At 46.7% G+C, this 115,343-nt stretch carries 109 protein-coding genes, 2 tRNA genes and 1 riboswitch (1 of these 112 running past the window's edge); of the genes, 52 read left to right on the top strand and 59 right to left on the bottom strand.

Translation table 11 applies throughout. The features are described 5' to 3' along the window. Positions 1 to 607 carry the 5' portion of a cysteine desulfurase family protein gene (locus LHF31_RS06760; RefSeq protein ID WP_298007444.1) on the bottom strand. It extends 548 nt beyond the left edge of the window, so only the first 607 of its 1,155 coding nucleotides appear in the window; its start codon is at positions 605 to 607; the stop codon falls past the left edge of the window. 121 nt (positions 608 to 728) lie between these two features. Between LHF31_RS06760 and LHF31_RS06755 the strand changes: the two genes are divergently transcribed. The 4 genes from LHF31_RS06755 to LHF31_RS06740 are packed head-to-tail and all read left to right on the top strand — an operon-like array spanning position 729 to position 4,756. Next, on the top strand, positions 729 to 2,150 hold the full coding sequence (locus tag LHF31_RS06755; protein ID WP_298007446.1) for a phosphoglucomutase/phosphomannomutase family protein: 1,422 nt from the start codon (positions 729 to 731) through the stop codon (positions 2,148 to 2,150). Further along, complete coding sequence (locus LHF31_RS06750; RefSeq protein WP_298007448.1) at positions 2,151 to 2,948, top strand: TatD family hydrolase; 798 nt, start codon at positions 2,151 to 2,153, stop codon at positions 2,946 to 2,948. A gap of 2 nt (positions 2,949 to 2,950) precedes the next feature. After that, the gene (locus tag LHF31_RS06745; RefSeq protein WP_298007450.1) at positions 2,951 to 3,922 is read left to right on the top strand and encodes a polyprenyl synthetase family protein; all 972 of its coding nucleotides are present in this window, start codon (positions 2,951 to 2,953) and stop codon (positions 3,920 to 3,922) included. Further along, complete coding sequence (locus tag LHF31_RS06740; RefSeq protein ID WP_298007452.1) at positions 3,923 to 4,756, top strand: hypothetical protein; 834 nt, start codon at positions 3,923 to 3,925, stop codon at positions 4,754 to 4,756. It begins immediately after the preceding gene. Here LHF31_RS06740 and LHF31_RS06735 read toward each other — a convergent pair whose 3' ends face one another. The 4 genes from LHF31_RS06735 to LHF31_RS06720 are packed head-to-tail and all read right to left on the bottom strand — an operon-like array spanning position 4,757 to position 9,221. Continuing rightward, positions 4,757 to 5,773: an alcohol dehydrogenase catalytic domain-containing protein gene (locus tag LHF31_RS06735; RefSeq protein ID WP_363324773.1), complete on the bottom strand. Its 1,017-nt coding sequence runs from the start codon at positions 5,771 to 5,773 to the stop codon at positions 4,757 to 4,759. 1 nt (position 5,774) lies between these two features. Further along, a complete protein-coding gene (locus tag LHF31_RS06730) occupies positions 5,775 to 7,622 on the bottom strand; it encodes an aldehyde ferredoxin oxidoreductase family protein (protein ID WP_298007456.1) in 1,848 nt (615 codons plus the stop codon). Positions 7,623 to 7,633: 11 nt separating this feature from the next. Further along, positions 7,634 to 8,800: an iron-containing alcohol dehydrogenase gene (locus LHF31_RS06725; RefSeq protein WP_298007458.1), complete on the bottom strand. Its 1,167-nt coding sequence runs from the start codon at positions 8,798 to 8,800 to the stop codon at positions 7,634 to 7,636. 10 nt (positions 8,801 to 8,810) lie between these two features. Beyond that, positions 8,811 to 9,221, bottom strand: a complete 411-nt coding sequence (locus LHF31_RS06720) for an SCP2 sterol-binding domain-containing protein (RefSeq protein ID WP_303773933.1) — start codon at positions 9,219 to 9,221, stop codon at positions 8,811 to 8,813. A 112-nt stretch (positions 9,222 to 9,333) separates the two neighbouring features. Between LHF31_RS06720 and LHF31_RS06715 the strand changes: the two genes are divergently transcribed. The 6 genes from LHF31_RS06715 to pckA all read left to right on the top strand — a co-directional run bounded on the left by LHF31_RS06715 (position 9,334) and on the right by pckA (position 16,382). Beyond that, on the top strand, positions 9,334 to 10,014 hold the full coding sequence (locus LHF31_RS06715; RefSeq protein WP_298009528.1) for an LON peptidase substrate-binding domain-containing protein: 681 nt from the start codon (positions 9,334 to 9,336) through the stop codon (positions 10,012 to 10,014). A gap of 67 nt (positions 10,015 to 10,081) precedes the next feature. Then, the gene (larA, locus tag LHF31_RS06710; RefSeq protein WP_363324793.1) at positions 10,082 to 11,341 is read left to right on the top strand and encodes a nickel-dependent lactate racemase; all 1,260 of its coding nucleotides are present in this window, start codon (positions 10,082 to 10,084) and stop codon (positions 11,339 to 11,341) included. Between the two features lie 73 nt (positions 11,342 to 11,414). Then, positions 11,415 to 11,765 carry an Asp23/Gls24 family envelope stress response protein gene (locus LHF31_RS06705; RefSeq protein ID WP_298009521.1) on the top strand — a complete coding sequence of 117 codons (351 nt, stop codon included), beginning with the start codon at positions 11,415 to 11,417 and terminating at the stop codon, positions 11,763 to 11,765. 3 nt (positions 11,766 to 11,768) lie between these two features. Then, entirely contained in the window at positions 11,769 to 12,236 is a 468-nt protein-coding gene (nusB, locus tag LHF31_RS06700; RefSeq protein WP_298009518.1) for a transcription antitermination factor NusB, read from the top strand. Positions 12,237 to 12,254: 18 nt separating this feature from the next. Next, on the top strand, positions 12,255 to 14,738 hold the full coding sequence (locus LHF31_RS06695; RefSeq protein WP_298009515.1) for a hypothetical protein: 2,484 nt from the start codon (positions 12,255 to 12,257) through the stop codon (positions 14,736 to 14,738). Positions 14,739 to 14,753: 15 nt separating this feature from the next. Next, positions 14,754 to 16,382 (top strand): phosphoenolpyruvate carboxykinase (ATP), encoded by a 1,629-nt coding sequence (gene pckA, locus LHF31_RS06690; protein WP_298009513.1) that lies wholly within the window; start codon positions 14,754 to 14,756, stop codon positions 16,380 to 16,382. Here the strand turns inward: pckA and LHF31_RS06685 are convergent. Further along, positions 16,379 to 17,119, bottom strand: a complete 741-nt coding sequence (locus tag LHF31_RS06685; protein ID WP_303773932.1) for an A24 family peptidase — start codon at positions 17,117 to 17,119, stop codon at positions 16,379 to 16,381. The genes pckA and LHF31_RS06685 overlap by 4 nt on opposite strands. Positions 17,120 to 17,176: 57 nt before the next feature. On the opposite strand from LHF31_RS06685, the gene LHF31_RS06680 reads away from it, so the two are divergent. Genes LHF31_RS06680 through LHF31_RS06670 form a run of 3 tightly spaced genes read left to right on the top strand, consistent with a single transcriptional unit; the run spans position 17,177 to position 21,211 of the window. Beyond that, positions 17,177 to 19,705, top strand: coding sequence for a DEAD/DEAH box helicase (locus LHF31_RS06680; RefSeq protein WP_298009508.1), 2,529 nt, complete (start codon positions 17,177 to 17,179; stop codon positions 19,703 to 19,705). A gap of 2 nt (positions 19,706 to 19,707) precedes the next feature. Next, positions 19,708 to 20,949, top strand: coding sequence for a ribonuclease H-like domain-containing protein (locus LHF31_RS06675; protein WP_298009505.1), 1,242 nt, complete (start codon positions 19,708 to 19,710; stop codon positions 20,947 to 20,949). Further along, the gene (locus LHF31_RS06670; protein WP_298009502.1) at positions 20,930 to 21,211 is read left to right on the top strand and encodes a DUF2007 domain-containing protein; all 282 of its coding nucleotides are present in this window, start codon (positions 20,930 to 20,932) and stop codon (positions 21,209 to 21,211) included. The genes LHF31_RS06675 and LHF31_RS06670 overlap by 20 nt, the downstream gene beginning before the upstream one ends. Here the strand turns inward: LHF31_RS06670 and LHF31_RS06665 are convergent. The 15 genes from LHF31_RS06665 to ssnA all read right to left on the bottom strand — a co-directional run bounded on the left by LHF31_RS06665 (position 21,208) and on the right by ssnA (position 38,108). Next, the gene (locus LHF31_RS06665; RefSeq protein ID WP_298009500.1) at positions 21,208 to 22,038 is read right to left on the bottom strand and encodes an aminotransferase class IV; all 831 of its coding nucleotides are present in this window, start codon (positions 22,036 to 22,038) and stop codon (positions 21,208 to 21,210) included. The two genes, LHF31_RS06670 and LHF31_RS06665, sit on opposite strands and share 4 nt — an antisense overlap. A 4-nt stretch (positions 22,039 to 22,042) precedes the next feature. After that, a complete protein-coding gene (locus LHF31_RS06660) occupies positions 22,043 to 22,651 on the bottom strand; it encodes a nucleotidyltransferase family protein (RefSeq protein ID WP_298009497.1) in 609 nt (202 codons plus the stop codon). Between the two features lie 5 nt (positions 22,652 to 22,656). After that, positions 22,657 to 23,472 carry a selenium-dependent molybdenum cofactor biosynthesis protein YqeB gene (yqeB, locus tag LHF31_RS06655; RefSeq protein WP_298009494.1) on the bottom strand — a complete coding sequence of 272 codons (816 nt, stop codon included), beginning with the start codon at positions 23,470 to 23,472 and terminating at the stop codon, positions 22,657 to 22,659. Positions 23,473 to 23,476: 4 nt separating this feature from the next. Further along, complete coding sequence (locus LHF31_RS06650; protein WP_298009491.1) at positions 23,477 to 25,711, bottom strand: xanthine dehydrogenase family protein molybdopterin-binding subunit; 2,235 nt, start codon at positions 25,709 to 25,711, stop codon at positions 23,477 to 23,479. Between the two features lie 435 nt (positions 25,712 to 26,146). Then, entirely contained in the window at positions 26,147 to 27,565 is a 1,419-nt protein-coding gene (locus tag LHF31_RS06645; RefSeq protein ID WP_298009489.1) for an FAD binding domain-containing protein, read from the bottom strand. 2 nt (positions 27,566 to 27,567) lie between these two features. After that, positions 27,568 to 28,452 (bottom strand): XdhC family protein, encoded by an 885-nt coding sequence (locus tag LHF31_RS06640; protein WP_298009486.1) that lies wholly within the window; start codon positions 28,450 to 28,452, stop codon positions 27,568 to 27,570. After that, positions 28,376 to 31,372, bottom strand: a complete 2,997-nt coding sequence (locus LHF31_RS06635; protein WP_303773927.1) for a molybdopterin cofactor-binding domain-containing protein — start codon at positions 31,370 to 31,372, stop codon at positions 28,376 to 28,378. The genes LHF31_RS06640 and LHF31_RS06635 overlap by 77 nt, the downstream gene beginning before the upstream one ends. 3 nt (positions 31,373 to 31,375) lie before the next feature. Beyond that, positions 31,376 to 32,140, bottom strand: coding sequence for a xanthine dehydrogenase family protein subunit M (locus tag LHF31_RS06630; RefSeq protein WP_303773925.1), 765 nt, complete (start codon positions 32,138 to 32,140; stop codon positions 31,376 to 31,378). Between the two features lie 12 nt (positions 32,141 to 32,152). Then, a complete protein-coding gene (locus tag LHF31_RS06625; RefSeq protein ID WP_303773923.1) occupies positions 32,153 to 33,151 on the bottom strand; it encodes an LLM class flavin-dependent oxidoreductase in 999 nt (332 codons plus the stop codon). Then, a complete protein-coding gene (gene cofC / locus LHF31_RS06620) occupies positions 33,148 to 33,792 on the bottom strand; it encodes a 2-phospho-L-lactate guanylyltransferase (protein WP_298004459.1) in 645 nt (214 codons plus the stop codon). The genes LHF31_RS06625 and cofC overlap by 4 nt, the downstream gene beginning before the upstream one ends. Then, complete coding sequence (cofD, locus tag LHF31_RS06615) at positions 33,789 to 34,745, bottom strand: 2-phospho-L-lactate transferase (RefSeq protein WP_298004462.1); 957 nt, start codon at positions 34,743 to 34,745, stop codon at positions 33,789 to 33,791. Before cofD ends, cofC begins: the two co-directional genes overlap by 4 nt. Further along, entirely contained in the window at positions 34,742 to 35,290 is a 549-nt protein-coding gene (locus LHF31_RS06610) for a 2'-5' RNA ligase family protein (protein WP_298004465.1), read from the bottom strand. Before LHF31_RS06610 ends, cofD begins: the two co-directional genes overlap by 4 nt. Continuing rightward, positions 35,291 to 36,058: a coenzyme F420-0:L-glutamate ligase gene (gene cofE, locus LHF31_RS06605; RefSeq protein WP_303773920.1), complete on the bottom strand. Its 768-nt coding sequence runs from the start codon at positions 36,056 to 36,058 to the stop codon at positions 35,291 to 35,293. It lies immediately after the preceding gene. A gap of 8 nt (positions 36,059 to 36,066) precedes the next feature. Continuing rightward, positions 36,067 to 36,744 carry an NADPH-dependent F420 reductase gene (gene npdG / locus LHF31_RS06600; RefSeq protein ID WP_298004667.1) on the bottom strand — a complete coding sequence of 226 codons (678 nt, stop codon included), beginning with the start codon at positions 36,742 to 36,744 and terminating at the stop codon, positions 36,067 to 36,069. Between the two features lie 5 nt (positions 36,745 to 36,749). Then, positions 36,750 to 38,108 (bottom strand): putative aminohydrolase SsnA, encoded by a 1,359-nt coding sequence (ssnA, locus tag LHF31_RS06595; protein ID WP_298004669.1) that lies wholly within the window; start codon positions 38,106 to 38,108, stop codon positions 36,750 to 36,752. Positions 38,109 to 38,462: 354 nt separating this feature from the next. On the opposite strand from ssnA, the gene LHF31_RS06590 reads away from it, so the two are divergent. The 8 genes from LHF31_RS06590 to LHF31_RS06555 are packed head-to-tail and all read left to right on the top strand — an operon-like array spanning position 38,463 to position 45,629. After that, complete coding sequence (locus tag LHF31_RS06590; protein ID WP_298004672.1) at positions 38,463 to 39,857, top strand: dipeptidase; 1,395 nt, start codon at positions 38,463 to 38,465, stop codon at positions 39,855 to 39,857. A gap of 53 nt (positions 39,858 to 39,910) precedes the next feature. Continuing rightward, on the top strand, positions 39,911 to 40,750 hold the full coding sequence (locus LHF31_RS06585; protein WP_303773919.1) for a DUF1385 domain-containing protein: 840 nt from the start codon (positions 39,911 to 39,913) through the stop codon (positions 40,748 to 40,750). Positions 40,751 to 40,775: 25 nt separating this feature from the next. Then, complete coding sequence (locus LHF31_RS06580; protein WP_298004678.1) at positions 40,776 to 41,330, top strand: helix-hairpin-helix domain-containing protein; 555 nt, start codon at positions 40,776 to 40,778, stop codon at positions 41,328 to 41,330. A gap of 25 nt (positions 41,331 to 41,355) precedes the next feature. Continuing rightward, a complete protein-coding gene (locus LHF31_RS06575) occupies positions 41,356 to 41,802 on the top strand; it encodes a GatB/YqeY domain-containing protein (protein ID WP_298004681.1) in 447 nt (148 codons plus the stop codon). A gap of 1 nt (position 41,803) precedes the next feature. After that, positions 41,804 to 43,939, top strand: coding sequence for an HD family phosphohydrolase (locus LHF31_RS06570; RefSeq protein ID WP_303773918.1), 2,136 nt, complete (start codon positions 41,804 to 41,806; stop codon positions 43,937 to 43,939). Then, the gene (gene ybeY, locus LHF31_RS06565; protein WP_298004687.1) at positions 43,936 to 44,388 is read left to right on the top strand and encodes an rRNA maturation RNase YbeY; all 453 of its coding nucleotides are present in this window, start codon (positions 43,936 to 43,938) and stop codon (positions 44,386 to 44,388) included. The genes LHF31_RS06570 and ybeY overlap by 4 nt, the downstream gene beginning before the upstream one ends. Continuing rightward, positions 44,388 to 44,777 carry a diacylglycerol kinase family protein gene (locus tag LHF31_RS06560; RefSeq protein WP_298004690.1) on the top strand — a complete coding sequence of 130 codons (390 nt, stop codon included), beginning with the start codon at positions 44,388 to 44,390 and terminating at the stop codon, positions 44,775 to 44,777. The genes ybeY and LHF31_RS06560 overlap by 1 nt, the downstream gene beginning before the upstream one ends. A 3-nt stretch (positions 44,778 to 44,780) precedes the next feature. After that, positions 44,781 to 45,629: a TIM barrel protein gene (locus LHF31_RS06555; protein WP_298004694.1), complete on the top strand. Its 849-nt coding sequence runs from the start codon at positions 44,781 to 44,783 to the stop codon at positions 45,627 to 45,629. Between the two features lie 2 nt (positions 45,630 to 45,631). Here LHF31_RS06555 and LHF31_RS06550 read toward each other — a convergent pair whose 3' ends face one another. After that, on the bottom strand, positions 45,632 to 46,285 hold the full coding sequence (locus LHF31_RS06550) for a response regulator transcription factor (protein WP_298004697.1): 654 nt from the start codon (positions 46,283 to 46,285) through the stop codon (positions 45,632 to 45,634). A gap of 156 nt (positions 46,286 to 46,441) precedes the next feature. Here LHF31_RS06550 and LHF31_RS06545 point away from each other — a divergent pair, with 156 nt between their 5' ends. Further along, entirely contained in the window at positions 46,442 to 48,856 is a 2,415-nt protein-coding gene (locus LHF31_RS06545) for a transglycosylase SLT domain-containing protein (protein WP_298004699.1), read from the top strand. A 52-nt stretch (positions 48,857 to 48,908) separates the two neighbouring features. On the opposite strand, the gene LHF31_RS06540 is transcribed toward LHF31_RS06545, so the two are convergent. From LHF31_RS06540 to ppdK, 6 genes are all read right to left on the bottom strand, one after another. Next, complete coding sequence (locus tag LHF31_RS06540) at positions 48,909 to 50,180, bottom strand: dihydrolipoamide acetyltransferase family protein (RefSeq protein ID WP_298004701.1); 1,272 nt, start codon at positions 50,178 to 50,180, stop codon at positions 48,909 to 48,911. Beyond that, a complete protein-coding gene (locus LHF31_RS06535) occupies positions 50,173 to 51,150 on the bottom strand; it encodes an alpha-ketoacid dehydrogenase subunit beta (RefSeq protein ID WP_298004703.1) in 978 nt (325 codons plus the stop codon). Before LHF31_RS06535 ends, LHF31_RS06540 begins: the two co-directional genes overlap by 8 nt. A gap of 9 nt (positions 51,151 to 51,159) precedes the next feature. Beyond that, positions 51,160 to 52,119 carry a pyruvate dehydrogenase (acetyl-transferring) E1 component subunit alpha gene (pdhA, locus tag LHF31_RS06530; RefSeq protein WP_298004705.1) on the bottom strand — a complete coding sequence of 320 codons (960 nt, stop codon included), beginning with the start codon at positions 52,117 to 52,119 and terminating at the stop codon, positions 51,160 to 51,162. Positions 52,120 to 52,249: 130 nt separating this feature from the next. Continuing rightward, complete coding sequence (locus tag LHF31_RS06525; RefSeq protein ID WP_303773917.1) at positions 52,250 to 53,056, bottom strand: hypothetical protein; 807 nt, start codon at positions 53,054 to 53,056, stop codon at positions 52,250 to 52,252. A gap of 85 nt (positions 53,057 to 53,141) precedes the next feature. Next, a complete protein-coding gene (locus LHF31_RS06520) occupies positions 53,142 to 54,713 on the bottom strand; it encodes an APC family permease (protein WP_298004712.1) in 1,572 nt (523 codons plus the stop codon). 114 nt (positions 54,714 to 54,827) lie between these two features. Then, positions 54,828 to 57,527: a pyruvate, phosphate dikinase gene (gene ppdK / locus LHF31_RS06515; protein ID WP_303773916.1), complete on the bottom strand. Its 2,700-nt coding sequence runs from the start codon at positions 57,525 to 57,527 to the stop codon at positions 54,828 to 54,830. Positions 57,528 to 57,743: 216 nt separating this feature from the next. On the opposite strand from ppdK, the gene LHF31_RS06510 reads away from it, so the two are divergent. Both LHF31_RS06510 and LHF31_RS06505 read left to right on the top strand, forming a co-directional pair. Further along, complete coding sequence (locus LHF31_RS06510) at positions 57,744 to 58,142, top strand: response regulator transcription factor (RefSeq protein WP_298008279.1); 399 nt, start codon at positions 57,744 to 57,746, stop codon at positions 58,140 to 58,142. Positions 58,143 to 58,189: 47 nt separating this feature from the next. Then, positions 58,190 to 58,486, top strand: a complete 297-nt coding sequence (locus LHF31_RS06505; RefSeq protein WP_298008277.1) for a hypothetical protein — start codon at positions 58,190 to 58,192, stop codon at positions 58,484 to 58,486. A gap of 16 nt (positions 58,487 to 58,502) precedes the next feature. On the opposite strand, the gene LHF31_RS06500 is transcribed toward LHF31_RS06505, so the two are convergent. The 8 genes from LHF31_RS06500 to LHF31_RS06465 are packed head-to-tail and all read right to left on the bottom strand — an operon-like array spanning position 58,503 to position 65,254. Continuing rightward, on the bottom strand, positions 58,503 to 58,865 hold the full coding sequence (locus LHF31_RS06500; RefSeq protein ID WP_298008275.1) for a hypothetical protein: 363 nt from the start codon (positions 58,863 to 58,865) through the stop codon (positions 58,503 to 58,505). Positions 58,866 to 58,874: 9 nt separating this feature from the next. Further along, positions 58,875 to 59,639, bottom strand: coding sequence for an alpha/beta fold hydrolase (locus LHF31_RS06495; RefSeq protein ID WP_298008273.1), 765 nt, complete (start codon positions 59,637 to 59,639; stop codon positions 58,875 to 58,877). A 3-nt stretch (positions 59,640 to 59,642) separates the two neighbouring features. After that, on the bottom strand, positions 59,643 to 61,175 hold the full coding sequence (locus LHF31_RS06490) for a CCA tRNA nucleotidyltransferase (protein WP_298008271.1): 1,533 nt from the start codon (positions 61,173 to 61,175) through the stop codon (positions 59,643 to 59,645). Next, positions 61,172 to 61,747: a hypoxanthine phosphoribosyltransferase gene (gene hpt / locus LHF31_RS06485; RefSeq protein ID WP_298008269.1), complete on the bottom strand. Its 576-nt coding sequence runs from the start codon at positions 61,745 to 61,747 to the stop codon at positions 61,172 to 61,174. Before hpt ends, LHF31_RS06490 begins: the two co-directional genes overlap by 4 nt. A gap of 8 nt (positions 61,748 to 61,755) precedes the next feature. Continuing rightward, the gene (locus LHF31_RS06480) at positions 61,756 to 62,328 is read right to left on the bottom strand and encodes a thymidine kinase (protein WP_298008267.1); all 573 of its coding nucleotides are present in this window, start codon (positions 62,326 to 62,328) and stop codon (positions 61,756 to 61,758) included. A gap of 12 nt (positions 62,329 to 62,340) precedes the next feature. After that, positions 62,341 to 63,396 carry a bifunctional phosphoglucose/phosphomannose isomerase gene (locus LHF31_RS06475; protein WP_298008265.1) on the bottom strand — a complete coding sequence of 352 codons (1,056 nt, stop codon included), beginning with the start codon at positions 63,394 to 63,396 and terminating at the stop codon, positions 62,341 to 62,343. A gap of 22 nt (positions 63,397 to 63,418) precedes the next feature. Further along, positions 63,419 to 64,261 carry a 16S rRNA (cytidine(1402)-2'-O)-methyltransferase gene (rsmI, locus tag LHF31_RS06470; RefSeq protein ID WP_298008263.1) on the bottom strand — a complete coding sequence of 281 codons (843 nt, stop codon included), beginning with the start codon at positions 64,259 to 64,261 and terminating at the stop codon, positions 63,419 to 63,421. Positions 64,262 to 64,276: 15 nt separating this feature from the next. Further along, the gene (locus LHF31_RS06465) at positions 64,277 to 65,254 is read right to left on the bottom strand and encodes an NBR1-Ig-like domain-containing protein (RefSeq protein WP_298008261.1); all 978 of its coding nucleotides are present in this window, start codon (positions 65,252 to 65,254) and stop codon (positions 64,277 to 64,279) included. A 68-nt stretch (positions 65,255 to 65,322) separates the two neighbouring features. Here LHF31_RS06465 and LHF31_RS06460 point away from each other — a divergent pair, with 68 nt between their 5' ends. Next, positions 65,323 to 66,591: an MFS transporter gene (locus LHF31_RS06460; RefSeq protein ID WP_298008258.1), complete on the top strand. Its 1,269-nt coding sequence runs from the start codon at positions 65,323 to 65,325 to the stop codon at positions 66,589 to 66,591. 11 nt (positions 66,592 to 66,602) lie between these two features. Here the strand turns inward: LHF31_RS06460 and LHF31_RS06455 are convergent, their stop codons facing one another. From LHF31_RS06455 to LHF31_RS06445, 3 genes are read right to left on the bottom strand one after another with little or no spacing between them, the layout of a single operon-like run. Continuing rightward, a complete protein-coding gene (locus tag LHF31_RS06455; RefSeq protein ID WP_298008256.1) occupies positions 66,603 to 66,788 on the bottom strand; it encodes a hypothetical protein in 186 nt (61 codons plus the stop codon). Continuing rightward, a complete protein-coding gene (locus tag LHF31_RS06450) occupies positions 66,760 to 68,058 on the bottom strand; it encodes an AI-2E family transporter (RefSeq protein ID WP_298008254.1) in 1,299 nt (432 codons plus the stop codon). The genes LHF31_RS06455 and LHF31_RS06450 overlap by 29 nt, the downstream gene beginning before the upstream one ends. 30 nt (positions 68,059 to 68,088) lie before the next feature. Further along, the gene (locus tag LHF31_RS06445; RefSeq protein ID WP_298008252.1) at positions 68,089 to 68,751 is read right to left on the bottom strand and encodes an FHA domain-containing protein; all 663 of its coding nucleotides are present in this window, start codon (positions 68,749 to 68,751) and stop codon (positions 68,089 to 68,091) included. Positions 68,752 to 68,953: 202 nt separating this feature from the next. Between LHF31_RS06445 and clpB the strand changes: the two genes are divergently transcribed. Next, the gene (gene clpB, locus LHF31_RS06440) at positions 68,954 to 71,539 is read left to right on the top strand and encodes an ATP-dependent chaperone ClpB (RefSeq protein WP_303773913.1); all 2,586 of its coding nucleotides are present in this window, start codon (positions 68,954 to 68,956) and stop codon (positions 71,537 to 71,539) included. A gap of 50 nt (positions 71,540 to 71,589) precedes the next feature. On the opposite strand, the gene LHF31_RS06435 is transcribed toward clpB, so the two are convergent. From LHF31_RS06435 to radC, 7 genes are all read right to left on the bottom strand, one after another. After that, the gene (locus LHF31_RS06435; RefSeq protein ID WP_298010140.1) at positions 71,590 to 72,447 is read right to left on the bottom strand and encodes a PIG-L deacetylase family protein; all 858 of its coding nucleotides are present in this window, start codon (positions 72,445 to 72,447) and stop codon (positions 71,590 to 71,592) included. A gap of 2 nt (positions 72,448 to 72,449) precedes the next feature. Further along, a complete protein-coding gene (moeB, locus tag LHF31_RS06430; protein WP_298010138.1) occupies positions 72,450 to 73,592 on the bottom strand; it encodes a molybdopterin-synthase adenylyltransferase MoeB in 1,143 nt (380 codons plus the stop codon). 11 nt (positions 73,593 to 73,603) lie between these two features. Continuing rightward, positions 73,604 to 74,134, bottom strand: a complete 531-nt coding sequence (locus LHF31_RS06425; protein ID WP_298006060.1) for an LOG family protein — start codon at positions 74,132 to 74,134, stop codon at positions 73,604 to 73,606. Next, entirely contained in the window at positions 74,131 to 74,358 is a 228-nt protein-coding gene (locus tag LHF31_RS06420; RefSeq protein WP_298006063.1) for a hypothetical protein, read from the bottom strand. The genes LHF31_RS06425 and LHF31_RS06420 overlap by 4 nt, the downstream gene beginning before the upstream one ends. Before the next feature lie 101 nt (positions 74,359 to 74,459). Continuing rightward, complete coding sequence (gene fusA / locus LHF31_RS06415; RefSeq protein ID WP_303773911.1) at positions 74,460 to 76,523, bottom strand: elongation factor G; 2,064 nt, start codon at positions 76,521 to 76,523, stop codon at positions 74,460 to 74,462. 89 nt (positions 76,524 to 76,612) lie between these two features. After that, positions 76,613 to 78,685, bottom strand: a complete 2,073-nt coding sequence (locus tag LHF31_RS06410) for a nuclease-related domain-containing DEAD/DEAH box helicase (RefSeq protein WP_303773909.1) — start codon at positions 78,683 to 78,685, stop codon at positions 76,613 to 76,615. A 22-nt stretch (positions 78,686 to 78,707) separates the two neighbouring features. Next, the gene (radC, locus tag LHF31_RS06405) at positions 78,708 to 79,415 is read right to left on the bottom strand and encodes a DNA repair protein RadC (RefSeq protein ID WP_298008830.1); all 708 of its coding nucleotides are present in this window, start codon (positions 79,413 to 79,415) and stop codon (positions 78,708 to 78,710) included. Between the two features lie 69 nt (positions 79,416 to 79,484). Between radC and LHF31_RS06400 the strand changes: the two genes are divergently transcribed. From LHF31_RS06400 to LHF31_RS06325, 16 genes are all read left to right on the top strand, one after another. Continuing rightward, the gene (locus tag LHF31_RS06400) at positions 79,485 to 80,036 is read left to right on the top strand and encodes a zinc ribbon domain-containing protein (RefSeq protein ID WP_298008827.1); all 552 of its coding nucleotides are present in this window, start codon (positions 79,485 to 79,487) and stop codon (positions 80,034 to 80,036) included. 7 nt (positions 80,037 to 80,043) lie between these two features. Then, positions 80,044 to 80,892 (top strand): PfkB family carbohydrate kinase, encoded by an 849-nt coding sequence (locus tag LHF31_RS06395; RefSeq protein ID WP_298008824.1) that lies wholly within the window; start codon positions 80,044 to 80,046, stop codon positions 80,890 to 80,892. Between the two features lie 11 nt (positions 80,893 to 80,903). Then, complete coding sequence (locus LHF31_RS06390; RefSeq protein ID WP_298008820.1) at positions 80,904 to 81,692, top strand: ParA family protein; 789 nt, start codon at positions 80,904 to 80,906, stop codon at positions 81,690 to 81,692. Between the two features lie 86 nt (positions 81,693 to 81,778). Then, complete coding sequence (locus tag LHF31_RS06385) at positions 81,779 to 82,558, top strand: ParB/RepB/Spo0J family partition protein (RefSeq protein WP_298008817.1); 780 nt, start codon at positions 81,779 to 81,781, stop codon at positions 82,556 to 82,558. Next, positions 82,555 to 84,138 carry an amidohydrolase gene (locus LHF31_RS06380; protein ID WP_298008815.1) on the top strand — a complete coding sequence of 528 codons (1,584 nt, stop codon included), beginning with the start codon at positions 82,555 to 82,557 and terminating at the stop codon, positions 84,136 to 84,138. The genes LHF31_RS06385 and LHF31_RS06380 overlap by 4 nt, the downstream gene beginning before the upstream one ends. Before the next feature lie 3 nt (positions 84,139 to 84,141). Further along, on the top strand, positions 84,142 to 85,161 hold the full coding sequence (locus LHF31_RS06375) for a cell wall metabolism sensor histidine kinase WalK (protein WP_298008812.1): 1,020 nt from the start codon (positions 84,142 to 84,144) through the stop codon (positions 85,159 to 85,161). Positions 85,162 to 85,198: 37 nt separating this feature from the next. Further along, complete coding sequence (locus tag LHF31_RS06370; RefSeq protein ID WP_298008809.1) at positions 85,199 to 86,443, top strand: ATP-binding protein; 1,245 nt, start codon at positions 85,199 to 85,201, stop codon at positions 86,441 to 86,443. A gap of 2 nt (positions 86,444 to 86,445) precedes the next feature. Beyond that, entirely contained in the window at positions 86,446 to 87,165 is a 720-nt protein-coding gene (locus LHF31_RS06365) for a response regulator transcription factor (RefSeq protein WP_298008806.1), read from the top strand. 2 nt (positions 87,166 to 87,167) lie between these two features. Continuing rightward, complete coding sequence (locus LHF31_RS06360; RefSeq protein ID WP_298008803.1) at positions 87,168 to 87,455, top strand: hypothetical protein; 288 nt, start codon at positions 87,168 to 87,170, stop codon at positions 87,453 to 87,455. A gap of 11 nt (positions 87,456 to 87,466) precedes the next feature. Then, positions 87,467 to 88,783 carry a CpaF family protein gene (locus LHF31_RS06355; protein ID WP_298008800.1) on the top strand — a complete coding sequence of 439 codons (1,317 nt, stop codon included), beginning with the start codon at positions 87,467 to 87,469 and terminating at the stop codon, positions 88,781 to 88,783. Between the two features lie 21 nt (positions 88,784 to 88,804). Beyond that, positions 88,805 to 89,479, top strand: coding sequence for a helix-turn-helix domain-containing protein (locus tag LHF31_RS06350; protein WP_298008798.1), 675 nt, complete (start codon positions 88,805 to 88,807; stop codon positions 89,477 to 89,479). Then, positions 89,479 to 90,024: a tetratricopeptide repeat protein gene (locus LHF31_RS06345; protein WP_298008796.1), complete on the top strand. Its 546-nt coding sequence runs from the start codon at positions 89,479 to 89,481 to the stop codon at positions 90,022 to 90,024. Before LHF31_RS06350 ends, LHF31_RS06345 begins: the two co-directional genes overlap by 1 nt. 2 nt (positions 90,025 to 90,026) lie before the next feature. Next, entirely contained in the window at positions 90,027 to 90,887 is an 861-nt protein-coding gene (locus LHF31_RS06340) for a GNAT family N-acetyltransferase (protein ID WP_303773903.1), read from the top strand. An 86-nt stretch (positions 90,888 to 90,973) separates the two neighbouring features. After that, positions 90,974 to 91,045 (top strand) — tRNA-Arg (locus LHF31_RS06335). A gap of 132 nt (positions 91,046 to 91,177) precedes the next feature. Continuing rightward, complete coding sequence (locus LHF31_RS06330; protein WP_298008789.1) at positions 91,178 to 91,876, top strand: zinc metallopeptidase; 699 nt, start codon at positions 91,178 to 91,180, stop codon at positions 91,874 to 91,876. A 134-nt stretch (positions 91,877 to 92,010) separates the two neighbouring features. Next, complete coding sequence (locus LHF31_RS06325) at positions 92,011 to 92,631, top strand: redox-sensing transcriptional repressor Rex (protein WP_298008786.1); 621 nt, start codon at positions 92,011 to 92,013, stop codon at positions 92,629 to 92,631. A 56-nt stretch (positions 92,632 to 92,687) separates the two neighbouring features. Here the strand turns inward: LHF31_RS06325 and LHF31_RS06320 are convergent, their stop codons facing one another. The 9 genes from LHF31_RS06320 to LHF31_RS06280 form a co-directional block, all read right to left on the bottom strand. Continuing rightward, the gene (locus LHF31_RS06320; protein WP_298008783.1) at positions 92,688 to 93,692 is read right to left on the bottom strand and encodes a rod shape-determining protein; all 1,005 of its coding nucleotides are present in this window, start codon (positions 93,690 to 93,692) and stop codon (positions 92,688 to 92,690) included. Between the two features lie 21 nt (positions 93,693 to 93,713). Continuing rightward, positions 93,714 to 94,130, bottom strand: a complete 417-nt coding sequence (locus LHF31_RS06315; protein ID WP_298008781.1) for a F0F1 ATP synthase subunit epsilon — start codon at positions 94,128 to 94,130, stop codon at positions 93,714 to 93,716. Between the two features lie 9 nt (positions 94,131 to 94,139). Next, positions 94,140 to 95,540 (bottom strand): F0F1 ATP synthase subunit beta, encoded by a 1,401-nt coding sequence (gene atpD, locus LHF31_RS06310; RefSeq protein WP_303773898.1) that lies wholly within the window; start codon positions 95,538 to 95,540, stop codon positions 94,140 to 94,142. Between the two features lie 15 nt (positions 95,541 to 95,555). Further along, a complete protein-coding gene (gene atpG / locus LHF31_RS06305) occupies positions 95,556 to 96,458 on the bottom strand; it encodes an ATP synthase F1 subunit gamma (RefSeq protein ID WP_298007870.1) in 903 nt (300 codons plus the stop codon). Between the two features lie 13 nt (positions 96,459 to 96,471). Further along, entirely contained in the window at positions 96,472 to 98,139 is a 1,668-nt protein-coding gene (gene atpA / locus LHF31_RS06300) for a F0F1 ATP synthase subunit alpha (protein WP_303773896.1), read from the bottom strand. A 98-nt stretch (positions 98,140 to 98,237) separates the two neighbouring features. Next, the gene (gene ruvA, locus LHF31_RS06295; RefSeq protein WP_303773894.1) at positions 98,238 to 98,813 is read right to left on the bottom strand and encodes a Holliday junction branch migration protein RuvA; all 576 of its coding nucleotides are present in this window, start codon (positions 98,811 to 98,813) and stop codon (positions 98,238 to 98,240) included. Then, the gene (locus LHF31_RS06290; RefSeq protein ID WP_298010640.1) at positions 98,810 to 99,625 is read right to left on the bottom strand and encodes an RNA methyltransferase; all 816 of its coding nucleotides are present in this window, start codon (positions 99,623 to 99,625) and stop codon (positions 98,810 to 98,812) included. Before LHF31_RS06290 ends, ruvA begins: the two co-directional genes overlap by 4 nt. Then, a complete protein-coding gene (ruvC, locus tag LHF31_RS06285; protein WP_298010643.1) occupies positions 99,622 to 100,125 on the bottom strand; it encodes a crossover junction endodeoxyribonuclease RuvC in 504 nt (167 codons plus the stop codon). The genes LHF31_RS06290 and ruvC overlap by 4 nt, the downstream gene beginning before the upstream one ends. Positions 100,126 to 100,131: 6 nt before the next feature. After that, complete coding sequence (locus LHF31_RS06280; RefSeq protein ID WP_298010646.1) at positions 100,132 to 100,890, bottom strand: YebC/PmpR family DNA-binding transcriptional regulator; 759 nt, start codon at positions 100,888 to 100,890, stop codon at positions 100,132 to 100,134. 292 nt (positions 100,891 to 101,182) lie between these two features. On the opposite strand from LHF31_RS06280, the gene LHF31_RS06275 reads away from it, so the two are divergent. Further along, entirely contained in the window at positions 101,183 to 101,791 is a 609-nt protein-coding gene (locus LHF31_RS06275) for a hypothetical protein (RefSeq protein WP_298010649.1), read from the top strand. A gap of 8 nt (positions 101,792 to 101,799) precedes the next feature. On the opposite strand, the gene LHF31_RS06270 is transcribed toward LHF31_RS06275, so the two are convergent. After that, on the bottom strand, positions 101,800 to 102,567 hold the full coding sequence (locus LHF31_RS06270; protein WP_298010652.1) for a fumarylacetoacetate hydrolase family protein: 768 nt from the start codon (positions 102,565 to 102,567) through the stop codon (positions 101,800 to 101,802). Between the two features lie 65 nt (positions 102,568 to 102,632). Between LHF31_RS06270 and LHF31_RS06265 the strand changes: the two genes are divergently transcribed. The 7 genes from LHF31_RS06265 to LHF31_RS06235 all read left to right on the top strand — a co-directional run bounded on the left by LHF31_RS06265 (position 102,633) and on the right by LHF31_RS06235 (position 109,489). Beyond that, positions 102,633 to 102,706, top strand: a tRNA-Val gene (locus LHF31_RS06265). A 221-nt stretch (positions 102,707 to 102,927) separates the two neighbouring features. Beyond that, positions 102,928 to 103,968, top strand: a complete 1,041-nt coding sequence (locus LHF31_RS06260; protein ID WP_303773890.1) for a LacI family DNA-binding transcriptional regulator — start codon at positions 102,928 to 102,930, stop codon at positions 103,966 to 103,968. A 22-nt stretch (positions 103,969 to 103,990) separates the two neighbouring features. Next, positions 103,991 to 105,421 carry an L-fucose/L-arabinose isomerase family protein gene (locus LHF31_RS06255; RefSeq protein WP_303773889.1) on the top strand — a complete coding sequence of 477 codons (1,431 nt, stop codon included), beginning with the start codon at positions 103,991 to 103,993 and terminating at the stop codon, positions 105,419 to 105,421. A 14-nt stretch (positions 105,422 to 105,435) separates the two neighbouring features. Next, positions 105,436 to 106,524: a Xaa-Pro peptidase family protein gene (locus LHF31_RS06250; protein ID WP_298003001.1), complete on the top strand. Its 1,089-nt coding sequence runs from the start codon at positions 105,436 to 105,438 to the stop codon at positions 106,522 to 106,524. A 12-nt stretch (positions 106,525 to 106,536) separates the two neighbouring features. After that, positions 106,537 to 108,213, top strand: coding sequence for a ribulokinase (gene araB / locus LHF31_RS06245; protein ID WP_298002998.1), 1,677 nt, complete (start codon positions 106,537 to 106,539; stop codon positions 108,211 to 108,213). Positions 108,214 to 108,243: 30 nt separating this feature from the next. Next, positions 108,244 to 108,888: an L-ribulose-5-phosphate 4-epimerase gene (locus tag LHF31_RS06240; protein WP_363324746.1), complete on the top strand. Its 645-nt coding sequence runs from the start codon at positions 108,244 to 108,246 to the stop codon at positions 108,886 to 108,888. 1 nt (position 108,889) lies between these two features. Continuing rightward, positions 108,890 to 109,489, top strand: a complete 600-nt coding sequence (locus tag LHF31_RS06235; RefSeq protein ID WP_303773887.1) for a hypothetical protein — start codon at positions 108,890 to 108,892, stop codon at positions 109,487 to 109,489. 80 nt (positions 109,490 to 109,569) lie between these two features. Here the strand turns inward: LHF31_RS06235 and LHF31_RS06230 are convergent, their stop codons facing one another. The 3 genes from LHF31_RS06230 to LHF31_RS06220 form a co-directional block, all read right to left on the bottom strand. Further along, positions 109,570 to 111,225, bottom strand: a complete 1,656-nt coding sequence (locus LHF31_RS06230) for an APC family permease (protein WP_298002989.1) — start codon at positions 111,223 to 111,225, stop codon at positions 109,570 to 109,572. Positions 111,226 to 111,313: 88 nt separating this feature from the next. Further along, complete coding sequence (locus LHF31_RS06225; RefSeq protein WP_298002986.1) at positions 111,314 to 112,120, bottom strand: response regulator; 807 nt, start codon at positions 112,118 to 112,120, stop codon at positions 111,314 to 111,316. 144 nt (positions 112,121 to 112,264) lie between these two features. Continuing rightward, positions 112,265 to 112,975 carry a cysteine hydrolase family protein gene (locus tag LHF31_RS06220; RefSeq protein ID WP_298002983.1) on the bottom strand — a complete coding sequence of 237 codons (711 nt, stop codon included), beginning with the start codon at positions 112,973 to 112,975 and terminating at the stop codon, positions 112,265 to 112,267. A gap of 376 nt (positions 112,976 to 113,351) precedes the next feature. Between LHF31_RS06220 and LHF31_RS06215 the strand changes: the two genes are divergently transcribed. Together LHF31_RS06215 and LHF31_RS06210 are read left to right on the top strand one after the other, a co-directional pair. Then, complete coding sequence (locus LHF31_RS06215; RefSeq protein ID WP_298002980.1) at positions 113,352 to 114,113, top strand: response regulator transcription factor; 762 nt, start codon at positions 113,352 to 113,354, stop codon at positions 114,111 to 114,113. A gap of 98 nt (positions 114,114 to 114,211) precedes the next feature. Beyond that, a riboswitch (cyclic di-GMP riboswitch) is annotated at positions 114,212 to 114,313 on the top strand. Positions 114,314 to 114,345: 32 nt separating this feature from the next. Then, on the top strand, positions 114,346 to 115,343 hold a 998-nt coding region (locus tag LHF31_RS06210; RefSeq protein WP_303773883.1), incomplete at its 3' end, for a hypothetical protein.

Here is a 115,343-nt window from a genome sequence, read left to right as displayed (position 1 = left end):
TGGAAAGCAAATCCACGTTATCCCGTTGAACATCCATTTTCAAATGCGCGGCGGCTTGCACGGCATCTGTGTGGAAAGGTACACCCTTTTCCTGGCAAATTCTACCAATTTCAGCAATGGGATTTATGGTGCCAATTTCATTATTGGCATAAATAACCGACACCAGTGCGGTATCTTTGCGGATGCGTCGTGCCACCTCATCCGGGTCGACCATGCCAAACGAATCCACAGGCAACAGTTCGACCTCAAACCCTTCCCTCTCTGCCAGATCAAAAGCCGTGTGGGAAACCGCATGATGTTCAACCGGAGTGGTCAAGAGGTGAGTTTTCCCATTGAGATTTCGTTGAGCACGGGCAACGCCGCGAAGCGCCAGATTGTCGCTTTCTGTTCCACAACCGGTAAATACAATCTCTGCCGGCTCGGCGTTTAAGCAGGAAGCAACTTCTTCCCGAGCCAATTCGACGGCATTTTCTGCCTGCTGTCCCCAGAAATGAACCGAGGAAGGGTTTCCAAACTGATCGGTGAAAAATGGAAACATTTTTTCCAACACCTTTGAATCGAGTGGTGTTGTGGCCGCATAATCAAGATAATAACGTCCCTGAGACATATCCTTATCCAGACTTTATATCAATTCTACCCTTTGCAAGGGTTTTCACAAGGTCTTTTTTCTTCTTTAAACCCTGTTATAATAACATAAATTGTTCTATTTCTCACTTTTCGGAGATAATATGTCCCATACTATCCGATTTGGAACTGATGGCTGGCGCGGTGTGATTGCTGAAGACTACACCTTTGCAAATGTTCGACGTGCGACACAGGGCTACGCTTCTTACATGATTCGGCATGGAAAAGCCGGGGCAACATTTGTCATTGGTCATGACAAACGTTTTCACTCAGAGAATTTTGCCCTCGCCGCTGCTGAAGTCATGGCTGGAAACGGTCTGAAAGTCCTGCTAACAGATGGAGCAACGCCAACTCCGGTGATTGCTTATTCGGTTGTCCATCACAAAGCCGCTGGCGCGATCAATATCACCGCTTCCCACAATCCTCCAACGGATAATGGCTTCAAAGTACGCAACGAATTCGGGGGCGCAATTGATCCGGATGGCTTGAAAGAAATTGAAGCGCTGATCCCCGAAGACGAATCCGATGTAAAGCGCATGCCCGCCTCAGACGCAGAGGCTCAAGGGCTCATTCAACGATTTGATCCCGCTCCGGCTTACATCGAACATTTGAAAGCGTTAATTGATGTTGAACCCATCAAACAGGCTGGATTGAAAGTAGTGGTGGACTGCATGTGGGGAAATGGCGCCGGGTGGTTCCCCCGCATTCTTGCCGGCGGGAAGACTGAGATCGTAGAAATCCACAACGAGCGCAACCCCATTTTCCCCGAAATGAAACGGCCTGAACCGATTCCACCCAATATCAATGTGGGATTGAAGAAAACCGTTGACCTTGGAGCCGATGTCCTTCTGATTACCGATGGAGACGCAGATCGGGTCGGCGTCGGGGATGAAAAAGGCAACTTTATCAACCAGTTGCAGGTGTATGCATTGCTGGCGTTATATCTGCTGGAAGTACGCGGCGAGCGGGGAGCCATTGTAAAAACTCTCTCAACTACCAGTATGCTGGAAAAACTGGGCAAGATGTACAACATCCCCGTTTACGAGACTGGGGTAGGGTTTAAGTATGTGGCTCCAAAAATGCTGGAAACCAACGCTATGATTGGTGGTGAAGAATCCGGCGGGTATGCCTTCCGCGGAAACGTTCCCGAGCGAGATGGAATTCTGGCTGGTTTGTACATTCTTGACATGATGGTGAAATTACAGCGCAAACCCAGCGAATTAATTGATTTACTCTTCAGCAAGGTGGGTCCTCATTTCTATGATCGGGTGGACCGTACCTTCAAGGGTGAAAGAAGCGCCCGGGAACAAGCCATCCTAGCCGCCAATCCCGCCACCATCGGTGGTCTCAAAGTCACTGGTTTGAATACCACGGATGGTTTTAAATTCTCCTTAGAGGATGGCGGCTGGTTGCTGATCCGTTTCTCTGGGACAGAGCCCATCATGCGGGTGTATTGTGAAACCACCCACAAAGACCGGGTGCCTTTCATTCTCAAGGACGGATTGAGAATTGCCGGGCTGGAGTAAATGAACAAAGTCTACTTAACAGATACTCACTGTCATCTGAACCTTAACACGTTTGATGCTGATTTGGAGGAGGTTCTCGAACGCGCAGTTCGGGCAGGGGTAGAGCGAATTCTCGTTCCCGGAATTGACGTTGAGACCAGCGTTCGTGCTGTTGAACTGGCTCAGCGATATCCACAGGTATTTGCGGCTGTGGGTATTCATCCAAACAGTGCAGGAGATTGCTGGTCTCAAACCGCTTATTCGGAACTAGCAGATCTGGTTAAAGTTCCAAAAGTGGTTGCAATTGGGGAAATCGGACTGGATTACTACCGAGAACATACCCCTGCGGACATTCAAAAAAACGCACTCGAAGCCCAGCTCGATCTTGCAGCAAACAGAGGTCTCCCTGTTGTGCTTCACAACCGCAACTCGGAAACAGACCTCCTCCAAATCTTGCAAACATGGGTTGATACGAGCAAAGCGCCAAACCGATTAGGAGTCTGGCACTCCTTTGAAGGTCCTCTAAGTCTTGCTTGTCAGGTTATTGGTATGGGGTTTTATCTGGGAATATCAGGACCAATCACCTATAAAAACGCAGTAGAAAAAAAACGCATCATCAAAGAATTGCCCAAAAATCGAATTCTCATTGAGACCGACGCGCCCTTCTTAACGCCCCATCCACATCGTGGAAAAAGAAATGAACCCATGTTTGTGACGCTGATTGCCGAAGAACTGGCAAGACAGTTTGACCTGTCTGTACCAGAAGTCTGGCAAATTACAACCCAAAATGCAACATCGCTCTTTTTATGGGAGAGTTAAAATTGACCTCGGCTGTTACTTTTATGGTTTCCATTCAAGATGACCTGCGTGAAGTTGAAGCCTTAATGCGCTCACAGGCAGATGAGCGCTATCCTGATCTAAAGGCTGCGATAGATTTACTTTTAAATGCCGGTGGAAAACGCATTCGTCCTACTTTGACGATTCTGGCAGGGAAAATGCTCAAAGCCCAGCGAGAGCCATTGCTTAATCTTGCCGCTGCCATTGAAATGCTTCATACCGCCACACTGGTTCATGATGATTTGATTGATGGGTCTTTGCTACGCCGGGGAATGCCTACACTGAATTCACGCTGGTCACCTGGCGCCACCGTTTTGACCGGAGATTATCTGTTTGCTCGCGCTGCAAACCTTGCATCACAAACCGACTCGGTGCCGGTGATGAAACTCTTTTCCCATACTCTCTCAATTATTGTGGGTGGGGAATTGACTCAATTATTCAGTACGCGTTGTAAGGTAGATCGAAACAACTATTACCAGCGTATCTTTGCCAAAACGGCTTCTCTCTTCGAGATGTCTGCGAAATCAGCGGCATTGTTATGTCTTGCTCCCGATGCGGTGGCTGAAGCCTTAAGGGCTTACGGATATGCGGTGGGAATGGCTTTTCAAATCGTTGACGACATTCTGGATTACACCGGTGAACAAGCCACCCTTGGTAAACCCATTGGGAGCGATTTACGGCAGGGCATTGTCACTTTACCCGCCATTTATTTTGCCGAAATGCATCCTGAGCATGACCTGACCCATTATCTGGTCGATGGGCTTTGTATTGACGATCAAGACGAGATAGAACGGCTCATTGACTCAATCCGTTCCAGTGAGGCCATTGAACGCAGTCATCAGGAAGCCATTCAGTTTGTCGAAACAGCCATCCGGAACCTCAATCAATTCGAACCCTGTCCTGAGCGTCTCGCCCTGGAGGAATTAGCGCATCATGTAGTGGATCGGAGGTTCTAAATGGACACTTTTCCCCGAACAGAAGTTGGGGGAGTGAGTTTACCCCGTCTCATTGTTGGAACCAACTGGTTCCTGGGATACTCTCACACCAGCATGGCAAAGGACCGCTTTATCAAGGATCTGCAAACCCGTGACAGGATCGTGAAAGTTTTGCTTGCCTTTTTACAATACAATATTGATGCCGTCATGGGACCTTTGCATCCGCTACTGGAAGAATCCATTCAGGAAGCCGAACAGCGTTCAGGAAAATCCATTTACCGGATTTACACGCCATGGTTCAATATTTTGCCGGGTGGTCCCAAAGAGAACGAGCCAGAAGTGGTTTTCGATCAATGTGCTGAGTGGCATGCCACTTTTTGTTTGCCACATCAAGCCGTCACGGACGCTTTGCTGGATCGTATGTACCGCACCATTCGCAATCTGGATCGCTATACGAGGATGATTCGAGAGCGCGGAATGATCCCGGGGCTTTCCACGCACATGCCGGAAACGCCGGTCATTTGCGATGAAATGGGTGCGGATGTGGAAACCTATATCCAGATTTATAATGCTGCGGGTTTCCTGATGCAGGTTGAAGCAGACTGGGTAATGAATATCATTCGTAATGCCAGAAAACCGGTCATGACCATTAAACCCCTTGCGGCAGGGCGACTTCTTCCGGTTGTTGGACTTTCTTTTGTTTGGAGCACCATTCGTCCCGTAGATATGGTAGTCATAGGAACAACAACTCCCGAAGAAGCCCGGGAGGTTGTTGAAATTTCGCTTGATCTTCTCAGCCAGCGAATTCCGGAATACGAACTCCAAAAAACCCGCAGTAAGAAATCGCTGTCCTGATTACAATTCAATCATCACTTTCATGTATTTTCCTTGCGATTCCTCAATGGCAAGGTAAGCCTTGAGATAATCCTGAAACGGAAAGCGGTGAGTAATCAGGGGTTGTAACTTCAGCAACCCGGCATGGATGAGGTTTATGGCTGTTTCATAATCCGGACGTTGGTACATTAATGTGCCCACCAATGACAGTTCACGATCCTGAACAAGCCCCAAATCCACAACCGGTTTCTCGGCAAATACGCCAACAACAACAATTGTTGTGCCTTTTCGGGCAATGTTGACTGCTTGAGCAATGGTGGGTTGAACTCCCACGCATTCAAGAATCAAATCGGCTTTCTCCTGCCCCATTTGTTGGATGACCGCTGTGGATAAATCCTCTTTTGCTGTGTTAACTCCTTCAATCCCACACTCTTTCGCCTTTTCCAATTTATAATCACTGAGATCGGTAATCAAAACTTTTTGAGCCCCTTGAGCCCTGGCAACCTGTGCAACCAGATTTCCTATAGTCCCAGCACCTAACACCAGCACTTTCATTCCAGGAACAAATCCACCCCGTCTCAAAGCATGAACCGCCACTGAAACCGGTTCTACCATTGCGCCTTCATCCAGGCTAACACCTTCTGGAAGTTTCAACACTTTACTGGCTTCCACAGCAAAATATTCCTGGGCTGCGCCACCAGTTTGGAATCCCATCACCTTGAGATTTTCACAGATATGCTCCATACCATGTTTACATGGATAACATTCCCCGCAAGTCACCTGAGGCATAAACACAACGGATTCTCCCGGAGAAAATCCCTGCACGTTTGTTCCCACCTCAGCAATCACACCTGAAACTTCATGCCCCTGAACAACCGGATAAGACGTATAGGGATGTTTTCCATGATAGACATGAATATCCGAACCACATACCCCAATTCTTTGAATGGCTATCAGGACCTGATTTTCTGCTGGTAGGGGCTTCTCAACCTCATGAAACTTTATCTTTCCCGGTTCAACCATCACTGCCTGCAGCATCTTATTCCTCCTTCAAAGGCAACTTTTCCATTGCAAACTCCAGATGAAGTTCTCGAAGTACGTGCTCTTCTGGCATTCCGCTGGTTAAGTTCCAGCCGCATGCTTCATAATACTCCCGTCTGAGGGTCTGGACATCGGGAATAAAACCGGCTTGTCCCCCCTCGGGTAACGCCTTTAACAACAAAGCAGGGAGTTTCTCACCTTCCGGAGAATATCCCAAAGCGAGATTGTATAACCGTTTTAAATTCCAGATCCTTTCTCCTGCTTTCATGAGGGATTCCAGCGTCCATTCCTGTCCGGTAGCAGAATTCAGCAAATCCACCACATCATGTGGGGAGACAGAAGCAAAAAAGCACATAACCAGACTGTTGCAAACCGAACGCCAGTGTTGATGACGGGCAACAAATCTGGCTTTCCCGGCGTCGGTAAAACGGTCGGTCATTGGAATGCCGATTTCTTCCATTGTGCCGCCTAACTCTACCGTGAAGAAATCACTCTGGTTATGGCAGGCACCGCGAGGGGAAGTCAGGTAAGAGAGTGTCTGTCCGCTGAAAGCCCGTGGATCATGCATGGCGACATCCAAACCGTTCACCTGAACCGCTAATTGTTCAGCCCCAAATCGAGCAGCAAATGTGCGGCTCCCCTGAGCCATCCATGCGCCAATCCCCTCCCGATGAGCAATTTTTTCAAGAAGGATAAACGCTGGCTGAGGGTCTCCCCACTGCAGAGATAAACCATCCGTATCTTTCTGGCTTATGATCCCCTGATCAAACATCAGGTAAGCCAATCCAATCACACTCCCTGCTGAGATTGAATCCATTCCCAGTCGGTCACACTTTTCTCCAAGTGCGGTAATTGCAGCGAGGTCGTCAACCAGCAACTGAGAACCAAATGAACAAATGGTTTCGTACTCCGGGCCTTTTGTTCTTGTCTCCGTCTGATATGGGCCTTCAGGAATTGATACCACTCTTCCGCAGGAAATAACACATCCCTGACAGGCAGCCGTGCCAACCAGAATGGTTTCCGCCATTTGCGCGCCGCTGATTTTATCGGCGCTCTCGAATTTCGCTTCTGTCCAGTATTTCTGAGGCATATCACCAAGCATTTGAAGATACTCCGCGGCGCCTGAAGTGCCCGTAGCACGGAACACTGCCGTCATATTGTGATTTGCCAACTCTTTATTAATCTTGATGCGTTGCGCGGCAAATTGCTCCGGAAAAGCGATAGGCAACTTCTGAGTTCCCCGAACTGCCAGTGCTTTAAGATTTTTTGATGCCATCAACAGACCCAACCCCGTCCGCGCTGCTGCTCGCCCGTGGTCCGAGAAAATTCCCGAGAAAACCACCCCATTTTCTGCAGCAAGTCCAATGCAGGCTATTCTGGCTCGTGGTTCCTCCAGTTCAAGGCGGATCTGGTTCTGGGTTTCATAGATATCCGTTTTTCCCCAAAGATGTGAGGCATCCCGAACTTGCACATTACCCTGATTCACCCAGAGATAAACCGGAGAAGGCGCTTTTCCTGTAATCAGAATTGCATCGAAACCTGCATGCCGTAATTCAGGTCCGACGAATCCACCGATATTTGCTTCGCCCCACCAGCCGGTCTGGGGAGAACGCCCACACACCGTAAATCTCCCGGTTGCCGGGCCAGAAGCCCCGGTGAGGGGTCCAGTAATGAATAACAGAGGGCTTTCCGGATCCAAAGGGGCAATCGAAGGATTAAGCCAGTCCCACAGCATTCTGACCCCCAGGCCACTTCCGCCAACATATTCTCTCAGATAGGACTCCGGAATGGTTGAATGTTCAATTGAACCTGTGGTTAAATCCACCAGGAGAAGACGGTTATTCATATAAAACTCCCTTAGAAAGAAACATCCTTCCCGTGATAGGTAACCCGAAACAACCGTGTTAATTCATCAGTATCGGGAATCCTGATTCCCATCAAAGTCTGAGAGTCGTTCAGGGCAAAAGAGACAAGGTTATCCAGATCATCTTCAAATGTCTTTTCTTCAATTCCCAATTCCGAGATTGAAAGAGGTTGCCCCACTTCAGTTTCCAGGTCACGGATTTTGTCAATCAGCCACCGAACCGCTTCCTGATCGGTGGTAAAAGTGCCACCCAAAATTTGAGCAATTTCACGATAACGAGATTCGACTCCCCCATTTGCATAATATGCCATTGTATAGGGTAAAAATAAAGCCACAGCCCTCCCATGTGGGATATTAAAACGTGCTCCAAGCGCATGTCCCATTCCATGGGCTAACGCCGCCATTGCATTCCCAAAACCCAAACCAGCGATGGTTGCGGCATTTTGCATATGTTCACGCGCTTCCAAATCTTTACCATTGTGATAGGCACGAGGCAGGTAGGAAAAAATCAAACGAATAGCCTGCAAACATAGGCCATCAGAAAAATCATTATGCCAGGCACTGGTATATCCCTCAATTGCGTGGGTTAAGGCATCCAGTCCTGTATCTGCGGTGATCCGAGGTGGCAAATTGACAATCAACTCTGGATCCAGTATAGCCAAATCTGGAATGCACTCCCGATTTCCCAACCCCAGTTTCTGATGAGTATCCCTGTCGCTCAGAACAATTGCCCATGTGGCTTCAGAGCCTGTTCCAGCAGTGGTTGGAATGGCAATCATTCGAGCCTTTTTTCGTAAGTAGAGAGGTTCAACCGGGCTGATTGCTACCGGGTCAATATCTGGGCGTTCGTATAACACCCACATGGCTTTCGTGGCATCCATTACCGAGCCACCGCCCAGAGCAATGATCCAATCCGGCTCAAATTGAATCATTTTCTGCGCGCCCTGTTCAACGATAACAACCGATGGATCCGATTCAACGTCGAGATATGTCTCTACCTGGAAATGGTTTTCCTGTAAAAGAGACCGGATTTTTTCTACAAGCCCCAAACGTTCCAGAGTATGATCCGAAACCAGAAACGCTTTTTGCCCGGAAATTTGTGACAAATGGGAGAGGGCACTTTCGCCATATACGATTTGAGGACTTTGAAAGTACCACATATTTCCCCCCTCACAACGGAAATTCGGTAGGAATACGGGTACAACTCTCTACCAGTTCTTTCGCGGCACGTACATTTCTCATGACCATAGCCATATTTCCCGTTAGTTTCAACTGGCCGGTCATCATTGCCTGCATGGGATCCAATTGCTTGGTCATTACTTTCTTCCACACTGAAACGGGGCCAGAGAGACGGAATGCTGATTTAACCGTTTCTCCCTCAGGGATCTCATAAGCATTGCGACATTTTCCATGCCATAAGTCCATATACAGCAAGACAGTTTTTTCCAGTTTTCCTCCTGGTTCGATCACAAAGACAAAATCACCTTCCCAATTTTTGGCAGCCTCTTCATATGAAGCGCTTTGATTGAGATCTTCCATCATGGCTTTAATCCATTGATCACTGGGAAATGGAATAGACATAAGGCTCCTCCTTAGTAAATGAACTGAATATATTTTAGACCCAATCCTGAAAAGGACTGAACCTTATATGCATACTCGTACATGACTGAAGCCTCAAGTAAAATTAAAGTACATGTATACTTTGCCTGTTTTCCCTCTCCAAACGGTACTCTTTCCCAAAACCCCCATCCATCTGCACATTTTTGAAGACCGTTACAAAAAGATGATCCGTCATGTGCTCGAAAGCGATTTATTGTTTGGCGTCTGTCTGATTCGTACCGGTGTTGAAGCCTATGGTCCTCTTCCCAAACCTTATCCTGTCGGTTGTACGGCTCGAATTATCGAAGTTCAGCCTCTTGCTGAGGGAAAAATGAATTTGACTGCTATTGGAGAAGAGCGTTTCCACATTCGTTCTTTCGTTCAACAAACCCCCTATTTGATAGCCGAAGTAGAAAATCATCCATTCCACCAAATCCATACCCTGGAAACCCTGAAACTGAAAAATGTCCTCTTTGAGTACTTGTTTGAGTACGTCAGATTGCAGGGTGTCTTTGAATTTTCCACGCACGATTCTGAAACTCTTAACCTTTTTCTGGAAGAGTTGAAGGAGAGCGAAGATCTTTCAAGCACGCTTTTCCTGACTGCTTCTTTATTGCAGATTCCTTCCTATGAAAAGCAACAACTTCTGGAAAAAGAATCAATCCCTCATTTCATGAAACAACTTATCCAGATTTTGCGCCGCGAAATTGTCTTGCAAAAAAGAATTTTCTGGCATTCTGAACCTATTGTTAATCGAATCGCGCGATTAAATTAAATTTTTTCTTTACAAACCCTAATCTGTAGTATAAAAGTATCAGGCTAGTAAACTTGTACCTTTCAGGATGTATAAATTTATGTCTGATATTCGCGTTCCTTTTGGCTCAGGTATGCAATCCTGTTCCATACCTGCGGAATTTCCGGTTGAATGGATCCTGCCACCCGAGATTGCCGGAAGCGATGATCCTCTCCATGTGATCGAAGAAGCGCTTAATCATCCTTTGGATTTTAAATTTCCTGATCAGGTTCAACAGGTGACTATCAGCGTAAATGATAAAACCCGCCCGGTGCCTCATCATCTGATCCTGCCTCCTCTGCTGAACTGGCTAAATCGGCATGGTATCTCTGATGACAAAGTTTCCATATTGATTGCTACAGGGACGCATGTTCCATTAAGTCCAACAGAAATCCAATCCTTACTGCCGGATGAAATCCTCAAACGCGTTCGATGTATTTCGCATGATTGCGATGAATCCGAAAATCTTGTTTTTATCGGAGTGACTTCTAGAGGTACTCCTGTCTGGGTCAATCGGGTATTCTATCAGGCTGATCTGAAAATTTGCACCGGTGATATTGAACCACACCATTTTGCCGGATTTTCTGGTGGCGTAAAAACTGCCGCAATTGGACTGGCAGGAAGAAAAACGATTAACCGCAATCATGCCTGGATAACAGATTCAAAAGCGTGGATAGGTATTTATGAAAATAATCCGCTCCGAGAGGACATTGAAGAAATTGGCTCGATGATGGGGGTTCATTTTGTGCTGAACACCATTTTGAACGAAAAAAAGGAAGTTTTATATGCACTTGCAGGAAATCCTCAAAAGGTCATGAAATCTGGAATTCCTCTGGTATTAAAGGTGTGTACGACACAGAAGAAAGGATTGTTTGACCTGGTTATTGCTTCAGCAGGCGGCTATCCCAAGGACATTAATTTCTATCAAGCCCAGAAGGCCTTAACTCATGCTACAACCATCACTCGAAAAGGGGGAACAATCATTCTGGTCGCTGAGTGCAGAGAAGGAAGTGGTAATCAAGCCTTTGAAGAATTTATGAGAGGGGTGAAATCCCCGCAGGAAGTCTTTGAAAGGTTCGCTCAGCAACCGTTCCGAGTCGGTCCTCACAAGGGATATCAGGTGGCTCGGATTGTCCAGGATTACCGGGTTTACCTGGTTTCCCACATTCCTAAGGATATTGCCAGATCCTGGCTGGTAAGTCCTCATGAGAGTTTGGAAAACGCTGTGCAGGAAGCACTGTCGGAGAAAAAAGCGCCCATTCGAATCGGCATTATGCCCTTTGCAACTACCACGCTGCCCACTCCTTAAATATTTTCATCGAATCCATAACGAGTTCAGGATTTATGGGTTAGAATAAAGGCATAATATAAGAGGATGGAATATGGAACAAACACCTTCTACAACCGGAAAAACAACCATTGCACCTGAAGTGCTCTTAACCATCGCCCGATTAAATACCCTGAGTGTACCGGGAGTTGCCCGGCTCAGCGCAGCACCGGCTGATGTGAACCAGTTATTCTCCAGGAATCCACAGGAAGGGGTAAAAATTTCTGTAGATCACGGAGTAGTCTATGCTGATATTTATGTAGTTTTAACGAAAGATGTCAATGTGAGAGAAGTGGGAAGAGCCATTCAACAGAAGGTTTCTCGAGCCATTTCAGAAATGCTTGGCATGGAAGTCGGGAAAATCAATGTTCACGTAGAGGATATTGATTACACGGTTGAAGCGTAACCTATGAAGTTAAGAACTCGCGCTCGGGCTGTGGCTCTTGAAGCCCTGTATGAAATTGACCTGACCAATCATTTACCCGGTGAGGTCTTAGATGAACGGATAAAAGACGCCAAACTTCAAAACGAACTGGCTGATTTTGCCAGAGAAATTGTCATGGGGGTATTGCCAATCACACAGCAGTTAGATGAGCAAATCGCCAAACATGCCCCTGAATGGCCTCTTGATCAGGTAGCCGTGATTGATCGTAATATTTTGAGAATTGCCCTGTGGGAATTTGCAGTTGGGCAATGTACGCCGGTTAAGGTTGCCATCAACGAAGCAGTTGAATTAGCCAAAAAATATGGGTCAGATAGTTCTGCGCGTTTTGTCAACGGGGTGTTGGGAAGTCTGGCGGACAGAGAAGCAGAAATCAAACAAGACTTTAACCATCCAAAGCCTTCATTAGATCCACAAGAAACTTCAAAAAAATAATTAAAGGGGATTACGAAGATGAGAAGAGCGCAATCTCGAACAAAATCAAGTTTGCTCATTGCTCTTCTCATCTTGTTGTTTGTGTTTTCATCATGCACTTCACCAACTCCAACAGCCCAAATTCTTTCGGCTAATACCTCTTCCACAACGTCCCAAACGCTTATGGCGGAGGTTGTATTCAAGGTAACACTTCCGCAAGCATTACAAGAAGGACAAACTTTAAGCATTGAAGTTCTGGACGAAGTTACAGGGATTGCACTCAATCCACGACGATATTCTCTTGAAAAACAAAGCAACCTAGAATATTCAATTCGTCTGCCTTTTCCAGTAGGAAGTCTGGTTAAGTACCGATACATTCGGGAAGGGAAAGGGGTTGCAATTGAGTACAACACCCAAAGAAAGCAGATTCGATATCGGTTGTTTTATGTAAAAGACCCTGGTAGCGTGGATGATTATATTGCCGGCTGGAATGATACTCCCTACCAAGGTCCAATCGGTAGAATCCAGGGATATGTTTTAAACGCCATTGACAGAACTCCTGTACCGAATGTCCTGGTTACTGCCGCTGGAGTCACCATGCTGACAGCGGCTGATGGCTCCTTCACACTGGATGGCCTTCCCCCCTGGACACATCACCTTGTGGCAGTCAGTCTAAAAGGAGAATTTTTACCATTCCAGCAAGGTGCTAAAGTCATGGAAGAAGCCATGACACCTGCAGAAATACTTGTCCAGCCAGCGCCAAAAGTTAAGGTGACTTTTATTGTGTCTCCTCCAGTGGATAGCCCAAAGGGCATTCCTATCCGAATGGTGGGGAATATATCTGCTCTGGGAAACACCTTCGCAGATCTTCGCGGTGGAATGAATATTTTAGCCTCCCGAGCACCTTATTTAAGTTATCAACAGGATGGTACCTATCGTATTACTCTGGAACTTCCCGCCGGTCTGGATTTACAGTACAAATACACCCTTGGGGATGGTTTTTGGAATGCAGAAAGAACCCAACAAGGGGAATTTCGTCTCCGACAATTGATTATTCCTGAGCAGGAAGTGATCATTCAAGATCAAATTGAAACGTGGAAATCTCCCGGAAAAGGAAGTATTTCTTTTTATGTTTCTGTTCCTGAAACAACCGGAGCCAATGAAACTGTTTCGATTCAGTTCAATCCCTATGGGTGGACTGAACCACTACCAATGTGGCCCCTTGGGAATCATCAATGGATGTATGTTCTTTACAGCCCTCTTGATGCTATTGGTGAAACCGCATATCGGTTCTGCAAAAACGATCAATGCGGTATTGCGGATGATTTGACTACTTTTGGACCCGATAACCCCGGTACAAAACGATTTAACCCACCCACGGAGGATATTAAAATCACCGAAATAGTAAAAGAGTGGAAATTCCAGTTACCTCCTCTTGAGCCGGTGACAGTGCCAGCAGGCTCTCAACCCCAAAAATCACCATCTTTTATTCAGGGTGTTGCTTTTGCTGCGGACTATCATCCCTCCTGGCAACCATTTATTCCATGGGCAATTGAGGATATTGCCACTATCCATGCTAACCTGCTGGTCCTCTCCCCTACATGGCATTTTACAACGACAAATCCGCCTAACCTTCAATGGTTAACCGGTGTAGATGCTACATGGGAAGATCTTTCCAGCACGATCCAAATCGCAAAAAACAAACAAATCAGCATTGCTGTTCGCCCTACCGCATCATTTGAAAAACCTCCTGCAGTGTGGTGGGGAGATTGCCCGGGGACTTCGGGTTGGTGGCAAACCTGGTTAGACCGATACCGAATGTTTATCCTGCACCATGCCATGCTGGCTCACCTGGCCGAGGCAGAAATTTTTATCCTTAATCCTGAAAACCTGGACCCGGTTCTTCCAGGCAATTCCTTACCTAACGGTGCTCCCGTAATGAGTGCCGCAGATTTGAACGCATACTGGATTGATCTGATTCACCAGATCAGGACAGTTTACCCTGGTAAAGTAGCCTGGCAGGTTTCGTCTTCTCAGAATCTTGATCCATTAAACGAAGTGTTACGTGAAGTGGACCTCTTGTTCATCCATGTTTATGAGCCGCTTACCAGTGTAGAAGAACCAAAAGCAGAAGATATTATTCCTGCGGCGCGAGAACTTGTTGAAAACAAGATTCGGCTCATCCGCGATCGTTTTGATCTCCCAATCATCATTGAACTGGCATATCCTTCTGTAAAAGGAAGTGCAAACGGGTGCGTTCCATCGAATGGAACCTGTTTACCCTTGTTTGTCTTCTATCAGGGAGGGCTGGATGTTCCTGCAGCGGAAGAGTCTTTTCAGGAACAGGCTGAAATTTATAATGCCTTTCTTCAGGTAATCAGTCAATCTGACTGGGTTGCTGGTATTGTTAGCGACGGGTATTTCCCCCCCATTGCACTGGCAGACAAGTCAGTGTCCGTTCGAGGGAAACCTGCTGAAGATGTTTTATGGTTTTGGTTTACTCAATTTCACCCCAAAGAATAAATCAGGAGACTACTGATGATTTACACAGGTACACCGGGAGATTATGGTCTTGAACTGCATGGGCTTCAAAACCTTCGCACCGTCTTCTGGAATTTACCCCCTGCCGGTCTCATCGAACAATCTATTTTACGAGGAGAAAGCATACTTTCTCGAACAGGTGCAGTGGTTGTAAATACTGGGAAACACACCGGACGTTCTCCAAATGACAAATTTGTAGTGAAACACCCTTCCCTTCAAAACCAAATCTGGTGGGGAAAGGTCAATCAGCCACTTTCGCCAGATAAATTCGATCGGTTACTTGCCAAAGCAAAAGCCTATCTTCAGGGGAAGGACGTATTCATACAAGATCTGCAAGCCGGTGCTCATCCTTCGTTTTCTCTCCCTATCCGTCTCATCTCAGAGCGAGCATGGGCGGCTTTATTTGCGTACAACCTTTTCCTGAGACTTCCACAGGATCAACTGGTGCATCATCGTCCTGAGTTTACCATCTTCCATTTGCCAGATTTTCTGGCTTCTCCAGAAGAAGACGGCACTCGAACCGGAACTGTGATTGCCCTGGATTTAGAAAAGAAAGTGATTCTCATCACCGGTACCAGTTATGCTGGAGAAATTAAAAAATCAGTCTTTACGGTTCTCAATTACCTCTTACCGCTGAAGGGCATTCTATCTATGCACTGCTCTGCTAATATTGGGACAAAGGACGATGTGGCTCTGTTTTTCGGCTTATCGGGAACCGGTAAAACGACTTTATCCTCAGATCCCGAGCGTCGGCTCGTTGGTGATGATGAACATGGTTGGAGCGATGATGGAATTTTTAACTTTGAAGGCGGTTGCTATGCCAAAACCATCCATCTTCGCCCAGATTTAGAGCCCTTAATCTGGCAGGCAACGCAGAGTTTTGGGGCAGTTCTCGAAAATGTAACCTGCGATAATCAGACTCGTGAACTGGATTTTGACGACGATCATCGGACAGAAAATACCCGCGGTGCGTATCCCCTCCATTACATTCCCAATTACGTTCCAGAAGGAAGAGGAGGGCACCCTAAGAACATCTTCTTCTTATCTGCCGATGCCTTTGGTGTTTTACCTCCCATAGCCCGTTTAACTCCAGAACAAGCCATGTATTACTTTCTTTCAGGATATACCTCTAAACTAGCGGGAACTGAAACAGGTTTGGGGGCTGAACCTCAGACAACTTTCTCGGCCTGTTTTGGAGCCCCCTTCTTACCTTTGCATCCATCGCGATATGCCCATCTTTTAGGGGAAAAAATTCAACGACATCAAACCACAGTCTGGCTGGTCAATACAGGATGGACGGGGGGACCATACGGCATCGGGCAACGGATTCGATTGCCATACACCAGAGCCCTCATTCGCGCCGCCCTAAATGGAGACCTGGCAAATGTTCCTTATCAGGTTGAACCATTCTTCGGATTAAGCATTCCCCTTGAATGTCCAGGGGTACCGGGCGAGATTCTTAATCCACGCCAGACGTGGGCAGATCCTGTAGCGTATGAGAGACAAGCCGAACTTCTGGTGAATCAATTTGTGAAGAACTTTGAGCCCTTTGCTCAAGAAGTTTCACCAGAAATATTACTGGCAGGTCCTGGCGGAAGGGATATTAAGGCTATAAAGCCGGGCTAAGCAAAGAAAAGCAGGTAGAAGGTAGCAAAAATTAAATAGGGACCATAAGGTATCGCCGTGAAGGCTTGATATTTCTTTTTAATGATCATTGTCAGTAAAATCACTCCACTGATAATACCGCCCCCAACAATCGCCAGAAAAAGCCCTGCAAGCACACCAGGCCAACCGAGGATTAATCCAATAATTCCACCAAGGATAACATCTCCAAAGCCCATAGCCACTTCAGGTATAGGCTCTCCACGACGTTTTTCCATCCACCGACGAAACAATTCCCCGCCCAGGAAAAAAATAAACATTAAGCCAGCACCGGCAGCGCCACCCAGAATAGTGACAACCACCCCATGAATGTCAGTACCCACAAAAAAAGCAAGGATTGCTCCAACAATTGAGGTTTTTTCCAAAATCAGGCGGTGTTCAAAATCAATGACTACAACGAGAGCAGAGTAAGTCAGCCATAACACGGCTTCAACCAGAGAAAGACGCTGAGCGCCTATGGACTCAACAAAAACAAATACAATTCCTAACCCGAAATGAAGAAGCCATGAACGCAGTAGTCGCGGAGTGCCACAATGTTTACAGGGCGCAAGAGTCCAGTAGTCCAACCACCCCATCTCCTTGCGACAGGAAGAACAAATCAACCCACCTAATCTTCTTTCAATCGGAAGCCAGTCCGACAACCAGTTTACCATCCCCCCCGCTACCCATCCCAGAATAAATAACAGGATTTTTATAATCATCTTAAAACCTCTCAGAGTCCTTGATGATCTTCTTAAAGTAAGGTAAAAACATCAGTTATGGATAACCTTGAGAAAATCCTGCACATATGGCTGACCGATCCAGATATTGGCAATAATGTGGTTCGTATGGAAGAAATTCCCCCACGTCAAGCCGTATGGGTGAATATTCCAGATTCCCTCCATCCAGGATTGAAGAACGCACTTCACTCTTTAAAGATTTATCAATTATACAGCCATCAAGGTGAAGCCTATCAAAAAATTATCGAAGGGAATCATGTCGTTATTGTGACGGGAACTGCCAGCGGAAAAACACTTGCATATAACCTTCCCGTTCTGGATTATTGCCTGAAAAACTCTTCTACGCGGGCACTTTACCTGTTTCCAACAAAAGCATTAACTCAAGACCAGCAATCCCAAATGAACCAACTGCTTCAGGCAGACACATCTTTAGTTCAACAAATAACGCTGGGGATTTACGACGGAGATACACCAGCCAGTAGCCGTAATGCCATTCGTAAAAAAGCCCGTGTGGTATTAACAAATCCCGATATGCTTCATATGGGTATTCTGCCCCATCATACCTTGTGGGCTGACTTTTTTAAGAATTTACAATTTATTGTTATTGATGAAGCCCACGTTTACAGAGGGGTATTTGGTTCTCATTTTGCAAACGTCATACGACGATTAAAAAGAATTGCTTCTTTTTATGGTGCTTCACCACAATTCATACTGACCTCAGCGACAATTGCCAATCCTGATTCACTGGCTCTTCAGTTGATAGAGGAAAGAATTGATCTGATCAACCATGACGGGTCGCCTTCGGGACCAAAGAAAATTTTGCTCTACAATCCCCCTGTCATTCAGGAAAGCCTGGGATTACGCGCTAGCGCTGTTCAAGAAGCCATAAAGATACTTACCACCCTGGTTAACCATAATGTGCAGACTATTGCCTTTTCTCGCACCCGGCGAACCGTTGAATTAATGCTCCGTTACCTGAAAGATCGTTTTTCTAACGCCCCACACTGGATAGAAGGATATCGCAGTGGATATTTGCCTGATGAAAGGCGCACCATTGAAGCCAGCCTCCGCAAAGGTGAAATTCGCTGTGTGATTTCGACCAATGCACTGGAACTGGGGATTGATATTGGCTCTCTTTCGGCTTCCGTCATGGTTGGTTATCCCGGTTCGATTGCCTCTACCCGTCAGCAAATGGGGAGAGCAGGGAGAAAAAGTTCACTGGCTTTGTCGATTCTTATCGCCTCTGCCGATCCGCTGGACCAATACTTGATGAGATTTCCTGAGTACATATTTGAGAAATCCCCCGAGATGGCGCTGGTGGATCCAAATAATCTCCTCATTCTGCTTCAGCATATCCGTTGTGCAGCGTTCGAACTCCCTTTTCAGCAGGGGGAAGGATTTGGAGGAGTTCCTTCTGAAATGGTTGAGGAAATTTTGTCCTTCCTGGTAGATTCTGGTGAAATTCATTCCAGCGCCAGACGCTTCATCTGGATGGCTGACCAGTATCCTGCTTCACAAATTTCTTTACGAACAACCTCTCCCGAAACGATTCAATTGCAACAATTCGTTGATGGAAAAGCAGAAACTGTAGGCATTGTGGATTATTCCAGCGCATTTTGGATGGCTCATCCTGGAGCTGTTTATTTACATGCAGGGGATACTTACTGGGTAAAGTCCTTAGACCTGGAAAAAGGCATCGCCCTACTGGAACCAGTGCAGTTGGATTATTATACCGAGCCCATTCAGGACACTGCGGTCGAAAAGCAATCCATTTTGATTAACCAATCTGCTACTGGGGGGGTTAAGTACTTTGGAGAATTAAAAGTCATTCGTCAAGTCACTGGCTTTAAGAAAATCCGCTGGTATTCTCGAGAAAACCTGGGAACTGAATCTCTTGATCTTCCACCCACTACATTGTTAACGGTTGGTTACTGGAGATGTTTAAATAAGGCGTCTGTGGAATTTCTTCGAAAATCAGGTTTATGGCGGAATGATCCCAATGATTATGGCCCAGACTGGGGAAGGATTCGAGACTGGGTAAGAAAACGCGATCATTACACCTGTCAACTTTGTGGTACAGTTGAACAAGGGAAAGCTCATCATGTTCATCATAAAATTCCTTTTCGACAATTCTCCTCACTACAAGAAGCCAATCGCCCGGAAAATCTCATCACATTATGCCCGGCCTGCCATCAAAGGGTCGAAGAAAACTTGCGCATCCAGAGCGGGTTGGCTGGATTGAGTTATTTGATTCATCATGTGGCATCTCTTTTTCTGATGTGCGATTTGGAGGATATTGGGGTATTTTCCGAACCACAATGTGCCCTGGCAGATAGTAGCCCAACCCTGGTAGTATATGATCAGATTCCTGGGGGTATTGGTTTGAGTAAAAAACTGTATGATATTGAGGAGATCCTCTATAAAGAAGCCGCAGTGATTGTGGAAACTTGCCCCTGTCAGCAAGGATGCCCGTCCTGTGTAGGACCCGCGGCTGAAAATGGTGCAGGGGGTAAACAGGAAACGCTAGCCATACTCAATATTTTTAATGGACTGATACAATTGGATTAACGATGGCAAATCTGCGAGAAAAATTACATTCTCTGGGTTATAAAAACGAAAATCTTTCTCAAAAACCTGAGGGAAACATTTTTATTGATAAAAAGGATGGACAAAGGGAAGAAAGCCTTATCCAATCTTCCAGCAAGGTTTATACATTCGTTCACTCGGTCCCTCTGCCGTTTTTCCATGGAGATGTACTCATTGAGCCATCTTTTTCATTTGGCATTCTCAGCGAATGGGTCAAAGCCCCTGAAATTTCCACACTTGACCTTCATGATGTTGCTTTTGTGGATACAGAAACCTCAGGTCTGGTTGGGGGAACGGGAACTTTTGCCTTTATGGTTGGTATTGGAGTGCATCGAGAAGGTCAGTTTCAAGTTTACCAGTTTTTTTTGCCCGATCCGGTTGAGGAATACAGGTTATTAGACGAAATCCTTAATTTTTTAGAACCTTACCGGGTCATCGTCACTTTTAATGGCAAATCGTTTGATCTACCACTTCTTCAAACACGAGTTATCCTCAACCGAATGGAAAACAGGATGGGAGAAAAAATTCATATTGACTTGCTTCATCTTGCCAGGCGATTCTGGAAAGCACGCCTGGAAAGTTGTAGTCTCTCAGAACTGGAAAAACAAATTTTACATATTACCCGTGAACAGGAAGAAATCCCTGGATATCTGATTCCGGAAACTTATTTTAATTACCTGAAATTAAGAGATTTTTCTTTGCTTGATGGGGTTTTCTACCACAATCGTGTGGACATTCTTTCCCTTGCAGCGCTTTTACACTTTATGGGTAGGGTACTGTCGCAACCCCAAGAATCTCCTCTTCATTCCATTGATTTAGCCTCTATTGCTCGCCTGTATCATGATTTAGGACATTGGGAGACTGCATCTGAATTATATGCTCAGTCCATATCGGAGGATATGCCACCGGATTTTTTGGTAAAAACACTCCTCAAGCATGCTGAAATTCATAAAAAACAAGGGAACATTTCCGAAGCCATTGCATTGTGGAAAAAAGCCGCTGATTATGGAAATCTCGAAGCCCATCTTGAACTGGCGAAAATTTATGAACATACTTTGAGACAATTGGATGCTGCTCTTGAGTGGGCAAATCGAGCATTTCATCTTTGCAGTACTCTCCCTGTACCGACATGGAAAAGAAAAGAGTGGCTTCATGAAATTAGCCATCGAATTGAACGATTGGAAGAGAAAAAAAGAAAGGAAATCCATGGATCCGAAACGATTTAAGTGTGTTTACACCACATCGGGAATGCCCTCTGCGGAAATGATTCGCATGTTGCTGGAATCCTACGATATCCCTGTCATCATTGTTCCTGAAAGCGCAGGGATTGCTTATGGGTTAACCGTTGGACCTCTCGGCTCTGTAGATATCCTCGTAGAAGAAGAAGACGTGGAAAGAGCCAATGAAATTTTGCGCCAATATGAACAAGGAGAACTTTCTTCTGAGGAAGACTTGCCCGATAATAATGCTGAGGATTTTACTCTTTAAATTTCTTCGAGTAATTCTGATATTTTTTGCTGAAAACGGGTACTTAATGTTGTGGTAACAGGTCCTGGCGTAATGGGTACATTGTACTGGTCAATTTTACGAACAGGTAAAATGCCTCTACTGGCACTGGTGATGAACGCCTCTTCTATTTCATCCAGTCGTTCAAGAGGAAAACCCTCTAACCTTAATTGAATTTGCAATTCTCTGATACATTGCAGCACAATTTCACGGGTAATTCCCGGTAGAACGCCTTTTTCTGCTGTCCAGATTTCACCATGAGAGATCACAAAAAAATTACTGCTCAAACCTTCCAGAAAATTCCCTTCATCATCAACCATAATTATTTCATGGATTTCCTGGCTAGCCTGTTTTCGAAGACCTGAAGCCGTCTGGATAAATTGGGTTACCTTGGCTTCAGGATTGTCTCTATGCATGTGTCTGGTCTGCACAACAACCCCTTGACGATAATCTTCCATAGAAGGGGGAACAAGAATGGTTGCCAGCCCAATCATTTCTTCAGGTTTTGAAAACAGGATTATCAGTCGTATCCGAATATCCTTCCCTCCGGCTTCTTCAATTAACCTACGAAGGGTTCGTCTTGCACCTGCTTTATTAACTGTGATGGAAATACCTGATAACTTTGCTGAATGTTCCAAACGCTGAAGGTGTTCACTCAATAAAAGAACTTTCTCGCCACGATAGGTTCTTAACGTGGTGTAAACCCCTTCTCCAAACCCACGGGTGATTTCATCCATATCATCTGTATCAGGCAGAACCAATTTCTCTACCTGATTGTTGTTATAACGGCAACCCCAAATTTTGCTCATTTTTTTACGGATTTCCTGGTCGTAATTGTTGATAATCTTCTGGTGTGTCCAGATCTGCCAGCACAGTAGATGTGTTCACCACATAATAAGTGATTTCTTGGGAATGATTGCGGAGAAAATCGCGCATGCTTTCTCGCTCTTCATCCATCTGAAGGATTTCCTGCCAGTATTTTCGATCAACCAGCCAGGGATGTCCGCGTCGCATCTGGTAACTGGGTACTATTAATGTGCCTTTCTCCTGTCTATATTCGTCTATTAATCCTCTTATAGTGGATTCTTCAATCTGGGGTTGATCTCCCAATACAATCAACATCGCCTGAATAGTTTCATTCAAGCGCGAAATTCCTATTTTCAGAGAAGTCAGCATTTCACTGGTTTCGTGCAGGGGATTATAAACGCATTGTGCTGTGGTGCCCTGTAAAGCCTCTTCTACTAGCTCATAAGCCCTTCCTGTAACGACAATAATTTGATTCACCCCTGCTGATTCTAAAACGCTCACAACCTGTCCAATCACAGTTGTTTTCCCCCAGGGTAAAACCTGCTTAGGCTGTCCCATTCGACGAGACATCCCTGCAGCAAGAACAACTGCACCAATTTGTGTGTCTGTCAACATGTTCATTATCCCAATCGGGCACGAAATTCTGGCAAGGAGAGTATGGCTTCCAGAACTCCGCCTCCCACCGCCAGAGATTTATCAGAGACTAACCAGCAGTATCGAGGATCACCTCTAGGATCAACATCACCAATTTTTTGCCCGGAATAAACTTGGAGTCCAGACCAGATTAGACCTCGAACAACACCACGAAAAGGTGCGTTCACAGGCATATCACTGACATTCCCAAGGCACTGTCCTTCCTCGACAAAATCCCCAATTTCCACATTTGCAGCAAAAATACCCGTACAGGGAGCGCGTATTACCCGTTCATTGGATTTTCCATCCACACCCTCAGGAATACCAGAATCCTTTTCTGCTTCGCCATTCCAGATGACTCTCCCCAGAAAGTGTCCGCGTTTGGTTTCAACAACTGCATGACAATTTGTCCCGGCTTTAAAACCGGGACCAAGGCCTATTACCAACGGAGCAAGAGGACGCTGGTCCTCTAGGACCTGTTTCAACATTCTACCGTCGACCAGAATGTCGACGGGGAGTATTTTATGGATTTGCAAGTCAGGATCAATGATAACAGGTATTTTTTCATTATTGGCTATGCGCATTATTTTATCTGGGTCTATATCTGCTTTAACACCATGAATCCCTTCTACCTCAACTTCACCCTGATAAATTGCCTCTGCAAAAGAAACTTTACGCCTGACCATCAGAGGTTGGGCTAATTCGGTTACGATTACATTTATTCCCGCCCGCGCAAGTCGAAGAATCGCTCCACTGGCTAAATCACCACCGCCACGAACAATTACCCATAATTGCCGTTTCAATCGCTCAAGCCTCTCCTTCCTCTTCTAACTCGCCCAGAGCATCTAATATTCGTTCCGGCGTTAAGGGGAACTCATCAATCCATACTCCGGTAGCCATCTTGACCGCTGTACACACGGCAGGCGCTACTGCCATGTAAGGCATCTCTCCCATACCACGCGCGCCATAAGGTCCAATAGGATCGGGTTGCTCTACCACAATAGATTCAACTTTTTCAGGGATATCCAGGATGGTAGGAATCAGGTAAGTGGATAACGTGGTAGTAAGAGGCACAGCATCTTTCTGAATAAAATTCTCCATTAATGTGTATCCCAGTGCCTGAACCACAGCACCTTCAATTTGCCCAATTACCTGTTGAGGATTGACCGCCTTCCCAACATCATCCGCGCACACAAAACGATTCACCTCGATTTGCCCGGTTTCTGTATCAACCAACACCTCAGCGGCTTCAGCAACGTATCCATAGGCAAAATTGGGTTCCGATTTGCCCGTCTCAGGATCGTACGGGGTCGTTTTAGGCGGACGGTATTGATAGGTACCTTTTGCCGGTCTTTCTTCATTATTCCAATTTTCCAATGCCAGTTCTGCAGCGCCTTTGATCGCATTTCCTGCCATAAAGGTCATGCGTGATGCTGATGCAGAACCCGAATTCAGTGTGGTAGCCGTGTCAGATACAATTAACTCAATCTTTTCCATCGGAACACCTAAAGTTTCTGCCGCAATCTGGGCAAAAACCGTATGCGCTCCCTGGCCGCAATCAGCACCCGCATGGTAAACCCGCACCGTTTCAATCTCTGCTTTGCCAATCAATTCAACAGTAGCCCAGCATTGTTCTGGTGCGCCAAAAGAAAAGCCTACATTCTTAAAAGCGCATGCAATACCTATTCCGCGTCGCAAGTGTGGGTATTTAGGGTCAATGGACTGGATATCTGGAGCTTTCCATCCCATTTCGGTTTTTTGCCATCCCGCTTTGAGAGCACATTCCGCCAGCACCTTTTCAATACTGACTCCTTTAGGGATAGGGGTACCAACAGAAAGGACAGATCCTTCACGAAGAATATTTCTCATTCGCAGTTCAACAGGATCCATTCCCAGTTTTTCTGCCAGTTTATTCACCTGCATTTCAGCCGCGAATGCTGCCTGAGGACCACCAAAACCACGAAACGCCCCGTTAGGAATATTGTTTGTATACACTGCGTATGAATCTACTTTCACGTTTGGAATTTCATACGGCCCTGTACACATTAAGGTGGCATTTCCGAGCACTTTCGGAGAGGTGTAAGCATAAGCGCCGCTATCGGCAATTAATTCTACTTCTGCAGCGACAATTTTCCCCTCTTTCGTGGCTCCCCACCGGGTACGAATTCGGTATGGATGACGTTTGTGATGACCGATAATTGATTCTTCCCGCGACCAGACGATTTTCACGGGACGGTCAATCCCACGCTGGTGTAAACGCCAGGCCGCCAGCGCCAGAATGATCTGAACAGACATGTCCTCGCGTCCGCCAAAAGCCCCCCCTATTGCCGGGTAGATCACCCGTACCTGTTCAAGGGGCAACCCCAAAGCATGAGCAATTTGTTCCTGATCTTTGTGCGCCCATTGACCAGCCACATAAACCGTGACACGCCCTTCTTCATCGATTAATCCAACTCCAGCCTCAGGTTGTAGAAATACATGCTCTTGAACAGGAGTAATATATTCTCCTTCTACGATGACATCAGCAGTTGAAAAGGCTTTTTCTACATCTCCTTTTCGAATTCGATACTTTGTGAGAATATTACTCCCCCGGTCCGGGTGTAGCAACGTAGCATTTTCTTGCATGGCTTCCAGTGGATCATCCACCACAGGGAGATCTTCATAGACCACCTTTATTAAGTCCCGAGCGTGTGTAGCAATTTCCTCTGTTTCTGCGACCACCAGAGCCACCTGATCCCCAACGAAACGAACACGGTCGGCATATGGCTTACTCGATCCAGGTCCACACAAGACAGGTTGATCAAAAATTCCTAAACCGTATTCATTTACCGGCACATCTTTAGCCGTAAAAACAGCGAGCACGCCAGGGTGCTGTTCAGCCGCAGAAGTGTCTATCGAGACAATTCGGGCATGAGGACGCCTCGCAAAATACACTTTCATATAAACTTGATTGGGAAAATTCAAATCCCCCGGATACAACGTTTTCCCGGTAACCTTCCCTAATGCATCAACACGTTGAACAGATTGACCAAGAATGGCCATTCTTCCTCCTGAGGTTAATGTAGATGGTTCGATTATCAAAATTATCGCGCCCGCTTTCGTACACGCCCTTTAATCGGGGGAACATCATAAGGGCCGTACCGCGGTGGAGCAAAAGCGCTGTTTAAGATAAATGTGAAGAACGTGAAAATGGCATATAAAACCAGCATGAATGCAAGGGTTAAAATAATTTTGTAATACAACCAGGGGTCTCCATTATAGAGAAAATTCCCCGGGCGAGCCATCAAATCGTAGGGCCAAGGGAACTGATTCGTCTCTGAATTCCACTTAATGAAGACCTCCGTTGCCGCATACGAGAGAATTGGTATCAGAATTATTAACGCAAATCCCACTCCTCTCCAGATCGGGTGAATTTGTCTACGCTGTTCACGTTCTTCTCGTTGACGTTCTGACTGGTAAGATGAATATTTAGGCATCTTAACCTCCTTTCTCTACGGCTTTTTCAACGGCTTCTACAATCTTATAATACCCTGTGCAACGGCACAAGTTTCCAGAAAACGCTTGCACAATTTCATTTCTCGAAGGTCGGGGAGATTCCTTCAATAAAACCGCCGCAGAGACTAAGAATCCCGGTGTGCAATACCCACACTGCACCGCACCTGCCTCAATGAAGGCTTCCTGAACCGGATGAAGGGTATTGTTTTCTGCTAACCCCTCAACAGTGATAACTTCTGCACCATGGGCACGGGGAGCCGGAACCATGCAACTCATTACAGCCATCCCATCCAGGATCACCGTACAGGCTCCACATTCCCCCTCTGCACACCCCTCTTTTGTTCCAATCAGCAAACCATCTTCACGCAACAACCTTAACAAGGTCTTTCGATGACCGGAGTGGAAAATTCGCTGTTGCCCATTGACGTTACAAATGATGGGAATATTGGAATTTTCTTCAAAAACAATGGATTTTTCCAACGAAGATGGATTCTTTCTGGTTGAAAGGGTGATCGGCGATGATGGCATTCCCTCTTTTTCACGTCCTTCAGCAATGGAATGCAAAGCCCTTTTTGCAATCACTCCGGTGATCTTTTTTCGGAAACGAGCCGAACCACGCACATCGGAAATGGGTCTGGCTTCTGCCATACATCTCTCAGCCGCTTCCGCAATTACTTCTGGGGTTAAGGTTTTTCCTAACAGAAATTCTTCAGCAGAAAGGGCGTGAATAATGGTGGGAGCAACTGCCCCTAAAGTAATTTGGGCGGAGTGAACCCGATTTTCTCCATCCAGATCTAGAATTGCCGCAAGGTTTACTATTGAAATGGCTTGCGCCTTCCTCAAGGCGTATTTTATAAAAACGCCTTTTTGTGAAGGACGCAAAGCCGGAAAGGCAATGTCCACCAGCATCTCATCTGATTTCAGCACAGTACGACGGACGCCGGTATAAAAGTCCTCAATGGCTACTTTTCGCTCTCCGTGCCGGGAACGAAGTGTCAATATCGCACCAAGAGCCATGAGCGGTGTAATCGTATCGTTCGCGGGCGATGCGGTAATTAAGTTACCAGCAATCGTTCCCCGATTGCGAATCTGCGGAGAGCCTACTTCCCAGCAAGCACGAGCCAATGGGTATGCCCGTTCATATAAAAGAGGTGATGAGGCACATTGGTTATGAGTAACTAATGGTCCAATGTGAATCCACTCATCTGTATCCAGAGAAATGGTATCCTGACCGGAAACACGTGAGATATCAATTAGCGTCTCAACATCTTGACGTGTCCCTTTTTCCATCTCAAGGATGAGATCAGTTGCGCCAGCAATGATTCTTGCTTTTTCCCTTTCTTTTGCCAGCCAGTCGAGGGCTTCATCGATCTGAGTTACGATGCAATACCTTTTCCACATAGTTACATTCTCATCCTTTCGCCGGTGCCACCGTTCCGGAGCATGATAATTTCAGCCAGAATGCTTACTGCAATTTCCTCAGGGGTTTCTGCATTTAATTCTAACCCTACTGGTGAATGAATTCGCGCAATTTTATCCTCAGGAATACCACTCTCTACTAAGGCTTTTCTCGTGGTCAACCAACGCCGTTTCGACCCAATAATGCCAATATAGGCGGCAGGTGTATCCAGTAATGCCGGTAAACCCGGCACATCAATAACACTTCCCCGTGTAGTCAAAACAATATAAGTATGCGGGGAAATATCCATCACCTCGGGAAGTTCTTTCATCGGGACAGGATAAAACTCGTCTCCGTCAGGGATTGCTTCCGGGTTGCAAAATTCAGGTCGGTCGTCTGAAATGGCTACGCGAAATCCGAGAAACTTTCCTAAATGTGCCACTGCTTTCCCAACATGTCCACCCCCTATGACCAGTAATACCGGCTTGGGGAGAATCGGCTCAACATAAATTTTTACAGTTCCTCCGCAAACACCAGGATCGCCCTCTTTCGGATTGACCATTGAATAACCCAAAAGTTTGGGCTTGCCCTGTTGATAAACTTCAAGGGCTTCTTTGATTACCCGGCTTTCCAGTTCTCCACCCCCAACCGTCCCAAGGATCTTCCCATCCGGATACACAATCATCTTACTTCCTTCATGACGCGGAGTAGAGCCTGAACTCTGTATCACCGTACAAAGCACCGCCCCTTTTCCCTGACTCTCCAATTCGGCTAAGGCTTCAAAAATTCTCATACAACCTCCAGTAAAAACATCAACCGATAACTGGTTTTTCCTTAAGGGCACGCCAGACCTTTTCGGGAGTAATTGGATTGGCATCAATATCCACACCTACGGCATCCAGGACTGCATTGCCAACAGCTGGAGCAACACCATCCATAGGAATTTCCGCTACCGCTTTGGCACCAAATGGATGGGATGGCTCGTAAGTTTGAACAAAGATGGTATCCATCACGGGCATCTCGTCTGCTCGGAAAATGTGATAATCCTTCAGGTTTCGTTCACGCGCCTTGCCTTTTTCATCATATACCATTTCTTCGCAAACCGCATATCCTAATGCCTGAGTCATCCCGCCTTCTATTTGCCCAGACGCAGTAACAGGATTGACAATCACGCCAGAGTCCACTGCCATCACAAGCCGATTTACAGTCACTGCTCCGGTTTCGATATTCACGGTGACTTCGGCAAATTGCGCAGCGAACGGCGGTGGAGAAACCGGCGAAAAGTACGAGGCTACACCCATAATTTGTTCCTGGTTTTGGTGGTGCAGGGTATGATAGGCAACCTCTTGATGAGTGACATATCTACCATCTGGCGCAAAGGCTTTTCCATCTGCCAGACGAATCTCGTCGGGCGAAATTTCCTCATTCTGACGAAGCATCTCAGCCGCCCGGATACGAATCCGTTCAGCCACCTGTTCAGCGGCTTTTACTACTGCTGTTCCGGATATATATGTAGTGCTTGAAGCATAAGCACCTTTATCAAAAGGAGTGAAGTCCGTGTCGGAGGAATAAACGATGATATTATCTACAGAGGTTCCCAGAACTTCCGCCGCCATTTGGGCAAGGACAGTATCAGAACCTGTACCCAAATCAGTAGCCCCAATCAGTAAATTAAAGGAGCCATCATCGTTCATCTTGATGCTGGCACCCCCCATATCAAGATATGGAATGGCTGTTCCCTGCATGACCAGCGCAACTCCAATACCGCGCCGAAGTTCCGGTCGCCCAGGAACCCTGTGCCATTCGGGATTGCCAAATTTATCATCCCACCCAATCAGCGACTTTCCCTGACGTACACATTCTTCCAGCCCCACTGTATGAATCACTTCTGGACGGGGCTCTCGCCCTTCACTCCATGCGGTGCTGAATGGATGTAGTTCCCCAGCCCGGAGAGTGTTTTTCAGGCGAAATTCAATGGGATCCAGATGGAGTGCACGAGCGATTTTCTCCATGTGGCGCTCAACAGCCCAATAACCCTGTGGAACACCATATCCACGATAGGCTCCAGCCGGTGGTGTGTTTGTGTAAACAATATCCGCATAAAAACGGATATTAGGCGACTGCCGGTATTTTCCATCTCCCACATATAAAGCCATAGATTTGTGTCCGGTATTCCCTGTGACAGTCAAAGCATGGCATCCATAAGCACCGGTATCGCTCAAACAATACATTTCATTGGCGGTAATTGTCCCATCCCGTTTCACACCGGTTTTCATGTGGATTCGCATGGGATGACGTGAACGCGCAGCAATAAATTCTTCCTCACGGGTATACTCATAACGAACCGGCCGTCCCGTGGCAATGGTCAAATGTGCCGCAACGTCTTCAATTAAGACTTCCTGCTTCCCACCAAAACCACCTCCGATTCTGGGTTTAATCACCCGAATACGTTTGATTGGTAAGCCCAAAACCGGAGCAAGAATTCTCCTTACATGGAAAGGAACCTGCGTACTGGTACGAATAACCAGACGATCATCTTCATCCCAATACGTCACCACCACGTGAGGTTCGATGTGGGCTTGCTGAACTTTGGGGACTTCGTAATCCCCTTCAAAAATCATATCCGCTTCTGCAAATCCTTTTTCCACATCACCGATATCAATGCGAATTTTGGCAGCAAGGTTTTTCGTCGGATCAGAATCAGCAAAGTTAACATACTCTGGTTCATCATGAATCCTGATTGCATCGGGGTGCATGGAAAGGGCAGGATCAAGAATCGCTGGCAATTCTTCGTATTCCACCTCGATTAATTCGAGTGCTTTTTCAGCAATTTCCTCCGTTTCCGCAGCGACAAAAGCAACCCGATCACCGACAAATCGCACCTTGTTGTCAAGCGAAAATGTGTCCAGCGGTCCCGGAATTGGATCAGATTGCCCAGCAGTAGAATAAACTACACGGGGAATATCCTGCCAGGTCAATACAGCAGCGACCCCCGGTAAAGCGCGGGCTTTGGAAACATCAATGCGTTTTATTCTCGCATGCGCAACGGGACTGTGCAGGACTTTTGCGACCAACATACCCCGCATCTCAATATCATCTGTAAAAGCCGGTTTTCCCTGCACCAGTTTTACGGCGTCTACTTTTTTCTCAGGTTTTCCGACTACCGAAGTAGTGGCTACATCAGGATGAGTCCAGATTTTTGGCGTGATCCGGGTCTGGTACTGGACGGGCGAACCTTCTAAAGGCAAATTCTCTTCTGAGGAAGTGCCCGAAGGCTTCCAATCCACTGGAATAGCCCCATCGGTTTCAGACAATACCTGCTCACCTCGCATCTGTCGAGCAGCGAGTAAAATGGCTTCTACGGGTTTCACATAACCCGTACAACGGCATAAAATCCCCGAGAGAGCATCTCTCACTTCGGTTTCGGTAGGTTCGGGGTTCTTATCCAAAAGAGCTTTTGCCGCAAGAACCATAGCCGGAGTGCAATATCCACATTGAATCGCGCCTGCTTCAACCATGGCCTGTTGAATGGGATGCAAACCTCTGGTAGTTTTCCAGCCATGTTCCGGATGCTCACCCAATCCTTCAACAGTTTCCACGGTATGACCATCCGCCTGGGCTGCCAGCATACAGCAGGAATTGACCGGCACTCCATCCAGAAGCACGGTACAGGATCCACATTCACCTTCCGAACATCCCCCGAATTTTACGCTGAAGTACCCTTCACGGCGCAATACCTTCAACAGCGTATCGGAAGGATGAACTTCCAGAGTTTTTGTTTGTTGATTGATGGTGATGGTAATTTTCATAGCCTATCCCTCCAGTGCTTCCAGCGTCTTAAGCAGCCTCTTCAGCAATTTTTCCCCCACATCCATGCGATATTCACTGGATGCCCATTCATCAGTGCTTTGCTTTAAGACAGATTTCAGGGCAACATCTACTCCTCCTGGTTCTGGACCGTCCAGCACAAGCAAAGGCGTATTTCCAAAACCGCCCACAACTACACGTGTTCTTTTTGATGGCCATTGTGCCACCGCCACCACCAGAACAGGTAAATCTTTTGGGGTTCGGGCTACCCAATCTGACGCCACCTTAACTTTTGTGGGAATAGAAATGGAACGAATCAATAATCCCTGATTCCAGTGTAAGCGCAAAGCAAAATAATCTCCCAGACTTTTTTCTTCCCCTTGTGGCAACCAGTATAAACGTGCATCAGCAGCAAGTAAAACGGTTCCCAAGATTGATCTGCCATTGCAGGTTACCAGCGTGCCAGCAAGGGATTGCATCCTCCGCAAATTAGCAGAAGTTTCCCGATGAGCGGCTTGCTTCAACCATTGGGGTATTTCCGGATGTTCCACAAGCGTTTGCAATCGAGTAGTTGCACCAATGGATAAACCCTTTTCGGTGCTTTCAATAAAATCCAACCCCAGTTTTTGTAAATCTACCACAGCAACATCTTCGCGAGTATGCCGACTCAGATACGAACCACCTCCCAATGGGAGTGTAGGAGGATTTTGACGGGATAACAAAGCAAGAGCCTGATCCAGTGTATCAGGACGATGATATTCAATGATCATATCCACCTCATATTAATCCTGCGCAAAAGTATCAATCAGCAAGCGGACATCTCCGCCAACCGGATACAATATGGGACAAGTGCAACCATTGCGGCGATACTCTTCCACTTTGGCTCGTGCCTCTTCGGGTGTGCCCGATGCAGTAATTCGATGAATTAAATCCTCAGGGACAAGATGTTTAGCCCGTTGAATCTGTTCGTGAGTAGCGGGCCAGCCCAAAATGGATTGGATTTCTGCCACTACATCCATAGAAACACCGGATGCCTTAGCAATGTGAGGCTGTTGAGCCAGATACTGGGTTAATAATTCTCTTGTGGTGTCAATCGCTTTATCATGATCATAGTCCACTGAACAAACGACCAGCTGTGGCCGGTCAAGGTCATCCAGAGTCCTTCCGGCTTTTCGAGCGCCTTTCTCCAGCAATTCAAGGGCTTTCAGGTTATATTCGGGAGGCACACAATAATTCAACACCACCCCATCAGCAATTTCCCCGGTCAACTCCATCATCTGATCACCCGTTGCGCCAATCATAATCGGCACATTTCTGGGTTCGCGTCTTCCATGGACCACATCCAACTCGATGCCATCCACATGTACAAATTCCCCGTGAAAAGTAACCCGTTCCATGTTTAATAAACGTCGTAACACAATGACGGTTTCTCGCATGGCAACCAAAGGCTTCCGACGTTCAATACCCACATTCTTTGCCAGAGGATCCCACCATGCCCCAATGCCACAAATAATTCGATTGGGAGCCAGATCATCTAATGTGAGGAATGTGGCTGCCAGCAGACCGATGTTGCGGGTCCAGTTATTGATCACTCCTGAACCGACTTTTATTCGCTCGGTCACTGCCGCATACGCCGCCATTGGAACAATTGCATCCCGAACCAGGCGACTTTCTGCCTGCCAGACCGCCTCAAATCCGCGCGCTTCAGCATAACGCACATAATCTAATCCATCACGCAAATCATGCGCGTCCTGCAAATACAAAGCAACCCGCTGTTTCATACATTCCTCCTGATAGGTTTTGCAAACTTCTGGAAAAAGGAAGGGGCTTTTTCAAAAAGTAGATTTAAATCTTCCGGAGTATCCAGATCCAAAGCAAAGGTTTCACTCTCAAAAATTTCGATGTGATACCCTGCCTTGCTGGCAAGAGAACAATGGCGTTCAAAGGAACCAGAACCAAAGGCATACCGGGATCCATCCGCAGGGCTGAAAAGCAACCCATTTGTGCCATCTCGATTACGATCTGGCGCAATCACCAACAATTTAGGCTTTTGAGCGGTCTGAATGAATTGATACACATCCCAAACCGTGATTAATGGCAAATCTGCGGGAAGCACAAAAATATCGGTTGCCCCCATCCATTTCGCCATCAAATCAGCCTTTTGCAAGTCGAGATTCAAGTCCAATCGCTCATCCTCAGCGTGAAGTGTAACGGCTTGATATTCTCGAGAGATTGCCAGCACCTGCGGGTCTTTGCTGACCACTAAAATTCGATTCACTAACTCCACAGATGAAAGAATTTCTAAAGTATGACGCAGTAAAAACAGATTAAGAATTTCCCGCTCATCGGAAGATAACATTCCCGACAAGCGCGATTTTCCCTGATGTAAAGGCTTTACTGGAACAATTGCCCAAAGGGTCATGTTCTTCCTTTTCTAAATATCAATAATTTTTGACAAAATTCAAGTGTCTCTTTGGCTAAATTCATCCGATCAATGTAATTTTGCATGATGGTTTGGGTGACAAGGACATGCAAACCACCTTTCTCCAGTGGTTCACCATAAGCCTGATCTACCCTATCAATCACCAAACCATCAATCAATCCCCTATAACTTTCTGCTACAGCAAGAACAGAAGGATTAATTCCCAGTTCTTCATACATCTTTGCCGCCGGTCCTTTGATGGCTTTTCCACCAATGATGGGAGATACAGCAACGCGCACAGGCACCTTCAAACAGCACTCCTTAATTCCAGGAATGCTCAAAATTGGCGCAATGCTTACCCATGGATTGGAAGGGCAGATAATCAAGCAATCGGCTACTTCCAGAGCATCCAAAACACCAACGGCAGGTAAGGATTGTTGAGCCCCCCGAAACTCAAATTGCTTTACTCTGGGAACGCACTGTTGAGCAACGAAGTACTCTTGAAATGGCAACCATCCCATTTCTTCGGTTTCCACCCAGGTTTCTACGGGATGGTCACTCATGGGCAATATTTGCGCTGCAATTCCCCAGGATCGGGAAAAATCTCGAACAATCTTGCTGAGAGGTTCTCCCTGTGCCAGACGCCGGGTCCGCTCCAGGTGGGTCCCCAGGTCTTTGTCCCCCAATTGAAACCAGGCAGGGCCGCCCAATTCGCGAATGGAATTCAAGGCATTCCATGTTTCGTCTGCCCGTCCCCAACCTGTGGAAGGATTTGCCAGACCTGCAAGGGTATAACAAACTGTATCCAGATCCGGGCAAATTCGTAAGCCAAAGTGGCTGAAATCATCACCTGTATTCACAATAACGGTAAGGTCATCTGCGGGCAGAATTCTGGCTAATCCATCTGCCATTTTAGCGCCACCTACTCCTCCAGCCAAGGCAACTACTTTCATACAAATTTCTCCTTGCTAAAGGGAAAAATATTACCAATGCCGTCGTGGTTATCATCACGATACATAATCGCAAAGTTATCCAGGTAAATCTCACTTCTCAGGTCAAGAGAACAAAGTTCCTGTAAAATCCCCCCCAAATCACAGGAAATCACCTTTCTATTGAGAGTAATATGAGGTATCCATTCATCCGGAGAGTAATTTAATTCTTGCCTGAAAGAAAACGGGGAAATTTCTTTCCAAAGGGTGAGATGAAGATCATGAACGGAAGGACTACGCACCACAGGTAAATAAAGCACCGGTTTTTTTCCCGTAAAAATTCCTAACCCTGAAATCCTTGCATGCACAGGTTGGATTTCCTCACCCCGTGTTTTGAGCGCGTATTCCAATTGTTCCATATCATACACAGGACTAACATGCCAGGAAACATGAGGCATTTCCACTGGTTCAACTCCATACAACCTGAAAATTCTCCCAAGGCGATTCCAGAGATCGGAAAAAGCCGGACTGTTTTCAGAGGTAAGGAGAGAAACCACTGCGAAGAACATTTATCGAAATAAATCCAGTTCTTTAGGGCGAATCAGTTCCTGAATGGAGGATTCTCTCAGGGGATAGGGAAACCCTCTTACCAGTACAACTGGTGTACCTTCATCAGCCTGCCCCATCACCAGGGATGCCGCAGCAGCAAGTTCATCCGCAGCCCCGATCATGGTGATTCTCAACCGATACCCATAGAGATCTGGTTTACCCCTCAAATCCACCAGTCCAGGTACACCTGCAATTCCAATAGCCACACCAACGGTACCCATTCTCCATGCCCGCCCGTGAGAGTCAATAATCATCACCCCGATATTTTTTTGTGTTTTTTGAATGAACTGCTCACGTAAAGCGCGGCAAGATGCATCGGAATCTTCTGGTAAAAGCAATACCCAATCCTCAGGATTTCCCCAGGGTCCCATCACATTGGAATGGTCAATCCCAGCATTGGCACAAACAAACCCATTGCGATGCTCCACAATAATCGTCCCGGGACGGCAACGTAACACTGAACGGCTTTCTTGAAGCACCAGTTCAATGAAACGTGGATCCTTTTGAGTGATTTCGGCATAATGATAGGCTTCTGCAGAAGGGGTTATGGTTGTCAGGTTGACAAATCTGCCTTCAGCCTTGGACACAATTTTCTGTGCCAAGACCAGAATGTCCTCATCCTGAAGAGAAAGATTGTTTTCATCTAATGCCTTCAGGATAATATCGCTGAGGGAATCACCAGTTTTAATTTCAGGAATTCCTTTGACAGGGATGATCTGGAGAGACACGTCCTAGTTCACTCCTTTTTTCTTGGAACACCCGTAATTCGAATCCCGGCAGATTCCACCCCGTATTGTTTATTGATACCAATTAGGATAGAGGTCAACCCTTCGGCAACAATAGAGTTTTCAATGGGTCCAGCATCCCATCCTGTCAACCCTGCTGCTTCGACCAGTTTGATTACTTCGGCTCGAGCCGAACGTGTTCCACCACAAACCAGTACATCACAATCCACATTATGGTCGTTGAGCAAATGCTCGTAAGAAATATTCTGGAAGGCTGAGACTACCTGGACATCAGGCCCCAGAATATTCTGGGCTTCCTGAGCCGCGCTTCCTGCAGGGGGAATATGTACCCGGGTCACCTTTGGTGGAACCAGAGGAACGGTCACATCAATAAATATTTTGCCCTGCACCTGCTCTTTGATAGACATAAGAGTCTCCTGATGTGCCGCATAAGGCACTGTAAGCACCACAATTTCCGCCTTTTCAGCGGCTTCCTGGTTTGTCATTCCTTCAATGTGAACAGATTGGCCTAACTTTTCTTTCAATTCTGCTACTGTAGCAAGTGCTTTCTCTCGAACCCGAGAACCAATCAGGATGGTATACCCCGCCTTTGCCCAACGATACGCCAGACCCTTTCCTTCCTTCCCTGTTCCCCCAATGATTGCAATTGTCTGTGCTGTTGATTCCATGTTTGTTAACCTCTCTCTGCCATCAATTTTTTATAACGTTCCCAGGTAGCCGGTACACGAGCCCGAACGGCTTCAGTAATTCCCTGCTCATCCAGTGTAAGCAATTTTCGATCCTGCATCAACACCTTTCCAGCAACCATAGTCATGGTAATCATGCTTTCCTGCATACCAAAAATGATATGCCAGGGAAGGTTTCCCTCAGTGACAGGAGTATAGGGATGATAATCCACCAGAATCAAGTCCGCTTCTGCCCCTATGTCTACGATCCCAATTTTTCTTCCGGGGAAAAGAGTTTCTACAAGAGAGCGGTTATTATAAACTCCCATCTGCACTACCTGGTCTGCGCCCATTCGGCGGGGATCCAGATGAGCATGTTTGTGGAGGAAATAAGCGAATTTCCATTCCTGCCACATGGTATTGGAATGCCCATCGTTACCCAGACACACCCGAATACCTGCACGCATCATTGACTCTACCGCAGCAACACCCACTCCATTGTTCATATTTGAACGCGGCTGATGCGTAACCCAGGTCTGAGTCTGAGCAAGTTCAAAAATTTCCTTTGCATCCACATGAACAGCATGTACAGCAATGCTTTGAGGTCCTAAAATCTGAAAATGTTGAAGCCGATCCACAACCCGCATACCGCTTTTCTGGAGGGAATCATATTCATCAACCGAATGCTCAGCAACGTGGACATGGAAACCCACTGTATCAGGCACAGATTCTCGGGCTTTTCTCAAAGTCTCATCACTCAGGGTTAAACTGGCGTGTAATCCGAACATCCCCGAAAGCCTTCCACCCAAATCATCGCCTTTTTTAATTCTTTCCAAAAAACGAATATTTTCGCGGATCCCTGCATCCCGCCGGGAAGTTCCATCTCTATCTGTCACTTCATAACACAACGAAGCCCTGACACCGCTTTCTTCCACTGCCCGGGAAATTTGATCCAGAGATCCATCAATGGCATTGGGCGAGGCATGATGATCAACCAGCGTAGTCGTACCATGCCGTATGGCATCAATGAGACACACCAGCGCCGAGTAATAAACATCCTCCTCAGAAAGAGCCTTATCCAGGCCCCACCAAAGTTTTTGTAAAATTTGAGGGAAATCTGCTGGCGGAGTGCCAAAAACAGACATGCCCCGGGCATAAGCGCCATAAAAATGAGTGTGGGCGCAAATATTCCCTGGCATCAGCCATTGTCCATTGGCATTTAACTTTTCTTCTGCAGGATACTTTTCCTCCAGATGCTTTGATGGACCGAATTCAACAATTTTCCCATCTCGGATTAATACCGCTGCATCCGTGAGTATCTCGTTAGGCTCTGTCCAGCGTACCAGTTGACATCGGGTAATGAGCATGGCTCCTCCTGGAAGATAAAAATAACCGGCAAGCATAAAAAATGCTTACCGGAAAGCGGATTCATCTCCTCAAAAAGTGAAATGAATAAGATTTCTTCATGAAACCGGTGGACTCTTTCTGCATTCCATCACGCCTTTTATGCCGGATTGGAACTGTGGCACTTTTCGACGAGCGTATTTCCGCTCGACGCCGGCTAAAATTTAGCCGACCACCGTATTCCATAAAATTTTATCACAAGTCTTTTTTGTTAACATCCACACCACAGTTAAGGTCATGATGACTTCCGAGATGGCAATCCCGATAAAATTGCTTATAATTTGGAATAACAGAATGATAAAGGAGAGTATCAAGGTATGAGCACTCGTCGAGGGGATGCAGTCAAGTTTGCCCGAGATCATATGGATGAGTATCTGAGTTCGCTTAAGAAACTCGTTGAAATCCCTTCCATTTCCACCTTTCCTGAAAACCAAAATGATATTCAGAGAGCCGCCTCAGAATTGGCTTATCAAATGGAAATGGCCGGGATGCAAAACGTAAAGATCATTCCCACCCAGGGGCATCCGGTAGTTTATGGGGAAGATTTATCTGCCGGCCCAGAAAAACCTGTGGTGTTGGTGTACGGGCACTACGATGTGCAACCTGTAGATCCTCTTGAACTCTGGGAAACCCCTCCATTTGAACCCCAGGTAAAGGGAGATTACCTGGTTGGCAGGGGAACCTCGGATATGAAAGGGCAAGTTCTTGCTGCACTTTCAGCCTATCACGCCATTCGAAAAACTCAAGAAATTCCTGTAAATGTAAAATTTGTTGTTGAAGGTGAGGAAGAAATCGGATCTCCGCATTTCAGAGCATTCGTTGAAAAACACGTCGATCTCTTGAAGAGCGATATTTCTTTGAACCCCGACGCCGGGATGATGGCGCCTCACCTGCCCACTATTGTATATGCCTTGCGAGGTTTGGCTTTCTTTGAGTTGCTGGTTTATGGACCTTCTCACGACCTGCACTCTGGGGTATTTGGCGGGGTTATTCATAACCCGGCTCAGGTACTTTGCGAATTCATTGCCGGTTTGCATGACCAAAACGGAACAGTAACCTTGCCCGGTTTTTACGATCGGGTTAAACCCTTACCGGACTGGGAAAAACAGGAACTTTCCCGCCTGCCTCTGGGGGAAGAAGTTCTTCTTGAACAAACAGGAGCGCCTGCTCTTTGGGGAGAATCTGAATTCAATTTTGCTGAACGAATTGGCGCCCGCCCCACCTTAGAAGTGAATGGATTGTACTCTGGCTTTATTGGTCAGGGTTCAAAAACCATCATTCCAGCCTACGCAATGGCAAAGATTTCTTGCCGACTTGTTCCCGAACAAAATCCTCACGAAGTTCATCAGCAATTCCTCCAGCACCTGAAAAATGTTATGCCTCCTACGGTACGCTGGGAATTAAAATACCTGGGTGGCGGCAATCCCTGCATGACAGACATTCGCCATCCTGCCAATCAGGCACTGGCTTCTGCACTTGAAACAGTATGGGGGATTCGCCCAGTTTATAAACGCGAAGGCGGCAGTGTTCCAGTTGTAGGAGACTTTAAAAATTTCCTTGGCATTGAGAGCATTCTTACTGGATTTGGTCTTCCGGATGATCGCATTCATAGTCCTAACGAACACCTCCATCTTCCCACCTGGAAAAAAGGCATTGAAGCCTTAATCCACTTCTTCTTTAACTTAGCCGAACAGGAAGGACTTAAACATTGAAATCCACACGAATGCCTGCATATGGTGGTCAAGCACTGATTGAGGGCGTACTCATGCGGAGCCGTTATGTTGCTGTTGCGGCAATGCGCGCTCCAGAGGGGAAAATTGTCCTGCATGTTGAACCCCTTTCCAATATTTACCGGTCACGGTTCTGGCAATTGCCTTTTATTCGAGGGGTCACAGCCCTATGGGATGCTCTTGGTCTGGGAATGCGGTTTCTGACCATTTCTGCCAATTTACAAGCCCCTGAAGAAAAACCGATTGATGGGAAATCAGCAGTTTTCACCATCGGGGTTTCTCTCCTTCTGGCAATTGGCTTGTTTTTCCTGATTCCCGCAGGGATTGCTCAATTTCTACAAAACTCCCTGACAATGAATGCTTTTACAAGCAATTTAATTGAAGGAGGAATCCGGCTTGCTTTTGTTATTGGATACATATGGGCTATTGGAAAAATTCCCGAAATTCAGCGGGTATTTGCTTATCACGGAGCAGAACATAAAACCATTAACGCCTTCGAAGGTCAGGAAGAGCTCACCCCTGAGAAAGTGCAACAATATCCTTTAGAACATCCGCGATGTGGCACCTCTTTTTTGCTCACCCTGATCATTGTTTCCATTGTTGTCTTTACCCTGCTGGGAGACCTGACACCCTTCTGGAGAATTGCAACCAGGGTTCTCTTTCTACCAATACTGGCAGGGATTGCCTACGAGTTCATTCGCTGGAGTGCTAACCATATTGATAATCCTCTGGTACGCAACTTGATTCAACCCAATCTGGTGTTGCAACGTTTGACCACCCGGGAACCGGATCCTGGCATGCTGGAAGTAGCCATTGCTGCATTTAAAGAAATGTTACGATTGGAAAAGGAATACGCATCATCCCAGGACACATAATTTTCTCTCAGAGGGAGAATTCCCCATGGAAGAATGGCAGGAGTGGCAAAAATACCTGGTGGCGTTTTTCTTTGGGCTCATTGCGAGCGCAGTCATTCTTCTCATTGCCCGGCGTCCCAGCGGAGTCCCGCTCACTCTATATCCACCACCTACACCACAACCCTATTTGGTTCATGTGGATGGTGCAGTAAATAAACCGGGTGTATATCCAGTAGAAAGAGGAAGTCGGGTAAACGATGCTATTCAAGCGGCAGGCGGCGTTACTGAGTCTGCCAATCTTCGTGACATCAATCTGGCTGCACCTATTAAGGATGGGCAAAAAATTTATATTCCTTCCATTTACGAAATTACAACCCCACCAGCAACTGATCAAAACGCATCTGCATGGATTGATCTGAATCATGCTTCTCTGGAAGAATTAATGACCCTGCCAGGCATTGGGGAAGATCGGGCAAAAGAAATTATCCGCTATCGCGATTCCCATGGGGGTTTTAAAACTATTGAAGAACTCTTGAATATCACTGGAATCGGAAAAGCAACTTTTGAAAAAATTAAACCTTTTGTATTCATCACGCCATAACACTTGAGGAGGTTATAATCCCATTATGTTAAGCAGACAAACAATTGAACAGGCCTTGAAAGAAGCAATGCGCAACAACGACGAAGTTGCCCGTCGCACTATACGTATGATCCTCAGCGCCATAAAACTTGCCGAGGTAGAAAAAGGTGCAGCATTGGACGAATCCGCGTTGTTGGCTGTGTTGCAAAAAGAATTAAAGTCTCGCCGCGAATCCATTGCCGACGCCGAAAAAGCCAACCGATCCGATCTGGCTGAGGCAGCAAAAGCAGAAATTGCGGTGATTGAATCGTTTTTACCCAAACAACTGTCTATGGAAGAACTGGAAGCGTTAGCCAGAGAAGCCATTCAGGAAGCCGGCGCAACCACGCCCGCAGATATGGGTAAGGTAATGAAAATCCTCATTCCAAAGGTGCAAGGAAGAGCCTCCGGCGATCAGGTTAGCCAGATGGTTCGTAAATTGTTGCAGGGATAACATGAGGTTATCGGATCTAAAAGCCCGTTTGCTTACACCTTATACTCGAAGGTTGTTTAAGGTATTCATTTTGCTTATGACAAGCGGGCTTTCTTTTATTATCTTATGGTTACCAATAGCCTCTCGCCCACTAATTTACACACTCTCTCCAGGAGACGTGGCACCTCAAGATATTGAAGCCCCATACTCTCTGAGTTATGTCAGTGAAGTATTGACAGAACAGGCACGTCAGGAAGCAGAGCAAAAAACCTTACCGGTCTATCTCCCCTCAGATGCTTCCATAACCCGCCGGCAAATCGAAAAACTGCGGATTACGTTCCAGTACATCAATGCAATCCGGCAAGATCCTTATGCATCACTTGAGCAAAAGATTGAAGATTTACAAAAAGCCAAAGACCTGAACCTGACTCAAGAAGAAATCAATATCATACTGACACTGGATCAAAGTAACTGGGAACTAATTCAAAGTGAAGCCCTTCGGGTACTGGAACAGGTCATGAGAGACACTATTCGAGAAGACCAGTTACAGGAAGCCATCAAACGTACCCCTTCACTGATAAGTTTTTCCCTTTCGCCCGAAGAAGCCCAACTGGTTTTAAAACTCATCCGTCCATTCATCACCCCCAACAGTTTATATAGCCCGGAGCAAACCGAACTTGCCCGGAAATCTGCGCGCGAGGCAGTTCAACCAATCACCAAACAATATGTTGCCGGGGAAACAATTGTTCGTCGAGGTCAAATAATTACCCCATTAACGTACGAAGCGCTTCAGCAATATAAATTAATTCGCAGTAACAACAGAAACAGGGAATTAATCTCACTAGTTTCACTGATCCTTGTTCTCACTTGCTTAACTGGTCTTTTCTTCTATCGAAAAACCATTCCAATTTCAGGAAGTTTACGTTTTTCATTTATCATTGCTCTCTTCTTTCTGGTTTTTCTTTTCTCTGCACGAGCACTTGTACCCAATCGCGCTGTGGTACCCTATTTGTTCCCAATTCCCGCCTTTGGGTTAACTATTGCATCATTGTTTGGCATAGAACTCGGTGTCATCCTTTCCATCTCTTTAGGCATCTTAACTGCTTTTGGTACCACAAACAGTCTTGATCTGACCGTATACTATCTTCTGAGCAGTATCACTGGCATCTTTGTTTTAGGTAAAGCACAACGTCTTAGCCATTTTATCTGGGCAGGAATCAGTATTGGAGCAACTGGAAGTGCTATCATCTTTGCTTATCGCCTGATTTCTCCTTATACCGATCTGATAGGGATTGCTACCTTGGTTGGGGGTGCTTTTTTCAATGGTATTGCCTCTGCCAGTTTGACTGTCCTCTTTCAGTACATTTTCTCCCAAACACTCGGTTTGACAACAGCATTACAATTACTGGATCTTTCCCGCCCAGATCATCCTTTACTGCGGTTGATCATGCAGAACGCTCCGGGTAGTTATCAGCACAGTTTACAGGTTGCTGTGCTTGCTGAACAAGCAGCAGAGAAAATTGGCGCAGATGCTATGCTCGTTCGCGTGGGCGGTATGTATCATGATGCCGGTAAAGCTCTAAATCCTTCTTTCTTCATCGAAAATCAAACTGGCACTGCTTTAGACACTCATGATGATATTCCTCCAGAAGAATCGGCTCGCATCATCATCCAGCATGTGCTGGATGGGGTAGAACTGGCAAAGAAGTACCGTATTCCCTCTCGAATCCAGGATTTTATTCGAGAACACCACGGGACTATGCTGACTCGATATCAGTATGCCAGAGCGCTTGAGAAAGCCAATGGCGACTCTACAAAAGTGGATCAAGAAAAGTTCCGATATCCGGGACCTCCTCCAGCCTCTCGAGAAACAGCTTTACTAATGCTTGCCGATGGAACACAGGCACGAGTTCGTGCTGAATTACCTGAAACTGAAGAAGAGATTCGGGCAGTTGTAAAAAAAGTGATCGATTATTGCCTCAAAGAAGGACAACTGGATAATACCCGACTGACGTTGAGAGACCTCACATTAATTGCTGATTCGTTCGTACAAACGTTGAAAAACACCTACCATCCGAGAATTCGATACCCGGAGATCCAGCAACCCACCCATAAGGAAGAGCAACCCCCTACTGACCTATCCAAGGAGAAAATATGATTTACCTCTTCATTGATGAACCCTATGAAGGTCTACTCGATCGAGAGACGCTGATTCGATCCGCCAAGGAAACCCTCCAAGCCGAAAATCATCAAGACTCAGATGTGACAATATCTATTCAGGATGATGAAGCCCTTAAGAATCTGAATTTACAGTTTATGGGTATAGACGCTCCCACAGATGTGCTATCTTTTACAATGGACTTTTTTGACCCGGAAACGGAAAGGCATTACCTGGGAGATGTGATTATCTCTTTTCAAAGAGCCGAAGAACAGGCTCAAATAGCCGGTCACTCTACCGAAAGCGAAGTTGTGCTCTTAATTGTTCATGGCATTCTTCATCTTGCTGGGTATGATCACAGCACAGAAGAAGAGAAAAACAAAATGTGGAAGATCCAACAGGAAATTCTCGACCGTTTAGGTTGTAAAATTAATCGGCTTCCGGAATAATGATGAATGAATTCCTTCGACTGAGGATTCGCGCCTTTGGGTATGCCTTTTCCGGCTGGTGGTATGTCATTCGTACCCAGCGGAACGCATGGATCCATGCAATCATTTCCATAGTAATCGTGGTTTTATGCCTTTTCCTGAACCTTCCGGCTCGGGATTGGGCTGTCATTATTTTGACAATCGCCTTGGTGTGGATATCCGAATTCCTGAACACGGCACTTGAAGCCGTTGTCGACTTAGCCATGCCCATTCATCATCCTCTTGCACGGGTTGGGAAAGATGTTGGTGCAGCGGCGGTACTTATATCTGCCATTGCGGCTGTACTGGTGGGAATTTTTATTATTGGTCCCGCTCTGTGGCAAAAAATTGCTCCGTTTTTTGCGAGGTGACATATGCTTCCTTTCACCTTTGGTACCGTTGGTGCTCCCCTTTCTACCCCAAAGAAACCGGGTGGGAGTATTGGAGCCATTCAACATTTAGCCTCTCTCGGATTGTATGCGTTTGAATTGGGATGGGTACAGTCCGTTCGTGTATCTGAGGAAACCTGCCGTGACATTCAAAAAACGGCTGAAGAATATCAGGTTCAAATCAGCGTCCATGCACCTTATTTCATAAACCTCAACGCTGATGACGAAGAGTGGCTGAAATCTCGAAAGCGTTTAATGGATGCAGCATATTATGGAGCGCTGGCAGGAGCCACGGATATTATTTTCCACCCCGGCTCTTATTTTTCACTACCACCTGCTGAAGTTCTCCCTAAAGCCATTAACCGCCTGGAAGGATGCGTAAAGGAATTATCCGATCAACAAATTAAGGTAATATTGAGACCAGAAACCATGGGCAAATCTGCCATGCTGGGGTCGCTGGAGGATGTACTGGAGATGAGCAGAGCCCTTCCAGGATATGTGAAACCCTGTCTGGATTTTGCGCATCTCCACGCCCGTACTGGAACAGGAGCCCTTAATTCTCGCGAGGAATGGCTTGAAGTGCTCGATGAAGTCGCAAAGACGCTTGGCGAAGAATCTTTGAAGAGCCTCCACATCCATCTTTCAGGAATTGAGTATTCAGATAAGGGAGAAAAAAATCATCTACGGCTGGAAGAATCCGATTTAAATTTAAAGGGACTGTTTGAAGCCCTTCACGAACGTGAATGCACCGGCAGGATTCTCTGTGAATCGCCGGTGCTTGAAGAAGATGCCCTTTACATGAAACAAAGATGGATCGAGTGGTTTGGAGAATAGCTTTACAAATATTCTCTAAGGTTATGCTCCACAGCATAAGCCGCGGCTTCAGCGCGATTGCTCACTCCCAACTTGGAGAGAATACTGCTTACGTAATTCCGGACGGTTCCTTCTCCAAGGAACAAGGCTTTGGCAATTTCCCGGTTGGTTTTACCTTCGGAAACCAACAACAAAACATGTTTTTCCTGTTGACTGAGGTTTGCAAAGGCGGATGCCTCTTCTTCCTTGACGGCACGACGGACTTCCTGAAATACACGCTGGGTTACTGCCGGATCCAGTAACGCTTCTCCCCTGCCCACGGATTCCAGCGCTCGAATTAAGTCATCACCGCCAATTTGTTTGAGAATATACCCGGAAGCGCCTGAACGAATTGCCGAGAAAAGCATCTCATCTTCTGCATAGGAAGTCAGCATGACCACCCGCGTTTCGGGAAAACGAGTAGTGATTTCCTCGCAGGCTTCTATGCCAGAAGCGCCTGGTAAACGGATATCCATCAAGACGATATCAGGACGATACCGGGAAACCATATCAATGGCTTCCTTTGCCGTAGACGCCTCACCAATCACCTCAAAATGGGCATGGTGTTCTAAAAGGGCTCTCAAGCCAATTCGAACGACTTCATGATCATCCACCAGCAAAATCCTCTGTTTTGGCATCTCCCAAAACCTCCGTATCCAGTATAAATGACCGTCTTACTCCTGACAAGGGTTGACCTCTGGGAATAAAATCCTTTTTACAATTATCCATCAAAATGCTCTGAAACCTTCATGGGTATTGACATCCCTTCGCACTTCCAGTATAAGCACCAGTATATGTCCAAAAAATTTTTTCTTTTCTTGCTGCTGATCCCCTTCGTGATGATGTCCTGTGGACTTCCCGTACAGTTCAGGCCGCAGACCAGTGTAGAAACAGAGAGCGTCAACCTGGCCAACCAGACACCGACTCCAGAACCCAGTGCTACACCTACTCCTACACCATTACCTGCTGTTCGATTGGAATTGGGAGAAAGTCATTTCTTCATGGGAGATTTTGATCGGGCAAAAGAAGAATTTCAGGATATCATCCAGCGAGCGGAGGATGAGGCAGTAGTTGCAGAAGCCCTGATTGAACTGGGAAAAATATCTTACTTAACGAGAAACTACGATCAAGCCATTCAAGAACTTACTCTGGCAATCACACAGTTTCCCCAGGCTGAAAATATAGGCAGTGCCTGGTTATATCTGGCGCTTTCTTTCGAAGCCCTGAACAAACCCGATTTAGCCGCTGATGCCTATGCGAAATTATCTGAGATAACCGGTACAACCCTGAACGAATATATAGAGGAATGGCGAGGGGATGCCCTCTTGAATGCAAATCGTCCGGCAGAAGCCGCAGAAGCCTACCAGATGGCAATTGATGCGTTACCTGTGGATAAAGACCCCGTTTGGCTGAAAATCAAGAAAGCCCGGGCATTGGCTATTAATCAGAATACCTCTTCTGCCATCACAGAATTTTTAGATGCATATCAAAATACTGCCAATGAATATGCTAAAGCACAAATCAACTTCTTGCTGGGACAAATATACCTGAACCTGGGAGCTCCAGAGCAAGCCTATGCGCGTTTTCAGGATTCGGTAACGAATTTTCCAATGGCTTATGACTCGTATTCCGGGCTGGTGGAGTTAATAAATGCTGGACAGCCTGTGGACGAATTAAATCGTGGTCTGGTAGATTATTTTGCTGGACAATACGGCCTTGCCGTAGAGGCTTTCTCCCGGTACATCGACAGTCAGGAAATTCCCACCAGCACAGCCTATTACTATCGAGGCATGAGCCGCCTGGCTATGTCGGAATATGGAAACGCAATTGGGGATTTTGATATTCTCATCGAGAAATATCCGAATGATCGATTCTGGTCAAAAGCCTACCAGCAAAAAGCCTTTATCTTATGGGCTTATTTAAACAATTATCCAACGGCAGCGGAGGTTTTACTTGATTACGTCAATAAAGCCGGAGATGTTGAGGATGCTCCCCAAATGCTTTTTGAGGCGGCAAGAATTTATGAAAGAGGAAATTATCTTTCGAAAGCCGCAGAAACCTGGCAGACATGCCATGAACGTTTTCCATCAGCAGAAATCAGCCGCCGTGCATTGTTCCTGGCAGGTATTACCCTTTACCGATTAAAAAATTATTCTCAGGCTCGATTAATTTTTCAACGTTTTCTCATCCTGTCAGATCAACCCGAAGAGCAAGCCGCATCTTACTTATGGGTAGGGAAAACGTATCAGGCAGAAAATGATTTTCAGCAAGCCAAAACCGCCTGGGAGCAGGCTGTTCAGCGAGATCCTACCGGATACTACAGTCAACGAGCGTCAGAACTTCTGGTAGGGCGAAAGCCCTTTGAAAGTCAAAATCCAATCAATTTAGCCTATGATTTGAATTTAGAAAAAGACGAGGCTGAAACCTGGTTGAGGACAAAGTTTTCGATCCCTCCTGAGCAAGATTTGAATAATCTCTCTGAACTGAGGGTATCACCAGCATTTCAGAAGGGTGAAGCCTTATACGATTTGGGTTTGTACGAAGAAGCGCTCAATGAGTTTGAGAAAGTCCGACAGCAATATCTCAACGATCCGATTAACTCGTATAAACTCATGAACTACTTCCTGGAAAAAAACCTTTATCGCCTGGCAATTTTATCTGCCCGGCAAGTTCTCAATCTGGCTGGATTTGACGACGCTTCCACCTTGAGCGCGCCTCGTTATTTCAACCATATCCGTTTTGGCGTATATTTCAAAGATCTCATCCAGCAGGCATCCCAGAAGTACAATCTAAATCCTTTGTTGCTTTTGAGTGTAATCCGGCAGGAAAGTCTCTTCGATCCTACAGCCAGGTCTTCTGCTAACGCCAGAGGACTGATGCAAATCATTCCGTCAACCGCCCGAGAAATTGCCACTCAACTGCAATGGCCTTCTAACTTTGATCTAAAAGACCTGGAGCGCCCCAAGGTCTCCATTGAATTTGGGGCTTCATACCTCTCCCGTCAAATTCGCTTTTTTGATGGAGATATATACGCCGCACTGGCTTCTTATAATGGAGGCGCTGGAAACACTCTTGCATGGAAAGAACTGGCAAACGATGATCCAGATTTATTTCTAGAAGTGATTCGTTTCCAGGAAACCCGCCAATACATTATGAATATTGTAGAACTTTATAATTTATACCGGCTGTTTTACGAACAAAAGCCATGAAAAAGGGGCTGTCTGGTTGTTGCAAACAGCCCCTTTCAATTACCGGTTCAGTCTAAACAAGAAGCAAAACTGGATTTTCAATGTATCTCGCCAGAGCCTGCATGAATTGCGCCGCCTCAGCGCCATCCGTTACCCGGTGATCGGCAGACAGCGTGGCTTTCATGCGTATTCCGGGTTTAATTTCATCCCCAACAACAACAGGCACTTTTTGAGCAGCACCCACCGCCAGGATTGCGCTTTCAGGGGGATTAATTATGGCTACAAAATGTTCAACATCGAACATTCCCAGGTTACTGATTGAGAAAGTTGATCCTTCAATGTCCTCTGGACGGACTTTCCCCTGCCGTGCTCTGGAAACCATGTCACGAATTTCAGCAGAAATGGTTCTGACCGGTTTCAAGTCAGCATCTTTACATACAACCGTAAGCAAACCACCCTCTACCGCAACAGCCACTCCAATATTCACATGACCATGGCGCACAATATTTGTTCCAGAAACGGAAGCATTCAGATTTGGGTAATTGCGCAAAGCCAGAGCCACGGCTTTAATGACAAAATCGTTCAAGGTTAACTTTTGTCCATCAGGCATCAACTGGTTAATTTGTTCTCGCAGAGAGAGCAACGCCTCCACATTGAAAGAGCGGGTTACGTAAAAATGAGGATAGTTTTGCTTTGAGTCCACCATCCTGCGTCCGATTGCCTGCCGGAGACGATCCATGGTAACAACTTCATCCGCTGGAACGTTTGCCATACCTGTCCATACAGGCAAAATAACCGATGGGGGCACAGGTTCAGGAGGCGCCGCTCCCGCTACTTCGGAAGGCTTTGGAGCAGAGGTTTTTATCATTTCCAGGTAGGCTTCAATGTCTTTTCGAACAACTCTTCCTCCCGGTCCGCTTCCTCGAATGGCATTCAAATCTATCTGATGCTCTTGGGCAAGGCGTTTGGCTAATGGAGAGGCTTTGATACGCTGTACTTCCTCAATGACGGGACCACTCGCAGGCCCTGATGGTTGCATCTCAACAGACTCCTCAGTGCTTGCTTTCGGAGAGACTTCAGAGGTCGGTTCTTCTGAAACAACCTCTCCGGGCGCGGTAATGATGGCTATTGGAGTACCAACAGGGACTATCGCACCTTGCTCTACAAGATGCCGATAGACAACACCACTGACAGTGGTTTCTACTTCCACTGTAGCCTTATCCGTCTCAATCTCTGCCAGTACCTGTCCTTTTTCAATTGCCTCGCCTTCTTGCCTAACCCAGCGCACCAGAGTGCCTTCCTGCATATCAAAGCCGAGTTTGGGCATCTTGATCGTTTCAGCCATTCAACACCTCCCTGACCGCTTGAACGACATCCTCAACCTTGGGCAAGGCCATTTGCTCCAGGGTTCGATTGTAAGGTAAAGGAACTTCCTTTTGTGCCACACGGCGAATTGGGGCATCTACATAATCAAAGGCCTCTTCGTAAATCCGTGCGGCGATTTCTGCACCTACGCCATAGGATTTCCAACCTTCTTCAACAATGACAGCGCGATTGGTCTTCTTAAAGGATTCCAGTACCGGATCCATGTCTAAGGGACGCAGGGTGCGTAAATCCACAATTTCAACCTCAATGCCTTCTTTTGACAATTGTTCTGCTGCTTTTAACGAAATTTCCAACATCTTACTGTAAGTGACAATGGTGACGTCTTTTCCAGCACGTTGAACAGTAGATTTTCCAATCGGAATGGTGTAATCCCCTTCCGGAACTTCACCCCGCATCTGATACAAAGTGGCATGTTCGATAAACAGGATGGGGTCATTACTGCGGATGGCAGATTTCAACAGTCCTTTGGCATCCGCAGGTGTTCCCGGTGCAACCACTTTCAATCCCGGAAAATGAGCAAAAATGGCATCCGGAGTCTGAGAGTGAGTAGCCCCCAATTGACGTCCACCACCTCCCACCGCTCGGATCACCAGAGGTAAAACCATCTGACCGCCAAACATGTAATGAAGTTTGGCTGCCTGGTTGACAATGTGATCCATGGCAGAAAACGCAAAATTGATGGTCATTAATTCAGCGACCGGGCGCAAGCCGGTTAGTGCGGCACCAATTGCCGCCCCAATAATACCTGACTCAGCAATGGGTGTATCCCTTACGCGTTCAGGGCCAAAGTGGTCGTAAAAGCCCTTGGTAACCGCATAGGTTCCCCCCCATACCCCAACCTCTTCGCCCAAAATAAACACACTGGGATCACGCTCCATTTCTTCCCATAAAGCCTGAGAAATTGCCTCGCGCATGGTAATTCTTGCCATATTTCCTCCCTATGCTTCTACGTAAATGTGCTCAAACAGTTCATGAGGTTGAGGTTCAGGGCTGGCTTCAGCAAACTGAACAGCATCTTCCACAATGGCTTCTGCTTCATCATCTAATTGATTGAGTGCTTCTTCTGTGGCAATCCCATTCTCCTGAAGATACTGTCGGAAAATCCCAATGGGATCATTTTCCTGATAGCGGTGAACTTCTTCAGGTTTGCGATAACGTTCTGGATCTCCCATGGAGTGGCCTCGAAAACGGTAGGTCATGGCTTCCATCAACATGGGACCTGCTCCCTCTCGAATGGCTTCAATCATCTCTTCAGCCGCCTGGCGCATTGCCACCACATCCATACCATCTACCCGCCGGCTGGGCATACCATATGCCTGGGCTTTTTGGATAATTTCAGAAACCGCTGAGGCTCGCTCCACTGCTGTCCCCATTCCATATTGATTATTTTCACACACCCACAGAACAGGTAAATTCCAGATTTTGCTCATGTTCAAGGCTTCGTGAAAATATCCAATATTCGTTGCCCCATCACCAAACATACAGATAGTGACATTTTTTTGCCCGGTATAAGCATCTCCTAAAGCCAGCCCCGTAGCAATAGGCAAATGAGCACCTACAATCGCATGACCTCCCCAGAAATTTTTGGTCACATCGGCAAGATGCATTGATCCGCCTTTGCCTTTGGAACAACCGGTGGCTTTTCCGAGCAACTCTGCCATCACCTCGCGTGCTGATAAGCCGCAGTTGATCGCAACGCCGTGGTCCCGGTAGGCTGTAATCACGCGGTCTTGGGGTTTCCTTGCTGAAATCAACCCTGTGCTGACAGCCTCTTGTCCAATATAGAGATGAAGAAATCCGCCAATTTTTCCCTGTTGATACAGTTCAGCAGAACGTTCTTCCAGTCGGCGGATTATCACCATCTCTTTATACATGCGTAAATATTCGTCTTTTTCCATAGAACGAAACCTCCATTGGGTCTTGGTGAATTGTCTTGCAGGCAACAACAAAACCGCTAAATTATACCCGATTTATCTTTTATAGACAAAAACCACCCGGTAAAAAATTCTAAAAAAATTATAACAAACCTTAAGGTTCATAAGAATAATTTGTACAATAAGGAACAATTGTTTGCTCACCTTGAAAAATACAGGCAAACTGAAAACCGTTTTCGAATTTTGCTACGATTAAGAATTGAGACAAAGGTGAATTGGCTGGTTGTGGGCCCATAAATAGATCAACTCGATCACTCAACCAAAGGGTATATTCTCCTTGAGCATTCTCCCAATAGCCCTGAACAGACTGAAATGAGGCTGGTAAGGCTTGTACACTGGAGGAGGCACGAGATTGCTGAATCAGTTGATTTACAATTTGGAAGGCTTTCCGCTCAGATCGTCCATAAATTGAAAATAAAGAAATCACGAATACTAAAAGAAGGAGTCCCAAGGGGACAAGATATCTTCGTGCCCAAAGTTCAGGGTGATCCTGATCAGGGATCTGCGAGGATACTCCAAGCCTCACCAAATAAGCAAAGGGGAGATACAAAACAACCAGAGGTAAAAACAGATAAAATAACATGATAAACATCCCTAAGGTACGTTCCTCTCCTCCCTGAAGGGAAAGGGTACCCAACAACGTTAATCCTAATGCGCCTGAAAATCCTCCCAAAACCGTCCCTAACCATTTTGACTCTGGAAAAGATGCCACACCTCCTAACAATGCACCGGAAAAAGTATATTTCAAGATATATTCCAGGAGAGAATCACCTCCCCCTGGCTTCAAGGGCACCCCGGGTAGTAGTAACCCATTAATGGCTTGACCGAACCAGGCGTATAGCCCCCCCATTAGTGCTCCAATGACGACACCTGTGACAATGCGATGTAGATGAGTTCTCATGAGTTGAATTATATCCACAGAAAGAAACAAATCACAGGGAGTTGCCTGCCCTGTGATTTGCCTTATCCAGAACAAGTATAAAAATTTATTCCTCAGGGGGGTGAGAAACTATCATTTCTAAATTAATTCCCTGTTTCATTAATTGATTCTTCCGGAACCAGTATAGCGCAAAACCCACCGCAAAAGTTCCCATGATCCAGCCAAAGGGTCTTAATTCAAACCCCCTCGGGCTGAGTGCAAGGTAATTCAATAAATAAACCCCATAAGCAACCCAAATCAATCCCGCAAGGCTAACCAGGGGAATATTTCCTATCCGCCATCCTGCCGGGCCTGAAGCCTTTTGAAAAGCATCCACGTTCTTCAGGGGATAAACAGCTAAAGCCACAGCGGAAATAATCTGTCCAGAAGCAATAACAAAGAAAAACGGTCTTATGCTTTCTAAACTATAGGTATGGGTCAGGGCAAATAGCATCACTCCAAGTTCCAATAGCAACGACATCCAGAGAACAGCCACTACTGGCGTATCCAGTGATGGATGTTTGAATGACAACGAAACGGGTAAAATTTTGTCTTTTGACCAGGCTAATAGCATTCTTGATCCTGCCATGATAGTAACAAGAAGTAAATTGAATGTTGCAATCAACCACCCCAGCAGGAATAAATACGCTAATGTGGGATTAGGTCTAAGAATATTGGCGTAGAAAAACAACCATGGATAGACTGCTTCCGATCCCTCTCTAGTTCTCAGATAAATATAACTCTGCGCGGCAAGCCAGTTAACAGGCACCAAGCGGAGTAAAAACAGACTGGTCACAATAAACAGGGCAGAAGCAATCAGAACTGCACCCAAATTTCCTAAAAGCAAATCCTGCTGAGGCTTCTTTACCTCTTTTGCCATCCAGACAGGTATAACAATACCAACGAATAAAATGACGGCAATGATCAAGCCCAGAGTTAAAAACGCGTTGGGAAATGGTCCAGTTGTCAAACCCAACTGGCGGGCAATGAAAAGTTGTCGATCGTAAGCACCAAACCCCATATAGGTATTCCACCCATCAGCAAAGGACTGTATAGGTGCAGCTAATTGGAAAAGCAATCCTGCCCAACTGAGTAAAGTAAGAAAAAAGCCCAAACGTAGAATATTACGAGCAATTTGTACCGGGAAAATACTTACAATAAAAGCCAGCACAATTAAAATCGAACCAACAATGATGACTCCAGTTGGCGAATTTAAACCTTCCAACACCGAGAAACTGGCGTTCGCAGTAATTCCAGCAGTTTTAGAAATAATCGGAAAAGCCACAGTGGCAAGAGTACCTGTAAACCCACTGACCAGCATCACCACCCCGACCATCATGGTAAAAGAAGCCGCAAAACCAAGAGAACCAGTAAGCACCCGAGACATCAATACATAATCAGCGCCATGATGGGGAGAAAATACTCCAATAGAGGAATAAATATAAACCAGTAAAATACCCGAAACTAAAGCAACAATCAGGGCTAGCGTAATGTTTGTGCCGGGAAAATCCCCTAATAAAGCAGCATAAGGAAACAAGCCGGAGGTGAAAATTCCTATGGAAGCAACAGCCAGAAAAAGAACGATAAAACCATCGATGACTCGAGAACTTGATGATTGTTCTGGATTCCGATTTGACATCCGTCATTCCTCCAAGGCGACATAATCCTACCTGAATTATAGTACAAAGGGTCTGGAGAACTCCCTCAACAGGCATCTCCAGACCCTTTTTAAGTTTACAGATGGTTTACAAATTTAGCGGTTTTTAATTGCCGCCTGTGCAGCAGCCAGACGAGCCACCGGCACACGGAACGGTGAGCAACTCACGTAGTTCTGACCAATCAAGTGGCAGAACTCAATAGAATCAGGATCGCCACCGTGCTCACCGCAGATACCCACTTCCAGTTCAGGACGGGTGCGGCGTCCTTCTTCAACTGCCATGCGCATCAGGCGTCCCACGCCTTCGCGATCGAGCGTCTGGAAGGGATTCTTCTCAAGAATACCTTCCTCAACATACTTGATGAGGAAGTTACGCTCGGCGTCATCACGGCTGTAGCCAAAGGTCATCTGAGTCAGGTCGTTAGTACCGAAGGAGAAGAACTCAGCCAGGCGAGCAATCTCACCTGCGGTTACTGCAGCGCGCGGGATTTCAATCATGGTGCCAAACTTGTACGGGAAGTTAACGCCTTTCTCGCTCATCACCTGTTTGGCAATGCGTTCAAGGCGCGGCTGGATCCATTCCAATTCCTTTACCGTACCGGTCAACGGGATCATGACTTCGGGTTTAACTTTGACGCCCCTTAAGGTGCAGTTTGCCGCTGCTTCGAAAATCGCCCGAACCTGCATTTCAACAATTTCAGGCATGTAGATGCTCAAACGCACGCCACGCAGGCCCATCATGGGATTGCTTTCATGCATCGCGCGGATGCTGGCAAGCAGTTTTTCTTTTTCTGCAAGCCCCTGGGTCTCACCCTTAACCCGCATCGTGATGACCTCTTCGAAAAGTTTCTCTTCGTCGGGCATGAATTCATGCAGAGGCGGGTCGATCAGACGGATGATCACGGGGTATCCATCCATGGCTTCAAACAAACCTTCAAAGTCCGAGCGCTGGAAGGGCAGAAGTTCGTCCAGAGCCTTCTTGCGTTCGTCAATGGTTTCCGCCAGAATCATGCGCTGAACAATGGGCAGGCGCTCAGGCTCAAAGAACATGTGTTCAGTGCGGCACAACCCGATGCCTTTGGCGCCATAGGAACGAGCGCGGCGAGCATCCTTGGGGTAGTCAGCATTCGCCCAAACCTGCAGACGGGCAATTTCATCCGCCCAATTCAGCAGGGTAAGGAGATCCTTTTGCTCTTCGAGGTCAGGAATACTGAGATCCATTTTGCCCAGGAAGACTTCACCCGTGCCACCATCCAGCGAAATCCAATCGCCTTCCTTAACCACAACATCGCCAGCCTTCATCTGGCGTTTTTCCAGATCAATACGGATGGAGGAAGCACCAACCACACAGGGGACGCCAAACTGACGCGCCACCACAGCGGCATGGGAGGTAGCACCACCTTCACTGGTCAGAATGCCTTTCGCTGCAAGCATACCATGCACGTCATCCGGTTTGGTGAAGGGACGAACCATGATCACCTGCAAGCCTTCTTCCTTGCCTTTCTTTTCGGCGGTATCAGCGTCAAAGAAGACCTGTCCCACAGCCGCACCCGGAGAAGCATTTACGCCAGTAGCAAAGAGACGTCCTTCTTTCTTGGCAGCCTTACGAGCATTCTCGTCAAATTGCGGATGAAGCATTGCATCCACCTGTTTGGTGGAAACGCGCATGACTGCTTCTTCTTTGGAGATCAATCCTTCGTTTGCCATATCTACTGCGATCTTAATGGCTGCTCTTGCAGTGCGTTTGCCATTGCGGGTCTGGAGCATCCACAACTTACCGCGCTCAATAGTGAATTCCATATCTTGCATGTCGCGGTAGTGTTTCTCCAGAATCTCACAGATCTTCATGAATTCATTGTAGGCTTCAGGAAGGGTTTCTGCCATCTTCTCAATGGGGTCAGTGTTGCGGATACCGGCAACCACATCCTCGCCCTGAGCGTTCAGCAGGTATTCACCGAAGACTTTGCGCTCACCTGTGGATGGATTGCGGGTAAAGGCAACACCTGTGCCAGAATCCCAACCCATGTTCCCAAAGACCATGGTTACAATGTTGACGGCAGTACCAAGATTGTCGGGAATACCCTCAGCGCGGCGGTAGTCAATGGCGCGCTTCCCATTCCAGGACTTGAATACGGCTTCGGTAGCAAGACGCAATTGTTCGATGGGATCCTGCGGGAAATCAAACCCCTTGTTCTCGCGAACAACCTTCTTGAAGATCTCAGAAAGTTCTTTCAAGTCTTCAGCAGTCAGATCAGTATCGGATTTAGCGCCTTTCTGGTGCTTAAAGGCTTCCATGGGCTCTTCGAAAGCCTCATCGGGCAGACCCAACACCACTGCACCAAACATCATGATCAGGCGGCGATAGGAATCATACACAAAGCGCGGGTTGTTGGTGAGTTTGATCATGCCCTGAACGGTTTCGTCGTTCAAACCAATGTTCAATACCGTATCCATCATGCCGGGCATAGAAAATTTTGCACCAGAACGGCAGGAGACCAGCAAAGGATTGTTAGGGTCGCCAAATTTCTTCCCGCTGGCTTCTTCAATCTTATGAAGAGCCTCAAGTTCCTGATCCCACATTCCTTCAGGGAACTTTTCCCCAGCCGCCAAGTAGGCATTGCAAGCCTCAGTTGTTACGGTAAAGAAGGGGGGGACAGGTAACCCGATACGATACATCTCGAACAGGTTTGCTCCCTTACCACCCAGCAAACCTCGCACGGCGTCCCAGGAACCTCCCACGTAAGCGGATGCCTGGTCCAGTTCATTGAATACATATACCCATTTTTTTTGCGTCATTTTGGAATCCTCCATGAAAAGATAAACAACCCCATAGCAGGGGATATTTCGCCAAAATCCACAAAATTCTACCACAAAGCCATCGATTGGCAAAGTTTTTTATCGGAGATGTCTATCCAACTTTGCAAAAGACTGTAAACCCATTGAAAGGTAAAAACTCTCAGATATGATTGATAATAGGTTTACCTAGAAATAACTATGGATCAGGAAAAGCACATGAAGATCCTCATCATTGACGACGACCCTGGTATGACGGATTTGCTCTCGGTATTACTGGCACCATCAGGGGCAGAGACGCTTGTTGCCAATACTGCCTCTGATGGACTGGAATTAGCCCGTTCCGAGCAACCTGATATCGTCATCCTAGATCTGCTCCTTCCAGAGATGAACGGAGTGGAAATTTGCAAAAAAATCAGAGAATTCAGTACGGTACCCATTCTGGTTGTCTCAGCCCTCGATTCCCCCAAGGTCATTGCTCAGGCTCTTGACAGTGGTGCGGATGGCTTCCTGTCAAAACCTGTATCAAGCGCAATTCTGACTGCACAAATTAATAAGCTTCTCCGGAGATCTTCCATGGTTAAAAAAAGTCTTACAAAGCCGGGACTTAGCCTGTAGAGAACCGTAGTAAAATAGCGGAAAATCATCCAAAGTAGAGGCAAATTATGCAAACCTGTTCTCGTTGTAAAACCATGGTTTCGGATGAAATTGTGTTCTGTCCTACCTGTCAGGCTGACTTACGGGAAGAATCTGTTACGTCTATTGCCTTGAAAAAAATGCGCGAGAATCCGCGGGTCTATGCTATTCATGTGGCAGTGAGCGCAGATGCCTGTCCAACATGCATGGCTTTAGAAGGAACTTACCCCAAAGATCAGGTTCCTGCTCTACCAGTGGATGGCTGTTCTAACCCCAATGGATGCAAATGCACCTATCAGCCCTTATTAACAGAAATTTTCCCCTAGAAATCTTGCGAATAATTCATTCCCCCGAAGAGGGGGATTTCTTTTCTATCCGTACCCCTTTCACAAAGGTCAGGGGCCATGAAGCAAAGACACCTGTGTATGGTTGGTCCAGATCACCCACCACTTTTTCAGAGGCTTTCAGACAAGCCTGAACAGTTTCTTCATCCGGGACAATTGCCATCAGAGTGTAGTTGGCTTCTATCCTGGCTGTGACATGGGGCAAAGAGTAACGCACAGGTAGATTAAACCGTTTCGCCCGCTGACGAAAAATTCCATTACTTTCAAAGATGGTCGCCCCTGTAATGCCAGCGTTGTACCACGCATCCAACACTTCATCCAGCAAGGTTGAGTCATCCAGAACAAACATCACCATGTACATGATAACCTCTCAGGTCTGTTGAAGAAGTTCAATGAACGCTGATGCTACCCGCTGAGGGGCTTCCATCATGGGCATATGTCCGGCATTGGGAATCGCTACCATCCATCCTCTTTGTAACCGCTCTACTACCTCAAGTGACCTCTCTATGGGAATAAGGTCATCCTGTTCTCCAGCAATAACCACTGTTGGAACGGAGATTTCTTTTAGAAAATCCATCATATCTTCCCGATCTGCCATTCCCCTTAAACAAGCCATTAAAACATGAGGAGCAGCTTTCTGCATCAGTTCTTGAGTATATTTGAGCACTTCGGGATTCCGACTATATTTTTTCAACGTGGCATGAATCACAGCCTGAGGTCCCTTACGCTTGATCTCATCTACCAGAATTAAACGGGCTTGTCGTCGTTCGGGTAAATCAGCGGCCGCCTGAGTGGCAACCAGTCCTACCCCGCTCAAACGTTGAGGATAGGCTTTTGCAAAGGCAAGGGTAATATATCCTCCCATCGAATGGCCTGCCACAATGGCTTTTTCCAGGCCTAACCGATCCATCAATGTCAGGATGTCATCCGCCATGGTACGCATGGAGTAATCCCCTTCCGGTTTAGGTGAAGCACCGTACCCTCTTAAATCAAGCGTGATCACCCGTGCTTTATCAGCAAGTTGTTGAACCACCTCATTCCAGATAGAATGATCTAATGGAAAACCGTGAATTAAGATGATGGGTTTTCCCTGCCCATGTTCCTCATAATACAGTGACACTGGTTCTTGCGTCATCTCCTAATCCTCCTTTTGGTGAGGAGACCAGTTTGCGATCCATTCTCTGGCAAAAGTGAGGGCCGAAGGCTTATCTGTAACCAATCCCTCCACTTGAGCCTCTCGAATGGCTTGTAAAATTTTACCAATCAATGGCCCGGGTTGTAAGTTAAACTCCCGGATGAGATCCTCCCCATTTACTAATTTGGGAGGTGTCACCAATGCGGTTTCCTTTTCCCATCTTGCTTCTAAGAGAATCTTGCAAATTTTTAATTCATTTACCCATCGGTCACTAGTCAATGTATAAGAATAAGTCGCCCAGAGATCTGCCAGTGAAAGCAGACAAATATCTATCCCGGCATCACCAAAATCTCGATAAAACCGATAGATTGCGCGAGGCGACGGTTCTTTCTCTTCCGAAACCAGCCAGTGGATTCTCATGTGACCGGAAATTACTTTTTGAATGTGCTCAACCTCATCGTTGCTCAACGCCAGAGAGCGGGCACGCAAGACAGCGAGGCTCTTGCTGGCTTCCTCATGGTTGAAAAAACGAATCCGCCCATTCTCATCTTCAAAAGCAGTGTCTGGTTTTCCTACATCATGATATAAGGCAGAAAAAAAGGTTAAACCACGTAAAAGACGAAGCGGATTGATTCGCTGATTAAAATGGGCTTTGAATTGTTCTCGATACCGTCCTAACCAGAGAGAGGCTTGCGCTGCAAACAAGCCAGTGGGAGATTGTTCAGACAGGTCTTCCGCAAGTACCTTAAGCAATAATTCCAGCCGGCTGACCGTTTCGAGGGTATGGTGCCAAACATCCTGTACATGGGGAGGAGATTGTTGAACCCCCTTCAACTTATCCAGTTCAGGAAAAATGACAGACAAAGCGTTGAGACGATCTAGTAAATCAATTCCAAGGCGAACCTTTTTGCCTTCTAAAATTTGAAAAATCTCGTCCCTTTTTCGTTCAGCAGAAACGGATCCCAGAAGTGGGACGGCACTGCGTGCCAATTGAAATGTAGAATCTTCGATACGAAATTCGAGTTTCTGGGCAAAACGGACCAGACGTAAGACTCTGGCAGGATCATCATCAAAAGAGGATGATGAGCAGGCTCTTAAAACTTTTCCTTTGAGATCTTGCAAGCCACCACAGGGATCCAAAACAGACAGTGAAGCACTGGGGATACAAAACGCTTCCTGCAAAGGAATAGCCATGGCGTTAATGGTGAGATCTCGTTTGCGTAAATCTTCCTCTAAATCCCTTTCTCGGAAACGGGCAAAATCCAGAAACGTCACCGGTCCCTTCTGTGGAGATACGACAACACGAATCGTCTCCCGCTCTTCATCCAATAGAAACACCCCTGCCTGTAACGCATTGGCTACACGACGCGCTAATGGTACAGGAGAATCGTTCAAGCAAAAATCCAGATCATGCGATTGAACCCCCAAGAACCAATCCCGAACAGAACCCCCAACCAGATAAATGGGTGTACCTCTGCTTTCAATGAGGATCGTTTTCAGAATGTGGCTCAATTCCTGATTAAAAGACTGATTCACCCTTTCTCCTGTTGGCTTATCATCGAATTGTACTTTTCCAGATTCACCACACCGATGAAAGGAAGATTCCGATAGAAATCGTCGATATCCAATCCGTAACCAAAGACAAATTTGTTCGGAATTTCAAATCCCACGTACTTCAAAGGAATTTCCACTTCTCTTCTCTCTGATTTATCCAGTAAGGCGCATACGCTTAAACTCTTTGGTTGTCGGATAGATAACAGTTCCAGCACAGAGTGAAGGGTATGGCCGCTGTCAATAATATCTTCAACCAGAATCACATCCCATTCGGAAATGTCGGTGTTCAGGTCAAAGGTAATCCGTACCTGCCCTGAAGAATGTCTTCCTCCAACACCGTATGAAGAAACTGCCATAAATTCTATGGCATGGGGAATCCGGATTGCACGCATAAGATCAGTAAGGAACATGACTCCCCCACGAAGAATGCAAACCAGTAGAAGTTTTTTTCCTTCGTAGTCTTGGCTGATTTGTTCTCCCAATTCCAGGATGCGCTTTTGCAAAGTTTCGGAGTCAATTAAGACCTCTCCAAGAAACTCACGGTAGTCCCACATTCCTCACCTCACTCTCTGGGTACTTCATGATGTTGTCTGCAACGCGCTTCGTATAACTCAGACGCCCCAACAATCACTACCGGGTCCGAGTATTTCGCGGGTTTTCCATTGACCAGGCGCTGTGTACGACTGGCTGGCTCCCCACATACCATGCAAATTGCCTGGAGTTTATCCACCCGCTCGGCAATTGCCATCATGACGGGCATCACCCCAAAAGGTTCACCACGAAAATCCATATCTAAACCAGCAACAATCACGCGAATACCTTTCGAGGCTAATATCTGTACTACATTCACAATTCCTTCATCAAAAAACTGGGCTTCATCAATAGCAACCACTGAAGTTTCAGGGTCTAATTTTTCCCAGATTTCTTCTGAATGCGAAATAGGAAACGCCTCAAACTCATTCCCTGCATGGGAAGTCACTTTTTCGATACTGTAGCGGTCATCAATGACAGGCTTGAAAACCTGAACTTTTTGTCGCGCAATCCGTGCGCGACGTAATCGGCGAATCAATTCATCGGTTTTACCACTGAACATGGAGCCGGTAATGACCTCAATTGAGCCTGCAGTGTGTTTCAAGTGTCCCTCCCTTTATGCAGAAGACATCTCCATTTTGAACGCATCCAGAATCGGGATGGGCGTTGGATCCATGCCGTACGCCATCGCCAAATAGTAAGCCATATAATCCCCGAACAGGATTGATGTCCAGATATGAGCAAGTTTGTTATCCCCGCGAGCCATAATCATATCTGTGTTAATGCCCTGTGTCATAAACATTTCACGGGTCAATTCAATTCGTTTCTGGTTCCGAATATTCATGCCAGGTGCCTGAATGAACAAAGCCATCATATTCATAAGCATGGCTGAAGGATTTTCCAATCCTGCCAGAGTATTATGATCGGCTTCCGGTAAAAATTCAAACTGTGCCCAAGCCTTTGCCAGTTCGTTAATTTGTCCTTTCCAGCGTCTCGCAACAGGCGCCAAGTAATCGGCTGCCAGCACCACCACCCAGCGCCCAAACAACTGTCCTGCCATTCGCTTGGCAGGATTATGGGTGACAGGCACATCTACACCTAAACTGGTCTGAACGTTGCGCATGGCATGAACAGCCTCTTCGATTTCCTGTTGAACAGAAGAAATGAAACCCAGTCGTTCAAATAACGCCAGGAGCAACCCAAAGGAATACCCCACAGCACTTCTGGGCGCATGTCGATGTTCAAACTGCCAGAGCGGCATGCCGAAATCTCTGGCTAATGTGGAGAGTTTTCCCCCCGTACAAATGGAAATGATTGAGCATCCGCGTTGGTGCGCCTGTTCAAATACCCAAAGGGTTTCCTCTGTATTTCCAGAATGGCTGGAAGCGATGACAAGAGTATGTTCATTAACCCATAGTGGTAATTCATAATCTCGATGAACAACAACGGGAAGAGAAATTTTATCCTGTACATACGCAGCAACCAGATCTGCTCCGATTGCTGATCCCCCCATTCCTGAAATCAAAATATGGCGATATTCTTTTTTTGGGGGAAGAGTAAAGTCCTTCCCCAACGAATAGGCATAACTCAACTGGTCTGGAAGCCCATTGATTTGTGCGATCATGTTTTGTGAATCGAGTTTTTGGAAACCAGCCACATCATCCAGATTCATAGAATTCTCCCGGGATATTGGATTATCTGATTTTACCTTGATTCTTTTTATGTTCGAGGAATAACCGATATAACTCGTTTTTCTTCCAACCCGAAACCGCAGCCAAGCGCTCAGCCAGATCCCTTAAAGGAACATCTTCTCTTGATTCCTGTTCAAACACCTCGATTACCTGTTCTTTACTCCACACCTGTGCCTTTCGGGTTGCTCCTGAAATCAGGATAACAAATTCCCCCAACGGTTCGACTTGCCGGAAATGCTGAAGAAGTTCTCCCAAAGTCCCACGAATAAATTCTTCGTGAATTTTGGTTAATTCTCTGGCAACAACCGCTTGTCTATCTCCAAGAATATCTAAAAGATCTTTCAAAGCATCCCATAAACGGTGCGGGGTTTCAAGAAAGATCAATGTAAACGGTTCATCGCGAATACTTGCAATTTTCTCCTGACGTTCTCGGGGTTTACGAGGGAGATATCCAAGATACAGAAAAGCATCTGTTGGCAATCCAGATCCTACTAATGCAACTATTGGAGAAGCAGGACCTGGAACTGGACAAACCCGAACCCCCTGTTCAATGGCAGCCTTAACCAGTTCATATCCCGGATCATTCAATCCAGGTGTACCCGCATCTGAGACCAAGGCAACATCACCATTTTCCAGATGAGATAATATCGTGCGAAGTCTGGTCAGTTTATTATGTTCATAATAACTTACCAGCGGTTTTTCTATCCCATAATGATTGAGAAGTTTTCTGGTTTGTCGGGTATCTTCTGCAGCGATGAGAGATACTTCTCGAAGCACTCTTAATGCACGGAGCGTGATGTCTTCAAGATTACCAATCGGTGTAGCGACCAGATACAGAATACCCATGAGACTTATACCAGGTTATTCCCAAAGAATGTATGTTCCAGACAATTCCCTGCGTTCAAAATCCAATAATACAAACATACTGCCTGTTCTTCCCTCGTCCGTTTTTACACACAGAAAGCTTCCGTGCAATTCTTTTCCCATAAACACAGGATCCTGAGTCAAGTTCGAAAGAAGACATTCCTGATAAGAAGGAGCAATAAAGCCATAAATCGTCAATTGTGAACCATTCAACGGTCTAATCCAGAAACCATCTTCCGTACTTTCCAAACTGAAGTCAATGTCTTCCTCAACACTTTGCATCCCATTATCCAGATTCAGAAAATCTCCTGTATACAACACAAAATTTCCCGAAGAGTGAATTTCAGGTACAGAGGGAGAAGGAGTAAACATTGGTTCAACGGTAGGGGTAACTTGAGGGAGCACCTGTATTTTCACCCAGAAAGGAGAGTGTCCCTCTGGACCAATGCCAAAAAAATCTCCTCTGGAATTCTGCATTTTCCAGTTACTTTGATAAATTCCTGGCAACGCAGGCGCCACCATTTCAACCGCAATTTCAACTTCCTCCCCAGGATGAACATTTGTATTCAATTCTTCCCTGACTTTTACTCCCAAAGGCGCGCCAGAAAACCAGACAACAGCATAATCTTGAGTCCATGGACAACTTCCTGAATTTCGGAGTCTCCATATTTTTATAAACCGCTCACCGGGTGAAAAAAGGGAATTGTCGGGGACACTTACATCAATGGGACTACCCGCTTCAGCACGATCACATGGGAATGAACTCATAAAAGCATGAAGATCTTTTTGTCGGTTTGTCTGCTGATCCAGTTGAATACGCTCCGGTTGAGACGGCTCCTCTCCATCAATCGGGAATAACGGCGTTTCCGATTGATGAAAAGACTGTACATTGACTGGCTTTTCATGTTCTTCTGATAAGAAATCAGAGATCGGCGAAGAACAACCCACCAGCCAGAGATTTGCCAGTAAAACCATGCAGATTGTAACTCTCATCACCCTGACATTCTACCAAAATTCCAGATTTAAGGCAGAATTCTACCTGTATGCTCATGCTCTCTAATATAATTGAGCCCATGTCATATACTTGGAAGCGTATCCTTGGATTAAGCGAACCATTCCCTGCTGAACACCGCCAAAATTTTATTCACCTTTTCTTTGATATTGCCTGGTGGGGAGTGTTGAATGGGAGTGTCATCGTCTTTCTGGCAGTTTATGCTTCTCGTCTTGGAGCCTCTTCCTTCCAAATCGGGATTCTTACTGCAAGTCCGGCATTGATCAATATTTTGATGACCTTTCCAACAAATGTCCTTGTTCGAGGGAAATCGACTTTTCAGGTTTTACGTCGAGCAGCATTATTCACACGGTTATTTTACGCTTTATTCATTCCTTTACCGATACTTCTTCCTGCCCAGACGCAAATCTGGGCTATTATCCTCATCACCCTTTTGATGAATATTCCGGGGACCATTGCTGCCGTAATGGGAAATGCGTTTCTTGCAGAAGCCATTCCTGACGAATGGCGCGGTCAGGTTATTGGTATCCGTAATGCCTTATTAGCCCTCACTTCGATGACAACTTCTTTTCTCGTAGGGCAAATCCTTAAAACACTTCCTTTCGAAATTGGATACATGATTGTTTTTGCGCTGGGATGGCTGGGATCCATGCTCAGTGCGTATCATCTTTATCACATAAAAGCGGTAACTCCTTCCATTGAAGAATCCCCAAAGCCATTGGAAAAGCCAACTTTCAAGGAAATCGTTCGTCCAGATGTTTTTTCAGGGCCTTTTCGCAGTGTGTTATGGATAATGTTTTTCTTTCACGTGGCTGTATTTTTACCCAACCCAATTTTTCCCTTGTACCAGGTGAATGAATTAAAACTGACAGACGAAACCATTGGGTTCGGAACCAGTTTGTTCTGGATAATTTATTTTCTCACCTCCACTCAGGTGGGATCTTTATCTCGAAAATATGGCTTTAAAACACTGACAGGGGCTGGAACGGTGATCGCCAGCCTGGCAACCCTGCTCTTTACATTCAGTTATCAGGTTTGGATTTATGTGATCACTCAAATTGTGAGTGGAATCGGATGGGCAATCAACGGAGGAGGACTGGTCAATTATTTACTGACAAAAGTCCCTGCCGATGATCGCCCATCATATCTCGCCTGGTTTAACCTGGCGGTTAATTTTGCAGTTTTAATTTGTGGTTTAGTTGCCCCATTGATTACTTCCAACTTTGGTCTGTTTGGAAGTATGATCCTTTCTGTCATTGTTCGCTTTTTGGCTGGAATAGCCATTTTGCGGTGGGGATAAATAGTTAATCTTTATTTCTTTACCAAGAGTTTAGCCAGTTGAAGAAATTCCTCCCACTCTTCCTCAAAAAAATGAACTGTGACGTTATTCAGTTCAATATGGTAGGTGGTTTCCCCATCAGGTTCATCCGCCTTCCAGGCTATATAATTTTCGGTTTCAGCAATAGTTTCAGTTTTGGGTTCCAATTGGTTTGCCATATTTCTTTATTCCTTTCCTCAACATTTGAAAAGCACGGTACATTATACTTCTGATTCTCGAAAAGATTGGGCGAGAAACAACCGGGGCGGCTACCTGAAGGCTTTCCCAGGGCTCCTGATCTGATAGGCGATATATGATGTAACTGATCAGCAACTTCAGTGTAGCCACCACAGGCGCAGCCAGAACCACACCAATGATCCCGAAGAGGTTCGCTCCTACCAACGCAGAAACCATCACTGCTGCGGGGTGAATCTTCAAAGCGGTTCCCATCAAACGGGTTGCCACCAGATTATCCAAAACGATATCAGTAATCCAGGCGATGCCTACCACCAGGATCACATATCCCCAGGGAGGTAATCCAAAATAATTGGAGCCCTGGAACAGGGCAACCAATCCGTAACTGGTCCATGCTACAGCAGGTCCTACGTAAGGGACAAATCTTGCCAGCCCAGCCAATAAAGCCAGTCCAATAAAGAATCGCAACCCCAAAATTCCCAGAAGCACTGTATATACGAGTACTGTTATCAAAATAATGATAATTTGTCCGCGAAGAAATGCGTTCCAGATTCCGCTCAAATACGTCCCGAACTTTCTCAAGTCTTCATTGTATCCGGGCAAATTAATCCGGATAATTTCCGGAGAGGCTCCTCCACTTTCAGCAAGAATGAAATAAGAAATTAACAAAATGAAAAACACCCACCCAAGAAAGTTAACGGCTCCACTGGCAATAGAACCTACCAGGGTCCCCGCCCGGCTGAGTAACGGCTGAACAATACCCAATAAGGATTGCGTAAGGGTATTTACATCCATAAAATTGGGTAGAACCAATTGAAAAGGACCTACCTGAATAGGCATTTCACTCCAAGTGACTAGCAAGGAAGGTAAATCTTTCAGTGTTTGCTGGAGGAATCGAATTAAACTCTGCGATTGTTCCACTACAGCCAAACCACTGAGCGTTGTTCCACCCAAAACCAGCAACACGAGAAAGATGTACACGATTCCAACTGCAAGACGCCAGGACATTCGGGTGGCCTTTTGAAGTCGAGACACCACAGGGTAAAGCAGATAAGCCAGCAAAACCGCTAATAGTAGCGGACCGACAATATTTCGAAAGCGCACCAGAAGCCAGGCAGCAACCGAAAACAACGCCAGACTCACCACCAGTTTGGTGGTGCTATCCCAACGATTGATAGCAGCCCTGTAGCGGGCAGGACGAAACCGCCTGTTCTTTTTTCTCAATTTTGGACCTGTAAAAGCAGTGCGGCTCATTGATCAATTACTCAACGGGGAAAGTCCACATCATGGACACGCCCCTGCGGGCCAAACAGGAAAGAGGCACCAGAACTCCTTGGGAGCATTCCACAAAAGCACCCCAATGCACAGGCATGTAAGCACAAAAACCACTCCCAGACTGATCACTAAGACGCGAGTGGTTTTGCTTTTTTGCAAGACTCCCGGTTCTCCTCTACCCGTTGAGTCAACCGGATATTCCACAGGCGTTACAGGAGTGCTTCCCAGCGGAGCAGTGTATCGGCTCTTTGGGGGAACAGAGGATTGTGCTCTTGGGAATGAATTTACAGAGGGGGTTACATTTGCCGGGGTGTACAGTTCACCCCCTGAGGGAATTCTCGAGGAAGGCGTAACAACCGTTGCATCTTCATCTACGGCTTCATAAAGAAAAACCACGCGTTCGCCGAGGGAGATGGTTTCTCCAGATCGCAGGGGATAAGGACCGGTCAGGCGGATACCATTAACAAAGGTGCCATTGGTTGAACCCAGATCTTCAAGTATGTAAGTGTTTCCCTGGAAGTAAAGCCGGGCATGATGTCGGGAAACTTCCGGGTCACTGACCACCAGATCATTGGTCAAATCACGGCCAAGACTGATTTCTGTCTTATTCAGTGGAAAGACTCCCCCCGTTTGAGGCCCACTCCGCATGATCAATTGATAACCAGCCGGCATTGAAACCTCCTTGATTGATTTCTTTTCATAGTGTAATGGGTTATACAGCCATTGTCAAATGAAGTCAACGCCACCTTTGCAATAACAATGCCACAATCAGATTTTAATCATTTGTTTATAATTTTCCTATCATTTTTTGATACTTCGCCTTTATTCTCAATTGAGATTACTGGTATGACTGTTTTTAGAAAGGGAGGGAAACATGAACCTCGATAAATTTACCCAAAAAGCACAGGAAGCAATCCTGAAAAGTCAACAACTGGCACAGGATTACAATCATCAAGCGATTGAGCCATCGCATTTATTGCTGGCTTTAATTCAACAAACCGAAGGCGTCGTTCCTGCAATTGTAACGCGTGTTGCCGGTTCCACAGTGGCGTTGAGGGAAGAACTTTCCCAGGATTTAGCCAAACGTCCTAAAGTTTATGGGTCCAGCACTTCCATTGGGCTTGCTCAGCCTACGGTTGAGGTGCTCAACCGCGCAGAACAATATGCTAAAGGGATGCAGGACGAGTACATTTCCACTGAGCATATTTTACTGGCGTTAACGGATTCACCAGAGGGAAAGCGTCTTTCCCAATATGGCTTGACCAAAGATGCCATTTTGAAGGCATTAGCCTCGATTCGCGGGACGCAACGCGTCACCTCGCCTACACCCGAGGATACATATCAGGCGTTGGAAAAATTCGGCAGAGACTTAACTGCCATGGCAAGACAGGGAAAACTCGATCCGGTTATCGGACGAGATGAGGAAATTCGCAGGACCATTCAAATCCTTTCTCGTCGGACGAAAAACAACCCCGCCCTCATTGGTGAACCTGGTGTTGGCAAAACCGCGATTGTGGAAGGACTGGCACAACGTATTGTTAACGGCGATGTTCCGGAAGGATTGAAACGAAAGCGCATCATCCAGCTGGATATGGGTGCACTGGTTGCCGGTGCAAAATATCGCGGTGAGTTTGAAGAACGCCTGAAAGCGGTATTGAAAGAAGTAACCGATGCTTCAGGGGAAATTATTCTCTTCATTGACGAAATGCACACCGTAGTAGGAGCAGGCGCAGCAGAAGGGGCAATGGATGCAGGGAATATGCTCAAGCCCATGCTGGCGCGTGGCGAACTCCATATGATTGGAGCCACGACGCTGGATGAATACCGCAAACACATTGAAAAAGACCCTGCCCTGGAACGCCGCTTTCAACCCATTCTCGTGGAAGAGCCCTCAGTGGAGGATACCATCAGCATTTTACGTGGGTTGAAGTCTCGTTATGAAGTGCATCATGGCGTACGAATTACCGATGCCGCTGTCATTACTGCTGCAACCCTGTCACATCGGTACATACCCGACCGCCACTTACCGGATAAGGCAATTGACTTAATTGACGAAGCCGCGGCCCGGCTACGAACCGAAATTGACTCCAAGCCTCAAGCCATTGACGAGGTTGATCGCCAGATTCTCCAGATGGAGATCGAACGACAAGCCCTGCAAAAAGAAAGGGATAAGGCTTCTCAGGAGCGTCTGAGTAAACTGGAGCAAGAACTCGCCAACCTAAAGGAAAAATCCGCCAGTTTGCATGCCCGCTGGAAACTGGAGAAAGAAGCCATCGCCAACCTGAGACAGGTGAAAGAACAAATAGACCAGACTTACCGTGATATTGAACGGGCAGAACGAGAAAACAACCTGGAAGAAGCCGCTCGCTTGCGATATGGCGTATTGCATGAATTACAGAATAAAGTAAGGGAAGCCGAGCAACGGTTAGCTCAGATTCAACAAGAAGGCGCGCTGTTGAAGGAAGAGGTGGATGCGGAAGAAATTGCCGAAATTGTGTCACGTTGGACAGGCATCCCGGTCTCGCGCTTGCTGGAAGGCGAGATGAAAAAATTACTGGAGATGGAAGATCGTCTCCATCAACGGGTGGTTGGTCAGGATGAAGCCGTGCGCGCTGTTTCCAATGCAATTCGCAGAGCACGGGCTGGCTTACAAGATCCCAACCGTCCAATTGGTTCGTTCATTTTCCTTGGACCAACGGGTGTTGGGAAAACGGAACTTGCGCGGGCTCTGGCAGAATTCCTCTTTGATGACGAACGCGCCATGATTCGCATTGATATGAGCGAATACCAGGAAAAGCATACCGTGTCCCGTCTTATTGGTGCGCCACCGGGTTATGTAGGCTATGAAGAAGGTGGACAATTAACCGAAGCCGTGAGACGGCGCCCGTACAGCGTGGTGTTGTTCGACGAGATTGAGAAAGCCCACCCTGAAGTGTTCAACGTCCTGCTCCAATTGCTGGATGATGGGCGATTGACCGACGGTCAAGGGCGAACGGTAGATTTCCGCAATGTCGTCATCATCATGACCAGCAACCTGGGGTCAGAATTATGGCTGAACAGCACCACGCAGGTCACCCGGGAGCAAATCAATCGGGTGTTACAAGCCCACTTCCGTCCAGAGTTCCTGAACCGTATTGACGAAGTGGTTGTGTTCCATCCGTTAGGGCCCGAGCACCTGCAACAAATCGTTGAGATTCAATTACGGCGTCTGCACAGCCTCCTGGAAGAGCGTGGTTACCATCTGGAAGTCACACCGGAAGCCAAAGCCTACCTCGCCGAAGTTGGGTATGACCCTGACTTTGGAGCACGGCCGCTCAAACGGGCTATTCAACGCGAACTTCAGGATCCTCTGGCAATTCACCTGCTCAGTGGTGAATTCAAACCAGGCGATACAATTCGAGTAGAACGAGTCCCGGATGGGTTAGCCTTCGTTCCAGTTGTTTCTGCAGAAACTGCATAATTCTGAGAAACTTATTTCCCGCCGCACAAATTCACTGTGCGGCGGGTTTCTTACCATAGACCTTCAAAAAGATCTTTTTCTCGGGGAGTGCCTTTCTCTACCGGCGGGAAAGCCCGTATAAACACATCTTTCGAAAAAAGCCAGCGACGAAGTTCCCCAAAAATCCCCACACCAGTCAGAGAAGCGCCCCCCTGACTGGCATGACAAGCCACAGCACGCTCCCGAACCTGAGCAATTGACCGATAATTCACCACAGCATGGACTGGGAAGTATTCTGCTGCAATAGACGCGAGGTCAATATCACCGTTCTTTCCAAACCTGCGGGGATTCTTCCCAATAAGTTTCAGAAGAAAAACCATCAAGCGCAGAAAAGTTCTGGGAATCGTGTGAAAATACAATTTTTTTATCGGGTTTTGCGCTTTCCCTTCCTGTTCAAGTGCGGTGAGATGTTCGAATGCTTTTACAGTAGCCCGATGGATGGCAATATGATCAGGATGACGATATCCTCCAATAGGATCGAAAGTGATCACTACCTGAGGTTTGATTTGAAGAATCAGAGAGACAAGTTTACTGGCAACCTCCTCAACTGGTTGAGCGCATAAAGCCTGAGGATGAGAATTATCCACCGACCCCGGCATTCCCGAGTCGCGGTAACCGAGAAAGATAACCCCTTTCAATCCAAGGATATTTGCCGCACACCGCAGCTCAGATTCACGGCGTTCCGCGATGGAAGAATACCCCTGGAGATGACTTTGTTCTACGTCTCCAGCCTCTCCTCGAGTGGCGCAAATGAGATATACATCAACACCCTGTCGGGCATATAAGGCTAGCGTGCCCCCAACGCCAAAAGTCTCGTCATCCGGATGGGCCAGTACAGCCAGCAACGTTCGTTTGGTTTCATCTGCCATGTTCAATACCTTAACATCCCGGGATCTACCTGTTCAGCCCAGGCGTTAATACCCCCCTTCAAGTTATATGCCTGGAAACCTGCTGACCGAAGTAGTTTTACAGCCCGGGCAGAGCGTTCACCTGTGCGACAAAATACCACCCATTTTTTATTTCGATCCAGTTCATGAAGCCTGGCGGGAAGATGCCCCACAGGAATAACCACAGCGCTTTGAATACGGGAAACCTGTAATTCCACAGGATCCCGCACATCTAAAAACGCAAACGACTCTCCAGAGTCTAATCGTTCCATCACATCCCGCGGAGACAGTTCTGGAACATCCTGAACCATATATCGCCCTGCAGCGGGAACCCCACAAAATTCCTCATAATCCACCAGTGTCTGAATTTGAGGATTCTCACCACAAAGTTTACAGGCAGGATTCTTTCTCAACTGAACAGTTTGGAAAGTACTATCCAGCGCATCTATTAAAAGTAATTTTCCAATGAGAGGTTCTCCAATACCCAGAATCAATTTAATGACTTCGGTCGCCTGCAGAGTCCCTACGATCCCCGGCAATACACCAAACACTCCCCCTTCCGCACATGATGGCACCATTCCCGGTGGGGGCGGTTCAGGGAACAGACAACGGTAACAGGGTCCAACACGAGCATCAAAAACGCTCACCTGTCCTTCAAAACGGAAAATGGATCCATACACATATGGCTTCCGGGTAAAAACAGCCAGATCATTCAAAAGGTAGCGAGTAGGGAAGTTATCGGTACCATCCACCAAAATGTCATATCTATCAACAATGGAACGGGCGTTATCGGAACGGAGAACCGTTTGATAGGTTTCCACCTGTACATATGGATTTAATTCATGGATACGTTGTTTTGCCGATTCGACTTTAGGCATCCCTACTCGAGAAGTGCCGTGAACGATTTGTCTTTGCAAATTCGTTTCATCCACTGTATCGTAATCAACCAACCCAATACACCCCACTCCAGCCGCTGCCAGGTAGAGAGAAATTGGCGATCCCAATCCTCCCGTTCCAACAATCAAGACTCTGGCATCTTTGAGTTTTTGTTGACCTTCTAAACCAACTTCTGGCAACACCAAATGGCGAGAATAGCGAAGAATTTCCGCCTGGGTTAATTTTGGCATGGGATTTCTCCTTAATTCGCCAGATAATTCAGAGCATCCTCAACAGTTGAGGCAAAAAGTACCATTTCCTGATGCCCGTCAGGATAATATTCTGGAAATGCTTCAAATAATGCGTTGATTGCTTTTTTCCAGCCTTCCCCTATCAGTATCACCTTTTTGGGGCTGGAGGCTTGAATGAGCATCCGATTCCAGATTAAGGCAGTCTCTGCCAGTGTTCCAATCCCACCCGGCATTACAATAATGGCATCTGCCTCATCCATCAGAGTAACCATTCTCTCGGGTAACGTTGCACGTCGCCACTCTTCCTTCACCCATTGATTCTTGGGAACATTCCGCCACCGCTCAATTTCATCACAGGTAACACCAATCACATGCCCGCCTGCCAGAGCCGCCCCCTTTGAAACGGCTTCCATCACCCCCATATATCCACCGGTAATGACTGTATGTCCAGCCTGGGCAAGTAATTTCCCCAATTGAACTGCTTCCTCGTATGGCGTGGTATCTGGTTTTGGGAAGGTGCCCCCAAACACAGTGACCTTCATGGAATCCTCCTTGTTTTTGTACCAATCCCTCGAATGATTACAAGCGCCGCTTTAGCCGATTTGACCTGTTCAGGATGCCAGCCGCTCTCAGTAATCATTTTCTGTAAATGATTGATCACTGCTTTTCTGGACGATTCATCCAGTAAAACAAAGGTGTTTCGGATCAGGCGTGGATTTCTGGATAGGATAGCATCCCAAAAATCAGATAGCGGGAGATTTTCCATATTTTTGCCCTCCACTCCAGTGAATTATTATTATATTCCATGCTGGAAAAACAAAAGCAGTCAGGCAAAACCTGACTGCTTCTTCACCTCTTATTGAAAGACTACTCTTCCTTCTTCTCTTTTTGTGCACGGGCTATGATTTCCTGCGCAATATGAGGCGGCACCATCTCGTAATGATCAAACTTCATGCGGAAGAAACCACGTCCCCCCGTCATTGAACGCAACTGGGTAGTATAGCGAAGCATTTCTGACAGAGGAACAAAGGCTTTCACAATGGAATGACCACGTTCTGAATTCATTCCCTGTACCCGAGCCCGACGGGTATTCAAGTCTCCCAACACATCGCCCATATTGGCTTCAGGCACAATAATTTCCACATCCATAATGGGCTCATTCAAAACCGGACCGGCATCCATGAAAGCCAGTTTGAAGGCTTCACGTCCAGCAATTTCAAAGGCAATTGGCTTGGAGTCAACCGGATGTTCTTTTCCGTCATAAACAGACACTTTGACACCGCTGATCGGGTATCCAGCCAGAATGCCTTCTGCCATAACATTGCGGATGCCTTTCTCAATGGCAGGCATGTACGAAGACGAAATGGCTCCACCAAAGACGTCATTGACAAATTCAAAGTCACCTTCAGCCAGTGGTTCAATGCGCAGGTGTACTTCACCGAACTGCCCAGCGCCGCCCGTCTGTTTCTTGTGACGGTACATTGCCTGACCTTTTCTGGTAATGGCTTCACGGTAAGGAATACGAGGTTCACTGGCAATCAAATTGACCTGGAACTTGGTCTCTGCCCGGCGCAGAGCTACATCAATGTGTTGCTCGCCCATTCCCTGCAGGATGGTTTGTCCGGTAGCAGGTTCCATGTGCCAGGACAAAGTCTTGTCCTCTTCACAAAGGCGGGTCAGAGTCGGTGAAATCTTGGTCGAGTCGGCTTGTGTCTTTGGGCTGATTGCCACCTGATAGAGAGCACCGGGATACTCAGGTTCAGGCAATACCAGCGGATGTGCTTTGTCGCACAGGGTGTTTCCAGTGGAGGTTTCTGCCAGTTTCGGCACGACTCCCAAATCACCCGCATGAATAACTTTCATCGGGAAGGTTTCTTTCCCTCGCATCACTGCAACCGTGCCAAAGCGCTCTTCAACGCCTTTGGTCTGATTCCAAACACGAGTATCGGAGTTAACTACTCCAGAATACACGCGGAAATACGTTAATTTACCCACAAAGGGATCCGCTGTGGTCTTCCAGACATAGACAGCCAGAGGGCCAGCATCCGAGGCGGGCAGTTTTTCCTCTCCATCCTTACCCTGAGCCACAGGCGCAGGAATTTCTGCCGGAGAGGGCATCAGATTCACAATGGCATCCAGCAACGGAATGATACCGATTTCTGCCGCGCCAGCCGCAACAAACACAGGTGCAAAACTGACATTGCGCACAACGGCTTTCAACCCACGGATAATTTCCTCCGGGCTTAACTCACCGGTTTCGAGATATTTTTCTAGCAGGGCATCTTCACCTTCGGCTGCTGCTTCAATCAAGGCAGTGCGCGCTTCTTCTGCTTCGGAGCGGTACTCTGCAGGAATTTCCACCACCGTTTTGCCATCGCCTTTGTAGGCTTTCATGGTCAGGAGGTCAATCACCCCCTGAAAGGCTTGCTTTTCTCCCCAGGGTAATTGCACTGGAATCAGGCGCACTGAAGAGAACTCCTGAATGGAAGCAAGCGCCTTCTTGAAATTGGCATTGTCGCGATCCATTTTGTTGATCAGGACAAAGCGGGGAAGGTTGAATTTATCCAGATACTGCCAGGTGATTTCGGTTCCTACCTCCACTCCGGCAACCGAGTCAACCAGCGCAATAGCACCATCTGCCACACGCAAGGCAGAAATGACCTCGCCGACAAAATCGAGGTAACCCGGTGTATCCAACACATTGATTTTTACATCTTTATATTCGACCGGAATCACCGAGGTGCTTAAAGAAATCCCACGACGAATTTCTTCCTCTTCGAAATCGGAAACGGTCGTTCCATCCTCAATTCTACCTAAACGGGTAGTCGCACCCGTAACATGCAGGAAAGCCTCAGAAAGCATGGTCTTTCCTGCACTGCTGTGAGATACCAATGCGATGTTTCGAATAGCCTCAGTTTTATACTCTTTCATGAATCGTAGCCCTTCACTTTCGTATGATTGCCCGACGGCTTATTTTAAGGTAAGTTGCCAATCTTGTCAAAGATTGTCCAACAGTTGCATTAAAAACCAATAAAATCTACCCAGCCGGCATTCTTGAGTTTATCCATTACCCTTGGAAGGGGACCAGAATAACTCATATACAGGTGTGAGCGAGCGCGGGTCATTGCCATATAAAGCAATCGAAGATCTTCAACTTCATTTGGAGAAGTAAATAACTTTTGAAGGAAGGGAATGATTATGGCTTGTTTCTCTAAACCTTTAAATCCATGTATAGGATTTACAATCACATCAGTTCCTTTGAGAGCAGTCTTGACGGTTTCAATATCTTTCTTCGCACGGACCAATACTGCAATCTGATTTTCCCGCACGTCCTGTTCAGTAAGGGAAAAGATTGTATTCCTGATAAAACTGAGTTCATCATTCAAGTTCTCACACTGTTTCAGCACCGGTTTTGCCCCATGACGCATCTTTTCTGGCGTTAACTCCGGTGGAATAAACTCACCCGTCTCCTGCAATGATTTTTCAATTTCCGGATTATCTTTAATCAGTTGATATGCTGCATTGTAAATTTCCCATGTATTTCGATAGGGTGTTCGTAGCCAGCGCGTCCTGCCAACCACATTGATCCCTTTTTCTTTCCAGGAAAAAAGCCGATAAATGCTCTGGGATGGGTCATCTGCAAGGAATAGAATCCCCTGATCGGGAAGGAGAAAATGTTGAATTACCCGAAACCAAACCGGTGCCCAATCCTGCGCTTCATCAATGAGAATGGCATTGAACTGTTGAATTTCTTTTTTCTCTGAAGATTGCAGATGCTCCAGAGCATAATAAGGTAATTCATTCCAATCCCACAGCATATTTTGACGCAGGTACTGACGATAGGCCTGGAGAAGATTAAATACACCTTCACGATGGCCTTTTGAGAGACGTAATTTCGTCCCAACACCATGCCTCTCGATTTGAATGTAATCTTCGGCCTGAACAATCCCCATTTCTCGAATCCAGTTCAATTCCTGTTTTATCGCATTTTTTCCAATCATTTCCACTATCGGGTAATCTTCTCGTGCTTTATCCAGCCATTTATCCAGTAAGGATTCCTTTTGATCGTCTTCTACCTGGAGTGCCCAGGGCAGCAAAGAATAGCACAAACCATGAAAAGTTTTAACTTTAACACCTGTACCATCCAATTCACTTTCCAGCCATTGTTGTAAAAGTTTATTGTAGGTAACGACCGCAATTTTCCAATCAGGATAAAGTTTTGAAAGATAGCGAGCACGTTGAATCAAAACCAGGGTCTTGCCACTACCTGCAAACCCGCGTAACAGTCGAATCGAGATATTTTTAACCAGATTAGCCCCTTCAGGAGGAAGTTCTTCTTCCTGCTGATCTCCCTCCAATTGGACTTCCTCAAACAGGCTCTGAAGGCGCGCTTCTTTCTCCTGCGCTTTTGTTAGTTGAGGTTTCTCCAATTGCACCGGTTCGGTAATGATGCTTTCCTGTGCTGGATCCAGAATAATTGTGCCTTCTGGTCGGGATATTTCAACGATAGGAAATATAGTTGCCCGGATCAAATTTAATTGTTCCCTGGATAAGCCTCCCTTTTGCAATCGAAAAGCAGGGAAGATATTTTTCATCCGGTTGAGGAGCAAGTCCGGTATTCTTAAGTCGTTCTCCCCCCAAACAAATCCTTCGCCCCAGACTCTCCAGAGTTGAGTAATGACTGATTGTGGAAGATTCGGTAAAACTGCCGCATAACTCCACGGAATTTTCCATCCTTGAGAAAATCCAACAACGCTGCTCTGTTTCTTTGAAATTTCTTTCTCTAATTCAAACCCATACTCACGGGCAATAGTGACCGGGTTTTTTTCTTCTCTGGTTTTTCCCTCTCTTGTCCGAATTGAAACATGATGAGGATCGGCTTTTTCCACTTGAATCCAATCCTTCACTTCCAGAACGACATATCCATAATTACTGACCACAATAAAATCGGGGTATCGGATATCCCGGGTGGAGAAAACCTGCGGTTCCACATAAATAGTAAATTCCTTGGGTAAATTTTGCCTGAGAAACCTCAAAGTTCTCTTCTCCCCCTCTGTCGCGTGTTCTCTGAGATTTCCTACCACTTCTGCCATATGTACACCTCAACAAGAAAATTTAGGAGAAATCTAGACCGCGCTCTTTAAGACTTACCCAGCGATTTTGTCCAATAATGATATGATCCAGCACCCCGATATCTAACATCTTCCCTGCCTGAATGACGGTACGGGTTAAATTGATGTCTTCAGGGCTTGGGGAAGGATCACCGCTTGGATGGTTATGAACCAGAATCAGTGAGGCAGCCGATGCCTGAATTGCCAGACGAAAAATTTCTGCTACGCGCACTGTGGAAGCATTTAATGATCCAATATACAGTTGTTCGATTTTAATGACACGATTCCGGGTATCCAGCAAAATAACCCTTAAATGCTCCTGAAGAAGTGCACTCATCTCATAACGCACCAGTTCCGCTGCATCAGCTGGGGAGGTGATACTGGCGCGTTCCTGCGGTTCCATCATGGCAAGTCGCCGCCCCAGTTCGATGGCTGCCTTAAGTTGAGCAGCTTTGGCGATCCCCACTCCTTTAATGGAACTCAATTCCGCAAAAGAAGCGCGATGCAACCCATGCAAGCCCCCCAGAGTTTTAAGAATTCGCTGCCCCAACTGAACTGCATTTTCTCCTTGCATGCCTACACGCAATAATATAGCCAGTAATTCCGCATTGCTCAGAGCCTGCGATCCCAACTCTGCCAGGCGTTCTCGCGGACGATCCGTCTCCTCAATATCTCGAATTCGATAGGCATGGTTATTTTCTTTTACAGCCATACGTTAAGTATAGCCAAATTCTGTTAAACCCCTTCAGGTAACCATGCTATAATTTCCAAGGAGCAAATCATGACTGTTGACCCAACGTTTCTATCGAATTTTCTCTTAATTTCAGTAGGGTTCACTGCCGCATTCCTCGCTGCCCTCTGGCTGAGTCTGATTTTCTGGGTTTTCAGGGATATTCGACGACGAACCCGGGATACGCTGGTCCATATCCTGGCTGTACTGGTTGTAGCAATTCTATTCCTTCCGGGGATGTTAATTTACTTCATTCTGCGTCCTCCAAGAACACTGGAAGAGGAATTCCAGCAATCACTTGAAGAAGAAGCGCTGTTACAGACCATTGAGGAAAGCCTTTTGTGTCCCGGATGTGGGAGAAAAGTGAAAGAAGACTGGGTTGTATGCCCGGCATGCTATACCCGTTTAAAGAAAACCTGCCACCAGTGTGGGAAAGCCATTGAACTGTCATGGAATTTATGTCCTTACTGTGGGACACCTGCCCCAGGTATGCGTCGAGAAACCCTCTCCATTGACGATGCAATGAGAAACCTCGTCATGGAAACAGAGATAAAATCCTCAACCGAGTCTGTTTCCTCTCCCGAAGATCCAGATCAAGTATAATTTTTATATGTTATCCTTACCCTCCATAGAACCAATTGATTATTTACTGATTGGCCATGTCACTCGAGATCTTACTCCAGAAGGTCCGCGAGTTGGTGGAACTGCCACTTATTCAGGACTCACCGCAAGAGCCCTGGGGTTAAGAGTAGGTGTGGTCACGGCCTGTGATTCTTGCTTTGACGTTCCCCGGTTATCTCAATACACGGTAGTCGGGTTGAACTCCCCAGAAACCACCACATTTGAAAACATTCAAACCCCTCAAGGTCGCATTCAGAAAATTCATCAAAGAGCACCAGGGCTGGGGCTTTCATTAATTCCCGAGACCTGGCGTTCTGCACCCATTGTGCATCTTGGTCCAGTAGCCAATGAAGTGGATCCAGGTCTGGTGAGAGCATTTCCTAACGCTCTCATTGGCCTGACTCCACAGGGATGGCTCAGAGCATGGGACAAAAACGGAAATGTTCAGTTCACTGATTGGCTTGAAGCAGGCTATGTTCTGGAGCAAGCCACCGCAGCGGTGCTCAGCATAGAAGATGTCCGTGGGGATGAATCATACATTGAAGAATTTGCTTCTCACATCCGAATTCTGGCTGTTACAGAAGGTGCTCAAGGGGCGCGAATTTACTGGAACGGCGATGTAAGACGGTTTACCCCGCCCAAGATGAAAGAAATTGATCCTACCGGTGCAGGGGACATTTTTGCCGCGGCTTTCTTTATCCGCCTTTATACCACCAGGGATCCCTGGGAAGCAGGTCGATTCGCCACTCAACTGGCGGCTTACAGTGTGACAAGGCCGGGATTGGATGGCATTCCAACTGCTCAGGAAATTCAACTCTGTCTCACAGAAATTGTTTAAGGTAGAGGGTTATGGCGAGAATTTACACACTGGTCAATCAGAAAGGCGGAGTGGGAAAAACCACCTCTGCCATTAACCTTGGAGCCTATCTGGGATATTATGGACAGCGTGTCCTTCTGATAGACCTTGACCCTCAAGCCAATGCCACCTCTTCTCTGGGCGTGGATAAAAACAGTATTCGTGGGGGCACATATGAAGTATTGATTGGAAAGATGCCCATCACCCCACACATTCTGCATAACCCTCGTTATAAAATTTCGCTGTTGCCCTCGTCTCCAGCGTTAGCCGGCGCAGAGGTGGAACTGGTAGATATCCCCGCTCGGGAACACCGGCTGAAAGAGGTGCTTGCTCCCGCAGTGGATCGATATGATTACATTCTGATTGATTGCCCTCCCTCCCTTGGTCTGTTGACCATAAATGGGTTGGTAGCCGCATCTCACGGGGTGTTGATCCCTGTGCAATGTGAATACCTTGCTCTGGAAGGATTGGGACAACTCACCCAGACCATCCACAGAGTTAAAAATTCTTTGTTCCCTGATTTGCAAATTCGCGGTGTCATCCTGACCATGTTTGATGGGCGCACACGACTGGCTACCGATGTTGTTGCAGAGGTAAGAAAATACTTTCCTGATAAAGTTTTTCAAACAATCATTCCCCGAAGTGTGCGTCTGGCAGAAGCGCCCTCGTTCGGGAAACCCATTTCTGTATATGCACCAGAGTCTCATGCGGCACAAGCCTATCAATCTCTTGCCAAAGAGTTACTGGCTTTAGATGGCATTCACATTCCTGAACTGACATAAGAAAGGTGATCATGGCACGCAAAGGTGGCTTGGGAAAAGGTTTAGGCGCATTAATCCCCGGAGAATCTTCCCAGAATGAAAGCGGGGTGATTTCCCTGCCTGTTGATCAAATCAAACCGAACCCTCGTCAACCACGCACGGAAATAAACGAAGCCAATTTACAAGAACTGGCTGAATCGATTCGAGAGCATGGTGTATTACAGCCGGTTCTGGTCACCACAGAACCCGGAAAGGATGAGTATTACCTTGTGGCGGGAGAAAGACGTTTGCGAGCCGCTAAACTGGCCGGGTTAGAAATGATACCCGCCATCATCCGCCCGGTGAGTGAACAAGAACGCCTTGAACTGGCCCTGATTGAAAACCTGCAGAGAGAAGACCTTTCACCTCTTGAAACAGCAGAAGCCTATCAACAGTTGGTGGAAGAATTCGGCTTGAGGCATGAAGATATTGCTATCCGGGTAGGAAAAAGCCGCGAGGCAGTGAGCAATACTTTGCGGCTTCTTAACCTTTCTGAGGAAGCCAAAAAAGCCTTGCAAAATGGAGAAATAAGCGAAGGGCATGCCCGGGCGTTACTTGGATTACACACCGAAACCGCACAAAACACAGTCCTGAAAGTTATTCGCGAGCAAGGATTAACAGTACGCCAAACGGAAGAATTGGTGCGCAAGATGTCTGGTGAACGCCCACTAAAACAGCACAAGCGCGGTCCATCTCCAGAAATTCAGGAATATGAAGAACAACTTCGCACACGCTTTGGCACAAAGGTCTCCATTCGCCATGGACAAAAAGGCGGCTCGATTGTAATCTACTACTATTCAGAAGAAGAATTTGATCATTTATTAAATCAATTCCTGGGGCATCCATGATTCGCGTTCTGTACCATGCGCAGGTATATTCCTCACCCTATGTCAAAGCCGGCACAGCCATTGCCATTCAAGATGATCGTGTTCTTGCTGTTGGTTCGGACGAGGATTTACTTTTGCTATACGGGAAAACAGCACTTTGTGAGGACATGCAGGGAGCCTGCATTTTCCCAGGGTTGACGGACGCGCATCTTCATTTAGAACAGTATGCACTCTCGCTTCAACGGGTAGATTGTGAAACCCAAACGCTACAGGAATGTCTTCAACGGGTAAAGGCAAGGATAGAAAAGACACCGCCCGGAAAATGGGTACGGGGACATGGGTGGAATCAAAATCTATGGAGCGAAGGCTTCGGAAATAATACTTTACTGGATGCCGTCAGTCCTCAAAATCCAGTTTATCTGACTGCTAAGTCTTTGCATGCTGCCTGGGCAAATTCACAAGCCCTGGTACTCGCCGGTATAGATAAAACCACTTCCGACCCACCCGGAGGAAAAATTCAACGCGATCCACAGGGAAGGCCAACTGGCATCTTGTTTGAATCTGCCATGCAACTGGTAGAACGTGTTCTGCCTGCCCCAACTCCACAGGAAGTTGCCGAAGCCATTCAGGAAGCCCAGAAAAATTTATGGAAAATGGGCATTACCGGTGTACATGATTTTGACCAGTCCCGTTGTTTTTCTGCTCTTCAAATCCTTGACCAGTCAAACACCCTCAAAATACGGGTACTGAAAAGCATTCCGCTAGAAAACCTTCCCGATGCGATCCGGCTGGGGTTACGCAGTGGGTTTGGTTCATCCTACCTGAGAATTGGTTCGGTGAAGTTATTTGCAGATGGTGCACTGGGCCCCCATACTGCAGCAATGTTTCAACCCTACGAAAACGAACCCCAAAACACAGGCATCCTCTTCCTGGATCATGAAGATGTTGTTGAATACGGGAGGGAAGCCGTCCAACATGGGCTCAGTCTTGCGATCCATGCCATTGGAGACCGTGCCAATCATGAAGTTTTGCTTGGATTGGCACAGGTTAGGGCATTCGAGAAAGAACAAAAAATCCTCCCCTTGCGGCATCGAATTGAGCACGTGCAGTGCCTTAATATAGAAGATTTTCCACTATTTGACAGACACCAGATTCTGGCTTCGGTTCAGCCTGTACACGCTATTTCGGATATGGAAATGGCGGATATTTACTGGGGAACAAGAAGCCAGACTTCATATGCCTATAAATCGCTTCAGGATTACGGGGCAAAACTGGTATTTGGATCCGATGCTCCGGTTGAGAGTCCCAATCCATGGCTGGGAGTTTACGCCGCAGTTACCCGCCGAAAATTAAACGGGTTTCCTGGAATTGAGGGCTGGCATCCAGAGCAACGGATTTCCGTACAAGATGCGCTTGCCGGATTTACCATATCCCCTGCTTACGCTGCGGTTCGAGAACAAGAACTGGGAAAACTGGAGAAAGGCTTCCTGGCAGATCTAATTGTTCTTCCTGAGTCTCCGTTGGAAATTCCTCCCGATAAACTGCCTTCACTCCTTCCAGTAGCCACTATGGTGGGGGGAGAATGGGTATGGTGGAGTTAAATCATGAAAAACACCTCGCCGCTTTCCCTTGAATTGCTGGTTCCTAAAATGGGTGATTATCTGGTCGAAAAAGGTTTGATTACCCATGAACAATTGACGCTGGCACTTCAGGAACAAGAAAGGCTCAGGAATCGGCAGGAAAAATCGCCACTTTTAGGGAAAATTCTCGTTCAAAAAGGGTTTATCACCCAGGAAAATTTAGACCGCGCAATTGCGGAACAAATCCTTCAATACCAGAATGCTTTACAAGAAGCCAATCAAAAACTGGAACAACGGGTCAAGGAACGTACGGCTGAATTAGAAAAAGCCCTCGAACAACTCCACTCTTTAAATGAACTAAAATCCAACCTGGTTGCAAATATCTCTCACGAATTACGAACTCCACTCACCCACTTAACCGGTTACCTGGATTTACTTCTTGCTGGCGATTTGGGTCCCTTAAACTCCCAACAACGGGCTGCTCTTGAGGTAATTCAACGTTCCTCAGAACGATTAGCGCAATTGATTGAGGATCTGATTCTCTTCTCAGTGAGTGAAAAGAATCAAATTTATCTGAATATCCGTCCTGTCAACGCCTTTGAATTACTTTCCTCGGTTTATCAGCGGAATTCTCATAAAGCAATTGAACGGCAGGTTCAATTTCATCTTGATCCACCAGACAATGCCTTAATGATTGCCGCTGATCAAGAAAAAGTTTCCTGGGTGTTAATGCAACTGATCGATAATGCCATCAAGTTCACCCCTCCTCTGGGAACGATCTCTCTTTCTACTGAGCGAGATGAAGGTTTCTTGAAAATTCAGGTGTCTGATACCGGCATCGGCATTCCTGCCAATCGTATCGAACAAATCTTTGAGCCTTTTGTACAATTAGATGGAAGTTCCACTCGAAAAGCAGGCGGAACCGGGTTAGGGCTTGCCCTGGCACGCCGAATCATCGAAGCACACGGTTCGGTCATTCATGTCCATTCTGAAGAAAATAAGGGGAGTACATTTTCATTTGCTTTGAGAATAGTCTCTGCATAAGAATGAGTAAGAACTTTAGTGGGGAGTTTATTTAGAAATGGGCACACCGGATCCAACCACACAAGCGGTTGAAATACGTCATCTATACGAAATCAGTCGAATTGTCACTCAAAGCACAGACTGGAATTCGGCATTAGACCAGATTGTCCCCCTTCTACGATCCATTTTCATCTTCGATAACCTTGCGGTATATCTGGCAGATCCATTTCATCATACCCTGGATGTAATGTTTGCAAGAGCAGTTGGGAGAGGACGCTCAGCAGAGGCGGATATCGCATGGGGTGAAAATATCGCCAATCAAATTATGGATCAGCCCGAAATCAAGATTGTAGAACCCGACACCCTGTCCAGAGACAATCGTCTGGCGAGCCCTTATATTTTGGGTATACCACTTCAGGCAGGAGAACGTACACTGGGAGTACTGGTCCTGATCCGTTTTGGGGGACCACCGTTTAACCAGTCTTACATTCAACTTGCTCAATTTATAGCCCAGCAGATCAGTTTACTGGTAGAACGCCAGAACCTCCAAAAAGCCTATGACATTTTGGAGACCCAGAGCAAAGAAAATCGGGTTCAAGAAGATTTTATTTCAACGATTACCCATGAATTGCGAACGCCATTGGGTTTCATTAAAGGGTACACCACGACATTACTTCGGTCAGATACTGAGTGGGACGCGCAAACTCAACAAGAGTTCTTAAGAATTATTGATCAGGAAACGGATCGGTTGCAAGAGTTAATCGAAAACCTTCTGGATTCTGCGCGCCTTCAAAGCGGAACGCTGAAAATGGTATTTCAACCGGTACGGCTGGATTCTCTGGTTCGCTCCACCATTGAACATCTCAAAATGCATCACCCCTCATTTACAGCACATGTTGAGACGGAACCCCATTTTCCTTCCATTGAAGCCGACCCCAAAAGGATTAATCAGGTATTGGAAAACCTGTTTAATAACGCAATCAAATATGCTCCCGGGTCAGATGTTTGGGTTAAAATAAAAGAACAGGATGGAGAGGCAATTCTCACCATAGAAGATCACGGACCTGGAATACCGCAACGTTACCTGCCTTATGTCTTTGAGCGCTTTTTCAGGAATCCGGATACTTCGCCTAACGTTCACGGTACAGGCTTAGGGTTATTTATTTGCAAAAAGATCATCCAGGCACACCACGGGAACATTCAGGTGCACTCCATCCCGGGAAAAGGGACCACCTTTATCATTCGATTGCCCATTTATCAACCGAAAGACGGGGATTTTGGCGAACTTTCGGAGGAGGTCTAAAAATGGCAGCGCCTCATATTCTGGTGGTAGATGATGAGCCAAGATATCAGCATTTGCTCAGGGTGAACCTCGAAGCTGCTGGATATCTGGTGAGTACGGCAAGTAACGGGGAAGAAGCCCTGGAATTTATATCTTCTCGCCAACCCGATCTGGTCATCCTGGATGTCATGATGCCCCATCTGGATGGATTTTCGACCTGCGAGCGAATCCGACAATTTTCAAGCGTTCCCATTATCATGCTCACTGCCAAGGGAGAAGAACAAGATCGCGTGAAGGGCTTAAATGTGGGCGCTGATGATTATGTGGTAAAGCCCTTTTCTGCAACAGAGTTGATTGCGCGGGTTCGAGCAGTTCTCAGACGTGCTCAAACCGCTGACTCTGTGACCCAAAACCGGTATTTCATCCATGGCAATTTGAAAATTGACTTTGCCAGAGCAGAAGTCTGGAAAGATGAGAAACCTGTTTTTCTATCGGCTACAGAATACCGCCTGCTCATCCAGTTTGCTCATAACATGGGTAGGGTGCTTTCACCAGAGGATTTGCTTACTGCTGTCTGGGGAGCACAATATAAAGACGATAAGGAAATTTTATGGGTAAGTATTGCTCGATTGCGGCAAAAACTTGAGGATAACCCTCACAACCCCATCCACATTGTGACACGTTCTGGGCTTGGATATCTCATGCCCCCTATTGAAAAAGAATCTTCTGAAACAGGAAAATAAACATGGTGACACAATACGACGAAAAGGGTAAAATTTTTACACAGGTCATTTCTAAGAAACCTGTACCGGTTATTGTGCAAACCACTCAGCATACCATTCGCGGTACCCTCCATGTACGTCCAAGCGAACGGATTATTGACGAGTTGAATGCTTCCATTCAATTCATCGCGATAACGGAAGCAAACGTTCTCGACCCTCAGGGGAATTTGTTGTATAAAAGCAATTTCCTCACTCTGAATAAAGAACACGTCATCTGGATCATCCCAGATGAGGAGATACAAAGTGCTTAGAGGAAGAATCCATGAATAATCCAGGCGCATCACCACGTCAAGCCGATCTTGCCAAACTGAAAGATTATCTTATTAATGTTGTTTCTCGGGAACTTGAATCCAACCCACCTCCTTCCGGTGAAGACCGCCGGAAAGTAGTTGGTCAACTTTTAATGCAAGCCTACCAGACGACCCGGCTTCAACTTCCTAACAGCGTTCGAGATCAATTATTTCATGATATTCTGGATGATTTACTCGGGTTTGGTCCATTACAACCTCTTCTGGATGACCCGGAAATCTCTGAAATCATGGTAAATGGTCCTAAATTGGTCTATATAGAACGCAAAGGGAAACTGCAAAAGACAAATATCACTTTTGAAAATGATGCGGCAGTCATTCGGCTTATCGAGAAGATAGTTCTACCGTTAGGGCGTCGCATTGATGCAGACAGTCCCACCGTAGACGCCCGCCTCCCGGATGGTTCTCGTGTAAATGCTGTGATTCCGCCTTGTGCTATTGACGGTCCTACAATCACAATTCGCAAGTTTCAAAAAGACAAACTCACCATCCAACAGCTTATCAATTACGGGTCCATCACGGAGAACATGGCAAACTTTATTCGGGCATGTGTCATTGCCCGATTAAACATCATCATCTCTGGCGGAACCGGTTCTGGAAAAACCACCCTGCTGAACATTCTGTCTGGTTTCATTCCAGAAGATGAACGCATTGTTACCATTGAAGACGCCGCAGAATTGAAACTCCAACAGGAACACGTGGTGCGACTGGAAACAAAACCACCAAACTCTGAGGGTAAAAACGCCGTCACCATTCGTGATCTGGTGCGTAATGCCCTGAGAATGCGCCCTGATCGGATTATTGTTGGAGAATGCCGCGGCGGTGAAGCGCTGGATATGTTACAGGCAATGAATACTGGACACGATGGTTCATTGACTACACTCCATGCAAACACTCCTCGCGATGCGCTTTCCCGTCTTGAAACAATGTGTTTGATGTCGGGGATGGAATTGCCCGTTAGAGTAATTCGTGAACAAATTGCCTCTGCCATTGACCTGATCATTCAGGTATCCCGTCTTAAGGACGGAACCCGAAAAGTGGTCTCTATTACTGAAGTTGCGGGAATGGAAGGTGATACCATTGTCATGACCGATATTTTTAAGTTTGAGCAAACCGGTATTTCAGCAGATGGGAAAGTCTTGGGAGAATTGAAGCCCACAGGCATTCGACCTCTCTTTACCCCGCGGCTTGAAGCAGCAGGATTCAAACTTGGTCCTGAAGTGTTTGGCGCTAACCTGGCAGATATCCTTGGCGGGGGTCGGCGCAGATAAAATTCGCTCAAAGGAGAGCAAATGGAAAATCGGCTCATCCTGATTCGTCGAAAGAAATTGGGTGCAATTCTTTATGATAGCCGGCGAGTGTCATGCCGCTCGCTGGAAGAATGCGCCCGTATTCTGGAAATTTCGCCAGAACAATATTCTCAATTTGAACGCGGAGAGGCTTCTCCAACGCTTCCTCAGGTTGAATTGCTCTCCTTATATCTGAATATTCCTGTTGATGTTTTCTGGGACAATAAACCCATTTCGGCAGAAAGGCAAGCGGAAGTTCCGCAAAACATCCACACAGTTCTAAAATTGCGCAATCGAATTATTGCAGCAAGTTTACGTCTTGCCAGACAGGAAAAGGGAATTTCCACCAGCCAGTTAGCCGAAAAAACAGGGATTGAGGAAGAATTATTGTTTTCATATGAAAACGGAAACCGGGAAATTCCTTTGCCAGAACTGGAAACTCTGGCGGAAGTATTGGATGTTCCCATCAGTCAATTTTTGGATGAAAAAGGTCCGATTGCTAAACGGCGTATCCAGCGACAATGGGTAGAACAATTTGAAAAACTTCCGGAGGAAATGCAGCAATTTATTGTGCAACCCGTAAACCGCCCTTATCTGGAACTGGCAATGCGATTATCTGCGCTGGATGCGAACAAGCTACGCTTGATTGCTGAAAGTCTTCTGGAGATTACCTATTGATGGAAAAGCAAAATACACCTGATCAACTCGCTAAAACCGGACAACAACTGTACCGCGCAGGGAAATATCTTGAAGCGGCGGCACAGTTTGAAAGAGCCGCAAAAGCCTACGGAGAAAGCGGTGACATGGTTTTGTCTGCTGAGATGGCGAACAATCAGAGTGTAGCCCTCCTACAAGCCGGTGATGCTCAGGGCGCCCTCAAAGCCTGTGAAGGCACAGAGCAAATTTTCCATCAAGTGGGTGATATTGAACGAGAAGGGATTGCCATAGCGAATTACGCAGCGGCACTGGAAGGGTTGAATCGACTTGAAGAAGCCCTGCACCATTATCAACGCGCTGCTGCTTTGTTTAAACAAATCAATCACTCTGAGATGCGCGCAGTAACGCTCAAAGCCATATCTTCTTTACAGATTCGAACCAACCGGCAACTTGAAGCCCTGGCAAGTATGGATGCCGCCCTCGAAGAACAAAAGCAACTTACGTTGAAGGAACGTTTGCTCAAAAGGCTCCTTGATTTACCTTTCAAGATGATAGGGAAAAAGTGAATTTGTTCCAATCTCAGCATCAACTTCGCCCCGTAGCCCTTCAGGATAAACCACATTTACAGGCATTTCTAAAAAAAACCATCTATCTCCACCAGCACCTTGACTGGAGAAACCCACTGGATTGGGTGGGATGGCAACCCTTCTGGCTCGCAGAAAAAGATGATCAATTGATTGGGCTACTCGCCACTCCGGCTGACCCTCCCATGGCGGCATGGATCCGCATCTTTGCCGCTGATCTTTTTACTTCTCCTACCCGCATCATGACTGAACTGCTGGGAAAAAACCTGGAATGGCACCACGAAAACAGCCATGTACCGTTTTTAGCCTCTTTGGGACTCAGTGAATGGTTCGCCCACATCCTCCATGATTTGAGGTTTATCCATTATCAGGATGTGGTGATGATGATATATGATCATAATTTTGTGGTTTATGAACCTTCTCGCGAATCTTATGCAATTCACCGAGAGATGCAACTTGAAGACTTGCCTGCGGTTACAGCGGTAGATAACGCCGCTTTTGAACCTTTGTGGCAATTAAGCCAGACAGATCTGTATTACGCATTTCAGAAATCCACTTATAAGACCGTCCTGGAAATAGAAGGGAAAATTGTCGCTTACCAGATGAGCACAGAAAGTGAATACAAAGCCCACCTGGCGCGTCTGGCAGTCCTTCCAGAAATGCAAAACCGTGGATTAGGTTCACAAATGGTGCGCAGTTTACTTCATCATTTTATTGTTCAAAAGGGACTAAAAAATGTGACCCTGAATACACAAAGCACCAATACCACCTCTTTACATGTATACCAACATTGTGGGTTTCGGTTAACAGGTGAACAGTATCCGGTTTTCATCTTGCCGCTATAATCCATTCCAGGCAAAAAGCAAAATAAGAATCTGAAAATCCATGAACTTGCCATCCTTAAAAAGGCAGTGTATAATTTGGAGCGTCAGCGCCTGTAGTGAAGTGGATATCACGTCACCCTCCGGAGGTGGAAGCCCGAGTTCGAGTCTCGGCAGGCGCGCCTCTTTTTTTAATCAAAATCCTCTAAAGTTTTTACACTTTCTTGATACCGTTCTAATCCCCCTCTTATAAATATTTGTTATCTTATCTATCAAGACAAAACCAGTCTCGAAATAAATTGGGAGGTTAATTTATGATCGCTTTTGGTGGTGGGTACCTTATCTACCTGCTTTTCAGTTTACCAGCCTTACTATTGGGGTTCTGGGCTCAATTCAAAGTACAGTCAGCATTTAATGAGTACTCCAAAAAACGGAACGCTTCCGGTATGACTGGAGCAGAGATTGCACGACGCATTCTAAACATGAATGGGTTGTCGAATGTTCGTGTAGAAGCCGTTGACGGCTTCTTAAGCGACCACTATGACCCTGTGGCGCGTGTTCTTCGACTCAGTCCTGAGGTTTACCACAGCAACAGCATTGCCGCCGCCGGAATTGCCGCACATGAAGCGGGACACGCTATTCAACACCATGAGGGGTATTTCCCTCTCCAAATCCGTTCGGCAATCGTTCCAACGGTACAGATTGGCTCCTGGCTTGGTCCGATTATCTTCATGCTGGGTTTCTTCTTCATGGGAACTACAGTTGCATGGATTGGGCTGGGATTATTTGCGGCGACAGCAGTGTTCGCCTTGATCACCCTTCCGGTTGAATTCGATGCAAGTCGGAGAGCAAAAGCCGTTTTAGCCGATGGCGGGTTGGTCTATTATGGAGAAATGGAAGGTGTCAATAAGGTGCTGGATGCTGCAGCATTGACCTATGTAGCGGCAGCCGTTCAAGCCATCTCGACGGTGTTATACTACGTGTTCTTGCTTTCAGGAAGACAGAGGGAATAAAAAATCAGTCAATGAGTTACAGACAGGTTGCTTGGAAGACAGGTAACCTGTTTTTTTTACTTTCAGGATGTGATAATTTACACAACCTTTGTTAATTAGAGTAAAATGGGAATAAATTCCCTGTAGAGGTGTTCATGAACGAGAAAACCATTCCTGATATTGTGATTGGGCGCCTGCCACGTTACTTGCAAGCCCTTGAGCATATGCTTCAACAAGGTTGCACCGTCACCTCTTCAAAAGAATTGGGCGAAAAAATTGGCATTTCAGCAGCCCAAATTCGAAAAGACCTTTCTCAATATGGAGAATTTGGCAAACAAGGCAAAGGTTACTCTGTTCCATTTCTTGTTCATAAACTACAACAAATTCTAAAAGTCGATCGGATTTGGGACATGGCTTTGATCGGCGCAGGTAATTTAGGAAAAGCCATCGCATATTATCAAGGGTTCATTGATCATGGCTTTCGAGTAGCACTGATTTTCGACTCTGACCCACAAAAAGTTGGACAGGTGATTAATGAGATTCCGGTGCTGCACACTTCAATGATGATTGAAACGATTCAAACCCACCAAATTAAAATCGCCATGCTAACCGTACCGGCTCAAGTTGCCCAAAGCGTAACCAATCAACTCATTCAGGCTGGCGTCAAAGCCATTTTGAACTATGCCCCCATTACATTGACTGTCCCTGATGATGTCCATGTGCAATATATAGACCCAATTATTCACTTACAAAGAATGACTTATTATCTGGATTAAACCATCCAGGGCTGGCACAGTCTCGCCAGCCCTGTTGCTTGCTTAAGCCAGAAATTTCAGGTTTGTAAAAGGCTCCGCGAAAGCGCTTCGCGCATCGAAAATGCCCGCGCTGCACCTTCTGCGGTGCAGGTAGTAGGATTATCCACCAGGTAGGCTGGGATACCCAGGGCTTTTGTCAAATATCGATCAATCCCCTTGAGAAGCGCTCCACCCCCGCACAACGCTACTCCTCGGTCAATGATATCTGCAATCAATTCAGGTGGCGTTTTCTCTAATACTCGCCTGGCACAACCCACTACTTCCTGTAAGGGCTCTTGTAAGGCTTCCACAATATCATCAGTGGTAAGGGAAACGGGTTTGGGAAGCCCACTGACCTGATCCTGCCCCTGCACTTCCATCGTTTGCTGTTGCTCTTGTGGAATCGCCGCGCCAAGGCGAATCTTCAACTGTTCAGCAGTAGGCTGGCCAATCAACACCCCATACTTTTTGCGCACATATGCGATAATGGCTTCATCCATGCGAATCCCGCCTGTGCGTAAAGTTTCTCCACGCACTATATCGTACATTGCCAGAACTGCTGCCTGAATAGTACCACCTCCAATGGATAAAACCATATTCCCTGAAGGCGTACCAATGGGTAAATCCACACCTAAAGCGGCAGCAATGGGTTGCGGGATAAGATAAACTTCTCGCCCTGCCCCAAGTCCCGCTTCATGAACAGCACGGCTTTCCACGCTCGTCACCCCATAAGGTACAGTGAGCATGATTCGCGGGGGAAACAACTGCATGGGACCGGAGACTTTTCGCACCAGAAATTTCAGGAATTTTTCGGTTTTTTCATACTCGGCGATTACGCCGTGCTGAAGAGGCCAAACCACTTCAATGGCATCGGAGACCCTGCCATACATGTCCCGGGCTGCTCTGCCAGACTCTACCATTTTCTGTTCGGCTACCACCACAGCAACTACCGTGGGCTCATTGATTAAAATTTGATTACCTTCGACAATGATAGTGTTCGTTGTCCCCAAATCAATGCCCAATTCACGCGTGAATAATGCCATGACATTCCCCTGACTGGATGTTTAGTGATGACGGCGGTATCTGCGCACCGCTTCAATGCGCAAGTTGGAACGACGTAAGGCAGCCTGGATATTCAGGTACTCATCGGTGTCTTGAGGAACGCCTTGTTTAAGTAAATTTTCCGCCCTCCGCCGCGCTTCTTCTGCCCGCTGAAGATTAATTTCTTCTACGTTTTCAGCCGCATCAGCAAGAATGGTTACCTGATCTGGCTGTACTTCAGCAAAGCCCCCCGCTACAGTAAAATAATGCTCTTCCCCGTTCTTTTTGACATGAACAATACCATATTGCAGGGTCGTTAATACGGGGGAATGGTTAGGCAGAATGCCCATCTGCCCACCTCCCCCCGGAAGGATAACCATATCCACGTCTTCTGAAAATACAACCCGATCCTGCGAAACGATTTCACAGCGGATTGGCATAATTCTCTCCTAACTCTGTAATTCTCGAGCGCGTGCTACAGCGTCATCAATGGTACCCACCATGTAAAATGCCTGTTCAGGCAAATCGTCATGCTTGCCATCAAGGATTTCCCGGAAACCTCTGACAGTTTCTTTCAGCGGCACGTACACTCCAGGCCGCCCGGTGAACTGTTCAGCCACAAACATAGGCTGGCTGAAGAAACGCTCGATCTTTCGGGCGCGTGAGACAATTAATTTGTCATCTTCACTCAGTTCATCAAAACCCAGAATGGCGATGATATCCTGTAAGTCCTTGTATCGTTGAAGAACCCGCTGAACTTCCCGAGCCGTACGATAATGTTCTTCACCAACAATCAGGGGATCCAGAATTCGTGAGGTAGAGACCAGAGGATCCACAGCCGGGAAAATGCCCTTTTCCACAATGGCACGATCCAGTGCAATGGTGGCATCCAGATGGGCAAACGTCGCTACTGGGGCAGGATCTGAGTAGTCATCTGCCGGTACATACACTGCCTGCATGGAAGTAATCGAACCATGGTGAGTGGAAGTGATGCGCTCCTGTAATTCGCCCATCTCTGTTGCAAGCGTGGGTTGATACCCTACTGCCGAAGGCATGCGCCCCAGTAATGCTGAAACTTCCGAGCCGGACATGGTAAAGCGGAAGATATTGTCAATAAACAACAGAACATCCCGTCCCTGATCACGGAAATACTCTGCCATTGCCAGCGCTGTCAAGGCAACCCGCAAACGAACACCACTGGGCTCGTTCATTTGACCAAAAACCATTACTGTATCCTTCATAACCCCCGATTCGAGCATCTCGCGGTATAACTGCGTCCCTTCACGAGTGCGTTCACCCACACCGGCAAAGACGGAATTTCCTTTATGGACGGTGGCAATAGAACGAATCAGTTCCATAATGATAACTGTTTTTCCGGTTCCCGCACCACCAAAAATACCTGTCTTCCCACCTTTGGTAAACGGAGCAATGAGATCAATTACCTTCAACCCCGTTTCAAATACCTCTACACGAGTAGACTGGTCTTCAAACTTAGGGGCTGCACGATGAATCGGATACTGGATTTCGCTTTCCACCGGTCCTTTTCCATCAATGGGTTTTCCAGTGACATTGAAGATACGCCCCAAAGTAGCAGGCCCAACCGGAACGGTGATTGGCGCTCCTGTACGACGAACCGGGATGCCGCGCTGTAGCCCATCGGTTGTATCCATGGCAACCGTTCGAACCCAACCCTCTCCCAAATACTTTTGGACTTCCAATATCAAAGGCTCCCCTGTGGGAGGCAATACCTCAAGTGCCTCATAAATGGTCGGCAAATCATCTGCAGGGAACTCGACATCTACGACACTACCTTGAATTTGAACCACTCGACCGGTTGCCTGACGAACCATGCATAACCTCCCGCGTTATTCGTTTTCCTGGGCAAGGGCATTTGCCCCGCCTGCAATATCTAACATTTCATTGGTGATAAGAGTTTGACGTAGTTTGTTATATTCCAGTTGAAGAGACTGGATCAAATCTTGCGCGCTCTCCGTTGCATTGCGCATGGCAATCATACGCGCTGCATGTTCACTGGTTTGTGCGGACAAAATCGCCTGAAAAATTTGAATTCCCGTAAAATGGGGCACAATATTGTTCAAGACTTCCCCTTCATCCGGCTCAAAGGTGAAAACCGAATGAGTGCGATGGGTGGCATCCAACACATTCGGATTGGGTATCTCATCCTTGTAGAGGATTTTCAGGGGAAGCAATCTTCTTGTAACCGGTTCGTAACGCATCATGTTTATGAACTGGGTGTAACAAATGTACACCTCGTCATAAATACCTTTTTCAAAATCTTCAATGACCAGACTGGTTATAGGCGCTACCTCTTTGTATAAAGGTGGAGAGGGTAAATCGCTAAACTCTGCAATGACATTTTTTCTGCGCCGTAACAGCAAGTCTCTCCCTTTTTTGCCGACTGCCACAAAATCAACCGGGTAAGGTTTTTGATTAAACTCATGCAAAGCATGTCGGAATATATTGGCGTTATAAGATCCAGCCAATCCACGATCGCTGGTGACCAAAATGACAAGTGCCTTTTTAACCGTAGGGCGATCTGCCAGAAGAGGATGAAGAGCATTGTGACCTGGTTGACGCGCCAGGTGCACGAGCACTTTCCAGGCTTTTTCTGCGTAGGGCTTGCTGGAGTTATGTGCTTGAATGGCTTTCCGCACACGGCTGGCACTGACCGTCTCAAGAGCCTTGGTCACCTGGGAAAGGTTCTTGACACTGCGTATTCGCAGCCTCATTTCTCTTGTAGAAGCCATACTTCAACCCCTTTCAGGCACTAACCCAGGAACGAGCAAAGGCTTCCAGCGCTTCTTTCAGTTGCCGTTCGGTTTCATCGCTGATTCGTTTCTCTTCCGCGATTTTTCGCCCAATCTCCGGATAGCCGGTATCCATAAAGCGCAGTAAATCCTGCTCCCAGGCGCGCATTCGATCCAGGGGCACCTGATCCGCATAGCCATTTGTCCCTGCATAAAGGACAATGACCTGATGTTCAAGGGAAACCGGTTCATACTGAGGTTGCTTCAGGATTTCCTGCAAGTGCTGCCCACGGTTCAACTGATTCTGGGTGGCTTTATCGAGGCTGGATCCTAACTGCGCAAATGCCGCCAGAGCCCGAAACGCTGCCATATCCAGGCGCAGGCGACCTGCAACCTGGCGTATTGCCTTCGTTTGAGCAGAGCCACCCACACGAGACACCGAAATACCTACATTGATCGCAGGGCGAATACCAGCATTGAATAAATCGTTTTCCAGATAAATTTGCCCATCAGTAATCGAAATGACATTGGTAGGTACGTAAGCAGAAACATCACCCAGTAAGGTTTCAATGATGGGTAGTGCAGTCAGGGAACCTCCACTTCCAGCCCGTTTTACCACCTTATAGGCTTCAGGATTTTGCATTTGCTTAAGGGCGTTTTCAGCATCATGGCGTGAAAGCGGGCCACCATAAACCTTTCCATCTACCGCATCCGAGGCTTGAGCTTCATTACCCTCAAATGCTGCCGGGACAATGACATATTCTGTGGCTAACCGACATGCCCGCTCAAGCAAACGAGAATGGAGGTAAAACACATCACCTGGATAGGCTTCACGGCCCGGTGGACGCCGTAAGAGGAGTGAGACCTGGCGATAAGCCCATGCATGTTTCGAGAGATCGTCATAGACAATTAGCGCATCTTTGCCGCTCTCCATGAATTCCTCGCCAATTGCACATCCCGCATAAGGAGCAATATACTGCATAGCGGCGGGTTCATCCGCGGAGGCTACCACCACCACCGTGTGATCCATGGCGCCATAGCGTTCCAGGGTGGCAATCAGACGAGCAATTGCGGCTTTCTTTTGCCCAATGGCGACATAAATACAGATGAGATCCTTGCCCTTTTGATTGATGATCGTATCAATAGCAATGGCAGTCTTTCCCGTCTGGCGATCACCAATAATCAATTCCCGCTGACCTCGCCCAATCGGAATCATAGCATCAATAGCCTTTATTCCGGTTTGGACAGGTGTATCTACGTCCTGACGGGCTACTACTCCAGGTGCAATGCGTTCAATCGGACGATAACCGCTGAATTGCAAAGGTCCTTTACCATCAATCGGCTCTCCAAGCGCATTGACTACACGACCTATCAAACCATTTCCAACCGGCACTGAAGCAATTCGCCCGGTACTGTAAACCGTCATTCCTTCTTTAATCGAGCGATAATCTCCCAGAATAATGATGCCAACCGCATCATGTTCCAGGTTAAAGGCGATGCCCATGACCCCGTTAGAAAATTCTACTAACTCCTGAGAACGGACAGAAGCAAGCCCTTGCGCCCGGGCAATTCCATCTCCTGCTTCGATGACCGTCCCAATATCCCGAATTTCCAATTCTGGCTTAAACGTCTCAATTTTGGATTGCAAATCAATCGTCAACTGTTTAATCAGATCGGTCATGGAGCCTCCAATACTTCAAATCATTCATTGAAAGGATGAAATAATCTTACCTGAAAGGTCTGCAAATGTCCAGTTTAAGCAATTTGGTAAAACAACCTTCAGGGAGAAAAATAACGCAGTGCGAGTTTTAATCGTTCCTCCAGTTCCATTGGTGCATCCCTGGGAATGGATTGCACTGCGGTTTGGGCTTCGACGACACTGTAGCCTAACGAAGTCAGTGCTTCCAGCACCTCTTGATCCACTTCCGCTATGGGATGAACGCCTTCCAGTCCTTCTCCCGTAACCTTACCCTGTAAAGACAGGATAATTTTCTGGGCATTTTTCTTTCCAACCCCAGGTACCCGGCTTAATACTTCCGGTTGTTCACTGAGTATCGCCCTTCGAATGGCATCTACCGAGAGCACCGAAAGAATATTAAGCGCCAGGCGTGGACCAATACCGTTTACCCCCAGAAGCAATCCAAAAATATCCCGTTCTACCGGGGACTCAAATCCATATAGAGCCAGTAAATCTTCTCGCACAATTAAGTAAGTGAACAAAACAACATTCTCGCCTGCTCGAGACCTGGCTCTTAAGGGAGATGGCACAAAGATTTGCAACCCTACTGATCCCACCTGAATCACCAGATAGGATTCACCGAGATCAAGAATCCTTCCTTCCACATAAGCAATCACGGAACTGCTCCTGAAAAATTCTGCCGTCGTTGATTGAAAATTTCATATAAAACCACTGCGGTAGCAACTGCCAGGTTCAGGGAATCGCTTTTTCCTACCATGGGAATCCGCACCATTTCATCACATAATTCTACATGATGGGGCTGCAACCCTAAACGCTCACTTCCCATCAGTAAAATCATTCGGGTGGGATAAACAAAATCGTGATAATCCTGGTGTGCCGTTCCAGAGGTACCGATGAGCGCAACATCTGAATGTTGTTTCATCCAATTGCGGAACTGATTAAAAGATGCACGAACAAGATGAAGATCAAAAAGCGCCCCCATACTGGCACGCACACAGGAAGGATCATAAGGATCTGTAGATTGATCCAGTAATATAACCCCTGCTCCTCCAGTTGCATCCAGCGTCCTTAAAATTGTGCCTAAATTTCCCGGGTCCGCTACTGAGTCCAGCGCCACCCAGGTTTTGCCCTCTTCGACCACTACCGAATCTAGGGGCAACCAGCGTTGATGAACAACTGCCGCAATTCCCTGGGGACCTTCTTTCTGGGAAATTCTTTCGAAAACCAGCGAACTTACTTCTAAAATCGAAACTCCCTGACGCCGGAGTTTTTCTACCAGTTTCCAGGCATACTCGCTTTGCAACCGTTCAGGAGAAACAATCACCGATTCAAAGGATTCTTGCCTATCAACCGCCTCAGCAACAATACGGATGCCCTCAACAAAAAACAAGCCCGTCTTTTCTCTTTCCTTCCGTTCCTGCAAACGGCGGATTCGCTTCACCTGTTCATTCGCCGGACTGGTAATCATGACGCAGCGCCTTTCTCATACAATTTCCAGCGATAATGATGGATATGACAAATCGCCACTGCCAGCGCATCAGCCGCATCATCGGGTTTGGGATACTCTTGAAGCCCCAATAACGTTTGAACCATAATTTGAACTTGTCGTTTTTCTGCATTACCATACCCACTGACAGACTGTTTCACTTCCATAGGGGTATATTCCCAAACCGGAATCCCTTGTTGAGCCAGCGCAAGCAAAACAACGCCTCTTGCCTGTCCTACGCTAATTGCCGTGGTCACATTCCGACGAAAAAACAACTTCTCCACAGCCCCGGCATCCGGAGTGTGGAGAAGAATTAACTCGTTTAAACGTTGATACAGAAGCAACAGGCGTTTTTCGTCTTCCAGACCTGCGGGCGTATCAATCACCCCAAAATCAACCAGACAAAGGGTACCATCCTGGGACTCCCGCACCAAGCCATACCCTGTCGTTGCCGTTCCCGGATCCACTCCCAAGACCAGCATAGGGCATCAGGCTTCGTTCTCCAGTGCTGCCAGTGCGGCTTCCGAAATTTTCATGGTGTGATAAACGTTTTGAACGTCATCCAGTTCCTCAATCGCGTCAATGGTTCGCAGAACCTGAAGCGTTTCTTCCACACCTAATTCCACTTCGTTAGTAGGTATCATGCGAAGTTCAGCCTCTTCCAGTTCCATCTTGGCGTTGCGGAATGCATCGCTGAGCACTTTAAAGTTTTCTACCGGCGCAAGCACCTCAATGGTATCGCCATCCTGCGTCACATCCTCAGCACCATTCTCAACAGCAACTTCAAATACTTTATCAAAATCAATCTTTGACGCAGAAAGGGCAAAATAGGCCATGCGTTTGAATTGCCAGGATACCGATCCCGCTTCACCAAGGTTGCCACCCGCCCGGCTTAATACATGGCGAACTTCCGCAACAGTCCGGTTACGATTTTCGGTGTAGCATTCAATCATCAGAGCCACGCCATGAGGAGCATACCCTTCATAGAAAACTTGCTCAAAAACATTGCCTTCTTTTGATTCCCCCGTTCCCCGTTTGATTGCGCGCTCGATATTTTCTTTTGGCATGTTTTGCGAACGGGCTTTCTCCACTGCCAGACGTAAACGGAAGTTGGTTTCAGGATCGCCTCCGCCTTCCCGTGCTGCCATCACGATTTCACGGGTCAGTCGGGTAAATAACTGACCTCGTTTTGCATCCATCGCACCTTTTTTTCTCTTAATCGTTGCCCATTTTGAATGGCCAGACATACCTGATTCTCCTCATTCAAGAACATTGGGAATTTTCCCAGGGATTCTCATTATACCATAATCAATTTACGCTTTCGGCGTCTTCCTTCATCAGTTTACAACGGCCTTACATCTATCCCAAAATAATTTCTTTCTTCATGATTACATACTAAAATATTATCTGTAATTGATATTTATATTACTTAAAAAATAGACAATGTTACTAAAAAATTTTCTCTGGTTGGTTACTGTGTTCTTCTTCGCCCTGATAAATAACCTTTCCGGGCATTTTCTCGCCATACCTGTTACAGGAATGGAACCATTTGAAACCAGGGATGAAGAATATCTGACTGACTTTCAAACCCTTCAGGAAAAGATCGATTCTCATCAATATTTGGCAGGGCTGTTTGCTCCCAATCTGTTTGCTTTTCCTGTAATTTCCCAACCGGAAAACAACCCCGCTTATGTTTCTTCTCAGCCAGGTGTACTTACTTCCTTTTCTCTGGCTGAACAGCGCGGGAGTATTGGTTTGCTTGCGCATAATACCCTTGCAGGAAAAAACTTCTCCCTCTTAACTGCAGGAAATATTCTGGGATTTTATAAAAATGGAAGCATTCAATGGTATCAGGTTGAAAAAATTCATCGGTTTCAAGCCCTTGAACCGAACAGCCCAACCAGCAATTTTCGGGATCTTGACCATCCCGAAAGAGTCCTCTCGGCTTCTGAACTGTTTCAGGAAATTTACGCCCAGCCCGGTACACTCATCCTGCAAACCTGTATTGCCCGCGGGCAAACCGATTCGTGGGGCAGGCTCTTCATTGTAGCCTCCCCGGTTTCTGAATCCGATCTTTCAATTTACTCACTCCCAGAATATTCAGCCAGCCCGCTCAATTTGCTGGAAAAAGCCATCCTTGCCCGGTAATTCCTGAATTACTGTCCAGAATTCCTGACCGGATTGGAAAGAGTTCCAATACCCTCAATGTCAATCTCCACCAAATCGCCGGCATTCAGGGGGCCAATGCCTGCCGGGGTGCCCGTTAAGATAACATCGCCCGGTTCCAGGGTCATCACAGAAGAAATATAGGCAATTAATTGCGGAATAGAGAAAACCATTTCTTTTGTGGAGCCTACCTGTCGGGCCTCTCCGTTTACTTTACATTGAATCAACACATCAGAGGGATCCAATTCGGTTTCAATCCATGGTCCCAGCGGACAAAATGTATCAAATCCTTTTGCCCGGGTCCACTGACCATCTTTTTGCTGTAAATCGCGGGCAGTGACATCATTAGCGCAGGTATAACCAAAGACAAATTCCATGGCTTGTTCAGGAGCAATCCAGCGCCCCCTTTGTCCAATGATCACAGCCAGTTCAGCCTCATGATCGACTCGCTGAGACTGGGGCGGCAACAGGATCGGTTCTCCAGGACCAATCACACTGCTGGGTGGTTTGAGAAAAATCAAAGGAACTTCTGGAACTTCAGCGCCACGTTCTCTGGCATGCTCAACGTAATTTCTCCCTACAGCAATGATTTTCCCCGGTTGGAGAGGCGCCATCAAACGCACTCTTTCCAGAGGGAACATGGCTTCCATACGGCGAAACTCGCCAAACAGAGAACCTTCAACCACTCCCACCCGATCCTGATACAACCACCCCATTCGTGGGGCTTCGCCGCTGAATGAAAATCGAAGAAACCTCATTAATTTTTCTCCCTTTTTGAGTAATGCACCCAATTTTTAAAAAATCATGTATAATTTGCTGGCACGGGCGGATAGCTCAGTCGGTTAGAGCACATCCCTTACAAGGATGGGGTCGCAGGTTCGAGTCCTGTTCCGCCCACTTTTGTTTTTAAGGCTCAATTGAATGCCTCAAATTGCAAAAGGATTTCCTTCTTTCAAATTATAAATCCACTCTTTCCACAATCTATAAGAATTTCATCCAGGGAAGTGAGCAGGGAAGTGAGGGTTACCCCTCTCCGCTCAAAATGCGCACCCATTTTTATTGACTTGCTTATTCAGACATGCTACTATAATAACAAAATCCCGTGAACGGTAACGGAAATGAGTACAAAAAAGCATGTAACAATCCGTGATGTAGCCAGAGCAGCGGGGGTATCTGCCCAAACAGTGTCGCGGGTGATTAATCACCATCCCGATGTTTCTGATGAAACCCGCAGACGGGTTCAACAAATTATGGAGACATTGGGATATTCCCCTAATTACATTGCCAGAAGTCTGATTCAAGGAAAAACTCACACCATTGGAGTCGTAGGATATGGTTTAGGCTACTATGGTCCATCCCGTGCGTTAACCGGTGTGGAAAAACAAGCCAATGAATTGGGTTATTCCATCCTCCTGAGTCTGGTCCGCCAGGCAGAATTAAACAGCGGAAGACAATTGCTTGCCAATCTACTCATGCGTAAGGTGGATGGAATCGTTTGGGCAGTACCAGAGATTGGTTCGCACCGCGAAGAATTGTTACAAGATCTTGAACAAATCGATGTGCCAGTTGTTTTCATGAACATGAATCCGCGTCCGGGATTTCATGTTGCGGCGGTGGACAACTTTAATGGTGGAAAATTGGCAACTCTCCACCTTCTTTCAAGAGGTTGCAGAAAGATTGGGATTATCACCGGGCCCGAAGTGTGGTGGGAATCTCAGCAACGGGAAGCGGGATGGAAAACTGCCTGTCTTGAATCGGGTAAGGTGAATGAAGAACATCTCCAGAGACTTAAGGTTGTGGGAGATTGGGAACCCGCCAGCGGAGAAGCCGGGTTTACTGCGTTGATAAAAAACAACCCCGATCTGGATGGAGTTTTTGTTTGTAATGACCAGATGGCATTAGGAGCGCTGAAAGCTGCCCGCCATTTGGGGATTCGCATTCCCGAAGATGTTGCCATTGTAGGATTTGACGACATTCCAGAAGCAGCATTTTTTGATCCCCCATTGACCACAATGAGGCAGCCTTTAACTGAACTGGGCGCCCAAGCCGTCAAAATGCTTCATCACCGGCTGTGCAAGGAAGATCATTTTACCCCTTCATCTGAAACCATCTGGCTTCAACCCGAGTTAATCGTTCGGGAGTCTTCACAAAAAAGATAATCAAATAATGGAGGATTTTGCTATGAAACCCGTGACGTTGGGAGTAATTGTTGGCAATCGAGGATTCTTTCCAGATCACCTCTGTGTAAGTGGACGAAAAGTAATTCTCAAAGTACTTGAAGAAGAAGGAATTCGCGCGATCATCACCGATGAAAACGAAACTAAAGCGGGCTCAATAGTCACTCTGGATGATGCCCAGAAATGTGCTGATCTCTTCAAAGCCCATCGAGACGAAATTGATGGCATTCTGGTGACATTGCCAAATTTCGGAGAAGAAAAAGCCATTGCCAACACCTTGCGATGGGCAGGGCTGAATGTTCCCGTTCTTGTACACGCCTTTCCCGATGATATTACCCGGATGACGATTGCCGATCGCCGCGATTCGTTTTGCGGAAAGATGTCAGTGTGCAACAATCTGACACAGTATGGTATTCCTTTTACCCTCACCAGCATGCACACTGTCGATCCGGAAAGTGAAAGTTTCCGGGTTGACTTAAGACGGTTTGCTTCTGTGTGTCGGGTGGTAAGAGGGTTGCGTAATGCTCGCTTTGGGGCCATCGGAGCAAGACCAGCCGCATTCAACACAGTCCGCTACAGTGAAAAATTACTGGAACGCACAGGCATCAGCGTCGAGACCATTGACCTCTCAGAAATTTTTGGGCGCGCCACACGATTGCAGACAGACGATCCTAAAGTGAAAGCGAAATTAGAACAAATCCAGTCTTATGTTCCAACAAAGAACACTCCGGGTGAAGCCCTGACACGCATGGCAAAACTGGGGGTAGTCATTGAGGATTGGATGGCTGAGAATCGTCTGGTTGCTTCTGCTCTCCAATGCTGGACTTCCATGGAAGAGTTTTATGGGGTGGTACCATGCACATTGATGTCCATGATGAGCAATACCTTAATCCCCTCAGCATGTGAAACCGACATTGCCGGAGCGGTTGGCATGCTGGCACTGGCTTTAGCCTCAGGGAAACCATCTGCAATTGTGGACTGGAACAACAATTACGGCGATGATCCTGACAAAGGTGTGATTTTCCATTGTTCCAACCTGCCTAAAGATTTATTCTTGGAAGCCTCAGCCTCGCAAGAGGCTGCACCGCAAATGGATTATCAAGCCATCATTGCCGGCTCGGTTGGACGTGAAAACACCTACGGAACTGTAGTAGGACGTCTTAAAGCCGTTCCATTTACCTATTGCCGAGTCTCTACGGATGATTTAAATGGACGCATACTGGCATACCTCGGAGAAGGACATCTGACCGAAGACACTTTAAAGACCTTCGGCGGTTATGGCGTCGTACATGTGCCCAATTTCCAGCGTTTGCTGGCTTATATTTGTGAAAATGGTTTTGAACACCACGTCGCCATCAATCCCTCTCTGGTTGCGGATGCGGTCTATGAAGCCTTCACAAAATATCTTGGATGGCAGGTATATTATCACCACTAAAACAGGAGACGGCAATGGACGAAATAACATTGAAGTTAAGCAATCTTCGTGCCCTACTTCTCCAGTACGGGCTGGATGGTGTTCTGCTCCGTAAAGCCAGTTCTTTCTCATGGCTCACCAGTGGCCTCAGCTCTGTAATCAATACGGCTTCTTCTTTTGGAGAAGCCTCACTATTGATTACTCAGGAAAATGCTTATTTGCTTACCAATACCATTGAAGCCCCCCGTTTCCTTCAGGAGGAGCAGGTAGAACAACAGGGCTGGAAAGTCATTGCTCAGGACTGGTATTCATCCGAATCTCCGCTGAATATCCTCTCAAAAGGACAACGTCTGGGATGTGATTATCCCATGCCCAATCTGGTAGATTTATCGGTTGAAATTGCCCGCCTGCGCTCAGTCCTTTTGCCAGAAGAGCAAAACCGCTTCCGTGAACTCTCCAACCTTAGCGCTCAAGCCATGGCAGAAGCAATTTATGCGGTTCGTCCGGGAATGAGTGAGTATGAAATTTCTGCGTTGCTTGCCAAAGCCTGCCTGAGCCGGGGTGTTGAACCCATTGTTCGCTTAATTGCCACCGATGAGCGTGTATTCCGCTATCGGCATCCCCCTGCGACCTCAAAACCCTTAAACCAGTATGCCATGCTGGTGCTGTGTGGACGCAAGTACGGATTAGTTGTTTCCCTCACTCGTCTGATCTATTTTGGGAAACTCCCTGATGAGATCCAACGGAAAGCCCACGCCACGGCTTATGTAGATGCAGTAGCACTGACTGCCACCCGGGTTGGAAGGACCTTGGGAGACGTCTTTTCAGACATCACACTGGCATATGCTACAGCCGGATACCCTGAAGAATGGAAACTGCATCACCAGGGCGGACCGGCTGGTTATGAACCCAGAGAATTTATCGCCACTCCCCAAAGTCAGGAACGAGTAGTAGCGGGACAAACCTATGCATGGAATCCCTCAATTACCGGTACAAAGAGCGAGGATACGATTCTGGTTAAAGAAGATGGCTTCGAGGTTCTTACAGAGATCTCCGGCTGGCCCTCCATCGAGATTGAGGTTGCTGGAACAGTGATTCGCCGGCCATCAATTCTGGAGATGTAGGGGAGGGAAAAAATGACCAGATATGCTATTGGGGTAGATTTTGGTACTGAATCAGGTCGTGCTGTGCTTGTGGATGTCACCAATGGGGGAGAAATTGCCACTGCGGTTTATACCTATGCAAATGGCGTGATTGATGAAAAACTTCCCGAATCCAATATTCCCCTGGAACCGGATTGGGCTCTTCAAGACCCTGAGGATTACTTGCGAGTCTTCCAACAGGCTATTCCTGCCGTTCTACAACAAAGTGGAGTTGACCCTGCTGATGTTATTGGAATTGGCATTGATTTTACTGCATGCACAATGCTACCGACCCTGAAAGACGGCACCCCGCTTTGTTTTCTACCAGAGTACCGCAACCGTCCTCATGCCTGGGTCAAACTCTGGAAACATCATGCCGCACAACCCGAAGCCAATCGTTTGAATGAAATTGCCGCTCATCTGGGATACACTTTCCTGAATCGATACGGCGGAAAAATCAGTTCGGAATGGTTCTTCCCAAAAGTCTGGCAAATTCTGAACGAAGATCCGGAAATCTATCATGCGGCAGAACGGTTTATCGAAGCAGCCGACTGGGTCGTCTGGCAACTCACAGGAAAAGAAACCCGCAACTCTTGCACTGCCGGGTATAAAGCCATTTGGTCGAAAAAAGAAGGCTTCCCTCCCAAAGAATTCTTCCGCGCTCTTGATCCCCGCATGGAAAACATTATTGACGAAAAAATGAGCCGTGATATTGTTCCGATTGGCAAGTGTGCAGGTTATTTAACCGAGAAAGCCGCTCAGTGGACTGGATTAATGCCCGGCACTGCTGTAGCCGTTGCCAACGTAGATGCCCATGTATCTGTACCTGCCTCTACCGTAACGGATGAAGGAAAAATGGTCATGATCATGGGCACTTCAATCTGTCACATGGTGCTTTGTCGCGAAGAACACTTTGTCCCAGGAATTTGCGGATATGTGGAAGATGGGATTATCCCGGGATTTTTTGGTTATGAGGCAGGGCAGTCCTGTGTGGGCGATCACTTTGGCTGGTTTGTCGAGCACTGTGTGCCAGAACATTACCAGCTGGAAGCCCGCCAAAGAGGGATTGATATTCATGCCTTGCTCGAAGAAAAAGCCGCTCAATTGAACCCCGGAGAAAGCGGATTGCTTGCCCTGGACTGGTGGAATGGAAACCGTTCCGTGCTGGTGGATGTAGATTTGACCGGAATGATGCTGGGGATGACCCTCTTAACCAAACCGGAGGAAATTTATCGCGCCTTAATTGAAGCAACAGCCTATGGAACCCGAATCATCATTGAAACCTTTGCCAATCATGGCGTTCCCGTAAACGAATTAATTGCTACCGGTGGTTTACCAGACCGCAACAAATTGCTCATGCAAATCTACGCGGATGTTACCGGGCGAGAAATTCGGGTTGCGGCAGCACATCAGACCCCGGCGCTGGGCTCAGCCATGTTTGGCGCGGTGGCGGCTGGAAAATCTGCAGGGGGGTATGATGACATTTATGAAGCCGCAAAACACATGGCGCATCTCCGTGAGGAAGTGTATCATCCCAATCCGGAACATCAACGTATTTACGATTTATTGTATGCAGAATACCTATCCCTTCATGATTATTTTGGGCGGGGTGCAAACGATGTAATGAAACGATTGAAAACTCTGAAAGCCACCATTAAGGGAATTTCTTGATCTAATCGTCTGCCTGAGGAATTTTCTATGTTGTTACAACAATTACGCGAAGAATTATTGCAACTACACCTGCAACTGCCTAAAAACGGGCTGGTCACATGGACCAGTGGAAATGTAAGCATCCGAGATCCCTCGACAGGATGGGTGTTAATCAAACCATCCGGAGTTTTTTACGAAGATCTCCGCCCAGAAGACTTTATTCTTCTGGATCTTCAGGGAAAGGTTCTGGAAGGCACATTGAAACCTTCATCAGACACTTTCAGCCATCTGTACATTTACCGCCACCGCAAGGATGTGAATGGCATTGTCCACACCCACTCCCCTTATGCAACGGCTTTTGCGGCAGTAGGTAAAGCCATTCCTGTGTATCTTACAGCGCAAGCCGATGAGTTTGGAGGGATAATTCCCTGTGCAGGTCTGGGATTGATTGGCGGGGAAGAAATCGGAAAGTTAGTGATTGACGCTATCGGTTCCTCTCCTGGTTGCCTTCTTCAGAATCATGGAGTGTTCACCGTTGGAAAAGATGGTGTATCTGCTGTAAAAGCCGCAGTGATGATCGAAGATATTGCCAAAACCGTGTGGCTTGCCATGCAGTTAGGCAATCCCATCCCAATTCCAGATGATGTAGTTCAAGCACTTCATCAGCGATACACTCAAGCGTATGGGCAAGGTTAATTTGTCCTTCTGGTACAACGGGTGGTTTTCATGGGTTAAACACCAGTCAAATCCGAATTCTCTAAGAAGATTCGGTATTTTATTCTTACTTTTTTTCTTCGGTTGGCAAGGATTGGCATGGGGATATTTTCAACTTCATCGTCATCAGGGACTTTTGGATTTGGGAGGCACATCCCATTTTCTGCAAAGCCCAATTGGCGCACTGACAACAGAAGAAGTCAGGAGTTTTCGTCAGAACCTTCCTAACTCCATGGGAATTCTGCATGGCTTTTTATCCTTAATCCGATTGACTCCAGCAATGATTTTGGGCATTTGGAGCAGTTTAGGGATTACTTACTTTTTTGGGATGCGCCTTTTAGCGGCGAGAATGAACCACATCCTTCTCTTTGTGCCAATCCTGTATTTCGGGGTTGAAATTCTCCAAACGTTATCCACGCTCTGGCTGCTAGTATCTCCTCAGGAAGGGTTGGCTGCTGGGGTAACCTTGTTTAATCTATTTCAGCGGATCAGTTTCTGGATGGGGTTTGCCTGTCTGGTTACGGTCTTTACTGGATGGATGTTGTGGAAGATCATGGAGTTCATTCTTCGCCATACCGCTTAAGACAAAACAGGTCACTTACAGATAAAAGAGGAGGATTGCGTCAGATGCCTTAATCCTCCTCTTGTTTGCCTTCAGCAAACTCAATCACTCGCCTGATAAGGATTTACGTCGGGAATGCCAGGTTTAACGAAGTGGCGCATGGGAAAATATATCAGCGCGCCTATTGCCATAAATGCCAGAGCCCATCCAATAGAGGCAAACCCTTCCTCAAGATACTGGCTGACGATCGCCAAAACAATGATGGAAACCGGTCCAAGCGTTATCAGAATTAACCCTGAAATTCCACCGGGAACGGCCTGCCTGGGAAAATGTGGTTTGGTAATACGCAGTTTCCATAATGCAGCAAATTCCGCCAGAATTACCAGCGTCTGTAAAAACACATCGGCAACCACCAGGAAAGAGAATGCCTGCCAGGAAAAAACTGTGAAGATAATCCCTACCAGAATAATTGAAATCCACGGCGTACCAAAGCGTGGATGGACTTTAAGCAGGAAAGTCGGAAACATGCCATCCGCTGCCAGAGCAAACGGAATGCGGCTTCCGCCCAAACTATTCCCCACGAACAACCCAATCATGCTCAAAATCGCTGCAACTGTCAGGAGTGTTCCCATCGTGCGAGCGAGTGGCTCCCCACCCACCAATCTTCCAACTGCGTCGCCAATTTGGGGAAATTCCCAACCGGAAAGGCTGGTGGGATCCACTCCCCAACTTACCAGTTGGTCGCGAATCGCCATCACTGGCGGGACATTGATGTCATACAAACTGACGTCTGCAACTGAGACCCCTTTTGCCTTCGCGGTTTGGTCAAAAGCATTTGAGAGAACTTCCTCATCCACAAAGTTGCTGATGATGCCAACCTCACGGTTTTCTGCTTCTATTCCCCAAACCTGCCAGCGGCCATCTGCTCCCGCGCCACCAAATAACCCCGCAACAACCGGCAGCGTATAAGTCAGGATGGTAGCCGCGAGGGTCAGCGCCATGGCTCGGGGATAGGTTTTACGAGGATTGACAATCTCATCCCCAGCCACAGCCGGCAGTTCCCAACCCATAAAATTCCACATCACCACGAAAAGCCCTGTGCTGAATGCTCCAATAAGATTTTCTCCTTCGGGCAGGAACGGCAACGAGGCAGTATATCCAGAGCGAATCCATTGAAAGATTCCTAAAACGGAAAGCAACCCAAGGGGCGCCAATACAAAAATTCCCAGCCAGTTCGTAAACAAACCCGCCAGACGCGCTCCACGGATTTGCAGATAACTGATTGCCCATATGATTATCGCTGCTATCAACCAGCGGGTCACAGGACCGGAAACAAAAAAACCTCCCACCATGGTTCCCGTATCAAGGGCAGGAATAAAATACGAAAGATAGGTCACCGCCAGGACTGGATAAATGGCAACATCTAACCAGGATACCACCCAGTTATTCCAGCCAGCAAGAAAACCAGCAAAAGGGCCAAAGGCTTGCTTAACCCAGTGATAATATCCGCCTTCCACTGGCATCATACTATTCAATTCTCGAACCATCAAAACATTGGGTAAACTGAAAATAAATGGGGTTATGGCAATCAATAACAAAGCCAACCCGGGACCGGAATAACCAATCAAGGGTTCAATGCCAAAGGCGCCTCCACAAACTGTAAAATATAACAAACCGAACAAGGGGAGTAACGTTAATTCTCGTTTGAGTTTTTTTGTCTCGGACTGGACAAGGGCGGCTTGGGATTGATCTGCCACAGTTACCCTCCTGGGATAAATTGAGAACAGGTTCAATTTTACAGATAAAACAAAAAAGCGGGGAAAATTCCCACGCCCGTTTGTCGGATTATCGAACGTAATCCTGCAGTTCTTCAAGCACCTTGTTCAGCCAGTCCCTTGCCTGATGAATTAACTCTGCAACCGGACGGGAGAAATCGCCGGTCAAGTTCTCGTAAGCAACCAGTTCCAATTCTTCCAAAACTGAAGCCAATCCCAGGGCCCCGAGATTAGCACTGGTAGATTTCAGGGTGTGGGCATTTCGATGGACCAGTTTCCAGTTTTCTTCCACCGCACCTTTTTCTATCCCTTCTAATAAAAAACAAGCGTCTCGGATATAAATATTCACTACATTACGGAAATTCTCTTTACCGCCCAGCATCTCCTGCCATTTGAGGAAAGTGGATTTATTGAGAACTTCATGGCTGTTCCGCCAGTCGGTACCTTCCACTCCTTGCTTCATAAGCCTCTTGCCCTGAAAAACCTTCAAGACCTCCAGCAACTCTGGCATTTTCAAAGGCTTAATGAGAATTGCATCCATTCCCCCCTCAAGATACCGCTGCCGGTTCTCAGGGGATTCATCTGCAGTCAGAGCAACAATGAAGGGTTGATCCTTCACTGGAAGTTCGGCACGAATCAATCGAGAGATTTCCAGTCCATCAATATCCGGCAAAAATATATCCAGAAAAATGATCGTGTATGGGTTCTTTTCAATCAGGGCTTTTTCTTTAACCAACCTTAAAGCCTGATAACCTTCTCCAACAAGGTCAGGATGGAGACCAATTTTTTGCAACATCATCATGGCAACTCGCTGGTTCACGAGGTTGTCTTCTACTAAGAGTGAACGGATTTCCAAAGAAATTTTCTCGATGTCCATCGCAAAACTACTTTCTAGTAATAATTCTAAACTTAATTTGCATAATGAAAACATGTTTTAGCAGTTTCTAAAAGGTTGTAATATTCCTGCAACAAAAAAGGCGGAGGAATACTCCGCCATCCCAATCAGGAATACCCAGGGAGATCAGTCGATTTTTTGGATAACCTCAATTCCATTCAGCGCCATGTGGTAGAGGAACATGACATGAAAAACATCGCCTGGATGTGCCATCAGTCCTTGCGATCGAGCCACGTCAACCGGTAAATCATATGTATCCACACAATCCACTGGCACAATCACTCTGCGATTCAATTGACGGGCATTAGCATCCAAACGGAGATGCATGGCTAATTGATACGTACATAGATCGGTGCAATCGCCAACCACGACAAATGTATCTACTTCAGGATGAGCCTGTATCCAGTCATTCAAGGGAGTATTTAAACCTGAATGAATTGAATTTTTGGGAATCTGAACCATGTGAGGGAAAAATGGTAATGTCTTGAATTCATCCACTGGCTCCGCTTCCGCCGTACCGCGAACACAATGGGGAGGCCATTGGGCAAATTCAACAGCATCCGGTTCATGGGTATCTTGAGTAAGGACAATATGGCGTACTCCCAGATCCCAGGCTTTTTGAAACAGTGAAACAATAGGTTTCACAATTCGCGCTACACGAGGACTGGCAAGTGGACCAAACGCGCAGAATCCATTGATGACATCGACCGACACAATTGCGCATTGCTGAGAATTTTCAAATACATCCCGGGCGTGCAAAACGGGCAATTGTGCCAGCCATTCATCCAGATAAGCATGCCACTCCACAATCTGAGCGGGAACAGTTTGAATGGTCATAGAGACCTCCTTATTTGGTGTATTTTTTACACTAAACCTGATATGATTTTAGCCCTCTTAAAATAAAAGTCAATGGTTTGTTTTCATTATGGAGGAAAACAAACTTAAGGCTATAAAGAAGCATTGAAATTTACTGCTTATAACCTGTTTCATCACAATCGATTAATAGAAATCTATTGACTTTTTAATTGGAATTGGTAACAATATAATCATCACAGTATCATAACAACAAACTTTCCGAGGCGACGTTAATCCACAGGATGAGTGTGGTCGCTCATCTGTCAGAGAGGCAGAGAAGTTCTGTGGGGAGTCAATAGCGAAACCGGCCGGGGATGCCGGTTTGTTCAATTCTAAAAAGGGGAGTGGAAAAGAGCCTATGAATGAACCAGTTACATTACCACTGGACCAAACACAACCAGGGATTGACCTCGACGAGATCACCAAAGCCTCCCGACAGACTATTCTGGTGGTTGAAGACGAGCCAGACACGGTTTTCCTGCTCAAGCAAATTTTGCGAATGGCAGGCTATAATGTCTTAAGTGCGGTCAATGGATATGAAGCCATTCAAAAGTGCATGGATATTCATCCAGACCTCATCCTGTTGGATTTAATGATGCCAGAAATGGATGGCTGGCAGACGTATCAATACTTACGTGAAGCAACCGATGTTCCTGTTATTGTTATTTCTGCAATCCATAACAAAGAAGACGTGGTCAGGGCTCTCCGTATTGGAATGGATGACTACATTACCAAACCCTTTGTAAATGCCGAAGTGGTAGCCCGTGTTCAGGCTGTACTTCGTCGTGCCCGCCCTGCCAAACAATCCGATCGGTTAGTCTTCCCCCATGAAGGTTTAATCATTAACTTCACCACGCAGGAAGTGATTTACCAGCAAAAACACATCCAACTTACCGGCAAGGAGTTTGCCATTCTGGCATGCCTGGCAAAACACGCACCAGAGGTTGTTCATTACAAAACCATTGCCGAAGAAGTCTGGGGTAAGGACTCGCCTCAGGTTCGAAACCGGATTAAATACCTGATCTACCTGCTCCGGCAAAAACTAGGTAGCGTTGTCCAATCTTCCGAACTGATTCAAAATATTGATCGTCTGGGATACAAACTCATGATCACCCGGTAAATATCAACTCCATTGCGGTTACCTGTTTGAAGCAGTTTTCGCTTTGGAAGCAGTTGACTATTTTGGTTTTTTACGATACGATTAGGATAGAAATTATCATTATTATAGGAAGCCTTGATCTGTATATTTTAAAATTGGTCGCTTGCTCTTACCAGAGCGGAATATACAGGGAGCCAGTAGCGAAACCGGCCTGATCAAAGCAGGTCGGTTTTTTTATGGAAGGACACAGGCAATGAGCCAATCAAAAAGACAATCCATTGGGCGGATGTTTAATACATCAGGAATTTTGTTATTACTCGTCGGGATGTTTCTCAGCATCCTCAGTCAACCTGTTCTGGCATCAGATACAGGTCCTGCTGGAAAATTTTCAGGGAATATCATCGAACTTCCTACCGAACAAACAGGTGACGATGGTGATGAGACGTTAACCCCTTTAGAAGTTCCTCCCATTCGTATTCCTTCTCGAGAGCAAACCCAACCATCCCCCTCACCATTTAGCAGTGTTCCAAACCCAACGGAAGTCCAACTGGCAACGGCTATCCCTCAGGCTACATCCCTGCCAGTATCTCAATCTACATTCCAGCCGAGAGTTACCCTGTTTGTCCCGCCGGTGATTCAAGCCGCTCCAGTTCTGAATCTGTCCCCAATTTGTGGATATGTAGAAGACACCACCCAGTTATGGCAGGTGTTCAATCCCAATGCTTTCTCAGTGAATTTCACCTGGGTGACAGACTTGGGTGAAACCGGCACAGGATCGGTTGGAGCCAATTCCTTTGCTCAGTTTATTACCTCAAGCAGCGCAAACTCGGTTTCGCTATATGTGGATGGGGAATTCTCTACCAGTTCTCCAACAACCCAACCCTGTAAAACCTACTTGAGATTGAGTTACGTTTGCACTGATAACGGCATTAACTGGTACGTTACCAATAACAATAATTTGATTGACAATCAGGTATTTACATGGGTATTGGACGGAACCATTACAGGAAGCGGCATAATTAATGCTTTCGAGACAGTGCTGGTTACCACTTCTTCTTTTGGAGCGCATACGCTTAGTCTCACGTGGGTTTATCAACCAGAGGGCTCCAGAACTGTATCCCTATCTACCACTATTGAATCTTGTGGTAGTGTTGCAACCCCTTCGCCTACTCCAACCTTCACCGCCACCCCGACGAATACCCCCACCTTCACTCCAACCTTCACCGCCACCCCGACGGATACCCCCACCTT

The organism is Anaerolinea thermophila, from assembly GCF_020723905.1.
GTDB lineage: Bacteria > Chloroflexota > Anaerolineae > Anaerolineales > Anaerolineaceae > Anaerolinea > Anaerolinea thermophila_A.
This window is presented reverse-complemented; position numbering and strand designations above follow the sequence as displayed.

Coding starts and splice junctions, on each gene's coding strand:
- npdG (WP_298004667.1), bottom strand. CDS start 36,744: ATGGAATCAACAGCACAGACAATTGCAATCATTGGGGGAACAGGGAAG.
- LHF31_RS06255 (WP_303773889.1), top strand. CDS start 103,991: ATGAAACCCGTGACGTTGGGAGTAATTGTTGGCAATCGAGGATTCTTT.
- ybeY (WP_298004687.1), top strand. CDS start 43,936: ATGATTTACCTCTTCATTGATGAACCCTATGAAGGTCTACTCGATCGA.
- LHF31_RS06750 (WP_298007448.1), top strand. CDS start 2,151: ATGAACAAAGTCTACTTAACAGATACTCACTGTCATCTGAACCTTAAC.
- LHF31_RS06495 (WP_298008273.1), bottom strand. CDS start 59,639: ATGACGCAAGAACCAGTGTCACTGTATTATGAGGAACATGGGCAGGGA.
- LHF31_RS06510 (WP_298008279.1), top strand. CDS start 57,744: ATGAAGATCCTCATCATTGACGACGACCCTGGTATGACGGATTTGCTC.
- clpB (WP_303773913.1), top strand. CDS start 68,954: ATGAACCTCGATAAATTTACCCAAAAAGCACAGGAAGCAATCCTGAAA.
- rsmI (WP_298008263.1), bottom strand. CDS start 64,261: ATGGGTATTCTGTATCTGGTCGCTACACCGATTGGTAATCTTGAAGAC.
- ppdK (WP_303773916.1), bottom strand. CDS start 57,527: ATGACGCAAAAAAAATGGGTATATGTATTCAATGAACTGGACCAGGCA.
- LHF31_RS06445 (WP_298008252.1), bottom strand. CDS start 68,751: ATGCCGGCTGGTTATCAATTGATCATGCGGAGTGGGCCTCAAACGGGG.
- LHF31_RS06575 (WP_298004681.1), top strand. CDS start 41,356: ATGTTAAGCAGACAAACAATTGAACAGGCCTTGAAAGAAGCAATGCGC.
- LHF31_RS06625 (WP_303773923.1), bottom strand. CDS start 33,151: ATGAAACAGCGGGTTGCTTTGTATTTGCAGGACGCGCATGATTTGCGT.
- LHF31_RS06395 (WP_298008824.1), top strand. CDS start 80,044: ATGTTATCCTTACCCTCCATAGAACCAATTGATTATTTACTGATTGGC.
- LHF31_RS06360 (WP_298008803.1), top strand. CDS start 87,168: ATGGTGACACAATACGACGAAAAGGGTAAAATTTTTACACAGGTCATT.
- LHF31_RS06380 (WP_298008815.1), top strand. CDS start 82,555: ATGATTCGCGTTCTGTACCATGCGCAGGTATATTCCTCACCCTATGTC.
- hpt (WP_298008269.1), bottom strand. CDS start 61,747: ATGTGGGACTACCGTGAGTTTCTTGGAGAGGTCTTAATTGACTCCGAA.
- LHF31_RS06325 (WP_298008786.1), top strand. CDS start 92,011: ATGAACGAGAAAACCATTCCTGATATTGTGATTGGGCGCCTGCCACGT.
- LHF31_RS06535 (WP_298004703.1), bottom strand. CDS start 51,150: ATGGCAAGAATTACCATGCGCGAGGCAATTTCTCAGGCTTTATGGGAA.
- LHF31_RS06560 (WP_298004690.1), top strand. CDS start 44,388: ATGATGAATGAATTCCTTCGACTGAGGATTCGCGCCTTTGGGTATGCC.
- LHF31_RS06450 (WP_298008254.1), bottom strand. CDS start 68,058: ATGAGCCGCACTGCTTTTACAGGTCCAAAATTGAGAAAAAAGAACAGG.
- ruvC (WP_298010643.1), bottom strand. CDS start 100,125: ATGCTGGTCTTGGGAGTGGATCCGGGAACGGCAACGACAGGGTATGGC.
- LHF31_RS06670 (WP_298009502.1), top strand. CDS start 20,930: ATGGATCCGAAACGATTTAAGTGTGTTTACACCACATCGGGAATGCCC.
- LHF31_RS06580 (WP_298004678.1), top strand. CDS start 40,776: ATGGAAGAATGGCAGGAGTGGCAAAAATACCTGGTGGCGTTTTTCTTT.
- LHF31_RS06610 (WP_298004465.1), bottom strand. CDS start 35,290: ATGTTCTTCGCAGTGGTTTCTCTCCTTACCTCTGAAAACAGTCCGGCT.
- LHF31_RS06350 (WP_298008798.1), top strand. CDS start 88,805: ATGGAAAATCGGCTCATCCTGATTCGTCGAAAGAAATTGGGTGCAATT.
- LHF31_RS06420 (WP_298006063.1), bottom strand. CDS start 74,358: ATGGAAAATCTCCCGCTATCTGATTTTTGGGATGCTATCCTATCCAGA.
- LHF31_RS06695 (WP_298009515.1), top strand. CDS start 12,255: ATGAGAAGAGCGCAATCTCGAACAAAATCAAGTTTGCTCATTGCTCTT.
- LHF31_RS06550 (WP_298004697.1), bottom strand. CDS start 46,285: ATGCCAAAACAGAGGATTTTGCTGGTGGATGATCATGAAGTCGTTCGA.
- LHF31_RS06400 (WP_298008827.1), top strand. CDS start 79,485: ATGACTGTTGACCCAACGTTTCTATCGAATTTTCTCTTAATTTCAGTA.
- LHF31_RS06365 (WP_298008806.1), top strand. CDS start 86,446: ATGGCAGCGCCTCATATTCTGGTGGTAGATGATGAGCCAAGATATCAG.
- LHF31_RS06540 (WP_298004701.1), bottom strand. CDS start 50,180: ATGGCTGAAACGATCAAGATGCCCAAACTCGGCTTTGATATGCAGGAA.
- LHF31_RS06705 (WP_298009521.1), top strand. CDS start 11,415: ATGGAACAAACACCTTCTACAACCGGAAAAACAACCATTGCACCTGAA.
- nusB (WP_298009518.1), top strand. CDS start 11,769: ATGAAGTTAAGAACTCGCGCTCGGGCTGTGGCTCTTGAAGCCCTGTAT.
- LHF31_RS06525 (WP_303773917.1), bottom strand. CDS start 53,056: ATGAGAACTCATCTACATCGCATTGTCACAGGTGTCGTCATTGGAGCA.
- LHF31_RS06755 (WP_298007446.1), top strand. CDS start 729: ATGTCCCATACTATCCGATTTGGAACTGATGGCTGGCGCGGTGTGATT.
- pdhA (WP_298004705.1), bottom strand. CDS start 52,119: ATGGAAAAAGACGAATATTTACGCATGTATAAAGAGATGGTGATAATC.
- ssnA (WP_298004669.1), bottom strand. CDS start 38,108: ATGCTCATTACCCGATGTCAACTGGTACGCTGGACAGAGCCTAACGAG.
- LHF31_RS06590 (WP_298004672.1), top strand. CDS start 38,463: ATGAGCACTCGTCGAGGGGATGCAGTCAAGTTTGCCCGAGATCATATG.
- cofC (WP_298004459.1), bottom strand. CDS start 33,792: ATGACCCTTTGGGCAATTGTTCCAGTAAAGCCTTTACATCAGGGAAAA.
- LHF31_RS06725 (WP_298007458.1), bottom strand. CDS start 8,800: ATGTGGTACTTTCAAAGTCCTCAAATCGTATATGGCGAAAGTGCCCTC.
- LHF31_RS06330 (WP_298008789.1), top strand. CDS start 91,178: ATGATCGCTTTTGGTGGTGGGTACCTTATCTACCTGCTTTTCAGTTTA.
- LHF31_RS06345 (WP_298008796.1), top strand. CDS start 89,479: ATGGAAAAGCAAAATACACCTGATCAACTCGCTAAAACCGGACAACAA.
- LHF31_RS06585 (WP_303773919.1), top strand. CDS start 39,911: ATGCGGAGCCGTTATGTTGCTGTTGCGGCAATGCGCGCTCCAGAGGGG.
- LHF31_RS06460 (WP_298008258.1), top strand. CDS start 65,323: ATGCTCATGCTCTCTAATATAATTGAGCCCATGTCATATACTTGGAAG.
- LHF31_RS06680 (WP_298009508.1), top strand. CDS start 17,177: ATGGATAACCTTGAGAAAATCCTGCACATATGGCTGACCGATCCAGAT.
- LHF31_RS06685 (WP_303773932.1), bottom strand. CDS start 17,119: ATGATTATAAAAATCCTGTTATTTATTCTGGGATGGGTAGCGGGGGGG.
- LHF31_RS06410 (WP_303773909.1), bottom strand. CDS start 78,685: ATGGCAGAAGTGGTAGGAAATCTCAGAGAACACGCGACAGAGGGGGAG.
- LHF31_RS06630 (WP_303773925.1), bottom strand. CDS start 32,140: ATGATCATTGAATATCATCGTCCTGATACACTGGATCAGGCTCTTGCT.
- LHF31_RS06220 (WP_298002983.1), bottom strand. CDS start 112,975: ATGACCATTCAAACTGTTCCCGCTCAGATTGTGGAGTGGCATGCTTAT.
- LHF31_RS06435 (WP_298010140.1), bottom strand. CDS start 72,447: ATGGCAGATGAAACCAAACGAACGTTGCTGGCTGTACTGGCCCATCCG.
- LHF31_RS06650 (WP_298009491.1), bottom strand. CDS start 25,711: ATGGCCATTCTTGGTCAATCTGTTCAACGTGTTGATGCATTAGGGAAG.
- LHF31_RS06475 (WP_298008265.1), bottom strand. CDS start 63,396: ATGAATCTGGATGATGTGGCTGGTTTCCAAAAACTCGATTCACAAAAC.
- LHF31_RS06645 (WP_298009489.1), bottom strand. CDS start 27,565: ATGTGGAAAAGGTATTGCATCGTAACTCAGATCGATGAAGCCCTCGAC.
- fusA (WP_303773911.1), bottom strand. CDS start 76,523: ATGAAAGAGTATAAAACTGAGGCTATTCGAAACATCGCATTGGTATCT.
- pckA (WP_298009513.1), top strand. CDS start 14,754: ATGATTTACACAGGTACACCGGGAGATTATGGTCTTGAACTGCATGGG.
- atpD (WP_303773898.1), bottom strand. CDS start 95,540: ATGGTTCGTCAGGCAACCGGTCGAGTGGTTCAAATTCAAGGTAGTGTC.
- LHF31_RS06665 (WP_298009500.1), bottom strand. CDS start 22,038: ATGAGCAAAATTTGGGGTTGCCGTTATAACAACAATCAGGTAGAGAAA.
- LHF31_RS06570 (WP_303773918.1), top strand. CDS start 41,804: ATGAGGTTATCGGATCTAAAAGCCCGTTTGCTTACACCTTATACTCGA.
- LHF31_RS06555 (WP_298004694.1), top strand. CDS start 44,781: ATGCTTCCTTTCACCTTTGGTACCGTTGGTGCTCCCCTTTCTACCCCA.
- LHF31_RS06735 (WP_363324773.1), bottom strand. CDS start 5,773: ATGCTGCAGGCAGTGATGGTTGAACCGGGAAAGATAAAGTTTCATGAG.
- LHF31_RS06280 (WP_298010646.1), bottom strand. CDS start 100,890: ATGTCTGGCCATTCAAAATGGGCAACGATTAAGAGAAAAAAAGGTGCG.
- LHF31_RS06315 (WP_298008781.1), bottom strand. CDS start 94,130: ATGCCAATCCGCTGTGAAATCGTTTCGCAGGATCGGGTTGTATTTTCA.
- LHF31_RS06355 (WP_298008800.1), top strand. CDS start 87,467: ATGAATAATCCAGGCGCATCACCACGTCAAGCCGATCTTGCCAAACTG.
- LHF31_RS06320 (WP_298008783.1), bottom strand. CDS start 93,692: ATGGCATTATTCACGCGTGAATTGGGCATTGATTTGGGGACAACGAAC.
- LHF31_RS06260 (WP_303773890.1), top strand. CDS start 102,928: ATGAGTACAAAAAAGCATGTAACAATCCGTGATGTAGCCAGAGCAGCG.
- LHF31_RS06675 (WP_298009505.1), top strand. CDS start 19,708: ATGGCAAATCTGCGAGAAAAATTACATTCTCTGGGTTATAAAAACGAA.
- LHF31_RS06270 (WP_298010652.1), bottom strand. CDS start 102,567: ATGAGGTTTCTTCGATTTTCATTCAGCGGCGAAGCCCCACGAATGGGG.
- LHF31_RS06225 (WP_298002986.1), bottom strand. CDS start 112,120: ATGGACATCGAGAAAATTTCTTTGGAAATCCGTTCACTCTTAGTAGAA.
- LHF31_RS06375 (WP_298008812.1), top strand. CDS start 84,142: ATGAAAAACACCTCGCCGCTTTCCCTTGAATTGCTGGTTCCTAAAATG.
- LHF31_RS06290 (WP_298010640.1), bottom strand. CDS start 99,625: ATGATTACCAGTCCGGCGAATGAACAGGTGAAGCGAATCCGCCGTTTG.
- LHF31_RS06635 (WP_303773927.1), bottom strand. CDS start 31,372: ATGAAAATTACCATCACCATCAATCAACAAACAAAAACTCTGGAAGTT.
- LHF31_RS06660 (WP_298009497.1), bottom strand. CDS start 22,651: ATGTTGACAGACACACAAATTGGTGCAGTTGTTCTTGCTGCAGGGATG.
- LHF31_RS06720 (WP_303773933.1), bottom strand. CDS start 9,221: ATGTCTATTCCATTTCCCAGTGATCAATGGATTAAAGCCATGATGGAA.
- radC (WP_298008830.1), bottom strand. CDS start 79,415: ATGGCTGTAAAAGAAAATAACCATGCCTATCGAATTCGAGATATTGAG.
- LHF31_RS06425 (WP_298006060.1), bottom strand. CDS start 74,134: ATGAAGGTCACTGTGTTTGGGGGCACCTTCCCAAAACCAGATACCACG.
- LHF31_RS06505 (WP_298008277.1), top strand. CDS start 58,190: ATGCAAACCTGTTCTCGTTGTAAAACCATGGTTTCGGATGAAATTGTG.
- LHF31_RS06390 (WP_298008820.1), top strand. CDS start 80,904: ATGGCGAGAATTTACACACTGGTCAATCAGAAAGGCGGAGTGGGAAAA.
- atpG (WP_298007870.1), bottom strand. CDS start 96,458: ATGGCTTCTACAAGAGAAATGAGGCTGCGAATACGCAGTGTCAAGAAC.
- LHF31_RS06740 (WP_298007452.1), top strand. CDS start 3,923: ATGGACACTTTTCCCCGAACAGAAGTTGGGGGAGTGAGTTTACCCCGT.
- moeB (WP_298010138.1), bottom strand. CDS start 73,592: ATGCCAAAATTAACCCAGGCGGAAATTCTTCGCTATTCTCGCCATTTG.
- LHF31_RS06730 (WP_298007456.1), bottom strand. CDS start 7,622: ATGAATAACCGTCTTCTCCTGGTGGATTTAACCACAGGTTCAATTGAA.
- atpA (WP_303773896.1), bottom strand. CDS start 98,139: ATGACCGATCTGATTAAACAGTTGACGATTGATTTGCAATCCAAAATT.
- LHF31_RS06370 (WP_298008809.1), top strand. CDS start 85,199: ATGGGCACACCGGATCCAACCACACAAGCGGTTGAAATACGTCATCTA.
- LHF31_RS06250 (WP_298003001.1), top strand. CDS start 105,436: ATGGACGAAATAACATTGAAGTTAAGCAATCTTCGTGCCCTACTTCTC.
- LHF31_RS06215 (WP_298002980.1), top strand. CDS start 113,352: ATGAATGAACCAGTTACATTACCACTGGACCAAACACAACCAGGGATT.
- LHF31_RS06275 (WP_298010649.1), top strand. CDS start 101,183: ATGGAACCATTTGAAACCAGGGATGAAGAATATCTGACTGACTTTCAA.
- larA (WP_363324793.1), top strand. CDS start 10,082: ATGTATAAATTTATGTCTGATATTCGCGTTCCTTTTGGCTCAGGTATG.
- LHF31_RS06500 (WP_298008275.1), bottom strand. CDS start 58,865: ATGTACATGGTGATGTTTGTTCTGGATGACTCAACCTTGCTGGATGAA.
- LHF31_RS06545 (WP_298004699.1), top strand. CDS start 46,442: ATGTCCAAAAAATTTTTTCTTTTCTTGCTGCTGATCCCCTTCGTGATG.
- LHF31_RS06715 (WP_298009528.1), top strand. CDS start 9,334: ATGTATACTTTGCCTGTTTTCCCTCTCCAAACGGTACTCTTTCCCAAA.
- cofD (WP_298004462.1), bottom strand. CDS start 34,745: ATGAAAGTAGTTGCCTTGGCTGGAGGAGTAGGTGGCGCTAAAATGGCA.
- LHF31_RS06465 (WP_298008261.1), bottom strand. CDS start 65,254: ATGGTTTTACTGGCAAATCTCTGGCTGGTGGGTTGTTCTTCGCCGATC.
- LHF31_RS06520 (WP_298004712.1), bottom strand. CDS start 54,713: ATGTCAAATCGGAATCCAGAACAATCATCAAGTTCTCGAGTCATCGAT.
- araB (WP_298002998.1), top strand. CDS start 106,537: ATGACCAGATATGCTATTGGGGTAGATTTTGGTACTGAATCAGGTCGT.
- LHF31_RS06455 (WP_298008256.1), bottom strand. CDS start 66,788: ATGGCAAACCAATTGGAACCCAAAACTGAAACTATTGCTGAAACCGAA.